This window comes from Bradyrhizobium shewense, assembly GCF_900094605.1.
In the GTDB taxonomy this organism is placed as follows: Bacteria; Pseudomonadota; Alphaproteobacteria; order Rhizobiales; family Xanthobacteraceae; genus Bradyrhizobium; species Bradyrhizobium shewense.
Map to the genome: position 1 here is coordinate 651,388 of NZ_FMAI01000001.1, position 113,178 is coordinate 764,565.

The following is a 113,178-nucleotide window of genomic DNA, read 5'->3' on the forward strand; positions in this document are numbered from 1 at the left end:
GGTCGATGGCAGGCGGCGGGCCCGCCGGCGCCGCGACCGTCAAGGGAGTCTTGCTTTCGGCCAGCGCATCATGGATCGCCGAGGCCAGCTTGACGGGATCGCCGTGTCCGGCGACGTGCATGTAAAACGTCGCCGGGCTCGCGCGCAGCAGATGATTGTGCACGGCGGTGATCTCCAGACCGCTCGCGATCATCTTCGCCATCACGGGATTGATCTCGGTCTCGAGGAGCACGAGGTCGCCCATGACCATGGCACCGCCGTGCGCGGGCTTGAACGCGAGCCAGCCGCCGAGCGCCAGCGCGGGCTTGATCGTCACCCCGTCCAAGGTCACGGTGAGATCGGTGCGGGGAAAGCCGTAGCGGTGGACATCATCCGCAACGGCGGGCTTGCGGCCCAGCGTCTCATCGACCTTCTTCCAGTCGGGATCCTGCGCATGAGCGCTCGCGATGAAGCAGGCACTGGCGCCGATCAGTGCCAAAATTGTCTTTCGCATTGACCTGCTCCCTAAGCTTGGATTTCAGCCGTTCAGTGTCTCACTTCTGCTCCTTGATCTGGCCGGTGCTGTCGACGACGAGCCGCACGTCCTTGCCGTTCTTCACGGCCTTTGCGGTCGTGCCCTCGGCGGTCGATTTGATGTCGCTGACCTGCGTGTAGCCGGCCGCCTGGATTTTGGCGACGACCTCCTCCTGTGTCAGAGCGCGTGCGCCCGGCAGCCCGCTGGCGATCGCCAGAAAGAGGATTGTGTGAAGGATGACCTTTGTCCGCATGACATTCTCCTGGCGTCTCCTGCCCCAGGTGAAGTCGTTCGGCGCGGCGCGACGAGATGATGCCAACGCGCTTCGGCGCGGCCGCCGCGCACGAGTGAAAAATCACGATTTGTCTGATGAGATTGGGAAATGATGACATGCTGCGCCCTTGGTGATCAGGACGCGATGCTTGGGCATGTCGCCTCGCGGGGAGATCGCAAATCCCCGTCGCAACGAATAGAAACCCGGGTGGCCCAGCTGTCAACCGGCGCATGGCCGAGGCGCGTCACGAAGAGTTCACTCGGAACGGAACTGCGCCAACCGGCATCTTGAAACGACCGGACGATCTCATTAGGGTTCGTCACGTGGGGACGAAGCAGACTCCCCGTGAGACCCCGGTCCAAGCTCTGCGCAGCACGCCAGTCGTGGAGCTTGCGCATGGACACCGAACGACACCCATCCCCCCGCCAAACACTCGCCATCCTCTCGCGCGGAGACGCTGCCGCGCGCCGCGATGCAACGCCGCAAAACAGCCGCTTCGTCCGCGTCTTCGAGACCCTCGCCGCCGTCGGCATCGACGCGCACCCCGTGATCTACGACGAGAGCTTTGCCGACGCAGTCCGCGATCAACTGCTCGCGGCCGAGGGCGTGCTAGTCTGGGTCGATCCGATCCACCAGGGCAAGACGCGCGCCGAGCTCGATGCCCTGTTGCGCGACGTCGCGGCGCGAGGTCCCTGGGTGAGCGCCCACCCCGACGTGATCCTGAAGATGGGCGTCAAGGAGGTGCTTTACCGAACGCGTCACCTCGGCTGGGGGACCGACACGCATCGCTATGACACCGCCGCGGCGTTCCGCGCCGAATTTCCCTCGCGCCTTCAGGCGGACGGCCCTCGCGTGCTCAAGCAAAATCGCGGCAATGGCGGCCAGGGCGTCTGGAAGGTCGAAGCGCTTCCGAACACGAACGAGACGGTTCGTGTACTCCATGCCCAGCGCGGAAGCCGGCCCGAGGACATCAGGTTCGACGACCTGGTGGCGCGCTGCGCGCCGTATTTCGGCTGGGGCGGCTGCATCATCGACCAGGCGTTTCAACCTCGCCTGCCCGACGGGATGATCCGCTGCTACATGAGCGGCGCCAGGGTCGCGGGCTTTGGGCACCAATTGATCAAGGCCCTGATCCCGCCGCCGCCGGAAGGCCCTGACGCGCCTGCGGCGCAGCCCGGACCGCGGATCATGCACGGCCCTGATGCCCCGCCGTTCCGGGCGCTGCGAAGGTCGATGGAGGATGAATGGACGCCGCAGATGATGGAAACGCTCGGCATCGATGCATTGTCACTGCCGGTGATCTGGGATGCGGATTTCCTGTACGGGCCGCGCGATGCGGCGGGCGCCGACACCTACGTGCTGTGCGAGATCAACGCCAGCTCCTGCTTTGCGATACCCGAGGAGGCGCCGGCGGCGATCGCACGAACGGTGACGCACCGCCTGCTGCGGAGCCAGGAGACACGGTCCGGCTGAGACAAGGCCCGGGAAGCCGGACGACGTCTCGCGATCCTATTCGGCCGCTTGCGGAGCGCGCATGCCGTTCTCCGTTTCAACGGCAGGCTGGTCGGCGAGCGCCGGTTGCTCGCCATCAGGCAGCCCCCGCCCCTTCACCAGCCCGAAGATCGCGGGGATCACGATCAGCGTCAGCAGTGTCGAGGAGATCATCCCGCCGATCATCGGCAGCGCGATGCGCTGCATGATCTCCGATCCGGCGCCGGTGCTCCACATGATCGGCAGCAGGCCCGCCATGATGGCGACCACCGTCATCATCTTGGGCCGGACACGCTCGACCGCGCCCACCATGATGGCGTCATGGAGATCGCGCCGGGTAAAGATGCCGCCCGCGGCACTGCGCCTGGCCTTCATCTCGGCCAGCGCGTGATCGAGGTAGATCAGCATCACGACGCCGGTCTCGGCGGCGACGCCTGCAAGCGCGATGAAGCCGACGGCGACGGCGACAGACAGGTTGAAGCCGAACCACCACATCATCCAGATGCCGCCGACCAGCGCAAACGGCAGCGACAGCATCACGATCAGCGTCTCGGTCAGCGCCCTGAAGTTCAGATACAGCAGCAGGAAGATGATCGTGAGCGTCACGGGCACGACGATCTTCAGGCGCGCCGCCGCGCGCTGGAGATATTCGTACTGGCCGCTCCAGACGACATAGGTGCCGGCTGGAAATGGGATGCTCTCCGTCACCGCGCGTTGCGCATCCGCGACGTAGCTGCCGATGTCGCGATCGCGGATGTCGACATAGATGTAGGTCGCCAGCTGGCCGTTCTCGGTCCGGATCGAGGTCGGCCCGCGCGCCGGCTCGACCTTCGCCACCTCGCCGAGCGGCACGGCGCCGCCCGCGGGCATCGGCACCAGGATATCGCCAGCGATCGCCTTGGGATTGTCGCGCAGATCACGCGGATAGCGCATGTTCACCGTGAAGCGCTGCCGTCCCTCCACGGTCGTCGTGACCGTCTGGCCGCCGAGCGCGGCGGCGATGGTGTCCTGAACGTCCTGGATCAGAATGCCGTAGCGGGCGAGCGCCTCGCGGTCCGGGACGATCTCGAGATAGTAGCCGCCGATGCCGCGCTCGGCGTAGGCCGACGACGTACCCGGGACGGACTTGATCACCCGCTCGACCTGCCGCGCCAGCCGGTCGATCTCGACGAGGTCGGTGCCCATGACCTTGACGCCGACAGGCGTGCGGATACCGGTGGAGAGCATGTCGATGCGCGCCTTGATCGGCATGGTCCAGGCGTTGGAGACGCCGGGAAACTGCAGCGCCTTGTCCATCTCCGCGATCAGACTGTCGATGGTGACGCCGGGCCGCCACTGCTCCTTCGGCTTCAGATTCACCACCGTCTCGAACATTTCGGTCGGCGCCGGATCGGTCGCGGTCGCCGCCCGTCCCGCCTTGCCGTAGACGGAGGCGACTTCGGGGAACGACTTGATGATGCGGTCCTGAATCTGCATCAGCTCGGCCGCCTTGGTCACGGAGATGCCGGGCAGCGTTGTCGGCATGTAGAGCAGCGTGCCCTCGTTCAGCGCCGGCATGAACTCGGTGCCGAGCTGCCGCGCCGGCCATGTCGTGACAGCAAGGACTGCGACCGAGGCCAGGATCACCAGCGTCTTGGCGCGAAGCACGCCCTTGATCACGGGCCGGTAGATCCAGATCAGGAAACGATTGATGACATTTTTGCTCTCCGGCACGATTCGGCCGCGGACGAAGATCACCATCAGCGCGGGCACAAGCGTGACGGACAAGAGGGCCGCAGCGGCCATCGAGAACGTCTTGGTGAACGCCAGCGGGCTGAACAGCCGCCCCTCCTGCGATTCCAGCGTGAAGATCGGCATGAACGACACGGTGATGATCAGCAGGCTGAAGAACAGCGCGGGGCCGACCTCGGACGCGGCATCGATCAGGACCTGAACACGGGACTGATCGGGCCTTGCCCGCTCGAGGTGCTTGTGGGCATTCTCGATCATGACGATCGCGGCATCCACCATGGCGCCGATCGCAATCGCGATGCCACCCAGGCTCATGATGTTGGAGCCGAGGCCGAGCAGCTTCATGGCGCCGAACGCCATCAGCACGCCGACCGGCAGCATCAGGATCGCGACCAGCGCGCTGCGGACGTGCAGCAGGAACACGATGCAGACCAGCGCGACGACGATGCTCTCCTCGAACAGCGTGTGCTTGAGTGTGTCGATGGCCGCGTAGATCAGGTTGGAGCGATCGTAGACCGGCACGATCTCGACCGATTTCGGCAGGCTGCTCGCGATCTCCTTGAAGCGCTTCTTGACGTTCTCGATGACGTCGAGCGCATTGACGCCGAAGCGCTGCAGCACGATGCCGCTTGCGACCTCGCCCTCGCCATTCAGCTCGGTGATGCCCCTGCGCTCGTCCGGTCCGAGCTCGACATTGGCGACGTCGCGGAGCAGCACCGGCGTGCCGTTGCTCGTCTTCAGCACGATGTTGCCGAGATCGTTGATGCTCTTGATGTAGCCCTTGCCGCGAATGACGTATTCGAACTCGGCGAGCTCGACGGTGCGTCCGCCGACGTCGGCGTTGCTGGCGCGGATCGCCTCACGAATTTTTTGCATGCTGATGCCGCGATCGCGCATCCGCTGCGGATCGAGCACCACGTTGTACTGCTTGACGAAGCCGCCGATGCTGGCGACCTCGGCGACGCCTTCGGCCTTGGCCAGTGCGAACTTCAGATTCCAGTCCTGGATCGTGCGGGTGTCCGCCAAGTTCAATTCCTTCGACAGAACCGCATACTGGTAGACCCAGCCGACGCCGGTGGCGTCGGGACCGATGGTCGGGGTGACGCCGGCGGGGAGCCGCGAAGCCGCGCCGTTCAAAAATTCCAGGACGCGCGAGCGCGCCCAATAGATGTCGGTGCCGTCCTCGAAGATCACGTAGACGAACGAGGCGCCGAAGAAGGAGAAGCCGCGCACCACTTTCGATTTCGGCACGGTCAGCATCGCCGTCGTCAAGGGATAGGTGACCTGGTCCTCGATCACCTGCGGCGCCTGACCGGGATATTCGGTGTAGACGATGACCTGGGTATCGGAGAGATCCGGGATCGCGTCCAGCGGCAGGTGAATCAGCGCATAGAGACCGGCGGCGGCCGCAAAGCCGGTGCCGAACAGCACCAGCAGCAAATTGCGCGCCGACCAGGCGATGATGCGGGCGATCATTTGTGCTCTCCCGTCGCATGGCCCGCATCGGACGCCTGAGGCGCTCCCTCCGCAAAACCCTTGAGCGCGGCCTTCAGATTGCTTTCCGCATCGATCAGGAAGTTGGCGGATGTGACCACCGCCTCGCCGTCGGCAAGCCCGTCCCGCACCTCGATGTAGCCGCCGCCGCGCCGGCCGAGCTTCACCTCACGCGGCTCGAAGCGCCCTTCCCCCTTGTCGACGAGAACGGCCTGCCGCGTGCCGGTGTCGAGTACCGAACTATCCTGGATCGCCAGCACGGGCGCGCTATCGGCCGTGTCGATCTCGGCATCGACATACATGTCCGGCAGCAGCGCGGCGTCGGGATTGGCGAGCTCGATCCTGACGCGGACCGTCCTTGTGTCGCGGTTCACCTGCGGATAGACCACGGCGATGTGGGCGCTGAAGATGCGGCCGGGAAAGCTCCGCGCGCGCACCGCCACCGATTGCCCCACCGCGACATTGCCGAGATCGCGCTCGGCGACGTCGGCCAACGCCCAGACCAGCGAGATGTCCGCGATCCGGAACAGCACGTCGCCGGGATTGGCGCGCATGCCTTCGATCGCGTTGCGCTCGAGCACGATGCCGTCGCGTGGCGCCGACCAATGCACGGTGACAGGCGCAACGCGCGTTCGCTCCATCTCGGCGATGACCTGCTCGGGCACGTCGAGATTGACCAGCCGCTGCCGCGAGCCGCGGCCGTACATCTCGACGCCGCCCACCGTCTTCGAGGTGATCGTTGCCAGATATTCCGCGGCGGCGGATGCCACCGCCGAACTGTAGATCTCCATCAGCGGTTGGCCCGCCTTCACGCGCGTGCCGGTGGTGACGTCTGCGACTTTCTGCACGAAGCTTTCGGCGCGCATCGCGATGACAGAGACGCGGCGCTCGTCGAGCTGGATCGTGCCGGGCGCCTTCACCGCGACGCGGATCGCGCGCCGCCGGGCGGGCTCGGACTTGACGCCGCTGCGCTGGATTTTGCCCGGCGACAGCTTCACCGTGCCGTCGTCGACCTCGTCACCTTCGTAGACGGGGACGTAGTTCATCCCCATCGGGTCCTTCTTCGGCACCGGCGAGGTGTCGGGCAGGCCCATGGGATTGCGGTAGTAGAGGATTTTTCGCGATGAAGCCGCCTGCGGTGGCTTTGGTGCCACTGCAGTCACCTGATCGTCCTCGTAGACCGGCAGATAATCCCGGCCGCGGTCGTCCTGCTTCGGACCAGCGGACCAGAGCGGCGCGTCGCTGGGATCGCGATAGTAGAGCGGAGTCCGATCCGCCCGGGCCGGAGCCGGGGTCGCCTCGGCATGAACGGACCAGCGCCCGTCGTGCGAGGACCAGTACGCGCCCATAGCCAAGCCACCGGCCAGCGCGAGAGTTGTCAGGAGACGTAGCGTCTTCATGGTGTGCCTTCGCGCGCCCGGCGCGCATCCATGTGAATGGGACAGAGAAGTTCGGACGCCGCGGGCGGCGTCCGCACGCTCACTTGGTCGCCGTGACGATCACCTTGCCGGTGACGGTCTCCACCTCGCCCTGCACCTTGGCCGACAGCGTGACCTGGTAGCGGCCGGCCATCGGCAGATCCGTGCGGAAGGCATAGACGCCCGGCTCCTTCGACGGCAGCGGCGCCACCGCCGATTCCATCTCGGCCATTCCGTCCGGGGCCATGTCGACACGGGTCTTGAAGATGACGGCGTCCGCCACCGGATTGCCGGTCTGCTTGTTGGTCAGGCGAACCGATAGCGTGACGTCGTCGCCCTTCTTCATTTGCGCAGTGACGGGCTCGAAGGCGTAGTCGCCGGCGCCCGCCATCGCCGCGGAGGCGGCAAGCGAAAGGGTGGCGGCGAGCGCCGCGGTGGTGAATTTGGAAAGCATTGTCCTGTCCTCATGATCTGATCTTTCGCCGTGGCGCATGGCGCGCACACGTCAGTCGTCGTCGCGCGCAAACGTGCTGCGCGCGTTCGGCTGTTGCGAGATCAGATTCGAGGAGGTCGGAAGGGAGGACTGCTGCCGCGGGCGGAGACGACCTGATCCTCAGGGATGGCGATCGTGCTCACCGCTACGGCGAAATGCCCGAAGACGACGGGCCTGATGGCATCGAGCGCGATGGTGCCGCCGACGCAGCAGAAGCCCATCCCGCATTTGTAGCCGCCGGTCTGCGAGGGCGTCCCCTTCATGTCGGGGCAGCAATCGTCCATCGCCATCCCGGCGTCGCTGTCCATTTGCATAGTCGCCGGCATATCGTCCGACGACATGGCAAGACCGGATGCGGACGCGCCAACGGGCAGCATCGCCAGGGATATGGCGATTGCGAATGCCAGAATGGTACGAACGAGGCGCATCTTTATTGAGTTACCTTATCAAGGTCGCAGCGTATCCCTCGTAGCATATCCCAGTGCCGGTGGCGCTTGTTGATCCGGATCAAGCATTCGTGACCAGGGGCCGGCCGGTACCGACCCTGCCGCCGGCCCGGGTCAGATCTTCGGGATCTTCGCGCGCTCGACCACGCCGGTCCATTTGGCGATCTCGGTCCCGATCAGCTTCTTCATCTCTTCCGGCGAGCTGCCGCGGACCTCGCCGCCGACGGCGGTCTCCAGACGCTGCCTGAGCTCGGGATCCCCGAGCGCCTCCAGCGTCGCGGCGTTGAGCGCCGCGATGATGGCAGGCGGCGTTCCCTTGGGCGCCAAGAGGCCGGCCCAGGTGCGCACGTCATAGCCTTTGATGCCGGCTTCCTGAGCCGTCGGTACATCTGGCAGCAGCGCCGTGCGCGTCGGCGAGGTCACCGCCAGGCCCCGAATCGCGCCACTCTGGATCTGCGGGGCGAGCAAGACGGGCGTACCGACGATGACGGGAACGTCGCCGCCGAGCAGTGCGGTGACGGATTGGGAATCGCCGCGATACGGCACGTGCACGATCTCGATGCCGGCGGTGGCGTTGAGCAACTCTCCCGCAAGATGATGCGTGCTGCCGAAACCAACCGATCCGAAGCTGAGTGAACCAGGCTTTGCCTTGGCCAGGGCGATGAGCTCACCCAGCGATTTTGCGGGGTAGTCGCTGCGCACGGCGATGACGAGCGCGTAGTAGACCAGCGTCGAAATCATCTCGAAGCTTTCGGCCGGCTGATAGGCGAGACTCTTGTAGGTCGCCGCGGAAATCGCGTGCGCGCCGGTGACGAGGCCGAGCGTATAACCGTCGGGCGCCGCCTTGGCGACCGCGTCCGCCGCGATGTTGCCGCCGGCACCCGGCTTGGCCTCGACGATGATCGGCTGCCCGAGCTTCTTCGACAGCCCGTCGGCGATGATGCGCGACAGCGTGTCGGCGGCGCCGCCGGCAGCAAAGCCATGCAGCAGGCGGATCGGACGCGACGGATAATTGTCCGCCCATGCAGGGCCGGTCACCAGACAACCGCCGAGAAAAACGCCAAGAAAAACGCCGAGCAGAAAAATGGCCGCAGCAAGCCGCTTCATCCCTCGCATGGATGCTTCTCCCTCAATTGTTATGTCGTTGGCCGCAACGCGCGCGGCGTCGTTCAGGTCGAACCGAATTCGCTAGCGCGCAAACTCCGTGCATTCGGGCGATGGCGGCATGCCCCAGACGTCGCGCGGCTGCCCGACCCAGACTTTTGGCCGCTGCGGACGATCGCGATGCCAGGGCCGCGGCTCGAAATAGCCGAGCTCCTCGTCCACGATCCGGTCGAGGTCATGAAACAACTCGACCAGATGCCCTTCGGGATTGCGGTGATAGATCGCAGTGTTGTGGCCGGGGCCGTGACGCACCGGTCCCCAGAGCACCGGGAGCTTGTGGCGCGCGAGATGATCGCAGGCCCGATGCATATGCTCGGGACCCCGCAGCTCGAACGCAAAATGATGCAGACCGCGGCCAGGCGCGAGCGCGAAATTCAACGTGTGATGCTCGAAGCCGCTGCGCATGAAGACAAAGCGGTCCTCGATCCAGTCGGAGACTCGCAGGCCCATCACGTTCGCGTAAAACTCCGAAGCAGCTTTCGGATCGGGCGTGCGAAGGGCGACATGGCCGAGCTTGGCGACAGCGAGCCCGCCGATCCGCTCCTGCGCGGGCGTCGGCGTCCAGCCCTGGATCAGCTCGAAACGCGTCCCTTCGGGATCGCTAAACGACAGCAGCCGGGAAACGCCAGGCAGAGGATCGCTCCGAAGCTCGGGCCGCAGATCCGCCTGCTTCAGCGCGGCGCCCAGCGCCTCGATCGGGACCTCCGGGGAGATCTCAAAGGCGATGCTGCTAAGTAGCGCATCGCCGGGCTCGATCACGAGCGAGAGCTGCTCGGACTCGCTGGCGAGGAAAATGCGATCTCCATCGCGGGCCACGAGGCCAAGTCCGATCACGCCGCGATAATAGTCGAGCAGCCGCTCCGGATCGGGCGAGGTGAAGGTCGCGTGTCGCAGCCGGGTGAAGCGTGCAATGGGTGCTTGTGTCATCGTGCGGTCCATCCCCTCATGGAATCATGATGATCTTGCCGAGCGCGGAGCCCTGCTCGAGCAGCGTATGGGCCTTCCTGACCTCGTCGAGCTTCAGCACTGCCGAGATCGCCGGCTTGATCGAATTGCGGCTCAAGGCCTCGATCACGCTGCGCATCAGGGCACGGCGTCCGTCGCGATCGTGGTCGTAGATGTGGAAGGAGAAGCAGCGTATCGCCGGACAGATGTCGAGATGATCGCGCATCGCCGCCATCAGATTTTCTTTCGGCAAACCGGCGAAAGCGTTGTAGGACAGCAGCGTGCCCCATTTGCCGAGCGCGCCGAGATAGGTGGTGAACTCGGGCCCGCAGACGTGATCGAGCACGACGCCGACGCCCTCGCCATCAGTCAGCTCGCGCGTGCGCGCCACGACATCCTCGCTCCGGTAGAAGATGACGTGATCGGCGCCGTTCGCCTTGGCGAACGCGGCTTTCTCTTCGGTGGAGACGGTGCCGATGACGGTCATGCCAGCAAGCTTGGCCAGTTGCACCAGCGCGGTGCCGACGCCGCCGGCCGCGCCGATCACCAGCACGCTTCCGGGCGCGCGCGGATGGCGGCACTCGTGCAGCAGCGCGTAGGCGACCTGGTAGTTCGACAGGCACACGGCCGCCTGCAGATCGACATTGTCGGGCAGCGCGTGAACGGCATCCGCGGGCGCGACCACGTAATCGGCGTAGCAGCCGCCGCGCTGGGACAGATCGCGCGCGCTGAGCAGCACCTTCTGGCCGAGGGAAAACCCCTCGACGCCGGACCCGAGCGCAGAAATGCGCCCCGCAACATCGTTGCCGGGATTGGCCGGCAGCGGCGGCATCCATTTGTAGACGCCGCGCCGGATCAGCACGTCGGGTTGACCGACCCCGAACGCCTCGGCCCGGATTTGCACCTGGCCGGCTCCGGGCACAGGCTCCGGAAGCTCGACCACCTCAAGTGCATCCGGCCCACCCGGCTGACGCACCAGCACCGCCCTCATGACTTCACGTGCTCCCTAGACCATATTTTCGAAAATCATACCGTTTACGAAAATTATTGCAAGATGCTCGTTAGCGCGGCATGTTGAGGCATCGATTCAGCGACAGATCCCCATGCCCGAGAGCGCCATCCGCCCCCGCAAGGAATTCGGCAAGACCATCGCCGCCGACATCACGCATCGGCTGCGCGAGGAGATCATCGCCTGCGCCCTTCCGCCCGGCGAGCCGCTGCGCTTCGACGTGTTGCGCGAACGGTTCGGCGCGAGCTTCACGACGCTGCGCGAGGCGCTGACCGCGCTTGCCGCGGAAGGCCTGGTCGACGCCCAGGAGCAGCGCGGCTTTCGCGTGGCGCCGGTCAGCCGCCAGGATCTGGTCGAGGTCACCGATGCAAGGGTGCTGATCGAGGTGGAATTGATCCGCCGCTCGATCGGGCGGGGCGATGACGATTGGGAAATCGCCGTGATCTCCACCCTGCACAGATTGAAGCGAATCGAGCAGCGCGATCCCGAACACCCCTTGCGCGATCCCGAATGGAAGATCGCGCATCGCCAATTCCACCAGGCGCTGGTCTCCGCCTGCGGCTCGGCCACGTTGCTCGCCATTCGCGCCGAGCTGTTCGATCGCGCCGAGCGCTACCGGCATCTCTCCGCCAATTTCCGGCCGCGCCCGCGCGACAAGGCCGGCGAGCACCAAGCCATCATGCAGGCCGCCATCTCGCGCAACGCGGATCTCGCCGTGCAGCTGATCGAGACCCATATCCGCTCGACCTCCGACAACGTCGCCAAATACGCCGGCCATCTGCTCGACGCCGAATAGGCGACCTGCATTTCACGCGGCGGGCTTGCGCCCGGCTTCATTTTCGAAAATAATACGTCAGATCGAAAATCTAAACCCTTAATTCGAAACCCTTGGGGCGAAACCATGAAGCTGCTGTCGTTCTTGGATGGAAATCGGGAAAGCTGGGGCGCCGTTGTCGAAAACCGCGTTGTGGATCTGGGCCACTCCCTCCCCCAGTACCCGACGCTTGCGGACTTTCTCGGCAGCGATGACTACGCCAAGCGCGAGGCGATCGTCGCCGGGCACAAGCCGACGCTGGCGCTGAGCGACGTCAAATATCTGCCGGTGATCCCGCGGCCCGAGAAGATCGTCTGCGCCGTGCGCAACTATCTCGACCACCACAATGAAGCCGTGGCGTTCGGCATGAAGCGCGAGATCTCGGAATTTCCGCCGATCTTCCTGCGGGTCTGGCGGTCCCAAGTTGCGCACAACGCGCCGGTGATCCGGCCAAAAGTCTCGGACAATTTCGACTGGGAGGGCGAGCTCGCCGTCGTCATCGGCAAGGGCGCCCGTCACATCAGCCAGGCCGATGCGTGGAATCATGTAGCTGGCTATTCGATCTACAATGACGTCAGCGTGCGCGACTGGCAGCGTCATGCCCAGCAGATCGCCTCCGGCAAGAATTTCGTCGGCACCGGCCCGTTCGGACCGTGGCTGGTCACGCCGGACGAGATCGGCGATCCCACGAAGCTCAAGCTCGAAACGCGCGTCAACGGCGCGACAGTGCAGTCCTCCGACACTTCGATGCTGATCTTCTCGATCCCGCGGCTGATCGAATATTGCTCGACCATTTTCGACCTCGTGCCCGGCGACGTCATCGCCACCGGCACGCCGGCCGGCGTCGGCTTCACCCGCAAGCCGCCGATCTTCCTCAAGCCCGGCGATGTGGTCGAGGTCGAGATCGAGAACATCGGCGTGCTCAGCAATCCCGTCGTGGACGAGGCGTAGGGCCGCCGATGTCCTACGATATTCGCAAGACCGCGCTCAGCGTCGAGACCATCTGGCATGAGCGCGGCCCGCGGCTGGAGAAGCCGCTGCTGGTCGGAACCGCCGTCGCGGTGATCCGCAATCCCTTCGCCGGACGCTATGAGTCCGATCTGATGCCGTTCCAGGCGGCCTTGCGTGAGCTCGGGCGCGAGCTCGCCGGCGGGCTGATCGCACAGCTCGGCGGTGCCGAGCGCATCGAAGCCTATGGCAAGGGCATCATCGTCGGCGAAGACGGCGAGCTCGAGCATGGCGCCGTCTGGCACGAAGCCGGCGGCCACGGCATGCGCGAGGTGCTCGGTCAGCCGAAGGCGATCGTCCCGGCTGCTAAAACCATCGGCGGTCCCGGCACGCGCCTGATGGTGCCGCTCGGCCACATCCATGCCGCCTATGTCCGCAGCCATTTCGGCACGGCCGAGATGACGCTGTGGGACGCGCCACGGCGGGACGAGATCGCCTTCGGCCTCGTGATGGCCACCGGCGGCCGCCCCCACGCGCGCATCGGAGGCCTCAAGGCATCCGAGATCTCCGTGCATGACGGGCAGCGCTGAGCGCCGCCCGTCTCCGCGTCACAGGAAGCCGGTCGAGATCCACGGGATCGCCGCGACGATCAGCGTGCCGATCAGCAGGGCCACGATATAGCCGACGATCGGCCTGATACCCTCGTCGGGACTGATGCGGCTGATGGCGCAGGCCGCGTAATAGCCGACGCCGAATGGCGGGGCGAACAGGCCGATGCCCATCGCGAGCACGACGACCATCGCGTAGTGCACTTCGTGCACGCCGACCTGGCGGGCGATCGGAAACAATAGCGGCCCGAACAGGACGATGGCGGGGATGCCTTCCAGCACGCTGCCCAGAATGACGAAGGCGAGGATGGTCACGCCGAGAAAGACAGGCGTTCCGCCCGGCAGCGCCGTCATGAACTTTGCAAGCGATGCCGAGAAGCCCGATTGCGTGAGAGCCCACGCCATCCCTGTCGCCGCGCCGATGATCAGCAGGATCGCGCCTGATAGTGACGCGGTCTCCACCAACATCGGATAAAGCCGGCGCCAGGCGAACTGACGATAGATCAGAAGCCCGGTGAAAACCGAGTAGACGATGCCGATGGTCGACACCTCGGTCGCGGTGGCGACGCCCTCGACCACTGCGGCGCGGATGACGAAGGGCAGCGCCATTGCCGGAATGGCAATGACGAAGGCGCGGCCGATCTCCCTGCCCGTGGCCCGCTTCACATGCGACAGGTCCTCGCCCCGGTATCGCCACCAGACCACGGCGCAAAGACCGACGGCGAGCACGATACCGGGCAGCAGCCCCCCGGTGAACAGCGCCGCGATCGACACGCCCGTCACCGAGCCGATGGTGATCAGCACGAGCGACGGCGGAATGGTCTCGGTCTGGGCTCCGGTCGCCGCCAACAGCGCGACGAGATCACCGGGCCTGGCGCCGCGCTTGGTCATCTCCGGAAACAGCACCGGCGCCACGGCGGCCATGTCGGCCGCCTTCGAGCCGGAGATGCCCGACACCAGGTACATCGCGCCGACCAATACATAGTGCAGGCCGCCGCGCACGTGGCCGAGCAGGCTGGCGAGAAAGCCGACCATGGCCCGCGCCATGCCGGTCATCTCGATCAGCAGGCCGAGGAACACGAAGAGCGGCACAGCCAGCAGGATCAGATGGCTCATGCCTTCGTCCATGCGCCCGATGATGACCACATCGGGCGTGTTCGTCGTCAGCGCCAGATATCCGACGGTAGCAAGACCGAAGGCAAAGGCGATCGGCACCGCCGCCAGCACCATCGCGCCGACGATGATCACGAAGAAGATCAGCAGGTTGAGATTGCCGAGCGGTTTCAATACCGGCGCGATGACGACGAGCGCGGCGATGATGCCGGCGACGAGCACCGCGGCCGCCAGCAGGCTGCGCAAGCTCGAGATGCGGGCGAGCCGCAGGACCGCCGCGATCAGCATCAATCCGATGCCGACGGGTAACGCGGCAGCCCGCCAGCTGTTGACGATTTCGAGCGCCGGCGTCGTGACGAACACCTCGTCGGCCGCGAACTCGTAGGCGGGATGGATCACCAACAACAGGAACGCCAGCGATGCCCCGGCGGCAACAACATCCAGGAAGGCACGGGCGTTGGGACGGAGCATGCCGATGATGGCCGTCATCCGCATGTGCTCGCCGCGCTGGAACGCGATCACCGATCCCAGCATGGCGAGCCACAGGAACAGGATGCCGGCGAGCTCGTCGGCCCAGATGATCGGAGCGTGAAAGACATATCGTCCGACGATGCCGGCCGACAAAACGACGATCTCGGCGAGCACCAGGAGTGCCGCCGGGATCGCAACCACATGACCAAGCACCTTGTTGGCCGCGACGGCCCAGCGGTGCACACCGGATTGAGGCGCCGCAACCGCGGTGCCCTGATCGATCCCTGGCATATGGTTGATCGCGGTCATGACAGCTTGCCCGCCGCTTTCTCGAGCTGAGCCCAGGCCTCATCGCCGAACTTGGCCTTCCAGTCGGCGTAAAAGCTGGTCTTCGCCAGGGCCTGGCGGAACGCGCCGCGGTCGACGTCGATGAACTGCATGCCCTTGGCGGTCAGATCGGCGCGCAAGGACTCGCTGAGCTTGCCGACGTCGGCGCGCTCCTCTTTGGCCGAGCGATCCAGCTCGCGCGTCACGATCTCCTGCACATCCTTCGGCAACTTTTCGAAAGCGCGCTTGTTGCCGAGGATCCAGTAATTGTCCCAGACATGCCCGGTCAGGGAGCAGGTCTTCTGCACCTCGTACAGCCGGGCCGTTGCGATGATGGGCAGCGGATTTTCCTGACCGTCGACCACCTTGGTCTGGAGCGCGGAGTAGACCTCGTTGAAGTTGATCGGCGCGGGGCCCGCCCCGAGCGCCTGGAACAGCGACGTCAGATTGGGAGCGGCCGGCACGCGCAGCTTGAAATTCTTGAGATCGTCCGGCGTCCTGATCTCGCGGCCGGACGACGTGACGTGGCGGAAGCCGTTATCCCAGGGGCTCGACACCGCCATGATCGGCGTCCGCGCGATCTGGGCGCGGATATAGGCGCCGAGCTCGCCATCCATCGCCTTCCAGACCGCGTCATAGTTCGTGAAGAGAAAGCCGAGGTTGACGATGCCTGCAGCCGGCACCAGCGTCGCGAGGATCAGCGAGGACAGGTTGAAGAACTCGACGCCGCCGTTGCGGACCTGCGTCAACAGGTCGGTATCCGACCCGAGCTGGTTCGCCGGGAACAGGTTGATCTCGAGCCGGCCGCTCGTCGCCTCGCGAATGCGGTCGGCAGCTTCCTTGGCGCGGATGTTGACGGGATGCGTCGGATCCTGCCCCGTCGCGAGCTTGTAGGTGAATTCCGCGGCCGAGGCCGGGCGGGTGAGAATGGCACATAGCGGCACCGCGGCGCCGGCCATGAGCAACTTGCGGCGGCTCAGAGTTCTCGGCTTGCGCAAGGTCATCGTTTCCTCCTGTCGAACGTGGATTGGTTGATCTAAAGGCGGCTCTTCACCGCCCGTGTTGCTGCTGGCCGGCTCTCGATGCGCCGGCATTGGACAGCAGCCGTCGTTTCTTCGCAGCGGTGCTGCGAAGCATGTCGGTCGTGGATCGGGAGGGCGGGCTGCTAGCGCAGCCACTCCTTGATCTGCCGCTTCACTTCCGCGGTCGAGATGCCGTAGCGGTCGTGCAAGGTCGGCAGCGCGCCGGCGGCGAGAAACTCGTCGGGAAGTCCGATCTGGCGGAACGCGGGATGAACGCCCGAGCGCATCAACAGCGTCGCCACGGCCTCGCCGAGCCCGCCGATCACGGTGTGGTTCTCGGCGACGACGACGAGGCGGCCGGGCTTGCCCGCTTCGCGCAGGATCGCTTCGGTGTCGAGCGGCTTAATGGTCGGAACGTGCAGGACGCCGACGCTGACGCGGTCGTCCGCGAGCGCCTGCGCCGCCTCCAGCGCGCGCATGGTCATGATGCCCGAGGAGATGATCAGGACGTCGCTGCCGTCACGAAGCGACGCAGCCTTGCCGAGCTCGAACCGGTAATTGTACTCGTCGAGCACCAGCGGCACCTGTCCGCGCAGCAGGCGCATATAGACCGGTCCGCGATGCGCGGCGATCGCGGGCACGATCTGCTCGATCTCGTACGCATCGCAGGGATCGATCACCGTCATGTTCGGCATCGCACGGAACAACGCTAGATCCTCGGCCGCCTGGTGGCTGGGTCCATAGCCCGAGGTCAGGCCGGGTAGCGCGCAGGCGATCTTCACGTTGCGGTCTTCTTCCGCAATGGTCTGGTGGATGAAGTCGTAGGCCCGGCGCGAGGCGAACACCGCATAGGTCGTCGCGAACGGCATGAAGCCTTCGGCGGCGAGTCCCGAGGCGGCGGCGAACAGCAGCTGCTCGGCCATGCCCATCTGGTAGTAACGATCGGGAAAAGCCTGCGCGAAGATGTGCAGATCGGTGTATTTGCCAAGATCGGCGGTCATGCCGACCACGTCCTCGCGGCTGCGGGCGAGCTCGACGAGCGCGTGGCCGAAGGGGGCGGGCTTGGTGCGCTGGCCCTCCGCCGCGATCGAGGCGATCATGGCCGACGTGGTCAGGCGCGGCTTGGCCGATGGGGTTCCGGCGGACTTCATGGTTGGTCTCCCGCGTCCAGTGCAGAGAGCGCGAGCTGCCATTCATGCGGCTCGACGCGAATGAAATGGTTCTTCTCGCGCTGCTCCAGGAAGGGAACGCCCTTGCCCATCAGCGTGTCGGCGACGATCATGCGAGGCTTCGCCTCGCCATGCGCCATCGCGGCATCGAAAGCGCCCACCACCGCGTCGAGATCGTTGCCGTCGACACGCTGCACGAACCAGCCGAAGGCCTCGAGCTTATCGACCAGCGGCTCGAAGCCGAGCATCTGCTTGGAGGGACCGTCGGCCTGCTGGTTGTTCACGTCGACGATTGCGATGATGTTGTCGAGCTTGTGATGGGCCGCAGACATGATGGCTTCCCATTTCGAGCCCTCGTCGAGCTCGCCGTCCGAGAACAGGGTGAAGATCCGCGCCGCCGAGTTCTTGCGCTTCAGCCCGAGCGCCATGCCGACGGCGATGCCAAGGCCAAGGCCGAGCGAGCCGCCGGACATCTCCATGCCCGGGGTATAGGAGGCCATGCCCGACATCGGCAGACGACTCTCGTCGAATCCGTAGGTTTCCAATTCCGCTTCGGGGATGATCCCGGCCTCGATCAAGGCCGCGTAGAGTGCAATCGCATAGTGTCCGTTCGACAGCAGAAAACGGTCGCGGCCTTCCCAAGCCGGATCTTCGGCGCGAAAGCGCATCGCGTGGAAATAGGCCACCGCCAGCACGTCGGCGATGTCGAGCGCCTGGGCGATATAGCCCTGGCCCTGGACCTCACCCATCAGCAAGGCGTTGCGGCGGATATTGCGGCCGCGCTGTGCCAGCGTCGGTGCGTTCGGAAGTGTCGGTGTTGCCATGTCTATCTCCTCCTCGCTCAGTGGATCAGCATGCCGCCGTTCACATCGATGACCGCGCCGGTGACATAGGCCGACAGGTCCGAGGCGAGGAAGGTGTAGATGCCCGCGACGTCGGCGGCCTCGCCGAGTCGGCCGAGCGGTATGCCCTCGAGGATCTTCGTCCGCATCTCGTCGGTGAGCTTGCCTGCGGTGATATCGGTGCCGATCAGACCCGGCGTCACGCAATTGACGCGGATACCGTCGGGCCCGAATTCGCGGGCCATCGCCTTGGCGAGTCCGAGCACGCCGGCCTTGGCTGCCGAATAGTGCGGTCCGCCGAAGATGCCTCCGCCGCGCTGGGCGGAAACGGACGACATGCACGCGATCGATCCGCTCTTGCGCTTCTGCATATGCGGGATCACGGCCTGCGACAGGAACAGGATGCCCTTGAGGTTGACGTCCTGGATACGGTTCCAGTCTTCAGGCGTGATGTCGAGAAGCTTCACCGGCTGCGTCACGCCGGCATTGTTGATGAGGATGTCGATCTGGCCGAACCGCGCGATGACCGCTTCAACGGCCTTGATGCAGGCCTGCTTGTCGGTGACGTCCAGGGCGAGACCAAGATGCGGCTCGCCAATGCTGGATTCGATCCCGCGCGCGGCGGCTTCCGCCGCCGAACCGTCGATGTCGAGAATGGCGACCCGCGCGCCTTCGGCCGCAAAGCGGCGGGCCGTTGCAAGGCCGATGCCCCGCGGCGAGGCCGCTCCGGTGATGATGGCTGTCTTGCCGCGTAGCAGCATTGTGATCCTCCCTGAACGGCTGTTGCCGGCACCAACGGCGCCACTGTTCTTGACCCGTTGATTATGCCCCTGCCCCGTTTCCGACAAACGCGCTGTTGTCTTGCATAGGTGAATTTGGTTCACTCGTCGGATGCTGCTTTCCAGTATTCCGATATCGTCCATCCGCGCGTTCGAGGCGGCCGCACGCACCGGCTCGTTCCGGGATGCGGCGAACGAACTTCATTTGACGCCGAGCGCGGTGAGCCACGCCATCCGCAAGCTCGAAAGCGCGATGGGCACGATATTGTTCGAGCGGAGCGCCCGCGCCGTCCGTCTGACGCCGGCGGGCGAGAACCTGATGCGTCATGCCGGCGCCGCCTTCGACAATCTGCGGCGCGGGATCGAAGAGGTCGCGGGCCGCGGCCCGCAATTGCTGAGAGTGCACTGCGCGCCGAGCTTTGCCGCGCAGTGGCTCGCGCCGCGCCTCGCCCGTTTCATGGCCGCAGAGCCCCAGCTCGAGGTCCGGCTTGCCGCCAGCACGGAATATGCCAGGTTCAGCAACGACGATTTCGACATCGACATCGTCTACGGGCAGCCGAGAGCCGAGGGAGTCGAGGTCATTCCGCTCGGCGAAGAGACCGTGACGCCGCTCTGCACGCCCGAGCTCGCGAAGAAGATCCGCAAGCCGACGGACCTGCTCGATCAGGTGCTGATCCGCTCGGAAGTGAAGCAGGTGCAGTGGCACCAATGGTTCACCGCCAACGGGCTCGAAGCGCCTGCCATTCATGGCATGCGCTTCGATCGCAGCTTCCTGGCGATCGCGATGGCGTCGAGCGGCCTCGGCGTGACGCTGGAGTCAACCCGGCTTGCCGAACGCGAGATCGCCACAAGGCGGCTCGTTGCCCCCCTCGCCGGACGTTCCGTCGACATCCGCTATATCGGCCATCACCTGGTGTTCCCGCGCGCGAGCCAGCAGCGGCGACCGATCCGCGTCTTCGCCGAGTGGATCACGCGGGAGGTGGCGGTCGCCGGCCCGGCTTCAAGCCGGTCGAGAGTCAGGTAGACGGGCTGACGGCTCGGGCTTTGATCGCTCAGTGGATCCCGCACCGGCAGCGCTCGTAATCCGCGGGGTCGTGGCTGTTGACGATCGTCACGCGATCACCGTGATCGCGCTTCAGCGCGCGCAGCCGGGCCTGGTTCGCGATCCGCATTGCGCGGTCCATGTCGCCGCGGCGCTGGAAATAGCCGAGCATCAAGGGAACACGCGGCGACGCATCGAGCTGGCCGTGGTGGAAATAGCTGTCGCCGGCATGCAGCAGCCAGGTGTCGCCCGAGCGCACCGCGATGCCGCAATGGCCGAGCGTGTGGCCGGCAAGCGGGATCATCAGGATGTCCGCCTCCTTGTCGCCGAGCGGGCGCACGCCCTTGAAGCCGAACCAGTCCTCGCCGGCTTCACCGTAGAATTGCCAGCGCGGACCGTGGCTCCACTGCCCCGTGACGTAGCGGCCTTCCGGAGGCGCGGGCTTGCGCAGCACCGCCATGTCGTATTCGGCGCGATGGACGTGGATCGCGGCATCGGGAAAGTCGGGCACGCCGCCGGCATGATCGCGGTCGAGATGCGTCAGCAGCACGTGACGCACGTCGTTCGGTGAATAGCCGAGCGCCCTCACCTGCTCGGCTGCCGTTTCCGCGGGATCCAGCTTTGGCGCGGTCTGCCGCACCCAGCGCCGCCCCAGCCGCTCGGGCGAGGCGATATCATCGAGGCCGATCCCGGTGTCGACCAAAGCCAGCCCGTCATTCGTCTCCATCAGCAGGCAGTGGCAGACCAGGCGGGCGCGCTGGAACAGGCTGCCGCTGCCGTTCACCAGGCGGCGGCCGATCGGGCACATCGTGCCGGTGTTGAGATGGTGGATCTTCATCGCGTATCCCTGCCTGTTCGTGAGCAGGACGCTCTTGTCATAGTTCGATCCATAGGTAAAATATCGAGTATTGATATTATCTCTAGGCCAATCCTATGGATATCCGCGAGCTTCGCTACTTCGCCGCCGTCTACCGCGAGCGCAATCTGACCGCGGCGGCGCGTGCCTGCTTCGTGTCGCAGCCGTCGATCTCGAACGCGATCACCAATCTGGAGGCGGAGCTCGGCACCACGCTGTTCATCCGACACAAGAAGGGCGTCGCGCCCACCGCCTCGGCCGAGCGGTTTCATACGCTGGCGCGCCGCATCATCGACGAGGCCGATGCCGCGCGCAGCCTGTTCAAAAAGCCTAGCACGAAGACCACGGTGACGCTGGGCCTGATGCGCACGCTCGACGTGCCCCGGACCATCGCGCTCTTGAAGCCGCTGACGGCGCGCAACGACATCGCGCTTCGCCTCGTCGGCAGCGACGAGCCCGCCGATGCGCGCATCATCGCCAAGAGCATGCTGCGCAACGACGAGCATTTCGTCGCGCTGTGGAGCGAGCGTTATGTCGCCGCGCTGCCGCCGTCGCACCCGCTGATGCTGAAGGACAAGCTTCGGATTGCCGATCTCGCCGGCGTTCCGCTGATCGACCGCTGTCATTGTGAACAGAGCGCATTCTTCGGCCGCAATGCGCAGCGCCGCCAGACCGCGGCGATCGCGCAATCGGAGGATTGGGCCATCGCGCTGGTCGCCGCCGGCGTCGGCATCGCCATCGTCCCGGAAGGCGTGGCGAAGGGCAATCTTGATGTCGCGGTGCGCGAGATCGAGGTCAAGGTGAAGCGCGAGGTCGGCCTCGCCTACCGCGCCTCGGTGCCGCTGGCGGATGCGCTGAAGGAGTTTGTCGGGAAGCTGCAGAAGCAGCGGCGGCCGGATCGAACCAAGCGCCGGGTCGGCGCGCGCAAGACGCTCAGCCCTTCGAGATGACCGCACGTCCATAGGGCGGTTGCGCCTGGACCGGCGGGTTGGCGGTCTGGGCGGCGAGCTCGCCGATCAGGCGGTCGGCGTCGGCGGCCATGCCGTCAGGGGCCTGGATCACCAGGCGCTCGAGCGCCCAGCGATAGGACGAGATGCGCTGCTCCAGGCATTGCTGCACCCACTGCACGATCAGCGAGTTCTCCTGCATCCGCGCGACCGCGTCGTCCCTCTCTCTCGGCGAGAGCGCGGAGACGCGCGCCATGCTGGCATTGCGTTTCCTGTCGAGGTCGATGACGCGGATCGCGCTGGCGAAAAACGGCTCGAAGCGGGTGATGTCGTTGCGCACGTCCTCGATCAGCTGCGCATAGCGCGAGGAATGCGAGCGGTGCGGCTCGTCGATCAGCGTGCGGCCGTACATGGTGCGGTCGAACACGATCTTCTGCCGCCAGGGTGACGGCAGCGCCTTGTAGTCGCCGAACACGCTCTTCCAGGCGGGGCGCGACAGCGGCGGCTCGATCATGGGATAGGCGAGGTCGCGCAGCTGGCGCTCCTCGTCGGTGAGCTGGAATTGCGAGGGACCCAGGCCGACGCTGCCGGTGGCTTCGGCCCCTAACCAGCGATGCATGTCGTCGCTGCGCATGTCAGCGCGGGTGCGGCCGAAATCGCCGCCGCTACAGGCGCCGAGCGCAGCGCCAAGCAGCGTGAGCAGCACGGCCGATAGGACAGACCGGATCTGGCGGATGGTGTCCGGCATTGCAAAGGCCCGAAATCAGCGACGACGACGACGGCGCCCCGGCGCTGTGCCCTGCTCCGGCCCGTGATCGCCGCTGGTTTCGTCTGCCTCGCGCTCGATACGGATGACGGGAAGGATCAGGATCGTTCCCATGTCCGCGCGCGGAGCGACATCCCCCGACGAGCCCACCCGGCGACCGGCCGGAAATTCAATGATGGTCCCCATGTCAGCTCTCTTCAATTGCCGCGCGACCGAGCGCGCTCATGCAACATGCATTCATTAAGATCAGTTCATGGTTAACGGGGTGTAAACGTTGCGGTCGGACCGTAACCGCACGGGCCGACCGCGACGTCCCGTTGCGGCACGGGATCGCTTCAAATCGAGCGTTCGGCTTCACGCCTCGTTTTCCTTAACGAGCCTTTAAAGGAGCATGCGATAGGCTGGCGGGCAGTATCTCTTCCAGGTCGCGTATCCCTCCATGACCAAGTCGCTGTTTCCCGGATTCGACGGGCTGATGTCCCTCTCCCGTCGCGAAGGCGTCGATGTTCGGCCGACGCTGCTGCGCGTGCTGACCGACCTCTATGTGCAGACGCGCATCCACAGCGACGACGAGCAGCGCCAGTTCACCGAGCTCGCAACGCGGCTGATCGACCAGGTCGACGATGCGACCCGCGCGGCCATCAAGGCCAAGCTCGCAATCTATCCATCGACGCCTGTCCCGGTGCTGCAGAAGCTCGGGCTGGTCGCCGCACATGAAGGCCGCAGGGTTCCACTCGCCCGCGAGATCCCCACGCCCGCACCCGCCCCCTCGCCGGCCCGCACGCCGACCGACGCCGAGCTGCGCATGGCCGCCAATATGGCGATGCAGCCGAAGGACGCCGCCGAGATCCACGACATGTTCTTCCGCGCCGGCGCCTCCGAGCGCGCGCTGATCCTGCACAATCTGGCGCAGACCCCGCTGAAGGCCGCGCCCCGCATTCCGACCGTGCGCGCCAAGCGCGCGATTCAGATCCTGGAGATGGCGGCGATCGCGGGCGACATCGAGAATTTCACCCTCGAGCTCGGCGACAGCCTGATCCTGCCCTCGCGCGTCGCAGCCCAGATCGTCGATGATACCGGCGGCGAGGCGCTCGCGGTCGCCGCGCGCGCGCTCGACATGCCGAGCCCGAACTTCCAGCGCATTCTGCTGTTCTTCAAGCCGGAGATCGGCACGTCCGTGAACGAGGTGTACCGGCTGTCACGGCTCTACGATCGTCTCAGCGACCGCTCGGCGCTGGTGATGCTGGCAGCCTGGCGCGGCTCGACGCTCGCCGTTACCCGCGCAAAGTACCAGTCGTCACTGCACGACGGCGAACGCCAGCGCGCCCGCGCGGGCGCGAGCCAGACCCGGCCGGGCGTGCAGCCCGGTGCAATGCCGCCGCGCCGCACCGGCACCGACGGATCGTCGGATCGGTGATTTGCTCGCGCGCTGACGCTGAGCGTGAGGCGCACAGCATCTCTCTTAGCTCGTGCCCCGGACGCGGCGCAGCGCCCCCGGCGATGCGAAGCATCGTCCGGTGCGATGCGCTGCTGAGCCGGGGCCCATCTCTCCGCGTTCGTTGATGCCGCCTTCTGGGTCCCGGCTCTGCACGGCAACGCTGGCGCGTCGCCGCTTGTCCGGGACAAGGAGCAGCAGTTACGTCTTCGCCAGTTCCAGGAAATGCCGGCCCGCACGGTCCTCGGTCTCGACGATCCAGGCGTCCGGATCGAAGCGGATTTCCTTGGCGAGACGCTCCTCGATCGTGTGCTCGGGCAAAGATTGCTGTGCGACCGGCACAAAGAAGCGATCGACGGGACGGCCATCGTCGTAGACGGTCTGCGGCGCCGGCGCGTAGAGCATCGCATGGCCGTCGAGCAGCGACACCTTCACGAACACCGCGCCCGCCTCCTCGGCGCCGCGACGGCGCACCGCGCCGAACACGCCCTCGGTCTGGCACCGGCGCAGGTAAGCCGCGACCCATATGTTGGATTTCAAACGCATGAGTCGAACGATAGGCCAGCGCGACGCGCGCCGCCAGTCTCAGCGTCCGATTGTCACGCCTTGCTTACACCTCGCTCGCCGTTGATCTGGCGCGCGACGAGATATGACAGCGGCATCGCAAGTGCGAATCCCACGGCCACCGCATAGGGGATGTTCCTGATCGCGTCGGCGGCGACGCTCGGCACCATCAGCACGACGATCAGACTGACGCCCGCCAGCGTCGTACCCAGCATGATCCAGACCAGAACCGAGACCTTGAACATGACAACCTCTCTTCTTCGTTGAAGATGAGCGATCATGTTCCCCGAAGCTGTCGGCCGTCATTGATCCCAAGCAAATCGCCCGCGCGCGGGCGCGGCGGCGCGCGATGCCCGGAATTGATCGGCGTCAATGACAGCGGGCGGTGGGGTTATTCGACGGGATGGCCGATTGCGGCGCCGAGCTCGCGCAGCAGCCGGTCGGACAACTGGCCGGTGACCTGCATCTTGTGCTCGCGCTCGAACTTCTGGATCGCGGACTGGGTCTCGCCGCTCATCGTGCCCGTGATCTTCAAATTCCCGTAGCCATATTCGGACAGCGCGCGCTGCACGCCGGCGATACGCCGTGCGGCGGGGCTCTGCGGAACGGGAATCGGCGCGGGCGGACGCATGGCGGACGGCGGCGTCGAGGTCGTCGCCTTGACCAGATTGGTCATGGGATCACTGCCCGCGCGCGGCGTCGATGCGGTCGCCTCGACGGGCTTTTCGGGTGGCTTCTCGGCGGCTCGCTCGGCAGGTTTCGGCTCGGCGCGGAACTCCGTCGCGCGCGGCTCCAGCGGCGAGGTATCGGCGCCGACCGGGCGCGGACGCGGCATCGGGTTCGACAGCGCCACGGAGGACGGTGCGGGAAGATTGATCACGGTGCCGAACATCGGCGCCGGATGCCGGCCGGTCTGCAGGAACAGCGCATTGGCAACGATCGCGCCGATCGCGGCGACGGCGACGAGACCGGCGAGCGTGTCCTTCGGGCTGTGCAGCAGCACGCGCATCACGAGGTTGCGCTCGGTCTCGACATCGACGACCGCGGCCTTCGCGCCACGGCGGCGCGGAGCGGTTTCGTCCTTGGCAGACTTCTTAGGCACTTTTCTTCACCAGAGCGGGTTGGTCGTGAGTTTGGTCCTGAAGGTCCTGGCGCAGCACCGGCGTCAGCGTCGCGACCTTGCTCTCGGCCGGCTTGACTTGCGCCGGCGTGTAGACGAGCGGCAGCCTGACGGTGACGGCGGTGCCCTCTCCCAATCTGCTTTGTACCGTCAATTCGCCGAGATGCAATGCCACGAGACTCTTCACGATCGAAAGTCCGAGGCCGGTTCCCTCGTGACGACGCTGATAGGTCTTGCCGGCCTGGAAGAACGGCGCGCCGATGCGCTTGAGATCGTCGGGCGCGATGCCGACGCCGGTGTCGCTGATGCGCAGCGTCAGCTGGGAACCCGACACCGAAGCGGTCACGGAGACCTGACCGCCACGCTCGGTGAACTTGATGGCGTTGGCGACGAGATTGAGCACGATCTGCTTGAACGCCCTGGGATCGCCGGTCATGACAGGCAGATCCTGCGGCGCGTCGGTGATGAGGTCGACGCCGTTCTCCCGCGCCTTCAGCGCCAACAGATTGCAGCAATGCAACAGCGAGGCGCGCGGCGCGAACGGCTCGGACGCGATCTCGAAATTGCCCGACTCCATCTTCGACATGTCCAGGATGCCGTTGACGACTGACAACAGATGCTGGCCGGAATCGTTGATGAGCTGGGCATATTCCTGGCGCTGGGCCGCCCCCAGCATCAGGGTCTGCTCCTGCGCGATCATCTCGGAGAAGCCGATGATGGCGTTCAGCGGGGTGCGCAGCTCGTGGCTCATGGTGGCGAGGAAGCGCGTCTTGGCGGCATCGGCAGACTCGGCGGCGGTGCGCGCCTGATCCAGCGCCTGCTCGGACAGCTTGTGGTCGGTGACGTCGCGCATCACGGCGACGACTTCGGCCTCGCGCGTGACGTCGCTATGAGGATTCTGGCCGATATCCCGGTCGAGCGGGCGGCAGCGCATCTCGACCCAGAGGAAATCGACCTGGCCGCGCTCCGAGCCGTCAGGCTCACGCCGCAGCCGGAACTCGATGCTGCGCACGTCGCCGCGCGCGGCATCGGAAAGCGCGGTGAGATAGGCCGGGCGATCGGCAACGTGGACGCGGTCGAACAGGCCATGCCCCAGCAGTTGCGCCACCGGCGTGCCGAGCATGGCTTCCGCCGCCGGCGAGATGAACTGCACCGCACCGTTGCGCTGATGCCGCGAGACGACGTCGCTCATGTTGCGGGCGAGCAGGCGATAGCGCTCCTCCTCGCGCGACAGCAACGCAACGCTGGTGCGCGCCAGTGATTCCGCGCCGAAGGCAAGGCCGGCGGCATAGAGCGTCGCCGAGACGACGCCGCACGCCATCAGCACGCCGCGTTCAGCAGTGCTGGTGTCTGCAACCGGCAGCCAGCCGAGCTGGCCGACGAGGATCAGGAGTCCCGCACAGGACAGCGCGAGCAAGGATGCGAAGGCGGCGACGCGGCGCGAGGCCGACAACGCGGCTTCGAGGGGAACCACGACCAGCCAGACCGCGGCGAATGATTCGATGCCGCCCGTGGTGCCCGCGACCGCCATGATCAGGCCGGCGAGCGCCAGCGACGACAGCACATGCGCGCCTTCGTAGCGGCCGGTGCGCGACAGGAACCAGGACAGCAGGATCGGCGCGATCAGCCAGGCGAACGCGGCGACCTCGACCGCGCTCGGTGCGCCACGCATGGCGAGATAGACCGGGAATGCGGCAAAGGCGGCCAGGCTGCCAAGCAGCCGCGGCGCCATGAAGGCACGATGACGCGCCCGCATCAGCGCATCGTAACGCGCGGAGGGATGCAGCAGTGCATCGAGACAATCGCGGATGATACTCAAAACTGTCACGGGTCTCGCGCTTCGGCTCAATCGTCTTTTGGAAGACGCGCCGCAACGCCTCCTTGTCGTTGAGCCACCGTGTCAGAGCGACCTTAAACGAGTGCTAAGGCGGCTCGGTGTGCGGCCGAACGCCGGGACATCGCGGGGCTTTTTAGACGATTTGGCGACGTCTTCGGCGAGGATGGTGAACACAGGGTTTCACGCATCCCGGCATGGTTTCGAATTGGTGGATATGCGCGCCAGCAAGATCACGGGCGCCCGCGTCAATCGAAAATTTACGACACCGTCGATCTCGAAGAATTTTGCGTAAATTTTCCGCGAATTAAGCTCAAGGCAATCACTTGCGATTTATCGAGAGTTGCTAGGTCGAAACGCGCGCGGACCATCGCCGCGGGCGGGATCTAACGAACAGGTCGATAAGATGCGCTTTCTGCTCCGCATCACATTCTGGCTCGGGCTGGTGCTGGTGCTCCTGCCCAGGGACAAGACGCCCGAATCGGAGAAGCTGCCCCAGATCGGTGCCGCCGACGCGGTGCAGGCTGCGACCGCGGCCGTCTCCGACATGACCCAGTTCTGCAAGCGCCAGCCGGCGGCCTGCGAGGTCGGCGGACAGGCCGCGACCATCATCGGCCAGCGCGCCCAGGACGGTGCCCGCAAGATCTACCAGATCATCAACGACAAGAAAGAGCAGATCTCCAACGACAAGAACGAGAAGACCGACAAGAACGACAAGAAGGCGCCCGACCACACAGGCTCGATCGCGATGGTCGGCGAAGGCGATGCCGCATCGACCGTGGCGCCGCGCGATACCCTGAGCCAGGACGACCTTGCGCTGGAATGGCGCGGCCCGGCGGCGGCGAATTAGCGCCCAAACCCTATCGATTTCATCTCCTCGCATCCTTATATTGGCCTTAACGGGAACACGGGCCAACATGACGACGATCGACGAAATCAGGGACAATTTCGAGCTTCTGGACGAGTGGGACGACCGCTACCGGTACGTCATCGAACTCGGCCGCACCCTGGAACCGATGCCCGAGGCGGAACACTCCGCCGAGAACAAGGTCAACGGCTGCGTCAGCCAGGTCTGGCTGCAGAAGCTGGTCGACCGCGGCCATGGCGCGCCGATCCTGAAATATCGCGGCGACAGCGACGCGCATATCGTGCGCGGGCTGGTCGCGATCGTGCTCTCGCTCTATTCAGGCCGCACGCCGCAGGAGATCATCGATACCGACGCGATCGCGGTGTTCAACGAGTTCGGCTTTCGCGATCATCTGACGCCGCAGCGCTCCAACGGCCTGCGCTCGATGGTCGAGCGCATCAAGACCGATGCGAAAGAAGCGCTGGCGGAAGCGTCGTAAGATGCTCTCGTAGGTGGGCAGAGCGGCTTGTCCGCCGTATCTCGAAGAGCGAAGGCGGAAGCGTGCCCACGATTTGCGCGTGACTGGAGAGAATTCGCGGGCACGTCGCGCAAGCGCGCGCCTTTGCCCACCCTACCAGAGCTGGCCGAGCGGACGGTCTACTTCCGCTTCCGCTGCTGCTGTCCGAGGCCCATCTGCTTGGCCAATTGCGAGCGCGCCACCGCATAGTTCGGCGCGACCATGGGATAGTCGGCGGGCAGGCCCCATTTCTCGCGGTATTGCTCCGGCGTCATGTTGTACTGCGTGCGCAGATGGCGCTTCAGCGACTTGAAGCGCTTGCCGTCTTCCAGGCAGACCAGATAGTCGGGCGCGATCGACTTCTTCAGCGAGACCGCCGGCTTGGCCGGCTCGAGCGGCGCGGTCTCGGTGCGGCCTGACGACACCCGCACCAATGCGCCATGCACCTGGCTGATCAGGTTCGGAATCTCCGTCGCAGGCGTCGGATTGTTGCTGAGATAGGCCGACACGATGCTCGCCGTCAGCTCGATGAAATTCTTCGCCCCAGCGTCCGACATCGGCCCGCCCCTCCACTTGCGCCTCACGGGATAGACGACGCCGAACTATTCCGTGTCAACAAGACGTTCGGCTGAAACAAGACGATGACCGACGCGGTGGCGACAACGGCGCTCTACTTCTGCGCGGCAGAGCTCAGGACCGCTGGTCGAGATGGGCGCGCAGCTCGTCGATCGAGGCAAAGCGCATCATGCCCTCCGGCATCTGCGCTTCGATCGAGCCGTCGGAATAGAGCGAATAGGCCATGCCGTCGACGATTCCGGATTTGAGCACGGTGACGGGCGGCTGCTCGACAGGTGGCGGTGGGGGCGGCGGCTCGGGTGCAGGCGGCGGAGCGGCCTCCGCAAAGGTCGATGGCGAGCGCGGCGGCGGCCGGCGCAAGGCGGCCGGCGGCTCCGGCGGACGCATGCGGTCCGGCTTCGGCCAGGCATCGTCAAAGCTTGCAGGCGGAATATCCAGGGCCTCAGCGGGCTCCGCAGGTAGCTGCGGCGGCGCGTCCTCAATGGCCTTCGCCTCCGCACGCTCCCGCTCCTTGCGCGAGGTCGAGGCGAACAACAAGTTGCGCCGGCGCGGCGTTTCCGGAGCCGCGGGCGGCGTTGGAGCTTCCGGCACCGGCGGCGTCTCGACACGCGGACGCTCGCGCGCGGCGGCTTCGCTCTGCCACGGCGGCGGGCCTGCGGCGGGTGGCGGCTCGATCCTTGCCGCCGCAGCGGCAGGCATCGGCTCGGGCGCAGCGGCGCTTGATGCGGCGAGGCCCGGCAGCACGGGCCTGACCCGAACCTCGGACGGCGCACCGGCCAGCCGGCGCGCGAGGCCCTTCAGTTCCGTGACCACGACATAGAGGCCGCCCAGTAACAATCCGGAGCAGACGGCGATCGTGCCCGAGATTATGAGGGGGCTGCCGAGGCTGAACTCCCTGACGGAGAAGCCAAACAGGATCGAAAGGAAGCCCGCCACGACGGCGAAAATCCCCGCGATCAACAATGCCAGATTCATCGAACTCACCCCCGGTCGCCATCCACACGCGACAACCGCTACGCCACGATACCGTCATCCGGTGTTCCACGCCAACGAGGAATCGTCGGTAGCGTTCCTAAAGGGAAGGAAATCAGGGACTTATTCACATTCCCTTCAGCTACGGCTCGCTACTGCTTAGACTGCTCTCAAGTAACCGGAATTGCTGCGTCGCATCAGGAATTTAGCCATAATGCCCAATTACTTGGTAATGGAACTGCGCTATAGGGAGTCCGGGGAGCAGGCCCGCGCGCACCAGCAGGGCCAAGAGGGGATTCCGGGGCACCGATAGCCATGACATCCATCACGACTTCGGCGATCGACACGCCTCTACGGCGCTCGGTCGAACGGACTTGCGACGATCTCGCCATGCTGGTGCTGGCCGCGGTCGCGGTCATTGCAGGCCTGACGTTCCGCGACTACGGCCTCGGCTGGGACGACTACACCCACGCTGAATATGCCGATTTGCTGCTGCGCATGTTCGGTTCCGGCTTCAAGGACACCGCGGCGCTCTCCTTCGCCAATCTCTACATGTATGGCGGCGGCTTCGACATGGTCGCGGCCCTCCTGCACAAAATCATTCCGCTCGAGCTGTTCGAGACGCGACGTCTGGTCGGCGCCATTGTCGGCGTGGTCGGACTTGCGGTGACGTGGCGGCTCGGCCGCCGCATCGGCGGGCCCCTTGCCGGTCTTGCCTCGCTGCTGCTGCTCGCGCTGTGCCCGATCTTCTACGGCCACATGTTCATGAATCCGAAGGATGCGCCCTTCGCGGTGGCCATGATCATCCTGATGCTCGGCCTGGTCCGGCTCGCCGAGGAATATCCCAAGCCGTCGCCGCGCACGATCCTGATCGTCGGCCTGGGTGCCGGCCTTTCGCTTGGCTGCCGCGTTCTCGGCGGGCTCGCGCTGGTCTACGCCGTGCTCGGCTTCGTCCCGCTGTTCCTGGAGGAATTGCGCAGCGAGGGCCTGCGCGAGTCGGTCCGCCGCTTCGCCCATGTCGTCTATGTGCTGCTGCCCGGCCTGGCGTTCGGCTACCTCGTGATGGGCCTGATCTGGCCGTGGTCGATCATGGAGCCCGGCAATCCGTTCGAGGCGCTGACCTACTTCTCGCATTTCTTCGAGAAGCCGTGGAAGGAGATGTTCGACGGCGCGATCGTGTCCGTGCCGGACATGCCCTGGTCCTATCTGCCGACGCTGTTCGCGCTGCAGCTGCCCGAGGTGATGCTGGTGCTGATGGCCGGCGCCGTGGTCAGCACCTTCGCGATGCTGCCGCGAAGCGAGGTTCCGGCGCGGCGCAAGACCATCATGCTGATGCTGACGCTCGCCGCAACCCTGCCGCTCGCGATCGCGATGGTGAAGCGGCCGGCGCTGTACAACGGCATCCGCCATTTCGTGTTCGTAATCCCGCCGATGGCGGTGCTCGGCGGCGTCGCCTTCGCCTGGGCCATGGAGCGCCTGCGCGCCAATCACCGCACCTGGCAGCCGGTCGTGCTCGCCACGTTTTGCTTTGGCCTTGCGCTCTCGCTCGCCGAGATGATCCGGCTGCATCCCTATCAGTACACCCACTTCAACCACATCGCCGGCACCGTCCGCGGCGCCGACGACCGCTTCATGCTGGACTACTGGGGTCTCGCGCTGAAGCAGGCCTCGGATGAGCTGCGCGAGCAGATCGTCGAGCGCCAGGAAGTGCCGCCGACCAATCGCAAATGGAAGGTCGCGGTCTGCGGTCCGCAGCGCCCCGCCCAGGTCGCGCTCGGGCCCGACTTCACCATCGGCTGGGATTCCAACGCGGCCGATTTCGCGATGACGCTCGGCGAGTTCTACTGCAAGGGCCTCACCGCGCCCGTGATGGTCGAGATCAAGCGCGACGACGTGGTGTTCGCCCGCGTCTACGACATCCGCGGCCGCAGCATTTCCAGCCTGCTGTCGATTCCGGCGCCGTAATAATTTCTCTCTCGTAGCCCGGATGGAGCGCAGCGAAATCCGGGACCTCTCGCGAGGCCCCCGCATTCCGCTGCGCTCCATGCGGGCTACGCTTGACTGCCGCGCTCCGAACGCGCCTTGCCGCCGCCCACCGCCACGTCTACGCTCCCTCCCCGCAACAACGATGTTCGGAGAGATCAGCCATGTCGCCAGCGGAAGCGCGCCTGAAGGAAGTGCCGTCTGATATGACGGAGGCCGAGTGGCAGCAACGGGTCAATCTCGCCGCCTGCTATCGCCTGGTCGCGCTGTACGGCTGGGACGATCTGGTCGACACCCACATCTCCGCGCGCGTGCCCGGTCCCGACCATCATTTTCTCATCAATCCCTATGGGCTGATGTTCGACGAGATCACGGCCTCGAGCCTCGTCAAGGTCGATTTGCACGGCAACCAGCTCTCCGAGAGCGAATACAGCGTCAACCCCGCTGGCTTCACCATCCATTCGGCGATCCACGAGGTGCGCGAGGACGCGATCTGCGTGCTGCATCTCCACACCCTCGACGGCACCGCGGTGTCGAGCAGCGCAGAAGGCCTGTTGCCGCTGAACCAGACCGCCCAGCTCGTCACCCACGACCTCGCCTATCACGACTATGAAGGCATCGCGCTCGATCACGACGAACGGCCGCGACTGCAGAAGGATCTCGGCGACCACAACCACATGCTGCTGCGCAATCACGGCACGCTCACGGTCGGCCGCTCGGTCGCCTCCGCCTTCGAGCGCATGTACCACCTCGAGCGCGCGTGCTCGATGCAGGTGCGCACGCGCGCGCTCGGCACGCCGGTCTATCCGGTCGACGATACCGCGATCGGCAAGAACACCGAGCTGCTCGCCAACCGCGACCGCGCCGAGCTGCGCGCCACCAACCTCGTGTGGCCGCCGCTGCTGCGCAAGCTCGACCGCGAGCTTCCGGGCTACCGGTCTTGAAATTTTTGGGATTTGGTGTAGGGTAGCGCCCAACTAACCTCTACGCCTTTTGGAATGAAACGCCGCCCAATTCCGGGCGGCGTTTTTATTTTGGGCGGTGGTCGCCACGACAGCAGAGCCGTAGGGTGGGCAAAGCGCAGCGTGCCCACGTTCTTTCGCAATTACTTAGAGATGGTGGGCACGGCGCTTTGCGCCTTTGCCCACCCTACGGCAGCTCGCGCTACTTCACCTCCGCCAGCGCCGCGAGGATGCGGGCCCAGGAGCGGATGCCTTTCTGGAAGCTGCGAAGATCGTACTTCTCGTTCGGCGAGTGGATGTTGTCGTCGTCGAGGCCGAAGCCGACCAGCAGCGAGTCCAGGCCAAGCGTGCGCTTGAAATCGGCGACGATCGGGATCGAGGCGCCTGAGCCCATCAGCACGGTCTCCTTGCCCCATTCCTCCGTCAGCGCCTTGCTGGCAGCGGCAAGCGGCTTCATGTTCCAGTCGAGCGCGACGGCGGGCGCGGCGGAATGGTCGCCGAACTCGACCTTGCAGTCGCCGGGAATGCGCGCCGTCACGTAGTCGCGGAAGGCTTTGCGGATCTTTTGCGGGTCCTGCCCTTCGACCAGGCGGAACGAGACCTTGGCTGAAGCATGCGACGGGATCACCGTCTTGGAGCCCTCGCCGATATAGCCGCCCCAGATGCCGTTGACGTCGCAGGTCGGGCGCGATGAGGCCTGCTCGATCAGCAGGCGTCCCTTCTCGCCAGCGGGGATCGACAGGCCGATCGGCTTGAGGAACATCTCCGGCGTCAGATTGAGCTTCTTCCACTGCTCCAGGATATCGGGCGGCAGATCCTTCACGCCGTCATAGAAGCCGGGAATGGTGATGCGGTTGTCGTCGTCGAACAGGCCGCCCAGAATTTTGGTGAGCACCCGGATCGGGTTCATCGCGCTGCCGCCGAACACGCCGGAATGCAGGTCGCGATTGGCGGCGGTGATCTTCAGCTCTTCATAGAGCAGGCCGCGCAGTGAGGTCGTGATCGCCGGCGTGTTGCGGTCCCACATGCCGGTGTCGCAGACCAGCACGTAGTCGGCTTTGAGTTCGTCCTTGTTGGCCTCGATGAAGGGCACGAAGTTCTTCGAGCCGACCTCCTCCTCGCCTTCGATCAGGAAGGTGATGTCGACGGGCAGCGAGCCCGTCACCTTCTTCCAGGCGCGGCAGGCCTCGACGAACGTCATCACTTGGCCCTTGTCGTCCTCGGCGCCGCGCGCGACGATGATCTTGCGGCCGTCGGCATGGTCGGTGACGACGGGCTCGAACGGCGGACGGTGCCAGAGATCGAGCGGGTCGACCGGCTGTACGTCGTAATGGCCGTAAAAGATCACATGCGGCCGTCCGCCGGCCCCGGTCTTGCCGACGATGGCGGGATGGCCCGCGGTCGGCCTCACTTCAGTGGCGACGCCGAGGCTCGCGATGTCCTTGGCGAGATGCTCGGCAGCCGCCTTGCAATCCCCGGCGAAGGCGGGATCGGCGGAGATCGACTTGATCCGGAGCAGCGCGAACAGGCGCTCGAGGCTGTTGTCGAAATCCTTGTCGATGTGGTCGAGCACGGATTGAAGCTGCGCATTGGCCATGGTTGTGGGTCCTGACGTTCGAGTCTCAAGAGGTACCGGGTTTTAGCGCCGTCGCAGGCTCGGAGCCAGCCGCAACGGGCGGATGCCGGATGTGCCATGCAAGACTACCTGCAAGAACGGCGGTCGCGAGGAGGTTGTTGCCCCAGGCCTGGAGGACAGTTGGAAACCACGGCAGCGCCAGCAGCATGAGAATGCCGGCCGCGCCGAGCGCGAGCCAGGTTCCGAGACGCACATTCGCCCGCTCGTCGAAGGCGGCGCGATGCATCAGCACCGTCATCGGGAAGAACAGCCACATGAAGTAGTATTGCCGTGCCAAAGGCGAGGCCACCGTGATCAGGCAGAACAGGATGGCGAGCTCCTCGGCATCCGAGCGCGCCGTTCGCCGTGCTTGCTGCGGCATGATCGCGACGAAGCCGAGCCCGAGCAAGGCCGACAGCACCAGCACGATCCAGTTCGCCGTCCTGTAGTCGACGTCGATGATGTTCATCGTGCGCGGCGGCTTGCCGGGATCCTCCAGATTGAAGTTGATCGGGCGGACCAGGCGGTGCGTGACGGCGATGAGGGACTGGTTGACCCACGACCAGTTCTGCTCGTCACGCTGGCCAAAGCCCTTTTCCGAGCTCGTTCCGACCATGCCCTGATACCAGGTCGCAAGCTCGGCCGCGTTGCGCTCGAAGCCGCGGATCGGCGCCGGCACGACATAGAGCAGGATACCGGTGAAGGCGACCGTGGCGGCGGCGGCCGCCCATTTCCGCCGCCAGACCAGATACGGCAGGACCGCGATCGGAAACACCTTGATGGCAGCGGCGAGCGCGAACATGAAGCCTGCAAGCAAAGGACGTTGGTGTCGCAAGCTCCAGAAGCCGTAGAGCATCATGGCCAGCAGGACGAGGTTCGGCTGGCCGAGGTCGAACATGTCGAACACGAAGGGCACGGTGACGACGGCGGGCAGCGCCTCGAGCCAGCGGCCGGGGCTGCGCCCCGAGCCAGCCATGACCTGGGAGAACGTCCCGGTGTACCACCACGCCGCGGCGTTCAGGATCGACAGGACGACATAGAGCGGGATCTTGCCGAACCAGCTCGGGATCCCCAGCAGGATCGCCGGCAGCGGCGGATAGATGAACTCGAAATACTCGACGGCGGTGGCGGGATAGAGTGGCGCACCCTGCAGGACCTGCTGCCCGGCCCAGAACCACAGCGGGTAATCCTTGGTCTTGCCGCTGCCGAAGATCTCGGGAACGAGCACGTCGGCGGTGAGCAGGACGCAGCAGAACAGAAACAGCAGGTCCAGCGGCGCGCGCAGCGACAGGTGTCGGGGCGCGTCAGGCTTGGCTAACGGGGCGGGCGGGGTCACGGAGTGGTCCTGTGCGGCGGCGAACAGGACGTAGCAGACCGGCGCACGCTTGGAGAGCCCCTCACCTGAAATTGTAGGGGGTGATGGTCTCCGGCAACGGCACGTTGGGTGACTGAGTTCGAGCTTCCACGGCGTCATGGCCGGGCTTGTCCCGGCCATCCACGACTTTTGTCGCAGCACTGAGAACGTGGATGCCCGGGACAAGCCCGGGCATGACGACCTTTTGGGGGCAAGCGGAATTGCCCAAAGCGTTTTGCCTAGCGCCGCAGCAATCCGCCGAGCGCGCCGCGAACCAGCGTGCGGCCGATCGAGCCGCCGAGCTGGCCGCCGACCGACTTGCCGATATTGGCGGCCATCCCGCCAATCACCTGGTTGGTGACCGATCGCGTCACGTCCCGCGCAATGACCTGGCCGGTCGACAGGCGGGCGCGCTTGACGTTGGTGCCGAAGATGGTGCCGACGATCGAGCCGATCTGGCCGAGAAGGCCGCCGCCATTTCCGCCAGCCGGGCCGTCCGCGGTGGCCGCCGTGCCGGCAATGCGCTTCTGGATCATCTCGTAAGCGGACTCTTCATCGACCGCGGTGTCGTATTTGCCCTTCACCGGGCTCGCAGCCATGATCGCCTTGCGCTCGTCCGGCGTGATCGGCCCGATGCGAGCCGACGGCGGCCGGATCATCACGCGCTCCACCATCGCCGGCGTGCCGTTGCCCTCGAGGAAGGACACCAGCGCCTCGCCCTTGCCGAGCTCCATGATCACCTTGGCGGTGTCGAGCTTCGGGTTAGGCCGGAAGGTCTGGGCCGCAGCGGCGACCGCCTTCTGGTCCCGCGGGGTGAAGGCGCGCAGCGCGTGCTGCACCCGGTTGCCGAGCTGTCCGAGCACGCGGTCGGGGACGTCGACCGGGTTTTGCGTCACGAAGTAGACGCCGACGCCCTTGGAGCGGATCAGACGGACCACCTGCTCGATCTTGTCCATCAGCGCCTTGGGCGCATCGTTGAACAGCAGATGCGCCTCGTCGAAGAAGAACACGAGCTTCGGCTTGGGCAGATCGCCGGCCTCGGGCAGCTCCTCGAACAGCTCCGACAACATCCACAGCAGGAATGTCGCGTAAAGCCTGGGGTTCTGCAGCAGCTTGTCGGCGACCAGGATGTTGACCATGCCGCGGCCGTCGCGGTCGGTCTTCATGAAGTCCTTCAGCGTCAGTGCCGGCTCGCCGAAGAATTTGGTGCCGCCCTGGTTCTCCAGCACCAGGAGCTGGCGCTGGATGGTGCCGACGGTGGCCTTGGTGACGTTGCCGAACCCCTGTGCGGCCTTGCGGATGGCTGCGAGCGGATCCTCCGCCGCGTCCGCCCCCTTCTTGGCGCTATCGGGCACGATGGCGTCGAGCAGTGCGCGCAGATCCTTCATGTCGATCAGGGTCAGCCCGTTGTCGTCAGCGACGCGGAAGGCGACGTTGAGCACGCCTTCCTGCACATCGTTGAGGTCGAGCATGCGCGCCAGCAGAAGCGGCCCCATTTCCGTGACGGTCGCGCGCACCGGATGGCCCTGCTCGCCGAACACGTCCCAGAACACCGTCGAGAACTGGTCGGGCTGGAAATTCAGGCCCATTTCGGAGGCGCGCTTGAGGATGAAGTCTTTGGCCTCGCCAACCTCGGAGATGCCGGAGAGGTCGCCCTTGATGTCCGCCGCGAAGACCGGAACACCGGCGCGCGCAAATCCTTCCGCCATCACCTGCAGCGTCACGGTCTTGCCGGTTCCGGTCGCACCGGTGACGAGGCCGTGGCGATTGGCGAGCGCCAGCGTCAGCCATGCCTGCTCGTCTCCCTTGCCGACGAAGATCTTGTCGTCGGTATCGCCGAGCTTGCTGTTCTGTGCGGTCATTATTCTCTCTGATCTCTCTGCCGGGTTTCGCGTATTGAAACTCAAATGCACCAGTTCCGTAGTTTAACGCATGTTGCGCGCCGATTAAAACGGTTCAACGCGGCCGAACATGCGACATTGTCGGAAACAGACGGACGACATCAGCCGAAAGTAGGAGCGAGGTGTTCGCAACGCGGCAATTTTTCGCCGATTCCATCTCCGCTCTTGCACCGCTGCAACACCTTTCGCGCGTTCGAAGGTGAATCGCGACGGCGCGTGCGTTCATCGCTTGAATTTCACATCACACCGGCTCAAGATCATTTTCGAAAGAAATACTCCGGCAAGCAAACCGGCTGAGGGGCGGGCCTTATGGACGAGCTGATCGGGCGGCTGGCGACAAACGCCAGCATAGATAGTGCTGTCGCTGAAAAGAGCGTCGGCATCATCCTGGGCTTCCTCCGCAACGAGGGTCCTTCCGACAGCGTGCAGGCCCTGATCGACCAGATCCCCGGAGCGGAAGCCGCGATCGAGGCATCCAGCAGCGGCGGCGGACTGTCGCGGCTGATGGGCGGCGGCTTGATGGCGGTCGGCACGCGCCTGATGGGCCTCGGACTTGGCATGTCGGAGATTCAAAACGTCGCCCGTGAACTTTTCCGCTTCGGCCGAGACAAAATCGGAGCAGATCAGATGGGCAAGATCGTTGCGGGGACGCCGGGCCTCAGCCAGTTCGCCTGAAGCTTTGGCAATTCATATCGAGTATCATGACATATCCGATCTCCGAGATTGAGGGCCTGTCGGTCTTTGCCGCCAACAAGTTGAAGGCGCAGGGTATCCGCACCACCGACGGGCTGCTCGAGGCGGCCGGCACGGTGAAGGGCCGTAAGGCGCTTTCCGCCAAGACCGGCATCAGCGAGCAGCTGCTGCTGGAATGGGCCAACGTCTCCGATTACATGCGTATCCCCGGCATGGGCCGGGCCAAGGTCGGCCTGGTCCGCGCCGCCGGCGTCACCACCGTGCGCGAGCTCGCCTATCGGAATCCGGCAAGGCTCGCCCAGAGCATGCGGGACGCCAACGAGAAGAAGAAGCTGCTGCGCATCCTGCCTTCGGAGAAGTCGGTCGGCGACATCATCGCCAAGGCGAAGAAGCTGCCGCCGAAGATTACGTATTAGCCACACGCTCTCTCCGTCATACCCCGCGAAGGCGGGGTATCCGGTACGCCGCGCCTCCTCCGTATCGTCGCAATGCCTCGGAGTACTGGATTGCCCGCTTTCGCGGGCAATGACAGCGAGGGCTTGGTCTTGACTCCCCCTCCCCGACCGCGCAAAGCGGGCGCCATGAATGCCTCGCCCTCCCCATCCGTCCCGCCGGCCGGCTCGGCCGGGCCAGATGCGCTGCGGAAACTGCTGGAACGACCGATCCCGGCGGTGATGGGCGTGCTCAACATCACCCCGGATTCCTTCTCCGACGGCGGCGAGTTCATCGCGCCCGAGCAGGCGCTCGCGCGGGCGCGGGCGATGATCGCGGATGGCGTCGACATCATCGATATCGGCGCCGAATCCACCCGGCCCTACAAGGGCGCGAAGGCCGTCACGGCGGACGACGAGCTGACCCGGCTCAAGCCGGTGCTGGCTGGCGTCGTAGCCCTCGGCGTGCCCGTGTCGATCGACAGCATGAAGGCGGAGGTGGTGGCCTACGCGCTCGACCAGGGCGCGGCCATCGCCAACGACGTCTGGGGCCTGCAACGCGACGCCGCCATGGCGCCGCTGGTGGCCGCAAGAGGCGTCCCCGTCATCGTCATGCACAACCGCGACGACGCCGATCCCGCCATCGACATCATCACGGACATGAAGACGTTCTTCCTGCGTTCGCTGGACATCGCCGCAAAGGCCGGCATTGCGCGCGACAAGATCGTGCTCGATCCCGGCATCGGCTTCGGCAAGACCGCCGAGCAAAGCATGACCGCGCTGGCGCGCTTGCGCGAATTCGAGATGTTCGGCCTGCCGATCCTGGTCGGTGCCTCGCGCAAGCGTTTCATCGCCTCGGTGTCGCCGTCCGAGCCGAAGGACCGGCTCGCCGGCTCGATCGCCGCGCATCTGATCGCCGCGCAGCGCGGCGCAAAGATCATCCGGACTCATGACGTCGCCGAGACCTTGCAGGCGCTGCGGGTGGCGAACGCAATCGAGGGCAAGCAATGACCGATACGATCTTCGTCTCCGGCCTGTCGATCCACGCCCGCCACGGCGTGATGGATCACGAGACCGAAGTCGGCCAGCGCTTCGTCATCGATCTCGAACTCTATACCGACCTGTCGGAGCCTTCGCGCAGCGACCGGCTCGCCGATACGGTGTCCTACGCCGAGGTCGTGGCGACGACGACGGCGGCGTTCAAGAATACCAATTACAAGCTTCTGGAGCGCGCCGCCGGCGCGGTGGCCGACGCCATCCTGTCGCACTTCCCGCGCATCCGCGCCGTGAAGATCACCGTACACAAGCCGCATGCGCCGATCGCCGCGATCTTCGACGACGTCGGCATCATGCTAACCCGCTCGCGGCATCCCTGATGGCAAGCGTGCTGATCGCGCTCGGCGGCAATGTCGGCGATGTCCGCGCGACATTCGCCAAGGCGATCGCCCATATCTGCGGCATGGCGCAAGCTGCGCTGATCGCGCGATCCTCGGACTATGCGACGCCGCCGTGGGGCGACGAGGACCAGGCGCCCTTCATCAATGCCTGCATCGAGATCGAGACCGACCTCGATCCGCACGCGCTGCTGTTCGTGCTGCAGAAGGTCGAGCAGAAATTCGGCCGCACGCGGAACAAGGAGCGGCGCTGGGGCCCGCGCACGCTCGATCTCGACATGATCGCCTATGACGATGTCAGCTTGCAGAAGCCGGATCTGACCCTGCCGCATCCGCGCCTGTTCGAGCGCGCTTTCGTGCTGGTGCCGCTGGCCGAGATTGCACCCGACCGCGTGATCTCGGGCATTCCAGTGCGCGACGGGCTCGCCAGCGTCTCGACGCAAGGCATTGAGCGACTTCCGGATACCGGTTAACCAAAAACAACCGTTTGCAGGGGCGGCCCGCCGTGGCAATTTCGCCTGCGAATAACGATACGTTTGGGAGCCCTTGGCCGCATGACCTCCGTGACTGACGACCTGCCGCTGGCGGCCGATTTTCCCAAGGCGACCGTCGAGGATTGGCGCAAGCTGGTCGACGGCGTGCTGAAGGGCGCGCCGTTCGAGAAGCTGGTCGGCAAGACCTATGACGGAATCAAGATCGAACCGCTCTATCCGCGCGCCAAGGCTGTCGCGCCCGTCGTGGGTCGACCGGCCGCTGCACCCTGGCAAATCATCCAGCGGATCGACCATCCCGATGCGGCGCTCGCGAATGCGCAGGCTTTGCAGGACCTGGAGAACGGCGCGACCGGGCTCGCGCTGGTGTTCGCCGGCGGCAGCGGCGCTCACGGGTTCGGCCTGGAACCTTCGGCCGATGCGGTCGCAAAGGTGTTAAAGGATATCCATCTCGATGCCGGCATCGGCCTCGAGCTTCAGATCGGTCCGCAATCGCGGATGGTCGCGATCCATGTCGCGGAATATGTGAAGAGCAACGGCCTCGATCCCGCCGCCTGCAACATCCGCTTCGGGCTCGACCCGCTCGCGGCGGGCGCGGTGTGGGGCCACAGCCCCTATACCTGGGAGGAGATCGCCCCCGCCGTCACCGGCGCGATCAAGGGCCTCGCCGGGCTCGGCTTCAAGGGACCGTTCGCGTCCGCCGACGGACGCGTGATCCACGATGCCGGCGGCTCCGAGGTGCAAGAGCTCGCCTTCGTGCTCGCCTGCGGCGTCGCTTATCTGCGCGCGATCGAAGGCGCCGGCATTCCGCTGGAGGCCGCGCAGGGCATGGTCTACGCGCGGCTTGCCGCGGATGCCGATCAGTTGCTGACCATGGCGAAATTCCGCGCGCTGCGGCTGCTCTGGGCGCGGATCGAGACCGCGTGCGGCCTCACGCCCAAGCCGCTGTTCATCGCCGCCGACACGGCCTGGCGCATGCTGACGCAGCGCGATCCCTATGTGAACATGCTGCGCGCGACCATCGCGACGTTCGCGGCCGGGCTCGCCGGCGCCAACGCGATCACCGTACTGCCGCACACGCTGGCGCTCGGCCTGCCCGATCCGTTCGCACGCCGCGTGGCGCGCAACACGCAAGCCCTGCTGCTGGAGGAGAGCAACCTTGCCAAGGTCTCTGATCCCGCCGCGGGCGCGGGCGGCATCGAGACGCTGACCGCGCAGCTTTGCGAGGCCGCCTGGGCCCTGTTCCAGGAGAGCGAGACCGCCGGCGGCGCCTTTGCCGCCCTTCAGCAAGGCCTATTCCAGAGCAAGGTCGCGGCCGCGCGAAAAGCGCGTGACGCCAACATCGCAAAGCGTCGCGACGTGCTGACCGGCGCCAGCGAGTTTCCGAACCTGCATGAGAGCGAGACGGCGGTGCTGAAAGCGACACCGGTCGAGCTGGCACCGTATGGCGAGCAGAAATACAAGTTCGATGCGCTGCCGCCGATCCGGCTGGCGGAACCGTTCGAGGCGCTGCGCGACAAATCCGATGCGGCACTCAAGTCGCGCGGCGCGCGGCCAAAGGTGTTCCTGGCCAATCTCGGCACGGCCGCCGATTTCACCGCGCGCGCGACCTTTGCCAAGAGCTTCTTCGAGGCCGGCGGCATCGAGGCCCTCGATAGCGAGGGCTTTGCCGATGCGGCCAAGGTCGCGGCAGCGTTCAAGGCCTCGGGCGCCGAGCTTGCCTGTCTTTGTTCCAGCGACAAGGTCTATGCGGAACACGCCGAAGCTGCAGCGAAGGCCCTGCAAACGGCCGGCGGGCGACATATCTATCTGGCAGGCCGCCCGAGCGAGACCGAGGCGGCGCTGCGGGCCGCCGGCGTCACGGGTTTTGTCTTCGCCGGAGGCGATGCGCTTGCCACGCTGAAAGACGCCTATCGACGGATGGAACAGAAATGACCGAGCCAGGCAAACCAGTTCTCACCGGCGGCTGCCAATGCGGGGCCGTGCGCTTTGGCGTCACGACCGCGCCAACCAGGATTTCGATCTGCCACTGCCGCATGTGCCAGAAGGCAGCCGGCGCGCCGTTCGCCTCCTTTGCCGACATCAACAAGACGGACTTTGCCTGGACCAAGGGGCAGCCGTCGTTCTTCCGTTCCTCCACCATTGCCGAGCGCGGCTTTTGCTCGGCCTGCGGCACGCCGCTGAGCTTCGGCCGCATCGACGGCGACCGGATCGAGATCATGACCGGCGCGTTCGACCGTCCTGACCAGATCATTCCGACGCGACAGTTCGGCACCGAATCCCGTCTCGGCTGGGTGGTCGGCATCGCCAATCTGCCGAGCCAGACCACGCAACAGAATTACGGACCGGAGAAGATGGCGACCATCGTCAGCCATCAGCATCCGGACCATGATTGAGGATATGGTTGAGACCATGAGCCGCATTCCCAATTTCGCAAACGTCGCCTTCGAGCGCGCCACGACCGCCGCGCCGTCAGGCAGCGCCGAACCGTGGCTGACGCCCGAGGGCATTCTGGTGAAGCCCGCTTATGGCGAGGCCGATCTGGCCGGGCTCGATTTCCTCGAGACCTATCCCGGCATCGCGCCTTTCCTGCGCGGCCCCTACCCCACGATGTATGTCAACCAGCCCTGGACCGTCCGGCAATATGCCGGCTTCTCCACGGCGGAGGATTCCAACGCGTTCTACCGCCGCAACCTCGCGGCAGGACAGAAGGGCCTCTCGGTCGCCTTCGATCTCGCCACCCATCGCGGCTATGACTCTGACCATCCGCGCGTCGGCGGCGACGTCGGCATGGCTGGCGTCGCCATCGATTCCATCTACGACATGCGCACGCTGTTCGCAGGCATTCCGCTCGACCAGATGAGCGTGTCCATGACCATGAACGGCGCGGTGCTGCCGATCCTCGCGCTCTATGTCGCGGCCGCCGAGGAACAGGGCGTGGCGCCGGAGAAACTCTCAGGGACGATCCAGAACGACATCCTGAAAGAGTTCATGGTGCGCAACACCTACATCTATCCGCCTGCGCCCTCGATGCGGATCATCTCGGACATCTTCGCCTACACCTCGCAAAAGATGCCGAAATACAATTCGATCTCGATCTCCGGCTATCACATGCAGGAGGCCGGCGCGACGCAGGACCTCGAGCTTGCCTATACCCTCGCCGACGGCGTCGAATATCTACGCGCCGGCCTTGCCGCCGGCCTCGACGTCGACCGCTTCGCGCCGCGCCTGTCGTTCTTCTGGGCGATCGGCATGAACTTCTTCATGGAAGTCGCCAAACTGCGCGCCGCGCGCCTGCTCTGGGCGAAGCTGCTGAAACCCTTCAATCCCAAAGACCCGCGTTCACTGTCGCTGCGCACGCATTCCCAGACCTCGGGTTGGTCGCTGACGGCGCAGGACGTCTTCAACAACGTGATGCGCACCACGGTGGAGGCGATGGCGGCAACGCAAGGCCACACCCAGTCGCTGCACACCAACGCGCTCGACGAGGCGCTGGCGCTGCCGACCGACTTCTCGGCGCGCATCGCCCGCAACACCCAGCTGTTCCTGCAGCAGGAGAGCGGCACCACCCGCATCATCGATCCCTGGGGCGGCTCGTATTATGTCGAGCGTCTGACGCGCGACCTCGCGGCGAAAGCGTGGGGACACATCCAGGAGGTCGAGGAGCTCGGCGGCATGGCGAAGGCAATCGAGGCCGGCCTGCCGAAGCTGCGCATCGAGGAAGCGTCCGCCAAGACGCAGGCGCGGATCGACGCCGGCAAGCAGGCGGTGATCGGCGTCAACAAGTACAAGCCGACCGACGAGGTGCCGATCGACATCCTGAAGGTCGACAACACCAATGTCCGGCGCTTGCAGATCGACAAGCTGACGCGGCTGAAATCCGAGCGCAACCAGAAGGACGTCGATGCCGCGCTCGCGGCGATCACGCGCTCGGCCGGCGAAGGCAACGGCAATCTGCTCGCGCTCGCGATCGACGCGGCACGCGCCAAGGCGACCGTCGGCGAAATCTCTGACGCGATGGAGAAAGTGTTCGGCCGGCACCGCGCCGAGATCAAGTCCATCACCGGCGTCTATAAGCGGGAAGCATCGAGCATGGGCAATCAAGTCGAGAAGGTTCAGGCGCTGATCGACGCCTTCGAGGAGGCCGAAGGCCGCCGCCCGCGTATCCTGGTCGCCAAGATCGGCCAGGACGGCCACGACCGCGGTCAGAAGGTGATCGCGTCCGCCTTCGCAGACATCGGCTTCGACGTCGACATCGGGCCGCTGTTTGCGACCGCCGACGAGGCCGCGCGACAGGCGGTCGAGAACGACGTGCACATCCTCGGCGTCTCCTCGCTCGCCGCCGCCCATCTCACCGCCGTGCCGGAGCTGAAGGCCGCGCTGAAGAAGCAGGGCCGCGACGACATCATGATCATCGTCGGCGGCGTGGTGCCGCCGCAGGATTACGACGCGCTCTATGCCGCCGGCGCCGAAGCGATCTTCCCGCCGGGCACCGTGATTGCGGACGCCGCCGAGGAGCTGATCCGCAAGCTGAACGCCCGGCTCGGCCATAGCGAGGCGGCGGAGTAGCTGATAGACTGGCCGGGTGACCGGCCGGGTGCGTGCATGACACGTGACGAAATCATCGCTGCGATACGCAAGAACGCGGATGCCATCAAAGGCAAGGGCGTATCGAAGCTTGCCATTTTTGGCTCGCGCGCCCGGGACGATTATCGGCCTGACAGTGATATCGACGTTCTCGTCGAGATCGAGCCGGACACCTCTTTTTCCCTGCTCAACTTGATCGATGTCGAGCACATCATCGAGGATGCGACTGGCTTGCAAGCACAGGCAACTGTTCGCCGCTCCATCTCTCCCCGCTTTGCGGAGCGGATCGCAGACGACATACACGAGATATTCTGACGCTCACGCAGGAGCACTATCCTTGAAATTTATGACTCGCCTGAGCGTCGCCCTGGCGCTGAGCGCAACATGCTCGTTCTCCGCCCACGCCGCCGACCCCAAACCCGACGCCGTCGTCAAGACCAAGAGCATCGAGGTGCGCGTCCTCCTCGACGACAGGATCAAGGCGGATGCAGCGCTGGCGGCGGATTGCCTCGCGGAGGGTAAAAAATGGCTGGACAAGAATGCCGCCGAAGCTGCCGCCGCGCGCAAAGCCGATCCGCAGTTCTCTAGGGACGGCGGCTGGGAGTTTGAGCGCAAATACGAAATCCGCTCGGTGATCGCCGACCGCTACGTCAGCGTCCTCCGCAACGACTACATGAACACAAACGGCGCGCATCCCAATTCGGACGTGAACACGATCCTGTGGGACAAGGCCGACAACAAGCGCATCTCGATCCGCCCGTTCTTCACCGAGACCGCCGACAACGGGGCGACGATGAAGGCGATGGTGAAGGCCATCATCGCCTCGCTCCGCACCGAGAAGAAGAAGCGCGACGCCAGCGAGACCGCAACCGACGAATGGTTCAAAGGCGTCGCGCCGAGCCTGCTCAAGGTCGGCGCGGTGACGCTCGCGCCCTCGACTGAAGCGGGCAAGAGCTCCGGGCTGGCCTTCCACTATCCGCCCTACGCCGTCGGCCCCTACGCCGAGGGCGAGTATGTCGCCTTCGTGCCGTGGGAGACGCTGAAGCCGTATCTCACCGCGGAAGGCGCGCGCAACTTCGGCGGCGCGCGGCCGAAGGGCGACGCCGAGGAGCCTTGAGCGGTCGCTAACTGGACCGCGCCAGCGTCCGCGCAAGTGAGTCCGTCCAATCGGGAATCCAGGACGCGAATAGCGCCTGCCAGCGATCGGCATCCGCCGGCTCGGTATCGAGCGCGACCGACCATTCGATGAGGGTGCGATCGCCCTCGATGATCGGGCGCAGGTGCATGGTGCCTTGATAGCGCGTCGGCGCTGGCGTCTGGCTTCCGTCATCTTGCGGATACGGCAGCGCTTCGAGACCGGCATAGGTCAGGGTGTGCTGCCGATCCGAGTGATCGACCAAGCTCTGGCGGATCCAGTTTCCGAGATAGCAGAAGCGTCTGATGGCGCCCACTTCATCCCCGCGTTTGTCGTCTTCGATCTCGCTCTCGCTCACGCCGTCGATGTAAGCGGGATAGTTGTTGAAGTCGCGGATCAGCGACCAGACTTCGTTCAGCGGGCGGTCCAGCACGGCGCTGTAATAGGCTTGGGTCATCGGTGGCTTGCCTTTGGCTTTCGTTACGCGCAGAGGTTGGCGAATTGCGCGGGCAAAACCCACCCGATTTCCGACTGCCCATCCCACGGGCATGCTGTTTTCACACAACATGTCGATCTCGTTGGTAGCGCTACCTTGCGGCGGCGCTGCAAAGCCGACTAGAATGGCGCATTGAGAAGAGCACCCGACGTCACGGGCGCCGCTGGGAGGGATTCAATGTCCAAGATTTCGCGCCGCACCTTTGCGGCTTCGACCGCCGCAGTTGCGGCATCCGCCGCTTTCGGCTTCAAGCCAGCGCATGCGCAAGCCTATCCGGCCCGGCCGGTCACCGTGATCGTGCCGTGGGGCGCGGGTGGCGGAACCGATGCGACCGCGCGCATTGTCGCAGCGCTGCTGGAAAAGGACCTCGGCCAGCCCTTCAACGTGGTCAACCGCACCGGCGGCTCCGGCGTGGTCGGCCATAGCGCGATCGCGACCGCACAGCCCGACGGCTACACCATCGGCATGCTCACCGTCGAAATCTCGATGATGCACTGGCAGGGCCTCACCGAGCTGACGCCGAAGAGCTACACGCCGCTGGCGCTGATGAACGAGGACCCGCCGGGCATCCAGGTCTCCTCGTCCTCGCCTTACAAGACGGTCAAGGAGCTCGCCGAGGCGATCAAGGCGGCACCTCCCGGCAAGTTCAAGGCCTCCGGCACCGGCCAGGGCGGCATCTGGCATCTGGCGCTGGTCGGCTGGATGCAGGCGATGGGCCTGCCCGCCAACCAGGTCGCCTGGGTGCCCTCGAACGGCGCGGCCCCTGCGATGCAGGATCTCGCCGCCGGCGGCCTCGACCTCACCACCTGCTCGGTGCCGGAGGCGCGCGCCATCATCGAGGCGGGCAAGGCCAGGAGCCTCGCCATCATGGCCCCCGCTCGCAACCCGATCTTCAAGGACGTGCCGACGCTGAAGGAAGCGATGGGCATCGACTACGCGACCGGCGCCTGGCGCGGCATCGGCGCCCCGAAGAATCTGCCGCCGGAGATCGCAACCAAGCTCACCGCGGCGCTGAAGAAGGTCTACGAGTCCGCCGAGTTCAAGGACTTCATGAGCAATCGCGGCTTCGGCACCGTGTGGGGCGATGCCGGCCAGTTCGCAGGCTTCATGGACAAGGGCGACGCCCAGATGGGCGAAGCGATGAAAGCGGCCGGCTTGAGCAAGGCGTGATCTGGTACCGAGACGCTCTGATCGCCTCTCCCCGCCTGCGGGGAGAGGCCGGAATACGCGCGAAGCGCGGATTCCGGGTGAGGGGGACTCTCCGCGAGTCCAACTCTCACCGTCCTACCTGGAGAGCCCCCTCACCCCAACCCCCTCCCCGCAAGCGGGGCGAGGGAGAACTTCTCTCATAGGACTCCTCCCATGCGTCTTCCCGACTCCGTTACGGGATCGTTTCTCGTCGTGCTTGGTGCTGCGGCCGCCTATGGCGGCTGGATCTTGCCGCCGGTGCCGGGCCAGCCGGTCGGCCCCAACGTGTTTCCGCTCGTGATCGGCAGCGGCCTTGCGCTGTGCGGGCTCGCGATCGTGTTCGGGATCGGCCACTCGTTCGAAGAGGAGGAAGAGCTGATTCCGCTGGAGGACGGCCAGGCAGCCGCCCCGCCGCCGCAGGGCAAGCTCTACGGCCTGCGCGCCTTGCTGCCGCCGGCGCTGCTGCTGTTCTACGTCGCCGCCGCCGACCGGCTCGGCTTCATCATCACTGCGGCGATCATGGTCTATGTGACGTCCACCGCGCTCGGTGCGAAGTGGAAGCTGGCGCTGCCGCTTGCCGCGCTGTCGCCGTTCGCCATCCACCTCATCTTCGGCAAGCTGCTGCGCGTGCCGCTTCCTGCCGGCCTGCTGCCGACGCCCTGGTAATCCCCATGCTCAAGACCCTGATTGAAGCATTCGCGCTGATCTCCACCTGGGAGGTCATCATCGCGATGTTCGCAGCCTCGGTGTACGGCCTCGTGATCGGCTCGCTGCCCGGCCTGTCGGCAACGATGGCGACCGCCCTGCTCGTCCCCGTCACCTTCTACCTCTCGCCGATCGCGGCGATCGCGACCATCGTCGCGGCGTCCTCGATGGCGATCTTCTCCGGCGACATCCCCGGCGCATTGCTGCGCATTCCCGGCACGCCGGCCTCCGCGGCCTATGCCGACGAGGCCTACGCCATGACGCGCAAGGGCCAGGCCGAGCTCGCGCTCGGAGCCGGCGTCTGGTTCTCCGCGGTCGGCGGCATTGCCGGCGTGCTGTCGCTGATGATCTTGGCGCCGCCGCTTGCCGAAATCGCGCTGTCGTTCTCGACCTTCGAATATTTCTGGCTGGCGCTGCTCGGCCTGATGTGCGCCACCTTAGTGGCGCGCTCCTCCCCGGTGAAGGCGATCGCCGGCATGTTCCTCGGCCTGCTGGTCTCTTGCATCGGCATCGAAAATCCCGGCGGCGTGCCGCGCTTCACCTTCGGCCTCACCGATCTGTTCGGCGGCATCGAGCCGATCCCGGCGCTGGTCGGCGTGTTCGCGGTGGCGCAGGTGATGCGCGCGATGCTGACGCCGGAGCCGCCGCCGCTGCCGCGGCGAAAATTCGGAAGCATCATGGCCGGCCAGTGGAGGCTGACCAAGCTGTATCACTGGCAGATGACGCGCGGGAACATCGTCGGCATCATCATCGGCGTGCTGCCCGGCGCCGGTGCCGACATGGCCGCCTGGGTCTCCTACGCGATGTCGAAGCGCTTCTCCAAGGAGCCGGAAAAATTCGGCACCGGTCATGTCGAGGGCCTGGTCGAGGCCGGCGCCAGCAACAATGCCAGCATCGCCTCGGGCTGGGTGCCCTCGCTGCTGTTCGGCATCCCCGGCGACACCATCGCCGCGATCGCGATCGGCGTGCTCTACATGAAGGGCCTCAATCCGGGCCCGACGCTGTTCACCGAGAAGGCGTCGAGCATGTACGCGATCTACCTGATGTTCATCATCGCGAACATCCTGATGATCCCGCTCGGCATCGCCATGATCCGGGTTGCCGCCTACATCCTGCTGGCGCCGCGCTCGACCATAATGCCGATCATCATGTTGTGCTGCGCGGTCGGCTCGTTCGCGATCGGCAACAACATGTTCGGCGTCGTCACCGTCGCCGCCTTCGGCGTGATCGGCTACGTCATGGAGGCGAACGGCTATCCCGTCGCCGCCATGGTGCTCGGCATCGTCATGGGGACCATGGTCGAGCAGGCCTTCGTGACGTCACTGATCAAGTCCGACGGCAGTATCCTGCCGTTCTTCGAGCGCCCGGTCGCGGCCATCCTCGCCGCGATGGCGATCGGCGCCCTGCTGTGGCCGGTGATGGTGTGGGTGTGGCGCAAGGTGAAACCGGTGCAGACGGCGGCGGCGACAAGCAGGTGATTCCGGGCGAGCGGCCCTCGCCTGCCTCGCCTCGGCGTTGTAAAGCAGGGCATGACTGAGAAGAAGGCCTCGCTGGACATCAAATCCCTCGCCCGCGACCTGCGCGCCGGCAGCCGCGCCGCCCTTGCCCGCGCCATCACGCTGGTGGAGAGCCGTCGCGGCGACCACCAGGCGCTGGCGCGCGAGCTGGTGCAGATGCTGCTGCCCGAGACCGGCAAGGCGTTTCGCGTCGGCATCACGGGATCGCCCGGCGTCGGCAAGTCCACCACCATCGATGTGCTCGGGACGCACCTGATCGAACAGGGCCACAAGGTCGCGGTGCTCGCGGTCGATCCGTCCTCGGCACGCAGCGGCGGCTCGATCCTCGGCGACAAGACGCGAATGGCGCGACTGTCGGCCTCGGACCACGCCTTCATCCGCCCCTCGCCGTCCTCGGGCACGCTCGGCGGCGTCGCGGCAAAAACGCGCGAGGCGATGCTGTTATGCGAGGCGGCCGGCTTCGACGTCGTGCTGGTCGAGACCGTCGGCATCGGCCAGTCCGAGACCGCGGTCTGCGACATGACGGATTTCTTCCTCGCGTTGATGCTGCCGGGCGGCGGCGACGAATTGCAGGGCATCAAGAAGGGCCTGGTCGAGCTCGCCGACATGATCGCCATCAACAAGGCCGACGGCGACAATCTCAAGCGCGCCAACATCACTGCCGCCGATTATCGCGGGGCGCTGCATATTTTGGCGCCGCGGTCCGAACATTGGCACCCACCCGTCGTCACCTATTCGGCGCTGGCCGGCACCGGCATCACCGACCTCTGGCAGAAGGTTATAGACCATCGCAAGGCGATGAACGCGTCGGGCGATTTCGCCGCGCGGCGGCGTCAGCAGCAGGTGAAATGGATGTGGTCGATGCTGGAGCAACGGATGCTGGCGCGGCTGCGCAGCGAGGCCTCGGTTCGCAGCAAGGTCCGGAAGATCGAGACCGAGGTCGCCGACGGCCATCTCACGCCGGCCCTCGCCGCCGAGCAGATCTTGGAGTTGCTGAAATGAGCGAAAAGCTCCGCATTCTCCTCACCGGCTTCGGCCCGTTTCCCGGCGCGCCCTATAACCCGACCCGGCCGCTGGTCGCGCGGCTCGCGCAACTGCGCCGTCCGGCACTCGATGATGTCGCGCTCTCCAGCCACATCTTCCCGGTCACCTATGCCGCGGTCGACCGGCAATTGCCGGAGGTGCTCGCGAAGGTGAAGCCGGATGCGCTGTTGATGTTCGGCCTCGCCGCGCGCACGCCTTACCTGCGCATCGAGACCCGCGCGCGCAACGCCGTCACCATGCTCTGGCCCGATGCCGCCAACACCCGATCGAGCAAGCGCGGCATCGCCGGCCATGCCGACGCCATGAATTTCGGTCCGCACGCGGCAAAGCTGCTACGCGCCGCGCGCCTCACCGGCATCGATGCGCGCGCCTCGCGCGATGCCGGCGCCTATCTCTGCAACTATCTGAGCTGGCGCGCGATCGAGAACGTGAAGGCGGGCGGGCCGCAGCTCGCGGCGTTCATCCATATCCCCCTGCTCGCGCGCAGCGGTGCGGTCCGGCGCAAGGGCGCGTCGCGGATCACGCTGGAAGAGCTGGTCGATGCGGGGGAAGCCATGCTGATGGAGATGGTGGCGTTGGCAAGGAAGGGGCGGAACACACAGGTTTCGTAGGGTGGGCAAAGGCGCCCTCGCGCCGTGCCCACCATCTCTTTCCATCTGCCGTCAAATCGTGGGCACGCTACGCTTTGCCCACCCTACGGCACCATCTCTGCGGTAAACATTTAACCCTACCGCGAACAATCCCCGCGCCCCCGCCTGCCCTGCGCTACCTAGTCGGCGCGGATGCCCTCCCGCCTCCGCCGGAGGACGCGTCATGGACCTCAATCGCCGCCATCTCATCGGAGCTTCGACCGCGGGCATCGCGGGCGCCCTCGCCATGCCGGCCGACGCCGCGCGCGCGGCGCCGCTGACATCCCTGCTCGGCCGGGATGCCACGCAATACGGCGTGCGGCCCGGCAGCAGCGAAGATCAGACCCGCGCGCTGCAGCGCGCGATCGACGAGGCTGCACGCGCACGGCTGCCGCTGGCGCTACCGCCCGGCGTCTATCGCAGCGGGCTGTTGCGGCTGCCGAACGGCGCACAATTGATCGGCGTGCGTGGGGCAACGAAGCTGATCTTCACTGGCGGCGCCTCGGCGATCCAGAGCGACGGCTCGGACTCCATCGGCCTCACCGGCATCACCTTCGACGGCGGCAACATCCCGCTGCCGGCACGGCGCGGACTGATCCATGTCCTCGGCGGGCGCGATGCGCGCATCACTGATTGCGATATCAAGAACTCAGGCGGCAGCGGCATCTGGCTCGAGCAGGTGTCCGGCGACATTTCCGGCAACACCTTCACTGACATCGCGGTCACCGCGGTGGTCTCGTTCGATGCCAGGGGTCTCAGCGTCTCCCGCAACACCATCATCGGCACCAACGACAACGGCATCGAGATCCTGCGCACGGCGATCGGCGACGACGGCACGCTGGTCGCCGATAACCGCATCGAGAACATCAAGGCCGGCCCCGGCGGCTCCGGCCAGTACGGCAACGCCATCAATGCCTTCCGCGCCGGCAACGTAATCGTGCGCGGCAACCGCATTAGGAACTGCGATTACTCCGCAGTGCGTGGTAACTCCGCCTCGAACATCCACATCACGGGCAACAGCGTCAGCGACGTGCGCGAGGTCGCGCTCTATTCGGAGTTCGCGTTCGAGGCCGCGGTGATCGCCAACAATACAGTGGACGGCGCGGCCGTCGGCGTCTCCGTCTGCAATTTCAACGAAGGCGGCCGCATCGCGGTGGTCCAGGGCAACATCGTCCGCAACCTGATTCCGAAGCGCCCCATCGGCACCGCGCCCGACGACGATGCCGGCGTCGGCATCTACATCGAGGCCGACACCTCGGTGACCGGAAACGTGATCGAGAACGCGCCGTCCTACGGCATCGTCGCCGGCTGGGGCAAATATCTGCGCGACGTCGCCATCACGGGCAACGTGATCCGCAAGGCCCTGGCCGGGATCGGCGTCTCCGTCGTGCCGGGCGCCGGCTTGGCGCTGGTCAACAACAACATGATCTCCGAGACCCCGCGCGGCGCCGTGGTCGGGCTGGACCATGCGCGTGCGGTGACGTCGGACCTGTCAGCCGACGGCGCGCAACGGTTCGCACAGGTGGTGCTCGGCGGGAACGCGGTGCGAAGGTAGGCATCGGCTTGCAGCCGGGCCGCCCATCCTTCGAGGCTCCCCATGGGACGCGCTGCGTCCCATGCCTCGCGCCTCAGAATGACGGGGCGGGAGGTGCGGTTGCCCTCTTGCCCACGCTCCGGAGCGCTAGAATGCGTTCCTGAGCAGCGGGTATTTCGCTTCCAGGCCGTCGAGGCTGAAGGTGAATTCGACGACGCGCTCGGGGGCTGCGACGATTTCCTCGGCCGGCGGGGCGAACTGCGGCAGGAGCGATGCCATCGCGGCAGGCGCGGTCTTTGGCGGCTTCGCGGCAGACGCAGCCAGCGGCGGCCTCACTTCAGGCGCGGTGAATGGGGCCGTTGCGGCGGGCACGGCGAGCGGTGACCTCACGGCGGGTGCGGCCAGCGGCGCCCTCGCCGCAGGAGCCTTTAGCGGCGGCATCTCGGCCGGCGCGATAAACGACGCCATCGCAATGGAGGCTGCGGGCGCGGCGAGCGGCGCGATCGGGGCTTCGGTGATCTCGGCGAGAACGTCCGGCTTCGGATCGAGCCTGACCGGCACGGCGGTCTCGGGGGCGATGTGGACGGCCTTTGGCTGCAGGGTCTTGGGCTGCAGGGTCTTGGGCTGCACGATCTGCGCCTGCTGCTCGCGCGGAAACACACGGGGCATGGTCGCCGGCGACCAGCCGAATGCCGGCGTCACGCTTGCAGCGGCCTCGGCGACATCAGCACCGGTGGCAAGCGCGCGCCAGGTCTGGACCGCGCGCTTGGCTTCCTGGATGTTTTCGAGGAATGCCATCTCGGAGTGATAACGGCGCCAGCGTCCGGTCTCGAACATTTCGGAGAGATGTTGCAGCCGCTGCTCGGCGAGGGCGCACCAGCGCGCCGCGACGTCGCGGCCAGCGACCACGGCACGCGCAGACGCGTAATCAGACTCTTGGCGATGTGTCATGAACCAGCCCGTCAGGGGAAAACACGGCGCGGGGGACGCAACGCACACGAATCAATTTAGACGCGACATGAATATTTTGTGGAAAAGTTTTGACTTGTCCAGCAACGACACGGCAGTCGTCGTCAATCACCGTAGTCGTGCGGAGATTTGCTGTGTTTTCGAGTCAAGCCTCGCACAAGCATAGCGGAGGTGCGACGCGCTGAGCGAACAGCCGACTCGAACACAGCGGCGTCCGATCAACCGCAAGCTGAACGAACGCGAGGCTTCGAAGAATCGGATGCCCAAAAGAAAAGACCCGTCCGGGGGGACAACCGGACGGGTCAAGCCATATGGGCGCTTGGGGTGGATGGGCGCTCGCGCCTGATATGACTGATGGGGAGGGATGACCGCTCCCACATAATTTGGTCGTGGCAGCTGGCTGAACGTTCAATGCGGGGTTCGCTTTTTTGGCCTTCGGCCCGCACGCATCTTTGTCGCAGCCGCTATCGTGTCGCCGGCCTATCCGCCTGAGAAACCGTGGGTTTCTCGTCCGCACTCGACAGCGAGGGTTGTTCGATCGCGCGGGTGCCAGGCTCATCGCGACGCTTCCCGGCATCTTCACGTTTTGTTGTACCGGACGCAGCCGCAACCGGCGTCGCGCCATCGGCGGGAACAGCCATGACCGCGGCAAACGCATCGGTCTGGCCGTCGCCGAAAAGCTCGTCACGTCCGGGGGAGCCGAGGTCGCGCGCGGTCTTCGCCAGCGTCATGCGCAGCGCTTCCGGCTTCAAGGTGTAATTGCGCTCGAGCAGCAACGCCGCGACGCCGGAGACATAGGCAGCCGAGAACGAGGTTCCCGACGTCATCTGGTACTTGCCGTCCGGCGCCGGCAGGAAGATGTCGACCCCGGGCGCTGAGACGGCGATGTAATTGCCGCGGTTGGATGCGGTAAACAGCCTGTCCTGCTGATCGGTCGCGCTGACGGCGATCACGTTAGGATTGGCGGCCGGATAGAGCGGCGGCGATTTTGCGCCGGCATTGCCGGCGGCGGCGATCAGCACGAGGCCGCGCGCGGCGGTCGCCGCGATGGCGCGCTCGATCACCGCGTCCTTCGGACCGGCAAAGCTCATATTGACGATCTGCGCGCCGTGCTCGGCGGCGTAATTCAGCGACCGCAGGATGATGTAGGACGAGCTCTCGGCGCCGCCATTGCTGCCACCGAAGGCACGGATCGCGATGATGCGCGCCTGGGGCGCGCTACCCATCAGCCGGTCATGCGCCACGATGGCGCCGGCGATGCCGGTGCCGTGGACGTGCGGCCCCTCCGCGCTGCCGAGCGCATCGAAATTGTCGGCGACGGAATTGGCGAGCTCGGGATGCTTGGTGTCGATGCCGGAGTCGATCACGGCAACCGTGACGTTGGCGCCGTGCGCCAGCGTATGCGCCTGCGGCAGGCGGAGCTTTGTCAGTGCATATTGCGCAGGGTCGCCCTCGCTGGGGGGCGTCGATTTCTGGTCTTGCAGCATATAGCGGAAGTTCGCCTGGACCGAGCGCACGCTGCCGTCGGCCGCGAATTCGCGCCGCACCGTCTCGTACGGCCGGCCATCTGTGATGCGGAACAGACCGAACGTAGCCCCGATCAGGGGGAAGCTCTCCGACGAGATCCGCGTCAAGCCGTGCCGGCGGGCCAACGCGTCAGCATCACCGGGCGACAATGTGCCGTCGATCTCGGCCACGAATTCGTTGGCGAAGCTGCGAAGATTGGCGGCGGCCGGCGTGGCGTTGCCACGGCCCTTGCCGGCGCTCTTCTTGGCGGGTTTGCCTGAGCCACCGCCGCCGGCATTCGGCTGCGCCAGGCATTCGCCGTCGGCATCGCGATAGGGCGCGGTACAGGCCGGATACAGGTTCGGCGAGTAGCGCGCATAGGGCAGCACCGTCGTCGTCGGCCGCAGGCGCGACGTCGTGGTGTGGGGAATGGTCGCCATCGTCCGCGGGCCGCGGTCGACGGACACCGCCCTGGCCGAGATGGTCGGACCGATGCGCGGGGCGATGCTCGGAGAGATGGTCGGCGTTCGCGTGGGCACGCTGATCGTCGGCGTGCGCATGATCGCCTGCGCCTGCGCAACCTCGACGCCGAGACAGGCGGCGATCAAAAGCGCCGCGCCGACCGATGAAGCGTAGGCCCCGGCGCGCACCCTGCTCTCGGACTTGCCTGTCATCGGATCAGCGGCGCGCTTAAGGCGCCGCGACGGCGAGGTTGACGAACTTCTCGCGCTGCATCTTGCCCAGCAGCGAGGCGAGCTCGTCCTGGCTCATCGCCTTGTCGAACTGGAGGCGGAACATGCCGCCCTTGGCATCGCCGATGATCGAGGCCTGGTAGCTGTCGAGCAGCGCGGTGATGTCGGCGACGCGGGCCTCGGGCGTGAAGCGCACCAACGCGCGCGCCGGCGGAACAGTCGTACCGAGTTCGCGTGTGATCGGACCGCTGGTCGAGAGCGAAGCGGTCTGGAAGGTCGCGGGCTGGTTCTTCATCAGCACGGCGCCGATGATTCCGGCTTGCAGCATCAGCGCGATGGCGCCGAGGCTCGCCGACCACGCCAGCGTGCGCGGCGACAGGCTCGCGAAGAAGGTCGAGATGCGCGCCGACAGCGGCAGCGAGCCGCTCGCCCGCGCCGGCTCGGCGTCGATCGCCGCGAACAGCTTCTGCAGCGCGCGCGCCGACGGAGCGCCCAAGCTCTCGTTCAGATGGATGGTCTCTTCGTACTCGCCGCGGATAGCCGCATATTGCCTGGCAAGCTCGGGATCGCGCGCCAGCGCTTCCTCGACCCGCCGCGCATCGCGCGCGTTCAGCGTGCCGGCCGCGTGCCACGGCAGCAGCAGTTCAATTTCACTGGGCTCTTGCTCCAGCATCTTCTTGCTCAAAGCCATCATGGCCAGCCTCGCTCAACGCCGGCTGCCTTCAGCAGTTCGGCCAGTTTCTTGCGCGCATAAAACAAGCGCGTCTTCACAGTGTTCTCCGGTATCCCGACGATTTCGGCCACCTCTTCCACGGATTTCTCGTGGTAGTAGACGAGATCGACGATTTCCCGATGGTCCGGCGAGAGGCCCGTCAGACACTCCCGCAACGCTTCACTGGTATCCTTTTTCTGCACCACCGTTTCCGGATTGTCGGACGTATCCTCGATCGCGTTGGCGGCGTCTTCGTCCAGTTCGAAATCCTTCCTGCGCCGGAGCGCAGACAGGGCCTTGAAACGGGTGATTGCCAGCAGCCAGGTAGAAACGGCGGATCGGCCCTCGAACTTGCCGGCTTGACGCCAGACGTCGAGAAACACCTCGCTGATGAGGTCTTCCGCCGCCTGCTCGTCCCGCACGAGCCTGAGCCCGAACCTGTAGACCCTGACATGGTGCCGCCCGTACAGCACCTGCATGGCGAGCCGGTCACCTTGGGCGATCCTGGCGATCAGGACCTCGTCCGAAGCCGCCTGTGTCACGCTCAATGCCCGTCTCGCAAAGTTGGTCGGGTCGGCGCGGCGGACGGTTCGATAGGGGGGGCAAAATTCTTCAGTCTACCGCGGTCATACGGAGGCCTATGTGACCTACCCCACATACGCGCATTTTTCCTGTCCCACCCGCGGCCGTCGGCCGCCTTCATCCAGATCGGTAACATAATACTGCGATACTTCCCTGCGGAATGCCTGTCCGGCACAGGCGGCCCGGCCTCGTTCGGTTCCATAGCAGCCCTGCACGACATATGTCTCGCCAAGCCCGGCTTAGGCTCGATCGCATCGCAAACGGAGGCCTGATCGCCGGCAAAATTTCTCCCGCCGGCCTGCCACCTTGTTCCGCGCTGCACGGTTCGGATTCGGTTTCCAAGGATACCAAACCTAAAGGCTTGCCACGTAGATTTTTACGCTGACATCACCATTGGCGGGACCATGAGTACGGCCGCGACGTCCTTTCCCGAGAGGAATGCCGCTGAGGTCGCGGATCTCGTGCTCACGCCCGAGGCGGCGGCTTCCGAAGTGCTGGCGCGTCGAGCCCGGCAGCGCCGCCAGATGTATATCGGCCAAGTGGCGAGCTATTCGCTGGGCGCCTCGGTCCTGCTGCTCTACGCCTATGGCGGCGCGGTCTCCATGGCCGTTCCATCGCTGTTCTGGCTCGGCGGCCTCCTGATCATCGGTACGTTCACCGTGCTCTCGGAAGCCGGCTTCGGCGACCGGTTCGAGGATCATTACCTCACCGTCTTCCAGATCTCGGCGCATATGGCGCTGCAGCTGCTGTTCCTGCTCGCAGTGCCGACGGTCGGGGTCGCGTTCCTCGCCGTACTGTTCCTGATCTTCGCGTTTGGCACGCTGCGGATGACCTCGAGCCAGGCGATGGTGACCTGGGGCCTTGCCACTTGCGGGCTCGCCCTGGTCTTCCTGGGCTCGGACCTGCCGATCGGACTGCCGGTCACGACCCGCCTGGAGCGAACCGCCTCGATGCTCTGCTTCGTGCTGGTGATCGGCCAGTGCGCCTTTCTCGGCCTGTTCGGCGCCACCCTGCGCAAGATCCTGTATCGGCGCAGTATCGAGCTGAAGGCCGCCTATCAGCGCATCGAGGAGCTGGCCGAGCTCGACGAACTCACCGGCTCCTACAACCGCCGCTGCATCATGCGGCTTCTCGATGCCGAGATCGAAAAGTCGCGGCAGACGTCGATGCCTTGCGCGATCGCGCTGATCGATCTCGACTGGTTCAAGCGCATCAACGACGCCCACGGCCATCCCGTCGGCGACGAGGTGCTGCGCACTTTCGCGATCACCATGTTCGCCAACATCCGCCCGGCCGACTGCTTCGGCCGCTATGGCGGCGAGGAATTCCTGCTGCTGCTGCCGGACACGTCGGGCGACGCCGCACAGCGCATGCTCGAGCGCTTGCGCAGCATCGTCGCCGATCTCGACTGGAGCGCATTCTCCCTGAATTTGCGCGTGACCATTTCCGCGGGCGTGGTGACGCTGCGCGACGTCGATACTGCCGACACGTTTCTCGCGCGCGCCGATCGCGCGCTCTATTCCGCCAAGGCGCAAGGGCGCAACCGCATTGCAACGAGCTGACCAATCCATTTTTTCCCGCTGCGACAGAAGCCGCCGCCGGACCGAGCGCTCCTAGGACAGGGCCATGAGATCCAGATCCGCAAAAACATCCGAGAATTTACTCGAGGAACTGCAGGCTGCACTCTCGCACGGCACGGTCGCGCGCCGGGTCGAGACGCTGCGACGTGTCACCGATCTGTTCGTCGGCAACGCGGTGGATTATTCCGACGACCACATCCGCGTGTTCGACGACGTGTTCCAGTGCCTGATCGAGCAGATCGAGACGTCGGCCAAGGCGCTGCTCGCCGACCGCCTCGCACCGATCGCGGCCGCGCCGCCGAAAATCATCCGCACGCTCGCGCTCGACGAGGTCATCGAGGTCTCCGGCCCCGTGCTGTCGAAATCGGAACGGCTGGACGAGACGACCCTGATCGAGATCGCGCGCACGAGGGGCCAAGCGCATCTCAAGGCGATCTCGCTGCGGCGCGTGCTGTCGGAAGCGCTGACAGACGTGCTGGTGAAGCGCGGCAACGAGGACGTGGTGCAGTCGACCGTCGGCAATCCGGGCGCGCGGCTCTCCGAGGGAAGCCTCACCGATCTCGTCACCCGGTCCGAACGCGACGACGACCTCGCCACCTGCATCGGCCAGCGGCCGGACCTGCCGCGCCATCACTATTTGAAGCTGGTCGCGAAAGCGTCCTTGAGCGTGCGCAGGAAGCTCGAGGCCGCGCATCCGGAGCTCGTGGACGAGGTGTCGAGCGTGGTGCAGGAAGTGGCCCAGAGGGTCCGCGCTGCCGCCATGACGAGGCAGACCGAGATGGCGCGCGCGCTGGTGAAGTCGCTGCACGAGGACGGCCGTCTCAACGAATTCCAGGTCACCAGTTTCGCCGAGCAGGGCAAGTTCGACGAAACCAATGCGGGGCTCGCGGCGCTCGCCGGCGTCGCGGTCGAGACCGCCGAGACGATGATGATCGAAAGCCGCACCGAGGGCGTGATGATCCTCGCCAAGGTCGCCGGCATGTCCTGGCCAAGCGTGCGCGCCATCATCGCGATGCGCGAGAAGCTCTCCGGCGGCTCGCAGACCGACATGCTGACGCTGCGCGACGTTTACGAGGCGTTGCGCAGCTCGACCGCGCAGCAGGTGCTGCGCTTCCACCGTATGCAGCTGGGCCCGACGCCGGCGGCGTGAGGCGCCGGCGCGGTCAGTATCTCAGGACCCTCGCCCCGACCGCCGCGCCGATTGCCGTCACCAGCGCGGTCGCGAGCGTGTACCAGGTCGCGACGAACAGCGGCGAATCGTCGGTGCAGTGCGAGGCGTAGAGCGTCGCGGCAAGGCCGGCCGACACCAGGCCGGCGAGCGCTCCGGCAAGCGCCGGGCGCGACGGCGCGCCATGGCGCAGGCCGAACAGCGCCCCCGCAAGCAGTGGCAGCGACATCGCCGGAATTGCGACCAGGCACACCCGGGAGTTCTTGCCCATCAAGCGCATCGTCATCGGCATGGCCGGCGCCATCATCGCCTCACTGCCGATCGCGACCGCGAGCAGCCCGACGGGAAGCAGCAGCAGCCAGCCCCAGCCGCGCAGCAGGGCTTCGGGACGCGACAGATGCAGGCTGACGATGATGGCGGGAATCGCGAGCGACAGCGTCACCGCGAATTTCATGTCGAAGAACGGGTTGCCCATCGCGCTCATCACGTCGTGACGCACGCCGAGGAACGTCGCGAAGATCAGGATCGACAAGGGCGCGGCCACCAGGAGCGCCATGGTCAGCACGGCGCCGACGCGCGGCGCGCGATGGGCGTTGTCGGCTGCGAGCGAGCGGATGAGTTGATCGGTGTCCATGACTACTGGCCCCGCAGTTTGGTCGTCAGCGCCGCAAGTCCGCGATGCAGCGCGACCCGCACGGCGCCCTCGCTCATCGAAAACTTCGCCGCCGTATCCTTGATCGAGGCGCTCTCGACCGCGATCGACTGCAGCACGTCGCGCTGGCGCTGCGGCAGGGTGTTGAGCTGGGCTGCGACCTCGCCCGCGGACGCCGTTTCCTCGGGCGCCTCGCCCGGCAGGGTTTCGGCGAAATCGTCGATATTGACGAAGACGCGCCTGCCGCGCCGGCGCAGCGCGTCGATCAGCTTGTTGCGGCCGATGGCAAACAGCCAGGGCGCGAAGGGGGCTTCGCTGTCCCAGGTGTGCCGCTTCAGATGCACCGCCAACAGAATCTCCTGCACGATATCCTCTGCCTGGTCGGGAGGCTGGCCTGCCCGTGCCAGGCCTCGTCTCGCGGCAGCGCGCAGCACCGGCGTGACCGCCCTCAACAGGCGATGATAGGCCGCATCATCGCCAGCCATGGCCGACCGCATCAGGCCGGTCCATTCGTCCTCACGTCCGCGCACGCGCGCCCCTCACCATGCAATTCGGCCGTCCGGTCAATTTGTTACGCGGGTCCGACAAGATCACGAATTCGTGATATGCCTCGGACCTCGCGACCGATCCGGCCGTAAACGTCTGCGACGGCTCATAACACCGATCGGCGCGTCCCGCACCCGGAGGCTGGCTTCACGGAGGTCGGCCTGCCCCGGTTTTGCCCAGTGTAGCCCGAAGATTCCCATTTTCTGCCCCGCTGTCGTCACGCCCCGGGGTCTCTGTTCGTTTCCGGGACGGGCGGAATTGGGGAGATCATCACCATGATGAAAGCCAGCGGGCGCGCGGCCCTGATCGTTCTGGCCGGCCTATTGTTGCTGTTCGGAGGCCTTGCACAGGCGGCCCCAAGCTCAGCCGCAAGCAATTCGGACAGCGCGGGCAAGCAGACCGACGAGGCCAAGCCGAGCAAGCACCGGCGCCATGAGTCACGCCGCACCACCACCAGCGGCAAGACAGCACAGAAATCCGACGACAAGGCCGACAAGAACGCCGCTCCGGCCAAGGCCGACAACAAGGCCGACGAGGCCAAGTCTGACAACAAGGCGGCCGACAACACGGCCGATCATAACGTCCCGGCCTCGAGCCAGATGCCGCCGGCGGTCGCCAACGCCAATGCGCAGCTCGCCACCACCGATATCCCGACTGCGGCAGCGGCCTCGGCGATGACGGACCGCGCCAACACCAATGTCCAGGCAGCGGCCGATAATACCAACGCTGCGAACGCCGAGAGCCAGGTCGTCGCCCCCGATCAGCTCAACGACATCGACCGCGCCGCGCAACAGGATAGCCCGCCGGCGCAGAAGGCGGTGATTGCCGCAACCGAGGCCCAGCCCCGGCCGGCACCGGTGATGGCAAGCACCCAGCAGAGCTCGGCCTGGGACCAGAGCTCCCTGATCGGCAAGATCTTCATCGGCGTCGGCACGCTGCTGACGCTGGCGTCCGCCGCGCGCATGTTCATGGCGTGATTGCGGGCCCGATCCTGGCCTGAGAGACCTCCCCGGAACGCGCATCTTGCTGCGTGTTCCGGCGGCCGTTAGCCCCTTGAAGCTCACCGCGCCAGCGGGCACATTGCCCGCTCAATCAAAAGCGTGGGTGGAGCATGAGCACGTTCGAACACATCATCGTCGAAAGCAAAGGCGCGGTCGGCATCATCAAGCTGAACCGGCCGAAGCTGCTCAACGCGCTTTCCTTCGGCGTCTTCCGCGAGATCGCAGCTGCCGTCGACGATCTCGAGGCCGATGACGCCATCGGCTGCATCGTCGTGACCGGCAGCGAGAAGGCCTTTGCCGCCGGCGCCGACATCAAGGAGATGCAGCCGAAGGGCTTCATCGACATGTTCTCCGAGGATTTCGCCGCGATCGGCGGCGACCGCATCGCGCGTTGCCGCAAGCCGACGGTTGCGGCGGTTGCCGGCTATGCGCTCGGCGGCGGCTGCGAGCTGGCCATGATGTGCGATTTCATCATCGCCGCCGACACAGCAAAGTTCGGCCAGCCCGAGATCACGCTCGGCACCATTCCCGGCATCGGCGGTACCCAGCGCCTGACACGCGCGATCGGCAAGTCCAAGGCGATGGACCTGTGCCTCACCGGCCGCATGATGGATGCGGCGGAAGCCGAGCGAAGCGGCCTCGTCAGCCGCATCGTGCCCGCTGACAAGCTGATGGACGAAGTGATGGCGGCGGCCGAGAAGATCGCCGCGATGTCGCGCCCTGCGGCCGCGATGGCCAAGGAAGCCGTGAACCGCGCCTTCGAGACCACGCTCGCCGAGGGCATGAGTGTCGAGCGCAACCTGTTCCACTCGACCTTCGCGCTGGAGGACCGCTCCGAGGGCATGGCGGCGTTCATCGAGAAGCGCAAGCCGGTGAACAAGAACCGGTAACGTCAGGGAACGGGTCAGGCTGGTGTAAGGCTCGGTCGCGTTCCCGTGAGACCCTGTGACGAAGCTGCAACAAGCACGGATTTCATGGGGGTTTCCCCCGCGGCAGTTTGCCTGCGGGACCTCGGCTGGTTAAACAGTTAAGAGGCCACCGTCGGCGGGGGCGGACAGCCGGGGTTAAGCGGGATTACATGATTGGGCGTACCGCCAGAGCTGGTCGCGTGATGACGCGGCATCGATCGGGCGTGGGTCCTGTGCTTGCGACATGGACCACGTTGGCGCTCTGTTGCGCCCTGCCCTCCGCCGCCTGGGCCGAAGCCCTGCCGGAGGCGCTCGCCAAGGCCTACCAGACCAATCCACAGCTCAATGCCGAACGTGCGCGACAACGCGCCACGGACGAGAACGTGCCGCAGGCCCTCGCCGGTTACCGGCCGCAGATCGTGGCGAGCCTCAGCGCCGGCCTGCAATCGGTGCGCAATCTGCTGCCCGACAACACAATCCAGACCGGTAATTTGAAGCCATGGATCATCGGCGTCACCGTGACGCAGACCCTGTTCAACGGCTTCCGCACCGCCAACAACGTGCGGGCCGCCGAGCTTCAGGTGCAGTCGGGCCGCGAGGCGCTGCGCAATGTCGGCCAGGGCGTGCTGCTCGACGCGGTCACCGCCTACACCAACGTGCTCGCCAACCAGTCGCTGGTCGAGGCGCAGCGTTCCAACGTCGCCTTCCTGCGCGAGACGCTCTCGGTCACCCAGCGCCGCCTCAACGCCGGCGATGTCACGCCGACCGACAGCGCGCAGGCCGAAGCGCGCCTCAACCGCGGCCTTGCCGATCTCAACGCCGCCGAGGTCGCGCTTGCCGTCAGCCAGGCGACCTATGCGCAAGTGATCGGCAATGCGCCGTCGCAGCTTCGGGCCGCCGAGGCCGTCGATCGCTATCTGCCGAAGAGCCGCGAAGACGCGATGACGATGGCAATCCGCCAGCACCCGGCGGTGATGGCCGCCAGCTTCGACGTCGATGTCGCCTCCACCAACATCCGCATCGCCGAAGGCTCATTGCTGCCGAGCGCCACCATTCAGGGCAGCGCCAGCAAGAGCCGCAACAACGACCCGACGCTCGGCACCTTCGCCGAGGACCAGGCCTCGATCGTCGCCAATGTCACCGCGCCGATCTACGACGGCGGCCAGGCCGCCGCGCAGACCCGGCAGGCCAAGGAGATCACGGCGCAGAGCCGGCTCGTGCTCGACCAGGTCCGGAACCAGGCACGCACGGCGGCAGTGAGCGCCTGGGTCGCCAATGAAGGCGCCAAGATCACCGTGTCGGCCTCGGAATCCGAAGTGAAGGCCGCGACCGTCGCGCTCCAGGGCGTGCAGCGCGAGGCCGCCGGCGGACAACGCACCACGGTCGACGTCTTGAACTCGCAGGCCGATCTGATCCAGGCCAAGGCCCGCCTGATCGGCGCCAACCGCGATCGCGTCATCGCCTCCTACACGCTGCTCAGCGCCATCGGCCATCTCGACGTCAAGACACTCAGCCTGAACACGCCGGATTATCTGCCCGAGGTTCACTACCACCAGGTCCGCGACGCCTGGCACGGGCTGCGCACGCCGTCGGGGCAGTAGTTTCAATCTATCGGGCCGGTGCCCATGAAAAGCCGCCGCATCCATCTGACGGGCGCTTCGGGCTCCGGCGTGACGACGCTCGGCCGGGCGCTCGCCGGCCGGCTTGCGCTGCCGCATCACGATAGCGACGACTATTTCTGGCTGCCGACCGCGCCGCCCTATCAGACGACGCGCTCCGTCGCCGACCGCCTGCGCCTGATGCGCGAGATGTTTCTGCCGCGTCTCGATTGGGTGCTGAGCGGATCCGTCACCGGCTGGGGTGAGGAGCTCGTTTCGTACTTCGATCTCGTCGTCTTCGTGACCGCGCCGCGCGAGATCCGGATGAAGCGATTGCGCGCCCGCGAGGCCGCCCATTTCGGCGCTAACGCCGTCGCGCCGGGCGGCTGGCGCCATGACGAGACCGAAGACTTCGTCGAATGGGCCTCTCATTACGAAGCGGGGGATCGCGAAGGTCGCAGTCTCGCCAAGCATGAAGCATGGCTAGCGGGCCTGCCCTGCCCGGTCGTGCGCGTGGACGGCTCACGTCTGCTTGCGGACATTGTCGAGCAGCTATGCAACGAAGCGCAGCTTCGATCCGGCTGATATGGTACCGTCCCGGCACACTGCCAAATAAAACAACCAGGGAGAGAAACCGTGCTCAATCGACGCAGCGTCCTGCTTGCCTCCCTCGCCGCCGGAGTAGCCATGACCAACAGAGCCCACGCCCGCGCGGCGCAGCCTGCGACGCCGGTCAATTTCGACGTCCCCGCGCATGCCTGCGACTGCCACACTCACATTCATGGCGACGTCGAGAAGTTTCCGTTCTTCGCCGGGCGCGTCTATACGCCCGAGCCGGCAAGCCCCGAAGAAATGGCTGCACTGCACAAGGCGCTGCATATCGAGCGCGTGGTGATCGTCACCCCCAGCGTCTACGGCACCGACAATTCGTCGACCTTGTTCGGCATGAAGGCACGCGGCGCCAATGCGCGCGGCGTCGCCGTGATCGACGACAAGACGACCGAGGCACAGCTCGATGCGATGCAGGCGGACGGTTTCCGCGGCATGCGCCTCAATCTCGCAACCGGCGGCGTCAACGACCCCAATGTCGGCAGGTCACGCTTCACCACCGCCGTCGAGCGCATGAAGGCGCGCGGCTGGCACGTGCAGCTCTACACCACGCTTCCTATGATCTCGGCGATCAAGGACCTCGTCGAGACGGCGCCGGTACCTGTCGTGTTCGACCATTTCGGCGGGCTGGAAGCTTCGCTCGGCCTGGAGCAGCCGGGTTTCTCCGATCTCGCTGCGCTGGTGAAGTCCGGCAAGGCCTATGTGAATATCTCCGGCGCCTATCGCTCGTCGAAGCTCGCGCCCGACTATCAGGACATGGTGCCCTATGCGCGGGCGCTGATCGCGGCAAATGCGGACCTCGTCGTCTGGGGCACCGATTGGCCGCATCCGGATTCGAGCCGTGTCGAGGGACGCAAGCCGACCGACATCGCGCCGCTCTATCAGATCGACGACGGCCGCCTGCTCAACCAGCTTCCGGTGTGGGCACCGGATGCCGATGTCCGCAAGAAGATCCTGGTCGACAACCCGGCACGACTCTACGGATTTTGACGGTCAGCGCGCGCGCCGCGAGAAGAACGAGATCAGGACCGGCAGGGTCACGAGGATCACGACCGGCGCCAGCATCATGCCGGTGACGACGACGACCGCGAGCGGCTTCTGCACCTGCGAGCCGATGCCCTCGGACAGCGCCGCCGGCAGCAGCCCGACGCCGGCGACGACGCAGGTCATCAGCACCGGCCGAAGCTGCAACTCACCGGTGCGCACCACCGCGCTCGCGCGGTCCATGCCCTCTTCGATGAGCTGGTTGAACTGCGACAGGATGATGATGCCGTCCATCACGGCGATGCCGAACAGCGCGATGAACCCGATTGCTGCGGAGACGCTGAATGCAGTGCCGGTAATCAACAGGCCCAGCACGCCGCCGAAGATCGCCATCGGGATCACGCTCATCGCGAGCAGCGTGTCGGTCATCGAGCCGAAATTGAACCAGAGCAGCACGCCGATCAGCGCCAGCGAGATCGGCACCACGATCGACAGCCGCCGGATCGCATCCTGGAGATTGCCGAACTCACCGACCCATTCCATGCGCGACCCCGGCGGCAGCTGCACCTGTTCGGCGATCTTCTGCTGGGCCTCGCTGATGGCGCTGCCGAGGTCGCGCTCGCGCACCGAGAACTTGATCGGCAGATAGCGTTCCTGCTGCTCGCGATAGATGTAGGCCGCGCCCGAGACGAGGCTGATGGTGGCGACCTCGCTCAGGGGGATCTGCGTGACGGTGCCGTTCGGCCCGGGTGCGCCGATGCGCAAATTCTGGATCGCCTCGGCACTGCGGCGGTATTCCGGAGCGAGGCGGATGATGATCGGGAAGTGACGATCGGAGCCGGACTCGTAGAGATCGCCCGCAGTGTCGCCGCCGATCGCAACCTTGATCGTGGCGTTGATGTCGCCCGGCGCAAGGCCGTAGCGCGCGGCCTTGGCGCGGTCGATGTCGATCTGGACGGTCGGCTGCCCGAGCGAGGTGAACACCGCAAGGTCGGTGACGCCCTGCACCGTGGCCAGCACCGACTTGATCTTGTTGGCGGTGTCGGTGAGCGCCTGAAGGTCGCTGCCGAACAGCTTGATCGAGTTCTCGCCCTTCACGCCGGAGACGGCCTCGGAGACATTATCCTGGAGATATTGCGAGAAGTTGAACTCGACGCCGGGGAAGCGATCGTCGAGCTGCTTGAGCAGTTGCGCGGTCAGCTCTTCCTTGTCGCGGGTCCCGGGCCATTGGCTGATTGGCTTGAGCGGCGCGAAGAACTCGGCGTTGAAGAAGCCGGCGGCGTCGGTGCCGTCGTCGGGACGGCCGTGCTGAGACACGACGGACTCGACCTCGGGCCGGGCGCGGATCACCTTGCGCATCTCGTTGACGTAGCTGTTGCCTTCCTGGAGCGAGATGGTCGGCGGCAGCGTGGCGCGAATCCAGAGATTGCCCTCTTCCAGCTTCGGCAGGAATTCGAGGCCGAGCATCCGGCTGAGCGCCACCGTCATCAGCACGAGGCCGACCGCACCGCCGAGCACGATGTTGCGGTTGGCGACCGCCCATCGCAGCAACGGCGAGTACAACCGGTGCAGGATCCGCATCACCCTGGTCTCGGTTTCCTCGACATGCGCAGGCAGGATGATCGCGGACAGCGCCGGCGTGACGGTGAAGGTCGCAAGGAGCCCGCCGGCCAGCGCATAGGCATAGGTGCGGGCCATCGGCCCGAAGATGTTGCCCTCGACGCCGGACAGCGTGAACAGCGGCAGGAAGGCCGCGATGATGATCGCTGCGGCGAAGAAGATCGAGCGCGAGACGTCGGCGGCCGCGCTGAGGATGGCGTGGCTCTTCATGCCGAACAGCGTCTCATTGGACATATGCTCGGTCTCGGACATCGGCGTCGTCTGGGTCAGACGGCGGAAGATCGCCTCCACCATGATGACGGTGGCATCGACGATCAGGCCGAAATCGATCGCGCCGACCGACAGCAAATTGGCCGATTCCCCCCGCAGCACCAGGATGATGACGGCGAAGAACAGCGCGAACGGAATGGTGGCGCCGACGATCAACGCGCTGCGCAGATCGCCGAGGAAGATCCACTGCAACAGCACGATCAAGAGAATGCCGACCACCATGTTGTGCAGGACTGTGTGGGTGGTGAGCTCGATCAAGTCCCCGCGGTCGTAGATGCGCTCGATGCGCACGCCGGGCGGCAGGATGCTGGAGTTGTTGATGGTTTGAACGAGCTGGTGGACACGCTTGATGGTCGGCGAGCTCTGCTCGCCGCGGCGCATCAGGACGATGCCCTGCACGATGTCGTCGGACTCGTCGAGGCCGGCGATGCCGAGGCGCGGCTTCTGGCCCACGGTTACGGTGGCGACATCCTTGACCAGCACCGGATTGCCGCCGGTCTGCGCCACCATGGTATTGGCAAGATCGTCGATCGAGCGGATCAGGCCGACGCCGCGCACCACAGCCGATTGCTGGCCGATATTGACGGTGTTGCCGCCGACATTGACGTTGGAATTGCCGACCGCCTGGAGCAATTGCGGCAGCGTCAGACCGTTGGCGACCAGCTTGTTGAAGTCGACCTGGAGCTCATAGGTCTTGCTCTTGCCGCCCCACCCGGTGACGTCGATGACCCCCGGCACGGCGCGGAAGCGGCGCTGCAGGATCCAGTCCTGGATGGTCTTGAGATCGAGCACGCTGTAGTTCGGCGGACCCACGAGACGGTAGCGGAAGATCTCGCCGATCGGGCTGAGCGGCGATATCTGCGGCTGCACGTTGCCCGGCAGCGGCGCCAGCTGCGCCAGGCGGTTCAGCACCTGCTGCAACGCCTCTTCGTAAGTATAGGCGAAGGAGAATTGGATTTTGACGTCGGAGAGACCATAGAGCGAGATGGTGCGGATGGTCGTGATGTTCTTCAGGCCTGCGACCTGGGTCTCGATCGGGATCGTGATGTAGCGCTCGATCTCCTCCGCCGACAGTCCCGGGCTCTGCGTCACGATGTCGACCATCGGCGGGGTCGGATCGGGATAGGCCTCGATGTTGAGCTGGTTGAACGCGATGACGCCGCCGATCAGAACGGCGACGAACATCCCGACCATCAGGAAGCGCCGGTTGACGGCAAGGGCGACGAGACGATCCATTCAAGCTTCAGTTTGTCTGCAATTTTTTGGGTCGTCGATCAGCTGCCGGACGCCGCGCGGTCGATGAACAGGCTGCCCTTGGTGACGATCTGCTCGCCGGGTTTCAGATTGCTGGTGACCTCGACGAGGTTGCCGTTGATGAGGCCGATCTTGATCTGGCGCAGCTCGACCGACTTGTCCTCGCGCGCGACCCAGATGCGGACCTTGTCGGCTTCATAGATCAACGCCTGCTTCGGTACCGCGGGCGCCGCGCGATCGCCGGCCGAATAGATCGTGACGTTGGCGAACATCTCGGGCTTGAGCAGCCCGTCCTTGTTGTCGATGGTGGCGCGAACCTGCAGGCGGCGGGTGTTGGGGTCGATCGCGGCAGCGACGTAATTGATCTTGGCGGTCAAGGGGCGGCCCGGCAGTGCCATCACGTTGACGGTGATGTCCTGGCCGATGCAGACCGCGGCGGCGTCGCTCTCGCGCACGAAGGCGGTGAGCCAGACCGTGGAGAGATCGCCGACCACGAAGACCGGATCGCTGGCGCCGGAATTGACGTACTGGCCGGGGCCGATCTTGCGCTGCACGACCGTGCCCGAGATCGGCGAGTAGATCGTGACTTCCGGATTGATGGCGCCCTTGTCCTGGAACGCCTTGATGGTCTCGTCGGTGAAGCCGAGGATGCGCAGCTTGTTGCGCGCGGCTTCCAGCGCGGTCCCCGAGGAGCGCATGTCGTTCCGCGCCTGAACCTGGGTCGCTTCGGCCTGCTGATAATCCTTCAGCGGAATGGCATGGCCCTCATAGAGGTCCTTGGCGCGCTTGAACTGGATGTCGGAGAGCTCGAGCGCCGACTTGGCCTTGTTCAGCGAAGTCATCGCTGCAATGAAATCGTTCTGGGCCTGCACCGTGTCGGCGGCCTCGATCGTGAACAGCGGTTGGCCCTGCTTCAGCATCTCACCCGGCTTGGCCAGCAGCTTGGTCACGCGGCCGGCATAGGGCGAGAACACCGGCGTCGAACGGTCCTCGTCGACGGCGACCTTGCCTTCGGTGACATATTCGGCGCGGAAGGCCTTGGCCTTGACCGGCTCGATCGTCAGCGTCGCCCATTCGGACGGCGTCGGCGTGAAGTTCTGCGCATTCCTGCGCGACTGGCTGGAGATCTCGGAGTGCTTCTTTTCCTTGGAGCCGGAAGAGAGGAAGCCGTAGGCCCCGGCGCCGACACCGGCAAGAGCTAGTAAAACTACGGATGTGATCACCCGTTGTTTTGTAAACACCTGCAATCGCTTGGTATTTTCAACTACCATGGAGCCCGGTCGTGTCTGCGACGATCTCGGCAGATGCCTGCCTTATCGGTTGCGCTAATAGTGCCGAATTGGGAGTTCAAACAACCTAAAAACGCAGGGCGCCTTTCGGTTTGCGTTAAAATTTCGCGACATGTCAGCTTCACGTCAGCTTCGCGCTGGCCACTGTGCCGGATGACTGCCGAGCGGCATTGCCGGACAGCTCCATTGCGCCGGCGTCTTCGACAGCATCGCCGAGTGGCGCACCACCTTCAACATGCCGAAGCCAGATGGCATGCTCTCGATGAACGCAGCATGTACGGCTTCGCCCGTAAGATCCGGGGTGTTCAGTCCGCCATCGAGCCGGCCGAGATTCCAAAGCCAGCGCCCGGTCTGCGCCAGCGACACACGCACGTGCCAGCTGCCGCCTTCGCGCGCCTGACGGGCCTTGGCCATCATCGCGCCGAACGCCATCAGATAGCCGGTGGCGTGATCGAGCATCTGTGCCGGCAATTCCTTAGGGCCATCGAGACCGGCAGCGCGTCCCTCGGCATGATTGAATCCGGTCGTGGTCTGCACGAGGGAATCGAAGCCGCGCCGCTCGGCCCAGGGGCCGGCGTGGCCATAGGCCGACAGCGTCACATAGACGATGCCCGGATTGATCTGCGCGGCATCCTCGGGCGCGAAGCCGAGGGCGGCGAGCGCGCGCGGGCGATAGCCCTGCGAGAAGATGTCGGCGTCCCGCAACAGTTCGCGCAATTGCGCCCTGCCTGTCTCGCTCTTCAGCGCGATGAAGGTGGTGAGCTTGCCGCGGCCGGTGTCGATGGTGAGCCAGGGAATGGCGGGCAGCTCCGGCCCTGACACCAGCAGCACATCCGCACCATGCGCAGCGAGCGTGCGGCCGGCGACGGGACCTGCAATGACGCGGGAGAGATCGAGCACACGCAGGCCCGCAAGCGGACGATCGCCTTGTGGCCACGGCTTTGGCGGGGCCTCGCCGATCTTCTCGATCGAGAGCAGCGGCAACTCGGCGAGCGCGCGCGCCTGCGGCAGCGCGGACCATTCGTCGTAGGAGCGCATGAGCGCAACGACGCCGCCCGCGGCGTAAGCCGCAGTCTCAAAATCCTCGCCGTTCCATTGCATCAGCGCGGCCTGCACCTTGTCGCGCTCCGCCTCGCAAGCAAGCACCTTGCAGACGGCGTCGCGGTGATGCGGGAAATTGGTGTGGCAGCGAACGAAGCGATTGTCGGCAGTCCTGTAGACGCCGGCGATGGCGTCCCATGCCGGCGGCGGCGGCTTGTCGTCGAGACGCAGATAACGCTCGGAGCGGCATTCGGCGACGGCGTGGCGGATGTCGACGCTTACGTCCTGCGTCTGCCCGCTGCGCAGCCGCCAGATCTCAGCGGCGGCAAGGCCGGCCGCGACGATGGTCGTCTGTCCGGCAATCGCGACGCGGAACGAGGACGGAAGCTGAGGCTCCTCACCGCCCAGCCGCACGCGCTCGAGCGCCGGCGCATCGCCCCCGGCGGAGGTCCAGATGTCCTTGAGAATGTCGGCAGGGCTTTGCATGGCCGCTTCTCTCCCTTAGTTTTTCAAGCGACCATCCATTAGCACATAAGGAAATGCAATGGCCGCCATCGACCCCCTTACCGCAGGCGCCGTGTTCATCGCAACGGCGGCCACAGACGCGGTCTATGTCATGTTCACCTCGGCCGTGATCGCGCGCAAACGCATGTCAGCGGCGAACTGGAGCGCCGTCTGGTACATGCTCTCCTCCTACGCCGTGATCAGCTACACCGAGAACGCCTTTTACGTTGCCTTCGCCGCGATCGGCTCCTGGGCCGGCGCCTATGCCTCGCTCACTTTCCTGCACCGCCCGCCCGGTGGCCCGCCGGTCGGCGCGGCGCCGGAGTGAGGACGTAAAGTGGTGGCATGTCCTCCAATGCTAATCCCGTCATCCTGAGGTGCGACTTGCGATGCATCGCATCGCAAGTCGAGCCTCGAAGGATGCACGGCCGAGGTGGCAACCGGGCTGTCGCCCTTCGAGGCCTCCGCTACGCTCCGGCACCTCAGGGTAACGGTCGAACAATGGGATTTGCGGCGATGCCGCGCACGCGACTACACTCTCCACGACCAACAAAAAGGAAACCCAACAATGGATCTCGGTCTCAAAGGCAAGAACGCCATCGTCCTCGGCGGCACGCGCGGCATCGGGCGGGCGATCGCAGAGACGCTCGCCGGTGAAGGCACCAATGTCGCGGTGTGTGCACGCAATGCGGATCAGGTTGCGGCCACCGTTGCCGAGCTGAAGGCGAAGGGCGTCAACGCCACCGGCGGCCCGGTCGACGTGACCGACGGCGCGGCGCTGAAATCCTGGATCGAGGGTGCAGCAAAGGAGCTCGGCGGCGTCGACCTGTTGTTCTCCAATGCCGGCGCGATGGCGCAAGGCCACGATGCCGCATCCTGGCAGCAGAACTTCCAGCTCGACCTGCTCGGCGCCGTGCACGCGTTCGATGCCGCGCGACCTTTCCTCGAAGCGAGCGGCGAGAGAAGCGGCGACGCCGCCTTCGTCATCATCTCCTCGATCTCGGCGGCGCAGGCGGACACGGCCAGTTCCTACGGCCCGATCAAGGCGGCGCTGATCCACATGGCCAAGGGACTGGCGCGGCAATATGCAAAGAAGAAGATCCGCGTGAATGTGGTGTCGCCCGGCACGGTCTATTTCAAGGGCGGCGTCTGGGAGATGGTCGAGAAGAACATGCCCGATCGTTACAACGACGCGATGAAGCGCAATCCGACCGGCCGGATGGCCACACCGCAGGAAATCGCGAGCGCCGCGGTGTTTCTGGCAAGCCCGGTGTCGGGGTTCACGACGGGATCGAATCTCGTCGTGGACGGCGCGATCTCGAACCGGGTGAATTTTTAGAAGGGCACACTGTCATCGCCCGACTTGATCGGGCGATCCAGTATTCCAGAGACGGCGCGGCTAGAGCCGAGAAGCCGCGGCGTACTGGATACCCCGCTTTCGCGGGGTATGACGGCTGAGCGTGTGGCACGCTACTTCAACAAATTCGTCATTGCGAGCGCGAAACTTGTAGAGTGGGCAAAGCGACTTGTCCGCCGTGGCTCGAAGAGCGAAGGCGGAAGCGTGCCCACGTCTTCGCGACGAGCCGCAAAAGGAGGTGGGCACGGCGCCTACGCGCCTTTGCCCACCCTACGGCAGCCGTGCGTGTGGCAGCACTCCGCGCCACCCCTCAATGAAAATCCCGCGATGGCGGCAGGATGCGGACGTTGCGGGGGTGGCGGTGTTTTTGCGCCGGCATGTCCGTGAGCGCGCGAGGGTCTTCGTTGAGCGGCTCGACCACGGTGGCACCTGCCGGCACCGGATGCTTGCGGCTCAGCGCGTCGTTGGCGAGGCCGACCAGATCGTGCGAGCGATCGATCATGCGCTGGGCGATGAGATGCGTCACCTTCTCGGGACTGCTCTGGATATAGCCTTCGACCAGGATGAGGCGCGCGCCCATGACTTCTTTCCGGTACTGCTCCATGATCTTGGGCCACACCACGACATTGGCGATGCCGGTTTCGTCCTCCAGCGTCATGAACACGACGCCGCTGGCGCTGCCTGGCCGCTGCCGGACCAGCACCACGCCGGCGCAGCGGACGCGGCGACGCTCGTTCTCGTGACTGATATCCTTGCAGGCGACGACGCGCTCGCGCGAAAACATCTCGCGCAAGAATTCCATCGGGTGCCCCTTCAGCGATAGCCGGATGGTCTGGTAGTCCGCGACCACCTGCTCGGAACGCGGCATCACCGGCAGCGGTTGCGCGTGCTCGTCCGGCTGCTCGCGCGCGGTCGCCGCCTCGAACAGCGGCAGCGGCACGTCGTCGGGCAGCCGCCGCACCTGCCACAGCGCCTCGCGGCGATCGAGCCCGAGCGAGCGAAACGCGTCGGCATCGGCCAGCAGGATCAGCGCGCGCTTGGGCAGGCCGGTGTCGCGGGCAAAATCTTCGAGCGAAGTGAAGGGACGTCGGTTGCGGGCGGCGATGATGCGGTCGGCCCAGTCCTCCTGAGTGACGTATACTTTGCTTTGTCGCTTCGCCTGCTCCTTCTTGAGAGCCTCCTCATCAGGATCGAGCCAATGGAAGCCGTCGATCTGGCGAAAGCCAAGGCGGACGGCACAAGACCTGCCGTCAGTATTCTCCAGCGTGTTCTGCGCAAAACTATAGGACACGTCGATATCGCGCACCTCGACGCCGTTCTTGCGGGCGTCGCTGACGATCTGTGCGGGCGCATAAAAGCCCATCGGTTGCGAGTTCAGGAGGCCACAGCAGAAGGCGTCGGGGTGATGATATTTCAGCCATGACGAGATGTAGACGAGCTGGGCGAAGCTCGCGGCGTGGCTCTCCGGGAAGCCGTAGGAGCCAAAGCCTTTGATCTGGTCAAAACAGCTTCTGGCAAAATTGGCATCGTAGCCGCGCGCGACCATGTTGCCGATCAGCTTCTCCTCGTATTGGCCAATGGTGCCGACATTGCGGAAGGTCGCCATCGAGCGGCGCAGGCCGTTGGCTTCCTCGGACGTGAACTTTGCCGCCTCGATCGCGATACGCATGGCCTGCTCCTGGAACAGAGGCACGCCTTTCGTCTTGTGCAGCACCTTGTAGAGCTCGTCCGCGGGGCCATGCTCGGGCGATGGCGAGGGATAGGTCACTTTCTCAAGCCCGTTCCGCCGCCGCAAATACGGATGCACCATGTCGCCCTGGATCGGTCCCGGTCGCACGATGGCAACTTCGATGACGAGATCGTAGAAGGTCCGCGGCTTCAGGCGCGGCAGCATGTTCATCTGGGCGCGGCTCTCGACCTGGAACACGCCGAGCGATTCCCCGTCACACAGCATGTCGTAAACCTTGGGGTCGTCCTGTGGAACGCTCGCCAGCACAAACCGCTCGCCCTTGTGCTTATCGATCAAATCAAAACATTTGCGGATGCAGGTCAGCATGCCCAGCGCGAGCACGTCGACCTTCATCATGTTGAGCGCGTCGACGTCGTCCTTGTCCCATTCGATGAAGGTGCGGTCGTCCATCGCCGCGTTGCCGATGGGGACATAGGTGTCGAGCCGGTCCTGGGTCAGCACATAACCGCCGACATGCTGGGACAAGTGCCGCGGGAATTCGATCAGCTCGGCCGCAAGCTCGACTGCAAGGTTGATCATGGGATTTTGCGGATCGAGCCCGGCCTGCCTGACCTGCATGTCGTTGAGGCCCTTGCCCCAACTGCCCCAGACGGTGTCGGCGAGTGCGGCGGTGACGTCCTCGGTCAGGCCCAGCGCCTTGCCGACGTCGCGGATGGCACTGCGCGGGCGATAATGGATGACCGTTGCGATGATCGCGGCGCGGTGACGACCGTAGCGTCGGTAGACATATTGCATCACCTCCTCGCGCCGCGAATGCTCGAAATCGACGTCGATATCGGGCGGCTCCAGCCGCTCCTTGGAGATGAAGCGCTCGAACAGCAGATCGACCTTGGTCGGATCGACCGAGGTGATGCCGAGCACGTAGCACACGGCCGAATTCGCCGCCGAGCCGCGGCCCTGGCACAAAATGTTCTGGCTGCGCGCATAGTGCACGATGTCGTGCACGGTGAGGAAATAATGTGCGTATTTCAGCTCGGCGATCAGCGCGAGTTCTTTGTTCAACGTCGCGCGCAGCTTGTCGTCAATGTTCTCGATGCCGCCAAAGTATTTATCGACGCCCGCCCAGGTCAAATCCTCCAGATGCCCTTGCGCGGTCTTGCCCGGCGGCACCGGCTCGTCCGGATACTGGTACTTGAGCTGGTCGAGTGAGAAGTCGATCTTCCCCGCAAAACGCATGGTCTCCGCGATCGCCTCGGGGACATCGCGGAACAACCGCGCCATCTCCCTGGGTGTTTTCAGAAAGCGCTCGGCATTGGCTTCCAGCTTCCGTCCGACCGCCTCGATCGTGGTCTTTTCCCGGATGCAGGTCAGCACGTCCTGAAGCGGACGGCGGCCGGGATCGTGATAGAGCACCTCGTTGGTCGCGAGCAGCGGCACTTTTGCTTTGGCCGCAAGGTCGTCGAGCCGTGCCAGGCGGCGCCGGTCGTCGCCGCGATAGATCAGGCTCGCCGCGAGCCACACGCCTTCGGCGCGGCTCGCCCTCAGCTTTGCAAGCAGATCCAGCGCCTGCGCCGGCTCGAAGCGATGCGGCAACGTCAGGACCAGGAGCTGGCCTTCCGAAAATTCCAGAAGATCGGCAAAGGTGAGACGGCACTCGCCCTTCTCGATCCGCGTGATGTCGTCGCCGCGCTTGCCTTTGGTCAGAAGCTGGCACAGCCGGCCATAGGCGGCGCGGTCGCGCGGGTAGACCAGAATGTCGGGCGTGCCGTCGATGAAGACGATGCGCGCACCGATCAGCAGTTTCGGCTTGTGCAGCACCTTGTCATTGTCGAGCTCATTCCAGGCCCGCACCACGCCGGCGAGCGTGTTGTGATCGGCGATTCCAATCGCGGGAATGCCGAGCTTGCTCGCCTGATGCACATAGGCGCGCGGATCCGAACCGCCGCGCAGGAAGGAGAAATTGGTGGTGATGCCGATCTCGGCATAAGCGGGGCTATTCATGCGAAGAGACCGTGCACATACCAGCCGGGAGAAGCAGGCTCGCCGTCGCCGTCGAACACCTCCCCCTCGTAAAGTCCGTCGCGAAAAATCCAGAAGCGCAGGCCCTCGGCGTCCTCGATGCGAAAGTAATCCCGCGTCAGCTGCTTGCCGTCCTGCCGCCACCATTCCATCGCGATACGCTCGGGTCCTTCCACCCGCACCACGGCATGCAGCGCGCGGCGCCAGGTGAACTGATGCGGCGGACCATCCGGCACGGCCGCGAACGGCACCTTGATCGGCTCCGGCTTGTCGAACAGCCTCAAGGGGCGCAGCGGCGGCTCGCTCTCGGTCCGTGCCGGCCATTCGGCCTGCATGGCGGCGGCGAGATGATGCTGCGCCGGCGCGGCCAGCACGGCGCATTCGGGGATATGGGTATCCTCAGGCAGGTGCACGACGACGCGCTTGCCGCCGATGCGCGCGGCGATGCGGTCGATCAGGGCGGCAAGCTCGTCATTGTCGTGGACATGGGCGTCGAGATCGCGCTGCTCCTGCACCACGATTTCGGTGCGGCTCGCCGACAGGCGCACCATGTCGAAGCCAAAACCGGGATCGAGGGGATCGGCGAGCGCATCGAGACGCTCGCGGAACAGCCGGTCGATCACTTTGCTTTGCGTGACCGGCCGTCCGGTCTCGACCATGATCGCGCGCACCACGCCATCGGTGCGGAAGAAGGCAGCTTCCAGCCGACGCGCGCCTTTGCCCTGTTTCTCCATGGAGGCGATCAACGTGTCCGCCAGCCGCGACAGCGTCATTGCGATCATGGTGTCGGTCGCGATCGGCTCGGCGAAAGGCTTCTCGACGATGTAATCGGGCAGCGGCTTTCGCGGGTTGATCGGCGCATCACCCTGCCCCAACGCATGCGCGAGCAAGGTTGAGAACCGCGCCCCGAACCGCGCCGTGATCTCGCTCGGCGAGCGCGCGGTGACGTCGCCGATGGTCTTGAGGCCGGCGCGACGCAGGCCGGTGGTGATGGCCTCGCCCGCACCGAGCGCGGACACCGGAAACCGGCTGATCGCCCTCGCCTCTTCGCCATCGGCAACGATGGTGCCCGTGGCCTGCCGCGTCAGCGTGCGCGCGCAGACCGAGGTGCCGGCGATGGCCGCGCTGACGGCAAAGCCTTGTCGGCCGAGCGCACGAACCAGCGCTTGCAGCAACGCAGCCTCGCCGCCGAACAGATGTGCACAGCCGGTGATGTCGAGGAACAGCCCGTGTGGCGGATCCAGCGCCACCAGCGGCGTGAAGCGGTCGCACCAGTCGGCGATGTCGCTGAGCGTCTTCGCATCGGCGACAGTATCGGCGTCGAACACTTTCAGATCCGGGCACATCGCCCGCGCATTGGCCAGCGGCTGACCGATGTACAGGCCGAGGCGCTCGGCAGCCTCGTCCAGCGCATGGATCACCAGCGCATTGTTCTCCTTGATGACGACAATGCTCGGCTCATTATTGGTTTTACCCAGCCCGGCGCTGTTGAAGAACCGTTGAATCCGGTCGATGGGCAGGCGTGGCAGCCACAGGCTGAGAATACGTCGACGGTTCACTGAACTGGCACTCATCACAATTCCATTCCATGATCCACCGGCCGCACGGGCCATGACGATTACGCAAGAGTTCGGCATCGAAGCGCGGCGCGCCCCATGCGTCCCACACCGACCCCGGCGGCGAATGCGCCGCGCGCAGCATCCACCTGGTCTCCGCGGTCGAAGGCAGCGGCTGCGCGGCCATCCGCAGCAAAAGCCCGGTGACGCCGGAGCCTTGCGCGGCCAGCGTCAGCTTGCGGCTCGCCACAAGATCGAACTGCCTGGTCTCGCCCCAGAGCTCGAGCACGACGGCGCCCAGCGCATCGCAGGCGAGCGCATCGGCCGAGGTGCGTAGCGCGCTCTCGACATCGGCGGCGCGCACCATCACCATGCGGCGCGGATCGAGGCCGAGCTCGGCGAGCCCGCTCATCGACAGTGCGCCTGCCTCTATCTCTGAAAAATCCTGCCGTACCCACAGCAGCGGCCGCTGCGCCGAGACGCGCCCGGCAAGTCCCATGACGAAGCCGGTCGCGGCCGTCCCCTGAGACCCAGCGCAAAACACCTCGTGGATCGCCGCGCGCGCGAGGCCGCCCTTCAGCGCGTTGTCGGCTTCGCTGTGGCCGAGCGCGACGCGATCGTGCGGATGCACGACCGTCGCCGTCTCGATGCGCTCGATCTGGCCGCGCAAGGTCGCAAGCGCGCTTGTCCGTGCGCCGCTCATGCTCGCCGCTCCTTCAGGGGTGATTGCCGATGGCTCTCAAAAAGAGAACCAGCGGCTGGCTCATTTGTTCATGATATGTTCTAATATAAAGCTAACGGCGCGCGGAGAGTCAATCGAATTGGCGCGCAAATGGATTCATGAGCGGAATCAAAGGGATTCAACCATGGACGTACAACGCAAGCTGGAAATCCTGGCGGACGCCGCCAAATACGACGCGTCCTGCGCCTCCAGCGGCACCGAGAAGCGGGATTCCAGCGACGGCAAGGGCATGGGCTCGACCGCGCCGGGCATGGGCATCTGCCATTCCTATGCGCCTGATGGACGCTGCATCTCGCTGCTCAAGGTGCTGCTGACCAACGCCTGCAATTACGATTGCCTCTATTGCGTCAACCGCGCCTCCTCGAACGTGCCCCGCGCCCGCTTCACCGTCGACGAATTGGTCAAGCTCACGCTCGACTTCTACCGGCGCAATTACATCGAGGGCCTGTTCCTCTCCTCCGGCATCATCCTCAGCCCCGACTACACCATGGAGCAGGTCGTCAGCGTCGCGCGAAAGCTGCGCGAGGAGCATCACTTCCGCGGCTACATCCATCTCAAGACCATTCCCGAGGTCGACGATGCGCTGATCGCGGAAGCCGGCAAATATGCCGATCGTCTCTCCATCAACATCGAGATGCCCGAGGAGACAAGCCTGCAGCAATTCGCGCCGGAGAAGGACGTGCGCGCAATCCGCCGCACCATGGGCCGGCTGCGGCTGAAGCTGGATGAGGCCGAGGAAGGCCGCAGCGCGAAGACCAAGGCGAGGCCGCAGCGCTTCGCGCCGGCCGGCCAAAGCACGCAGATGATCGTCGGCGCCGATGCTGCCTCCGACCACACCATTCTCCACACCAGCGCCAATCTCTACGGCGCCTACCGCCTGCGGCGTGTCTACTACTCCGCCTTCAGCCCGATCCCCGACGCCAGCCGCGCCTTGCCTCTGGTGCAGCCGCCGCTGCTGCGCGAGCACCGGCTCTACCAGGCCGACTGGCTGATGCGGTTCTACGGTTTCGATGTCGGCGAGATCGTCGACGACAGCGCGATGCTGCCGCTCGACATCGATCCAAAACTCGCCTGGGCGCTGCGCCATCGCGACCGCTTCCCGCTCGACGTCAACCGCGCCAGCCGTGAGGAGCTGCTGCGCGTGCCGGGCTTCGGCACCAAGGCGGTCGAGCGCATCATTGCAACACGGCGCACCACCACGATCCGCCTCGCCGATCTCGCCCGGCTGCACGTGCCCCGCAACAAGGCGCTGCCGTTCATCGTCCTCAGCGATCACCGCCCCTCGCCGCATCGTCTCGATGCCGCCGGGCTGATCGAGCGCTTCAAGCCGAAAGCAACTCAACTGGGATTTGGCTTCTGATGCAGTACATCACCCTCGACACCGAAACCGATTTCGACGGCTGGCGCAAAGCCGCGCGCAGCCTTGTGCTTCATTACGTGCAGCCCACCGATGTCACCTGGACCGTGCAGGGCGGGGAAGCCGATTTGTTCGCACCGCCTGCACCGTCTCCGATCCTCGAGGTGAATGACGGCACCTTCAACGTATCAGGCAAATTCATCGAGCTTGCCCAGGCCGCAATCCTGCACCGCGATATCCAGCGCTTTGCGATCCTCTATCGCCTGCTGTTTCGGCTGAAGGACAACCACGATCTCATCGAGGTCGCGACCGACCCTGACGTCGCGCAGGTTACGGCGATGGCCCGCGCGGTCCATCGCGACGAGCACAAGATGCACGCCTTCGTCCGCTTCCGCGAGATCGGACGCGAGCGCGCAGCGCATTACGTCGCCTGGTTCCAGCCGGAGCATCACATCGTCGAGCTCGCAGCCCCGTTCTTCGCAAAGCGCTTTGCCGACATGCCCTGGTCGATCCTGACGCCGGACCTCTGCGCACATTGGGACGGCCACGCGCTCGCGTTCACGCCGGGCGTCAGCAAGAGCGAAGCACCGGGCGAAGACCGGCTGGAGGAAACCTGGCGGCGCTATTACGCCAGCATCTTCAATCCGGCCCGGCTCAAGGTGAAGGCGATGCAGGCCGAGATGCCGAAGAAATATTGGAGGAACCTGCCCGAGGCTTCGATCATTAAGCCCTTGATCGAGGACGCCGAACGCATGACCGGCGCCATGATCGCCAATGCCGCAACCGATCCGCACAAGCCTCAGAAGCGGCCGGAGGCTCCGATGAAACGCAAGCCAGCTGCCGACGATCTCGAAGCGCTCCGCGAGGAGGCCGCGCATTGCCGCGCCTGCCACCTCTACAAGGACGCGACCCAGACCGTGTTCGGCGAAGGCCCGAGATCCGCCAACATCATGTTGGTCGGCGAGCAGCCCGGCGACAAGGAAGATCTCGCCGGCCACCCCTTCGTCGGTCCGGCGGGCCAGATGCTCGACCGTGCGCTGGAGGAGGCCGGTGTCGATCGCAAGAAGGTCTATGTCACCAACGCGGTGAAACACTTCAAATTCGTGCCGCGCGGAAAGATCCGCCTGCACCAGAAGCCGAATACGCCGGAGATCCGGGCCTGCCGGCAATGGTATGAGCGGGAAGTCTCGGCAATTCAGCCAGATCTGATCGTGGCGATGGGCGCTACCGCCGCGCAAAGCGTGTTCGGCAAGATCACTCCCATCGGCAAGTCCCGCGGACGGCTCATCGACCTTCCCGACGGACGCAAAGCGCTGGTGACGGTGCACCCGTCCTATCTGTTGCGGCTGCCAGATCCTGAAGCCAAGGCGCTGGAATATCAGCGCTTTGTCGACGATTTGAAGATCGCTGCCGGCTTGCAGAAGAAAGCCGCGCGGGCAGCCTAAATACTGGCAGGAAAACGGTTTTCAACCGCCGCTTGTCATCCAGCCTTCAAATCCATCGCGGACAATACCCTTACTTCAAAGTTAAGGGGCGTCCAGACATGACCGATGTAGCATTCGACCGCGCGGTAGCCGATCCCGCGCCGATCCAGCCGGCCTCGCGGCCAAATCTCGACAAGGGCTTCAATCCGCTGACGATGATCCTGTTCTTCGGCATCCTCGCCGCGGGCCTGCTGTTCGTCGCCTACAGCATCTATGTCGACGTCAACGCGACCGGCGCGCGCGTGACGAGCTACCTGCCCTACATCCTGTTGTTCGTCGCGCTCCTGATCGCGCTCGGCTTCGAATTCGTCAACGGCTTTCACGACACCGCCAATGCGGTGGCGACCGTGATCTACACCCATTCGCTGCCGGCCGAAGTCGCGGTGATGTGGTCGGGCTTCTTCAACTTCCTCGGCGTGCTCATGTCCTCCGGCGCGGTCGCCTTCGGCATCGTCTCGCTGCTGCCGGTCGAGCTGATCCTGCAGGTCGGCTCCAGCGCCGGTTTCGCGATGGTGTTCGCGCTGCTGATCGCCGCGATCCTGTGGAATCTCGGCACCTGGTTCTTCGGTCTGCCCGCCTCCTCCTCGCACACGCTGATCGGCTCGATCATCGGCGTCGGCGTCGCCAACGCCGTCATGCGCGGCCGCGACGGCACCTCGGGCGTGGACTGGACCAAGGCGACCGAGATCGGCTACGCGCTGCTGCTGTCGCCGCTGTTCGGCTTCATCTGCGCCGCGACGCTGCTGCTGCTGCTCAAGTTCATCGTGCGCAACCCGGCCCTGTATGCTGCGCCCGAAGGCAACAAGGCGCCGCCGCTCTGGATCCGCGGCCTCTTGATCGCGACCTGCACCGGCGTCAGCTTCGCGCACGGTTCGAACGACGGCCAGAAGGGCATGGGCCTGATCATGCTGATCCTGATCGGCACCGTGCCAACCGCCTATGCGCTCAACCGCGCGCTGCCGGAATCCCAGGTCGCCCAGTTCCAGAAGGTCTCGGATGCCGCCTCCAAGGTGATCGCGGCCAAGGGTGCCGGTCACTCGATCATCGGCGATCCCCGTCCTGCGGTGACCCAGTACATCACCTCGCACCACATCAGCGAGGGCACCTACCCCTCGCTGTCGGTGCTGGTGAAGGATGTCGGCGACCAAGTCGCGAAATACGGCTCGCTCAACAAGGTGCCGGCGGAAGTGGTCGGCAACACCCGTAACGACATGTACCTGACCTCGGAAGCGATCCGCTTCCTGATGAAGGACAAGGAAAACGACCTCAACAAGGAAGAGGTCGCGACCTTGAACGCCTACAAGGGTGGGCTCGACAGCGCCACGAAGTTCATCCCGACCTGGGTGAAGGTCGCCGTCGCCATCGCTCTCGGCCTCGGCACCATGATCGGCTGGAAGCGCATCGTGATCACGGTCGGCGAGAAGATCGGCAAGAGCCATCTCACCTACGCGCAAGGCGCCTCGGCCGAGCTGGTGGCCGCCGCTACGATCGGCGCCGCCGACGTGTTCGGCCTGCCGGTTTCGACCACGCATGTGCTGTCGTCGGGCGTCGCCGGCACCATGGCCGCGAACGGCTCGGGCCTGCAAATGGCGACCATCCGCAACTTGCTGATGGCCTGGGTGCTGACGCTGCCCTGCGCGATCATGCTGTCGGCCACGCTGTACGTGATCTTCTCGCGGATCTTCTGAGCGGATTGCATCACTCAAAAACAAAGGGCCCGTGCGATGCACGGGCTCTTTTCATTTGCGCTTGGAACTCGGCGTTACGACGCCGCGAGCGATTCCTCGACCAGCTTCACCCAGTAGGACGTGCCGAACACGATCGCCTCGTCGTTGAAATTGTAGGCGGGGTGATGCAGGCCGGCGCTGTCGCCGTTGCCGCAGAAGATGAAGGCGCCGGGGCGCGCTTCCAGCATATAGGCGAAATCCTCGCCGCCCATCAGCGGCGGCATCTCGTGCACGTTGGCATCGCCGGCAACCTGCTGCGCGATGCGGCGCGCCACCTCGGTCTCCGCGGCGTGGTTGTTCACGACCGGATAGTTGCGCTGGTAGCGCAGGTCGATCTTGGCGCCGGTCATCTGCGCGACGCCCGCCACCACTTCATGCACGCGCTTCTCGACCAGCTTGCGCACCTCGGGCGAGAGCGTGCGGATGGTGCCCTTCAGCGTCGCGGTCTGCGGAATGACGTTGCGGGCGTTGCCGGCGTGGAATTCGCAGATTGAGATCACGGCCGATTCCAGCGGGTCGACGCTGCGCGCGACGATCGATTGCAGGGCGGTGATCACCTGCGCGCCGACCAGCACGGAATCGATGCATTTGTGCGGACGCGCGGCATGACCGCCGAGACCCTCGATCATGATGTCGACCTCGTCGGTCGCCGCCATGATCGGACCCGGCCGGATCGCGAACGAGCCGATCGGAATACCGGGGCCATTGTGCATGCCGTAGACCTGCTCGATGCCGAAGCGCTCCATCAGGCCGTCCTTCACCATGGCCGCGCCGCCGGCGCCGCCCTCCTCGGCGGGCTGGAAGATCACGACCGCATCGCCGGCGAAATTGCGGGTTTCGGCGAGGTAGCGGGCGGCCCCTAACAGCATCGCGGTGTGGCCGTCATGGCCGCAGGCGTGCATCTTGCCCGGAATCTTGGAGGCGTATGGCAGGTTGGTCTGCTCCTCGACCGGCAGCGCATCCATGTCGGCGCGCAGGCCGATCGTCTTGAGCCCCTCGCCAGCCGGCTTGTTGCCCTTGATCACCCCGACCACGCCGGTCTGGCCGAGCCCGGTCACGACCTGATCGCAGCCGAACTCGCGCAGCCGGTCCGCGACGAATGCTGCGGTGCGGTGGACGTCATACAGCAGCTCGGGATGCTCGTGGATGTCCCGGCGCCAGGCCTGAATATCGGGTTGAAGGTCGGCGACGCGGTTCACGATGGGCATGGAGGGTCTCAAGCTTTGTTGAAAATGCAGGACTGTCTACCATGCAAGCGCCAGTCCACCCAACTGCCGCGGGCCGAGGGTAACCCTGTCCTCTCGTCATGGCCGGGCTTGTCCCGGCCATCCACGTCTGACTATTAGAACAGAAAGTGCGTGGATGCCCGGGACAAGCCCGGGCATGACGCCGGTTGGGTGGAAGCAGAATGCCGAGACGGTTCGAAGGTGAATTTGATTACATTGTCGTCGGGGCAGGTACGGCGGGCTGCATCGTCGCCAACCGGCTGTCGGCCGATCCCGGCAATCGCGTCCTCGTCCTCGAAGCCGGCGGCGACGACAACTGGATCTGGTTCCACATCCCGGTCGGCTATCTCTTCGCGATCGGCAATCCGCGCTCGGACTGGATGTTCAAGACCGAGGCCGAGCCGGGCCTGAACGGCCGTTCGCTCGCCTATCCCCGCGGCAAGGTGATCGGCGGCTGCTCGGCGATCAACGCCATGATCTCGATGCGCGGCCAGGCCGCCGATTATGATCATTGGCGCCAGCTCGGCATGACGGGCTGGGGCTATGACGACGTGCTGCCGCTGTTCAAGAAGCTCGAAGACCACTTCCTCGGCGCCAGCGAGCATCACGGCGCCGGCGGCGGCTGGCGCATCGAGGCGCCGCGGCTGTCATGGGACGTTCTCGATGCCGTCGGCGATGCCGCCGAGGAGATGGGCATCAAGCGCATCCCGGATTTCAACACCGGCGACAATGAAGGCACCAGCTATTTCCACGTCAACCAGAAGCGCGGTCGGCGCTGGTCCTCAGCGCGCGGCTTCCTCAAGCCTGCGCTGAACCGCCCGAACCTGCGGCTCGAGAAGCATGTGCTGGTCAACCGCGTCATCATCGAGCGGGGCCGCGTCGTCGGCGTGCGCTTCATCCAGAACGGCGAGATGATCGAAGCGCGTGCGAAACGCGAGGTAGTCCTCTCGGCAGGCTCGATCGGCTCGGTGCAGGTGCTGCACCGTTCCGGCATCGGCCCCGCCGACTGGCTGTCGCCGCTCGGCATCGACATCGTCATGGACAAGCCTGGCGTCGGCCGCAATCTGCAGGACCACCTCCAGCAGCGTGCGATCTACAAGGTCGAGGGCGTGCGCACGCTGAACGAGACCTATTACAATTTGTTTCGCCGCGGCCTGATGGGACTCGACTACGCCTTCCGCCGCCGCGGTCCCCTGACCATGGCGCCGTCGCAGCTCGGCATCTTCACGCGCTCCGATGCGACGCGCGCACGCGCCAACATCCAGTTCCATGTGCAGCCGCTGTCGCTCGACAAGTTCGGCGATCCCCTGCACCGTTTCCCCGCCATCACCGTCAGTGCCTGCAATCTCCAGCCGACCTCGCGCGGCACCGTGCGGCTGCGTTCGGCGAGCCCTGACGAGAAGCCGATCATCGCGCCGAATTATCTGTCGACCGGCGACGACCGCCAGGTCGGCGCCGACGCCATCCGCACCACGCGCCGCCTGATGCAGCAGAAGGCGCTCGCACGATATCGTCCGAGCGAATATCTGCCCGGCCCCTCCGTCGGCGACGACGATGCATCGCTCGCAAAGGCTGCCGGCGATATCGGCACCACCATCTTCCATCCCGTCGGCACCGCCAAGATGGGCGCGGTCAGCGATCCCATGGCGGTGGTGGACGAGCGCCTGCGATTCTACGGGCTCGAAGGTCTGCGCATTGTCGATGCCTCAATCATGCCGACCATCACCTCGGGCAACACGAATACGCCGACGGCTATGATCGCCGAGAAGGGCGCGACGATGATTTTGGAGGATGCGAAGTAGCATCCTGTCGCATGATCAATCCCCAGCGCTTTTCAATCGGCCCGGCCGACGCAGCGATCGCCATGGTGCAATGGGGCGAGAGCGGCAAGACGCCTGCCCTGCTCGTGCACGGCACCGGCTTCGTCGCCGATGTCTGGGACGAGGTCGCGTGCGAGCTTGCATCGGCCTATACGGTCTATGCGCTCGACCGGCGCGGCCATGGCGCGAGCCACAAGCCCGGCTCCTATCACTTCCTGGACTATGCCGAGGATGTCCGCCGGGTAATCCATGCACTCGAGTTGCACGACGTCTACGGGATCGGCCACAGCGCGGGCGCGACGGACCTGCTGCTTGCGGCAAAACTCTTGCCCGGACGCTTCACACGCCTGTTCGTGATGGAGCCGACCATCATGGACCCGCGCGCGGCGCGCGCCGGAGGGTTGGACGAGGAATCCCTATCGCGAGTAGAGGGCACGCTGCGCCGACGCGCTGAGTTCGACAGTGCCGAGGCCGTCTTCGAACGCTACCGCACAGCGCCGGCGTTTGCGGATTGGACCGAGACCTCGCTTCAGGCCTATGTGCGCCACGGTTTCGAGCCGCTCGACGACGGCCGAGTTCGACTCCGCTGTACGCCCGAGATCGAGTCGGCGATTCTGCGTCCGATCTACGAGGCGATGGCGCAGGTCTATGTCGGCGATGCGCGCGGTAATCCGTTTGCCTCGCTCACCGAGATCGACTGCCCGGTGCGCGTCACGACCGCGGCGAAGTCGGGGCCGATCTATTGGGAGATGGCGCGACGCGCGGTGGCGCTGATTCCGCAGCCCAGCACGTTCGTCTTTGAAGACGCCGGGCACTGCGTGGCACAGGAAGTTCCGGAGCGTGTGGTCGAGGCCGTGAGAGAGTTCGCAAAATAGGTCTCGTGCCCCGGACGGGAGACCCCCTCACAAAAACGTCATCACCTCCCGCGAATAAGTCCCCCGCTCCCCCAATCACCTCTCCGAAGCCCAATTCCGGGCGAAGCGGAGACGCGCGATGAGCGGACACGATCACGACGGCGACGGCGTCAGCCGCCGCAAGGTGCTGGAATGCATGACTTGGGCCGGCACCGGGGTGCTCTGGACCGTCACCGGCGGCGTGCCGCGCTCGCTCGGCATCATCGATTCCGCGCAGGCCGCGACCGCGGCCGCGCCCGGCATGAGCTTCCTCCAGATCAGCGACAGCCATGTCGGCTTCGACAAGCCGGCCAATCCCAACGCGCTCGGCACGCTCGAGGAGGCCGTGGGCAAGATCAACGCGATGCCGGCCAAACCGTCCTTCATGATCCACACCGGCGACATCACCCATCTGTCCAAGGCCGCCGAATTCGACAATGCCGAGCGCATCATCTCGCAGAGCAAGCTCGACGTGCACTACGTGCCTGGCGAACATGACTTCCTCGACGAGGAGGTGAAGTTCTATCGCGAGCGGTATGGCCGCGGTACCAAGGGCCAAGGCTGGTATTCGTTCGATGCCGGCGGCGTGCACTTCATCGGCCTCGTCAACGTCGTCGACCTCAAGGCCGGCGGTCTCGGCAATCTCGGCGCCGAGCAGCTTGCCTGGCTCCAGGACGATCTGCGCGGCAAGTCGAAATCGACGCCGATCGTGCTGTTCGCCCATATCCCGCTGTGGACTGTCTATCCCGAATGGGGCTGGGGCACCGAGGACGGCGGCCGCGCGCTGGAACAGGTGAAGGGTTTTGGCTCGGTCACCGTGCTGAACGGACACATTCACCAGGTGATGCAGAAGGTCGAGGGTAACGTCACCTTCCACACCGCGCGCTCCACCGCCTTCCCGCAGCCGGCGCCAGGGGCCGCCCCCTCTCCCGGACCGATGAAGGTCGAGGACGCCAAGCTGCGCGGCATGCTCGGCGTTGCCAGCATCAACTTCAAGCAGAACGAGCAGCGGCTCGCGATCATCGACACGCCGCTCCAGGGCTGAGGTGGAAGCTGACAATGAAGCCACTCAACCGCCGCGACTTCGGCGTCGATCTCGGACTCGCTCTGGCCACGGCTATCCTGCTGCCCGCAACAAGCGCTCGTGCCGACGACATGGAGATCCATATCGACAATTTCGTCTTCCAGCCGGCCGAGCTCAAGATCAAGGCCGGCACCACCGTGACCTGGACCAATCGGGACGACATCCCTCACACCGTGGTGTCGGCCGGCAAGTTCAGGTCCAAGACCCTGGACACCGACGACAAGTTCTCGTTCACCTTCACCAACGCGGGCGACTACAAATACTTTTGTTCGCTGCATCCGCACATGACGGGGATGATCAAGGTTGAGTAACGTCTCCAACCAAGGCATCAACGTCTTGCCCGGCCGGTGGTCCCACGCTGGCCGGGCTCCTGCGTCTTCGGCGACATCAGGCGAAACGGCAAAGCGAGCGGCGATGCCACCGACAAGCGACGATCCGGACAAGGCGCGGCGTTTTCGCGAAGCGGCGCTGCCCCATCTCGACGACGTCTACACGCTCGCGCGCTATCTGCTGCGCGACGCCTCCGACGCGGAAGATGCGGTGCAGGAGTGCTATCTGCGCGCGCTCAAGCACTTCGACAGCTATCGCGGGCCGGCGATGAAGCCCTGGCTGTTCGCGATCCTGCGCAATGTCTGCAACGCGGAATACGCACGGCGCGCGCACAGGCCCAGCGCGCTCGAGGATACGCCCGGCGCGGCCGAGCAGACGCCGATCTGGCAGGAGAGCGAGGCGAGCCCGGAGACCGAGGTGCTGCGCAGCCGCGATGCCGGCGCCATCCGCAAGCTGATCGAGGCGCTCGCCGAACCGTTCAAGGAAACCTTCGTGCTGCGCGAGATCAACAACCTGTCCTATCGTGAAATCGCAGAAACCGTCGGCGCGCCCATCGGCACCGTGATGTCCCGCCTCGCCCGCGCCCGCGCCCTGTTGCGCGCGGCCTGGACGGCGGAAGAGGAGCAAGCGAAATGACCTGCGACGAAGCAAGGATTCTGCTTCACGCGCTGCTCGACAACGAGCTAGATGCCGGCCACGCGCGCGAGGTCGAAGCCCATATCGCCGGCTGTCCGGGCTGCGCTGCGGAGCTTGCCGCACAACGGGAGATGCAGCGCGTGCTCGCCGACACCAATCTGCGCTACACCGCGCCGGCAAGCCTGCGCGCCCGGATCGAGGCCTCGCTGCCCGAGCCGCAACGCCAGCCGAGCCGCCGCTCCGTGCTGCGCGGCTTTGCGATGGGCTCGGCGGTCTCCGCGCTCGCCGCAACCGGAATCGTCGCCATCGTGCTGCGCCAGGATGACCAGCAGCGCATCCTCTCGGAGGTCGTCTCCGCGCATCTGCGCTCGCTGCAGGCCGGCCACCTCACCGACGTGATCTCGACCGACCAGCACACCGTGAAACCGTGGTTCAACGGCAAGCTCGACGTCGCCCCGCCCGTGATCGACCTCACCGCGCAAGGTTTTACGCTGGTCGGCGGCCGGCTCGATTATATCGACGCCCGCGCCATCGGCGCGGTCGTCTACAAGCGTCGCCAGCACGTGATCAACCTGTTCGTGTCACAGACGTCCAGCACCGAACACCGGCCGCCGAAGACCCAGACCATGCAGGGCTTCAACTGCCGCCGCTGGGGCGAGCGCGGCCTGAACTTCTGGGCCGTCAGCGACATCGGCGCCGACGAGCTCGCCGAGTTCGTCGACAAGTTCGAGACAGCGATGAAGGCGAATGTGGAGGGGTAGATCTTGCTACACCGTCATTGCGAGGAGCTCGCGACAAAATTGCGAAGCAATTTTGCGCTGGAGCGACGAAGCAATCCCCAGGTTGCCTTCGCAGAGACAGTCTGCGATTGCTTCGCTTCGCTCGCAATGACGATTGCCGAAATGGCTCGGCCGAATTCAGGCCGACCGTCGCACCGCGTTGTCCACAAGCGTCTTGCCGAGCGACCAGATCGCGCCGGGGACCTTGTGGCTGCCGGCGATGACGTCGTCGAACGCCTTTTCGATCCAGTTGCAGTCTTCCTCGGTGATGGTGAGCGGCGGCAGCAGCTTGATGGTGTGGCTGCCGTGACCGGCGACCTGGGTCAGGATCTTGTGGTCCTTGAACAGCGGCACGGTGATGAGTTGGCAGAACAGGCCCTTGTTGGCTGTCTCCAGCACGTTCCAGGAGGCGCGCAGCCGCAGGGACTTCGGCGGACCGAACTCGATGCCGATCATCAGGCCCTTGCCGCGCACTTCCTTCAGCAGCTCGTAGCCGGGCACCATGCGCGTCAGCGCCAGGCGCAGCTCGGCGCCGCGCTTGGCGGCGGACTCGATCAGCTTCTCGGACTCCATCACGTCCAGCGTCGCGATGCCTGCGGCCATCGCGAGGTCGTTCTTGGAGAAGGTGGAGCCGTGCACCACAGCGCGGTCCATCTGGTTGAAGATCTTGTCGAAGATGGCCTTGCGCGTCAGCACCGCGCCAACCGGCACGTGGCCGCCCGACAGCGACTTCGACAGCAGCACCATGTCGGGCTCGACGTTCCAGTGCTCGACCGCGAGGAAGCGGCCGGTGCGGCCCATGCCGGTCTGGATTTCGTCGGCGACGAACAGCGTGCCGTATTTCTTGCAGAGCGCGGCCGCGCCCGGCAGGAACTCGTCGGTGGGCATGTTGACGCCCTTGCCCTGGATCGGCTCGACCACGAACGCCGCGACTTCACGCGAGGCCAGCGCCTTTTCCAGCGCGGCCAGATCGTTGAACGGGATCGAGGTGCAGCCCGGCAGCAGCGGCTCGAAGCCGGTGCGGAAGTTCGAATCACCCGTCAGCGACAGCGCGCCATAGGTCAGGCCATGATAGCCGTGGGCGCAGTAGACGATGCCGGGGCGGCCGGTGGCGCCGCGCGCGAACTTGATCGCGGCTTCGACGCATTCGGCGCCGGAATTGGCGAAGAACGCCTTGTCCAGATAGGGGACATATTTCAGCAGCCGCTCGGCGAGCACGCCGGCGAGCACGGAGACGTCGAACTGGACGAGGTTGGGCAGGTCGGCATCGAGCACGCTCTTGAGCGCGTCGCGCATGACCGGATGATTGCGCCCGATCGCAAACACGCCAAAGCCGGACAACAGGTCGAGATAGCGCGCGCCGTCGCGATCGTAGAGATACTGCCCCTGCCCCTTCTGGAAGCCGACATCGTAGCCGATGGTCTTGAGAACCCGAACGAACTGCTCGTTCAGATACCGATTATGCAGGGTGCTGCGCTGGGCCTGACGGTCCGCGAAAAGCTCAGACATGTCTGGATTTGGGCTGTGCATCCGTTACATACTTCGGTTGAGGGCCGTCTCGTCAACTGAAAAGGGACCGTTACTGAAAACGGTCTGTGCGGCCTTTTGCCCTTTTTCGGACCATCTTCGCAAGCACAGCTTTAGCCCATGTTGCACTGCCAAGGAACTATCATGCGTTTATCCCTTTACACCGGACTAATACTGGCTGGCGGTTACACCTGCCTGACCCCGGCGCTCGCCGCCGATCCCACCGGCGACTGGCGAGTTGCCGACGGCGTCGCCAACATTCGCGTCGCCCAATGCAATGGCAGCATGTGGGGCGCCGTTTCCTGGGAAAAGCAGCCCGGCGGCCGCGACGAGAACAATCCGGATGCCTCGAAAAAGACCAGACCGACGCTGGGCATGGCGACGCTGATCGACATGAAGAAGAAGCCCGGCGTCGATCAGTGGGAAGGGCAGGTCTACAACGCCAAGGACGGCCAGCTCTATAGCGCGACCATCACGCCGTCCGGCGCCGACCAGCTCGAAATCAAGGGCTGCGTAATGGGCTTCCTCTGCGGCGGCGAGACCTGGACCCGGGTCGGCCCGCCGATCCCCTTGAGCACCGCCAATGCCATGGCCAAGGGCGCGCCCAAGCCCACCGGCGCGGCGCCGAAGGCTCAGGGCACGATGGGCGCGACAGCGGCGCCGGCGCCGGCGGCCCCAAAAAGCGCCACCGCCCCCACAAAGCCGGGTCAGAAAGCGGCCGCCGACCCGGTCGGCGACATCTGCCTACTCCCTGAGATTGCGGGGTTTGCCCATTAGGGCTGGCTGGAACAGCAGCACGGCGGCGAGCGTCGTCACCAGCGAGAGTGCCAGCAGCTTGCCCATGCTGGACGTGCCGGGATGGCTGGACAGCCACAGGCTGCCGAACGCGGTCGCCGTCGTCAGTGCGCTGAAAAAGATCGCGCGCGTCAGGCTGGTCTGGAGCAGGTTTGTCCTGCCCGAGCGCCATGCCACGACATAGTAGATCTTGAAGGCGACGCCGACGCCGAGCAGCAGCGGGAACGCGACGATGTTGGCGAAGTTGAGCGGCAGGCCGATCAACACGCAGATCTCGAGCGTCACCGCGCCGGCAACCAGGAGCGGCACCAGCGTCATCAGCACGTCGACGAAGCGGCGTAGCGTGATCCACAGCAAGAGGCCAATCACCAGCAGCGCGTAGATGCCGGCGTGAATGAACGCCCGCACCACGGTGTCACCTGATTTCAGGATCGAGACCGGCCCGCCGATCGCGGTCGGCTCGGCAACGAGCACCGCCGCCGCAAATTTGCGCAGCGTGTCGTTGTCGTTGGGATCGCCCTTGGGCAGCGCCTCGACGCGGATGATGCCGTCCTTGCTCTTCCAGGCGCTGACGAGATCGGGCGGCAGTGAGCTCAGGGTGACGGGCCCGGCCTGCATCGCGTTCCTGAGCTGGTCGAACACGATCTTCATCGGCGTGACGAACACGTCCTGCGCCTTGTTGCGCGTGGCCTCGTCGCCATTGGCGAGCTTTTCGAGCGCGTCTGCCAGACGGCGCGAGGCGATCGAGCCCGGCCCCTTCGCATCGCCCGCGGTCCGGCGCAGATTGTCGACCGAGGATTTCAGCGCCTCGACGTTTTCCTTGTCGGTCGGCGCCGCATCGATCTGATCAGGGTTGAGTGCGGGGTTCAGCACCTTGGCGCCCTGCGCGATCAGCTTCAGCTTCGGCGGCTGATCCTGGGGCACGAAGCTGTTGAGCGACATCACCCGCAGCACCTCGGGGACCTTCTCCAGCTTCGCCTCGACCTGCTTCGCCTGCTCCTCGGACGTGGTCATCACGTTGATGGCATTGGCGCCGGTGTTGGGATCCTTGCGCAGGTCGAGGAAGGTCGCGATCGATTCCGCCCTCGGGTTGCGCAGATTCATCGGGTTGAAGTCGAACTTCATGAAATAGAGCAGCGGCAGGCCGGCGAGCGCCAGCAGCAGCGTGCCGCCCACGACCAGCACGCGGTGCTTCTCCAGAAAGTGATCGAGCGGCGCCAGGAAGGCGTAGCCAACCGGCTCCTTCTCGCCGGGCGGGTTCAGCAGCTTCAGCATGGCCGGCAGAACGGTGATCGAGGAGAGGAACGCCACCAGCATGCCGACGCCGGCGATCTGGCCGAGTTCCGCGATGCCCTTGTAGTCGGTTGGCATGAAGCAAAGGAAGCCGGCCGCGGTCGCCATCGCCGCGAGCGACAGCGGCACCGCCGAGCGCTTCGCGGCCAGCACCAGCGCGCCTGGGAGATCGTTGTGCTTGTAGCGCTCCGAGCGGTAGCGGACGCTGTACTGGATGCCGAAATCGACGCCGAGGCCGACGAAGAGCACCGCGAACGCGATCGACAGCAGATTGAACGATCCGACCATCATCAGGCCGGCGGCGGTCGTCAGCGCGAGGCCGACGAAAAGATTGACGAAGACCGCGAAGATGATCTTCGACGAATGCAGCGCCAGCCACAGGATCAGCAGCACGACGAGCACCGTGCCGACGCCGTTGACGACGGCGCCTTCCTGGACTGTCGCGTATTCCTCGTTGGCGATCGGCACCGGGCCGGTCAGCCGCACCCGCGCCTGGTATTTGGTCGCAAAATCCAGATCCACTGCGGCCTTGCGGATCGCGTCGGTGGCATCCTTGCCGGGCTCCAGCGCGTTGTAGTCGAGGATCGGCTTGAACTCGATGAAGGCGCGCTTGTCCGAATCCTTCAGCGGCTCGTCGCTGACGAGCTCGCGCCAGGAGAAGCTCGCATTGCCCTTGTTGAGCACGGTCTCGACCGTCTGCGCGATCAGGTTGAAAGGACGCTCGGTGTTGTCGAGCTTGACCTGGCCGCGCTTGACGCCGGCAAGTCCCGTCTCCAGCGCACCGGTCAGGCCGCGGATCGAGGGATCGCCAGCCATGATCTCGATCAGGGGCGCTGCAGATTCGAATTGGCTGGTGATCTTGCCGACCTCTTCGGTCGGCAAAAACAACAGTCCGTTCTTTTCGAAGAACTCGCCGCTGCCGAGTTGCTGCAGGGACTGGAAGTTGGTCTTGTCGTCCTTCAGCCTGGCATAGAGCGCGTCCGCCGCGGCGCTCGTCATCTCCGGGGTCCGGGCCTCGACCACAGCGAGGATTGTTTCGTTTTGATCGAACGCCTTGTCGAACTGCTGGTCACGCTTGCGCCAGTCGAGATTCTGGGAAATCAGCGAATTGATGTCGGTGTTGATGGCGAAGTGGCGCGCAGCGTAATAGCCCGCTCCCACCGACAGCAGGAGCCCGAGAACGACGACGAGGGAGGCAAACCGGGTGCAGGCCCTGACGATGGCAACGACTACGCTTTGCAGCACTTCTTTTCTTTCTGCGGTTAACAGCTTGCCGGAAACGCCCGCTGTTTATCGGAGTTCCCGGGCGAAACCTATTGCTGTTTTGAGAGGCTCTCGCCGCCAGAAGGTTCGAGGTAAACGGCGGCAGACCGTGGCAAAATCAAGCGGGGCGGTGGGTATAGCCGGGGAGTTGAGGCGGGAAAGTGACGAAGGGCTGGTCACTGATGTCGCTGGCTTGCATACACCCACCTCTCTACTATAATACCGTAAAATTGGCCTAGCAGGGAACTCAGGTCCATTCGGCCTTTCCTTACCGCCGATTTTTTGACACAAAGTATTGCGCCTCCATGCGCCGGAGCCCCGACGGGGGTGGGTGGCTACCGCGTGCGCGGACCAATGGTGCGGATATTGCAACGCATTGGTCAGTATCGGGGTGCCGCCGGAACTTACGAAGCGGATTGGTGCAACTTGCGTGATGGGCGTCCAATGGAAGTTTATCTGGCGCAACCGCGCGGCTTCTGCGCGGGCGTGGTGCGTGCGATCGAGATCGTGGAACGGGCGCTGGAGAAGTACGGCCCGCCCGTCTACGTGCGCCATGAGATCGTGCACAACAAATACGTGGTCGAGAGCCTGAAGAACAAAGGCGCTATCTTCGTCGAGGAGCTGTCCGAGGTGCCGCCGAAGGCGGTAACGGTCTTCAGCGCTCACGGCGTCGCCCGCAGCGTCGAGGAAGAGGCCGCCGCGCGCGACCTTCCCGTGCTCAATGCCACCTGCCCCCTGGTCACGAAAGTTCACAATCAGGGGAAGCGTTACATCACCAAAGGCCGCACGCTGATCCTGATCGGCCATGCCGGCCACCCCGAGGTCGAGGGCACGATGGGCCAGGTTCCCGCCCCCGTGCTGCTTGTCCAAAGCGTTCAAGAGGTTACGGCCCTGACGCTGCCGGCCGATACGCCAGTGGCCTACATCACCCAGACCACCCTGTCGGTCGACGACACCAAGGATATCATCGCGGCCCTTCAGACCCGCTTTACAGATATTCAAGGTCCGGATATCCGGGATATCTGCTATGCGACACAGAACCGCCAATCTGCGGTAAGGGACTTGAGCAAGCTGGTCGACGTGATCTTGGTGGTGGGCGCTGCCAATAGCTCGAATTCGAACCGGCTTCGCGAAATCGGCACCGAAGCCGGCGTCGCGAGTTATTTGATTGCCGACGGCAGCGAGCTCAATCCGGAGTGGTTGAAAAATGCCAGGACCGTCGGGCATCACGGCCGGCGCTTCGGCGCCCGAGGTACTCGTGGATGACGTGATCGAAGCGATGCGGCGAATCGGACCGGTCAAGGTCCAGGTGTTGCCGGGCCGCGAGGAAAACATCGAATTCCGGCTTCCGGCCCAATTGGCTGCGAGCTGACCCACCCGAATTCCAAGCCCAGAAAGAAACTTTGTAATGGCTATCCCCTTCTTCAAGGAAATGCGTATCGGCGGCTATTTGCTCAAGCAGAAACTGCTTGGCCGCAAGCGCTATCCGCTCGTGCTGATGCTGGAGCCGCTGTTTCGCTGCAACCTCGCCTGCGTCGGCTGCGGCAAGATCGATTATCCGGATGCGATCCTCAACCGCCGCATGACGGCGCAGGAGTGCTGGGACGCGGCCGACGAGTGCGGCGCGCCGATGGTTGCCATTCCCGGCGGCGAGCCGCTGATCCACAAGGAGATCGGCGAGATCGTGCGCGGCCTCGTTGAGCGCAAGAAGTTCGTCTCGCTCTGCACCAACGCGCTGCTGCTCGAGAAGAAGCTCGATCTGTTCGAGCCCTCCCCGTATCTGTTCTTCTCCGTGCATCTCGACGGCCTGAAGGACCATCACGACAAGGCGGTGTCGCAGAAGGGCGTGTTCGACCGCGCCGTCTCGGCGATCAAGGCGGCCAAGGCGCGCGGCTTCACCGTCAACGTCAACGCCACCATCTTCGACGGCCACCCGGCCGAGGAGATCGCGAAGTTCCTGGACCTCACCGTCGAGCTCGGTGTCGGCGTCTCGATGTCGCCCGGCTACGCCTATGAGCGCGCGCCGGACCAGGAGCACTTCCTCAACCGCACCAAGACCAAGAAGCTGTTCCGCGACGTCTTTGCGATGGGCAAGGGCAAGAAGTGGAATTTCATGCATTCCGGCCTGTTCCTGGACTTCCTCGCCGGCAACCAGGAATACGAGTGCACGCCCTGGGGCATGCCCGCGCGCAACATCTTCGGCTGGCAGAAGCCCTGCTACCTGCTCGGTGAAGGCTACGCCAAGACCTTCAAGGAGCTGATGGACACCACCGACTGGGAGACCTACGGCACCGGCAAGTACGAGAAGTGCGCCGACTGTATGGCCCATTGCGGCTACGAGCCGACCGCGGCGACCGCAGCCCTCAACAACCCGCTGAAGGCGATGTGGGTGTCGCTGCGCGGCATCAAGACCTCGGGCCCGATGGCGCCGGAGATCGACATGAGCAAGCAGCGCCCGGCGCAGTACATCTTCTCGGCGGAAGTGCAGAAGCGCCTGTCGGAGATTCGCAAGGACGAGGCCGAGGCCGCGCAGGCGAAGGCCGCACAGAAGGCTTCGACGGCGGCGTAAAGCGCCAATCATACTTACAACCGAGAAAGGCCCGATCGCGAACGCGACCGGGCCTTTGTCTTGTGCGCCGTCAGACGAGCGGCCCGTGTCCCGGACGCGCTGCAGCGCTCTTTGCGCTGCTGCGCAGAGCCGGGACCCAGCAGCCGCGTGCCGTGTCGATGCATGGGCCCCGGCTCTGCAGCGCATCGTCGAAGGGACGCTGCGCTGCGTCCGGGGCACGAGAGGAGATCGAGTCATTCTCTCTCGCCGTCATTGCGAGCGCAGCGAAGCAATCCAGGATCTTTCCGGGGAGACAGTCTGGATTGCTTCGCTGCGCTCGCAATGACGGAGCGCGCGGCAGCAGCTTGCTTCTCCATCAGCGCTCTTCATCGCAGACACACCTTCGCATTCCCGCGGTGCATTTGCCCGGGCTATGCGTCTCGTTCACGCCCCATGAAAGCCAGAGGGCGCAGGGAAGGCCGGGCGCCGGCGGCACCCGCGGTCCGCGTGCATGGAAAACGCACACGGGGTGGATCACAGGTGTTGCCGGTCGCCCGGCCTTCCCTGCGCGGATGGTTTTAACGGTGTCCTTCGTGCTCTCCTCGGGGAGCGTTGCACTGTTGCCCCCGTCGCCTTTGCGGCTGATCGATGCGCGCCCGGTCGGGCCGCCGCATCACCGCAAGGCTTGACGCCAGCCTGCGGGCGTCAGGACCACACGACTTCTCCGTCCGCGGACGGTCTGGCCTGATCGCCGGGGGCTCGCGTGTGCTCGCCTCCGACGACGACCGAAACCGCTGTGACCGCGCCGTTCGTCCCGCGATGCGCATGACTCACGGTTGCCCGCCCTGTCATCGCCTTTCGCGCCGGCGCTGCCGCGTCCACCGCACCCCGGCCCGCATCTCGTGACGATCGCGAAGCGCCCCTCTGGGAGGGCCGGGATGACCCGCTCTATGCCACAAATCCGAAATTCTGGAAAGTAGAATATTTTTGCGAGGAGGGATTGACGGGTGTTCTGGTGTTTTGCCCGACGGGTCATTTTTACCAGCCGCTTGCCGCCCCTCTCGCCGTCATTCCGGGGCGCGCGCAGCGCGAACCCGGAATCATCGCACGGCACCCTGCGTGCCCTAATGGATTTCTTCCTGCAGCGTTTCGAAAACAACCCCATGCACAGCAGCAGCGCGGCTCGGTCGAAGACATCGGTCGCCTCATGCAGGATAAAAGATCTCGCGTGCTTGCCTTTTTCTTTTGTTCGCGCGCGGGATCACAAGCTGCGGAATGCGGGAGGAGCTTGAAAAATCGAGCGCGGAAATGCCCGACAGCGGATCGATCTTTCGATGACGCCCTCGATGAATTGCGTCAGGCAACATGGAAAATGTTCGTAGTCCGGACTGCGGGCCTCGTTCACGACAACAGTCCAATCGGCTGCACCGCCACTTGTGAGCCAATGGATGACATCTCCATTGTCCGTGATGCCTATGGGCAATAGCCCGCCTTCAATTGGGTACAGCTCGAACGGGACCTGTTCGCCGAACGTGTCCTGCAAAGCATGCAGCACGTCCAACTGCCGCCTGGACTGCTGCGGCAGATTTAGCCCGGGTCTTGTGGAGAAGGGATTTAGAATCGTCAGGAAGTCTCCGATCACACCACTTCCGTAGGCACCTACGAATTGCTTGAAGTCATTTGGGAGCGCCACGCCCATGGCGCCTTCAATGGAAGCCGAGTTGCCTGATGCTTCCAAAGGATGGAGTGGCGGCACCAGTTTGCGCGCGAGTGACTCAAGCGACATCCAACGAATACCCTGGAGGATAAGAGCGGTCACATCGCAGTTGATGCAGCCCAGCGATGTCACTGTATGAGCAGCGTCCGGCGCGGTGCGAACGAAAAAAGGCTCACGAACTGCCGAGCTCTCCGCGATTACAGCTCCATAAATGCATCATTTTCGAAATAGAAAACGAAAGCCGCGAATAGTTCGTCCAGGCTAGCGTCAGGCCTTTGCTGGCGCACATTGGATACGATGTCTTGCAGGGTTGTTACGGGCATCACCTGCATGAGATCATGTCGTTTTTGCGAATTGAGGGATCCCGGCATCTGGCTCATCTTCCAATTCTGGTGGCACCTCGTCGCTTTCCAACGTCGCGGATTCCGAATCTAAACTCCATGTCCTGCCACTCGGAAGATAGACCCACGCACGGGCAGAGCGGTTCATGATCGTTGCGACCACGGCCTGAAAGCTCTCTATTTGATCAATATCCATCGCAACCAAACTTTCGTCCACCGCCCCAGATCTGTCTTCCACCCAGTCGGTCGGGGTGAAGCGAGTTCTGGATCGGGCCACAAAACAGAAAAGGCCCGGACGCCAATGGCGACCGGGCCCTATCTTCATCGATCGAGGAAACCGCTCAGGCCGCCTTCGACACCAGCGTCTCGCTCTCGACGATCTCGGTGCCGATCAGATAATCCCGGCAGCCGCGCAGTGAGCGCAGCGCGCGGTTGAAGTCGATGCCGGTCGAGACCAGCGCATGCAGCGTCGCCGGATTGCGCACGATGCCGCGCAGCACGGCCGCGAGGTCGATCTGGCCGTTCGGCTTGATCGCGGCACGGGCGAGCGCCGGCAGCGCGCGGTGGGCGGGGTCGCTGATGACGCGAACCGCGGCAAAGGGCAGCCCGGCTTCAGCGGCGTAGGCGGCGGCGATGTGGCTTTCCATGTCGACAGCCGAAGCGCCCGTCTCCGAGTGCAGCGCCGCCTTGCAGGCGCGCTTGGTGACCACTTCCTCGGCACCGGCGAGGCTGCCGCGCACCACGCGGCGACGGCCCGAGGTCAGGCGGTCGATCAATTCGTCGCCGAGCGAGAGCCCTGCGGCCCAGCGGGTGTCGCCGTCGAGCACTTCGGTCGCCAGCACGACGTCCCCGGAGCGCAAGCTCGGGTCGAGCCCGCCGGCCACGCCGAACGAGATCACGCCGCGAATCGTCTCCGGATCCACCACCGTCAGCAGCGCCCGCAACTGGGTCGGGCTGCTGGATGAACAAATAACCGCCATTCCGGGCCCGGCTGCGATGCGGGCCTCCTGAACCAGTCCGGTCACGATCAGTATCGGCCGCGGGTCGATGGCATTACCCACGGTAAAATAGTCCCCCGTCCCCAAAGTCACATTCCGACCCCTACCACCCTGCTGTTGGTGTTCCGCAAGTTCCGATACCGCGCCAGTGCCCACAGCGGAAAGAACTTTGGGTAACCATGATACCGCAGATAGAACACGCGGGGGAAGCCTGTGGCGGTGTACCGCTGCTCGTCCCACAGTCCTTTTTCGTTCTGTGTTGCAATCAGGTACTCCACCCCGCGGGCGACGGCCGGGCGATCAACCTCGCCTGCAGCCATCAGGGCAAGCAAGGCCCATGCCGTTTGGGAGGCGGTCGAGGGGGCGGCCTCCCATCCCCGGTAATCGAGGCGGTAGCTGACGGCGTCCTCGCCCCAACCGCCGTCCTCGTTCTGGATCGAGGCCAGCCAGTCCGCGGCCTTCCGAATCATGGGGTCGTCGTGGCGCACCCCGGCCATGTTGAGGGCGCAGAGCACTGACCAGGTTCCATAGATGAAATTCATGCCCCAGCGGCCGTACCAGGACCCCTCGGGGTGCTGGGTCTTCCGCAAATAGGCAACCCCGTCAGCCACGTGCTTGCTAGTCTTCTCGGTCTCGCCGAGCTGAGCCAGCATCGAGATGCAGCGCGCCGTGACGTCCTCGGTCGGCGGGTCGAGCAGCGCGCCGTGGTCCGAGAACGGGATGTTGTTGAGATAGTATTCGAGATTGTTGACGTCGAAGGCAGCCCAGCCGCCATCGTCGCTCTGCATGCCCTCGATCCACTCCCGGCCGCGGTCGATCGCAACGTCGTAGCCGGTCGCACCGTGCTCCCGGCGCATGCGGTCCATCGACATCACCACCACAGCGGTGTCGTCGAGATCGGGATAATGAGCATTGTTGTATTGGAAGGCCCAGCCGCCCGGACGCACGTCGGGCCGCTTCGCGGCCCAGTCGCCCTTCACCTCGAGCTCCTGCTTCGGGATCAGCCAGTCGAGGCCCTGCTTGGCCGCCGGCACCGCCTTGTCGCCGCCGGCGTCCAGCAGCGCATGCGCCGTCAACGTCGTGTCCCACACCGGCGAGACGCAGGGCTGGCAATAGGCCTCGTCGTCTTTGATCACGAGCAGCTTGTCGATGCCCCGGCGTGTGATCGCGCGCGGCGGGAAGTTCTCATCCTTGCCGAGCGCGTCGTACATCATGACGATGTTGGCCATGGGCGGGTAGATCGCGCCCATGCCGTCCTCGCCGTTGAGCCGCTCCTCGGTGAAGGCGAGCGCCGCATCGATGGCGCGCTTGCGCAAGGCCTTCGGGAACATCGGCTCGATCACGCGCAAGACGGCGTCGAGCGAGCGAAACAGCACGAACCAGGCCATGCTCTGGTGCGGCGCCTTCGCGGTCATGCCGATCGAGCGCGGATCCTGCAGGAACAGCTCGTCGATGCCGACGCCCTTCGGGTTCTTCGCGCGCGGCTTCAGCGCTGCGAGCACCATCAACGGCACCATCGTGGTGCGCGCCCAGTACGAGATCTTGTTGAGGTGGAACGGCGACCAGAACGGCAGCAGCACGATCTCGATCGGCAGCACCGGCACCGCGCGCCAACTCACCACGCCGTACATCGCAAGCAGGAAGCGCGTGAAGACGTTGCTGTTGATGGCGCCGCCGCGGGCGTGAATGGCCTCGCGCGCACGCACCATGTGCGGAGCGTCGACGGAATCGCCGATCATCTTCAGCGCGAAATAGGCCTTCACGCTGGCGCTCATGTCGAACTCGCCGTCATGCACCAGCGGCCAGCCGCCATGGGCGCCCTGCACGCGGCGCAGATAATTGGCGATCTTGGCTTCGAGCACGGCATCGACCGGCTCGGCGAGATAGTGGCGCAGCAGGACGTATTCGGCCGGAATCGTGCAGTCGGCCTCGAGCTCGAACACCCAATGGCCGTCCGCCTGCTGGAAGTCGAGGACGCCCTGCGTCGCCGATGCAATGCTCGATTCCAGGATGCCCGATTGCAAGATGCCCGATTGAAGGGCTTCGCGGCTGGTCGCGTTCACGGAATCCATCTCGCTCGATTGCTCCGATAGTCGATTGAAATTGGCCGGGATGTCTGCCCGTCAGGGCCGCTTTGCGGCGAGAACCAGATCGGCGGCGCGATCACCGGACCGGACCGATCCTTCGATGGTTGCAGGCAATCCCGTAGCAGTCCAATCACCCGCAAGAAACAGGTTTTTCAGCGCAGTGACCGGCCCCGGACGCAGGGCATTCTGCGCCGGCGTCGCCGCAAATGTGGCACGACGCTCGCGCACGATCTGCCAGGGGGGCAACTCGCCGGACACGCCGCCGGCCTTGCAAACGTCGTTCCAGATCGTCTGCGCGAGTTCCTCACGCGGCATGTCGACCAGACGGTCGCTGTTGCTGATGGTGACGGACAATCGGTTCGGGAACGCGAACAGCCACTCCACGACGCCGCCGATCACGCCGAGGATCGGCGCCGAAGCCGGGGGCGGTGTGATCCGAAAATGCGCATTTACGATGGCGCGGTATTCGGTCGGCGTCTTCACGCCAGGCAGCAGGCTCGCAGCAGCACGCGGCGGCACCGCCATCACGACGACGTCGCCCTCCCCGATCTGAACGACATCCTCGCCGCCGAAATTCAGCGCACTGGCCTTGCCGTCAGTGCTGGTGAAGGACCGCAGCTCATGGCCGAGCTGAACGGTATGGCCACGATCCTGCAGGAACTTCACGGCGGGCTCGATCAGAACGGCGCTGAGGCCGTCGCGCGCGATCAGGGGACGGCAGGCCTGTCCGCCGGCAAGCAGCGTCTCGCGCACGATGGCGCCGGCAAGCCCGGCCGAGCCCTCGGGCGGATCGACGTTGAGCGCCGCGAGCAGCAGCGGCTGCACCAGACGCTGATAGAGCACGCCTTCGCAAGGAATGGATTTGCCGACCAATGTGTCTTCCGACGCCCAGATCAGCGGCGCCAGTTTCAGATAATCGGTGAGGCCCGTGTCGGGCACGCGGCGGCCTTCGTCGAGCACCCAGGTCGGCAGCCGGCCGGTGCCGAGATCGATCTGCCAGCGCTGCCCGGTCTTGATGTCGACGAAGGGAAACTGTGCGCTGTCAGGGCCGACGAGGCCGGCCTCGCTGCCGATCGAACGCGCATAATCGCGCGCATGGCTGTTGCCCGACAGCAGCAGATGATTGCCGTTGTCGATGGTGAGATTGGTGGCGCCGTCGAAATAGGAACGGCAACGGCCGCCGGCCTGCTGCGTCGCCTCGTGCACGGCGACCTTGAAGCCGGCATTGGCGAGCCGCACGGCGGCGGAAAGGCCGGAAATCCCGGCACCGATGATATGAGCTGTCTTTTGCATCAGATGAAAGCGTAGCGGAGCAGGATCAGGATACGTGTGACCTTTGACACACGCACCGGCTGGCGCGGCGCGTTGAAGCCGCGCGCAATCAGGAGATCCAGAATGGAATGATAGTATTTCGACATGATCCGCGGCGCGCGCACCGTGCGGCGCTTGTTGCGGTTCATGATCTCGTCCGACTTCTCGAAATGCGCCTTCGCACGCTGCGTCAGCGGCAGGCAGACCTTCGGCAGCGCGCGCTCGGCGATCACGCGGTTCGGATCGTCGGAGGTAATGCCGGCATGCAGCAGCGCCTCGCGCGGCAGATAGAGCCGGCCGAGGCCGGCGTCCTCGTCGATGTCGCGCAGGATGTTGGTGAGCTGAAGCGCGCGGCCCAGATGATAGGCGAGCTGGATGCCGTCCTCTTCCGGCAGGCCGAACACCCGCACCGACAGCCGTCCCACGGCGCTGGCGACGCGATCGCAATACAGATCCAGCGTCGCCATGTCGGGCGCGCGGATGTCCTGCGGCACGTCCATCTCCATGCCGTCGACGATGGCGAGGAAATCCTCGCGCTTGAGGCCGAAGGTCTTCACCGAGCCGACGTAGTCCCTCAGCCGCGGCGGCGGATTGCCCTGATAGAGCGCGTCGATGTCGTTGCGCCATTCCTGAAGCGCGGCGAGCCGCTCCGCGCGCGGGCCGTCGGAATCGGCGATGTCGTCGACCTGCCGGCAGAAGCTGTAGATCTGGAACATCGCTTCGCGCTGGTCATGCGGCAGGATGCGCATCGCGGCGTAGAAGGAGCTGCCGGAAGCGGTCGAGCCATAATTGGCGCCGGGCGAGGTCGCCTCAAGCGTCATGTGCAGTCCCCGGTCTGGAAATGGCCTTGCGTCCAATTGCGCGGCGGCCGGCCTCACTGAACATTCCGGCAAGGCTGAAGATGAGCAGTTCGAATTTGTTCAGGTGCACCCGCTCGCGCAGGGGATCGCGCACCTTCAAGAGGCGCACGATGCGGTCGGCATAGGCCTGGATCACCGCGACGTCGACGCCGAGACGGAAATCCCGGATCTCCGCAGCGAGCGTCCTGCCCTCGTCGAGCAGCGCTTCATTGCGCACGGCGAGCGCCTGCAGGCAGGCCAGCATCGCCGGCGGCGACTGCGGAAGCCCGAGCTGCTCGACGGAGGCACCGTGTGCTGCCAGCGCATCGCGCGGCAGGTAGACGCGGTTGAGCTCGCGAAAATCCTTGCCGCAATCCTGGAGATGATTGTTGATCTGCAAGCCTGCACAGAGCGCATCCGATGCGGCCCAGGTCGAGGTGCTCTCGCCGTGGACATCGAGCATGAAGCGGCCGACCGGCATCGCCGAGTAACGGCAATAGTGGATGACCTCGTCCCAGTTCTCGTAGCGCAGCTTGGTCACGTCCATGCGGAACGCGATGAGCACGTCGAGCGCATGGCGCGGCGCCATGCCGCGCTCGGCCAGTGCACGGCGCAGGATGACAGCCTCAGCCTGGGTGTCGCCCTTGTCGAGAAGCTCCGCCTCGAGCAGGTCGAGATAAGCGAGCTTCTGATCGGGCGGCAGGGTCGCGTGATCGGCAATGTCGTCGGCGGTACGGACGAAATTGTAATACGCCAGGATCAGAGCGCGATGACGCGGATGAATGATCCAGGACGCGACGGGAAAATTCTCGTCGCGGTCACCTTTACCGGATCGCAATTCGCTCGCAGAGGTCATCGAGGGCTGGTTTACAATCGTTTGGACAGGAAGGGCTTCTTCGCTCGCGCGGGCTCATGCCGGCGATCCGCCGCGGCCCCCATATAGGGGAATACGGCCGCAAAACCAATCCTGTCTCTCGATGGCTGCCCTTCCACGGATCGGGCCCGAAAAGGCGGCCCCGAGGCCGCCTTTTGTGGGCCAGTGGCCGAGCTTACTGGTTGTGGGTCTTCAGGACCTGGTCGCAGGCCTGCGAGATCTTGGCCCGGTTCTCCTTGAGACAGGCCAGGATGGTGAAATCGCCCTGGTCGATGACCGGGCGGCAGAACTTCTGCACGTCGCGCGTGCAGGCCTTCTGCTCGGCGTCCGTGCCGCGCCCTGCCTGGGCAAAGGCCGCCGTCGAAAGGGATGCCGACAGCAGGGTGAGAGCGACGAGAAGCTTACGCATTGTATTCCTTCATTCTGACGGCAGAATCGCACCGGACCCGGACTGCACAGGGCGGACGACCGGAACGGATTGATCTGATGGCAAGTCGCCGCGGGAGGTGCGGCCTCAGAGAAGGCACAAGCACTGGCAAATGCGGCCAAATTGGCGCCACGCCCACCAAATCAGGTCTTCCCTGCGCCTTCATTGGCAGATGTAAGAGATTGATACTACGTCATAATTCGGAAGCACTGCGTTTTACTGCATACCTGTTGCAGAGCTGCATCTGTCCGCCGCGCCTTTCCCGCCGGAAACACGCAGAAACAGGGCAAATCGACCGGTCCAGGTCTGGCGAGAGACGTCGTGAACCGCCATCTCTGGCGGCCGGGCTTTGAACCTGACACTGGCTCGGAGCACTAAACTTTCGATGTGGCGAGACGTTATCACGCGTAAGCGGGCGTCGTTCCAAAACGGGATATTTGAGATGAAATTCTTTGGGCGATCTGGACTGGCAATCAAAGCGGCCGGCATCGGGGCGGCGCTGCTCTTCTCGGTTTCGGCAGGCCACGCTCAGTCGTCCGGCCCCTTTGCCGGTTTCGACGGCGCGTGGACCGGCACCGGCACGGTATCGCTGTCCGATGGCTCCACCGAGCGCATTCGCTGCAAGGCCGACTACAAGGTCGCCGGCAGCGGCCTCAATTTGAAGCAGGCTCTGCACTGCGCGTCCGACAGCTACAAGTTCGACCTCACCAGCGACGTGACGAGCCAGGGCGAGCGCATCTCCGGAAATTGGAGCGAGTCCAGCCGCAATATCTTCGGCAATCTCCAGGGCACCGCCGGCGGCGGCCAGATCGACGTGTTCGTCGAGGCCAACGGCTTTGCCGCCAACCTCTCGCTGCGCACCAACGGCACCAAGCAGACGGTGCAGATCAGCTCCAAGGGCGAGATCCGCGGCGTCAACATCACCATGACGAAGAGCTGATTTCGTCCAGCTTCAATGGAATCATTAGCCCCCGGTTCTCGCGAGCCGGGGGCTTTTTGCTGGCATGAACTCCCCCGGAACGGACTTGCCGAGATGGACCCGATACGCAGACATCTGCTCAAGGCCGCCGGGCTCTTCGTCGCCACTCGCGCCTTCGCCAATGATCAGCAGGGAGCGAACATGCAGCCTTCGTCCGTGAAGCCGCGTCACGTGCTCTGCTTCCTTGGCAAGAATGAAAGCCTGCTGCGACCGCCGAAGGCGGTGGCCGAGACGATCGCCGATTTCGGTTTCGAGATCGACCGCATCCATTCGCAAGCAAAGCCCGATCCGCACATGGAGCGGTCGTTCGGGGTGTGCTGGGATCGCGTCTTCCCGAAGGCATGGTCCGCATCCGACGAAGCGGCCGTGGCCAACCACAAATCAGTCCTCTACGTGCTGGGCCCGCCGATGGCTCAGCAGAAGACGGCCGCCTTTTCGGCCGCCGCCTTGCAGATCGTGGACGAGATGTTCGACGCGGGCGCCGTGGCCGCAAAAGGCGAAAGCGCCGGCATTGCCCACGGCGTCGCGCGGTGGCGAAGTCTCATGGATCAGGCGCGCAAGGGCGCCATAACCAGCCAGGGCCTCAGCATAACCTCCGCCGTCACCAAGGCCTGTCGTCTTGCCTTCGCCAAGCGCCCGCTTGCCGGCGATCGTTACTACGAGACCGTCGGCTATCACCTCGTCGGCCTGCCGGAGGTCCATGTCGCGAAACCGCTCGGCAACGAATGGTCCGCGGTGATGCTGATGGAAGAAATCGCCAACGCCATGGCCGAGCGCGGGATCGATGCAACGTTGCGCGATCGCAAGCTCACGCTGTCGCACGAGCAGGACTACGCCGAGGACAACTTCAAATTCAATCCGTACGGGATCGTCCGGCTCGAGGCGTGAGGCAGGGCAGCCTTCGCTGCCCCGCCGCTCAGATCGCCGGCTTGTCGGTCCCCTGCAGCTTGGCGTGCAGATTGATCAGCCACATCGCCGTCGGCCGCAGGATGAAGAGGTCGGCGACCAGCGCCATCACCATCGAGAAGGCGCTGAGCCAGCCGAACAGCCGGAGCGACGGCAGGTCGGAGAACACGGTGACGACGAGGCCGCAGGCCAGCACCACCGTGGTCAGGATCAGCGCCGGGCCGACCAGCACGGTCGCGCGCTCCACCGCGAGCGCGGAGCCGACGCCCGGCTTGCTCTCGAGCCGGAGGCGGTTGAGGAAGTGGATGGTGGCGCTGAGGCCGAGACCGAACGAGACCGTGAGCGCGACGACGCTGGCGAATTGCAGGCCCTCGCCCATCGCCCACAGCACCGTTCCCGACATCACCACCGGGAAGATGCCCGGCAGGATGCAGGCGAACATCACCACCCAGGAGCGGAAGGCAAGGCCGATGAAGATCGCGACCAGCGCGAATTCGACGGTGAGCCCGCGGTTCAGCTTCTCGATCATGCTGGCCGAGTTGCGCGCGGCGATCGCGGCAAGGCCTGTCACCGCAACCTCGTAGCCCGGATGCTTCTTGCGGACGGCGTCGAGCTCGGCATCGAGCTTGTCGACGATCGGCAGGAGCTGGCTGGAATCCTTGTCCGGCACGCGGCCGGCGACCACGACCGCGTCCTGCTCGGCGTCAATGAAGCGCCGCACCAGATGCTCGGGAATGACGCTGACATATTCCTTCAGCGTCGCGACGTCGGCGCTGCCGGCCTTTTCCGCAAGCCAGCGGCGCAGGGTCTCGACCGACCAGACATTGCCGACACCGGCCGCCTTCTCCACGGTCGCATGCACGTCCGCGATGGTCTGCAGAGTCTCCGGCGAATAGAGCGATTCACCCTTGGGGAACTGGATCAGCACATTGACCGGGTTGGCGCCGGTGAGCTTGGCATCGAGCCGGTTGCTGGCAGCGACGGCCTGACGCTTGTCCGGCACCTGGTCGGCAAGCCGGTAGCGCGGCTCCAGATTGGCGTAGATGACGCCGAGGCCGCCGACGAAGAGCACCGCGATCAGGCTGAACAGGCCGGGCCGGCCCACCATGCGCACCGCGATCCAATAGCAGAAATTGCGCAGCGCCTGGACGCCGGCATCCGCGCTCTGGAATTTGACCGCAAACGTCTTCTCGTTGCGCACGAGCAGCACGCCGAACACCGGCACCAGCGACAGCACCGCGACCAGCGCGATGATGGTGGCGGCGAGGCCCGCCTCGCCGAACTTGCGGATCAGGTCCGAGTTGGAGAACTGCAGCGCGATGAAGGAAATGCCGGCGGTGCCGTGCGTCAGCACGCAGGCCGGTCCCACCACCAGCACCGCGTTCTTGAACGCGGTGAACTTGTCCTGGCCCGCGATCAGCCGGTCGCGCGCGGCGAAGGTGAGCTGCATCGAGTCCGAGAAGCTGATGACCATGATGAGCGGCGTCATCACGTTCAGGAACATGTTGAGATTGAAATTGGCCCAGCCGAGCGCGCCGAGCGCCAACAGGATCGCGATCATCGGCGGGAACGCCGCGGCGACCATGAACGAGATCTTGCGGAAGAAGATGATGGCGATGATGCAGCCGGCGAGAATGCCGAGGATGTTGTAGGTCAGCCCGTCACGCTCGACGGCATTGCGGATCTCGAGCTGCATCACCGGCACGCCGGAGAGCTGCACGTTGAGGCCGGTGTCGCTGAGATCCTCCTTCATCAGCGCGCGGATGTCGCCCACGGTCTTGGTCAGCTTGCTGGACGCCACCACCTCCGGATCGAGCGACAGCACGATCAGCGCCAGCGTGCCGTCTTCCGACAACAGCTTGCCGCGGATGATCTCGTTGTTTTTGACGGTCTCGATGAACTTGTCGTAGTCGGCGCCCTCGGGCAGTTCGGCCGGGAACAGCGCCGCCGGCAGCTTGCCCGGCGCCGGCGCCTGGCGTGCCGAGAACAGCGAGACCAGCCCGCGCGTGCCTTCGACCAGTTGCAGATCGGTGACGAAGTCGCGCAGCTTCTCCAGATTGTTCCGGGCCAGCAGGTTCTTGCCCTCGACCACGACGAGGACGTCGAATTCCTCGGCCGGGAACTTCTTCGTGACCTCTTCATATTGGTGGAATTCGCGACTGTCGGAGCGAAACAGCTGCGACAGCGAATCGTCGATCTTGATCCGGTGGATGCCGAACACGGCACCGACGATCAGGACGATCAGGACGATGCAGGAGACGATCGGCGCCCGGACGGCGATCAGCCCAATGCGCTCCAGCCCGAAGGCGATCGAGGACGTAGGTCCCTGCTCGACCTTGTCGACATGAACCTCATTCTCGCTGTGCTTTTCGAGCATGCCTTATCCAGTTCCTAAATCGGCTCGGTCTGAGAGCTTATTGCGCCCCGCGAACGGCTTGAAAACGCCATACAAATGGGAGGCTTGCCCTTTGAAAATGCGCGGAAAATCGCCGCGAGGGGTTTAGCAGGTGAACCGGTCTTTTCGCAAGCAGGCGAAGTGTGGCCAAATCGATCAAGAAGTGGCGATCTGGGCCGGGGATGCCCGTCATTCGGGCAACGCCGTGCCAATTCGACGCGGCGCGCGGTCCGCGCTCTCGTCCTTCAGCGCCACGCCGCTGACCTGCCGGGCCAGCCCCTCGCGAACCAGCCAGGCAATCTTGAAGGCGGCCTCGTCGTAGCTCAACCCAGCGTGGTGGATATTGGACACGCAATTTCGCTCGGCGTCGGTGCGGCCAGGCTTCGGCGCAAAGGTCAGATAAGCGCCGAGGCTATCGGGCGCGGACAGGCCTGGCCGCTCGCCGATCAGCATCAGGGCCATGCGCGCGCCGAGAATGGCGCCGAT

General features: G+C 65.2%; 104 protein-coding genes and 1 pseudogene (2 of these 105 cut by a window edge). 51 read left to right on the top strand and 54 right to left on the bottom strand.

The window, feature by feature from the left end; translation table 11 throughout:
• Window positions 1–493, bottom strand: the 5' portion of a protein-coding gene (locus tag GA0061098_RS02780; protein ID WP_091953161.1) for a DUF1259 domain-containing protein. It extends 395 nt beyond the left edge of the window; only the first 493 of its 888 coding nucleotides appear in the window; it begins with the start codon at window positions 491–493; the stop codon falls past the left edge of the window.
• A gap of 40 nt (window positions 494–533) precedes the next feature.
• Window positions 534–767: a PepSY domain-containing protein gene (locus GA0061098_RS02785; RefSeq protein WP_091953163.1), complete on the bottom strand. Its 234-nt coding sequence runs from the start codon at window positions 765–767 to the stop codon at window positions 534–536.
• Between the two features lie 417 nt (window positions 768–1,184).
• Between GA0061098_RS02785 and GA0061098_RS02790 the strand changes: the two genes are divergently transcribed.
• Entirely contained in the window at window positions 1,185–2,261 is a 1,077-nt protein-coding gene (locus tag GA0061098_RS02790; RefSeq protein WP_091953165.1) for a Cj0069 family protein, read from the top strand.
• 36 nt (window positions 2,262–2,297) lie between these two features.
• Here the strand turns inward: GA0061098_RS02790 and GA0061098_RS02795 are convergent, their stop codons facing one another.
• The 7 genes from GA0061098_RS02795 to GA0061098_RS02825 form a co-directional block, all read right to left on the bottom strand.
• Window positions 2,298–5,486, bottom strand: a complete 3,189-nt coding sequence (locus GA0061098_RS02795; protein WP_091953167.1) for an efflux RND transporter permease subunit — start codon at window positions 5,484–5,486, stop codon at window positions 2,298–2,300.
• Window positions 5,483–6,904, bottom strand: coding sequence for an efflux RND transporter periplasmic adaptor subunit (locus GA0061098_RS02800; RefSeq protein WP_091953169.1), 1,422 nt, complete (start codon window positions 6,902–6,904; stop codon window positions 5,483–5,485). The genes GA0061098_RS02795 and GA0061098_RS02800 overlap by 4 nt, the downstream gene beginning before the upstream one ends.
• A gap of 79 nt (window positions 6,905–6,983) precedes the next feature.
• Complete coding sequence (locus tag GA0061098_RS02805) at window positions 6,984–7,376, bottom strand: FixH family protein (protein ID WP_091953171.1); 393 nt, start codon at window positions 7,374–7,376, stop codon at window positions 6,984–6,986.
• 101 nt (window positions 7,377–7,477) lie between these two features.
• Window positions 7,478–7,843 (bottom strand): hypothetical protein, encoded by a 366-nt coding sequence (locus tag GA0061098_RS02810; RefSeq protein WP_091953173.1) that lies wholly within the window; start codon window positions 7,841–7,843, stop codon window positions 7,478–7,480.
• Window positions 7,844–7,975: 132 nt separating this feature from the next.
• A complete protein-coding gene (locus tag GA0061098_RS02815) occupies window positions 7,976–8,977 on the bottom strand; it encodes a tripartite tricarboxylate transporter substrate binding protein (RefSeq protein ID WP_091953175.1) in 1,002 nt (333 codons plus the stop codon).
• A gap of 72 nt (window positions 8,978–9,049) precedes the next feature.
• Window positions 9,050–9,952 carry a VOC family protein gene (locus GA0061098_RS02820; RefSeq protein WP_091953922.1) on the bottom strand — a complete coding sequence of 301 codons (903 nt, stop codon included), beginning with the start codon at window positions 9,950–9,952 and terminating at the stop codon, window positions 9,050–9,052.
• A 16-nt stretch (window positions 9,953–9,968) separates the two neighbouring features.
• Window positions 9,969–10,961 (bottom strand): zinc-dependent alcohol dehydrogenase family protein, encoded by a 993-nt coding sequence (locus tag GA0061098_RS02825; RefSeq protein WP_091953177.1) that lies wholly within the window; start codon window positions 10,959–10,961, stop codon window positions 9,969–9,971.
• 112 nt (window positions 10,962–11,073) lie between these two features.
• On the opposite strand from GA0061098_RS02825, the gene GA0061098_RS02830 reads away from it, so the two are divergent.
• The 3 genes from GA0061098_RS02830 to GA0061098_RS02840 all read left to right on the top strand — a co-directional run bounded on the left by GA0061098_RS02830 (window position 11,074) and on the right by GA0061098_RS02840 (window position 13,331).
• Window positions 11,074–11,775: a GntR family transcriptional regulator gene (locus tag GA0061098_RS02830; protein ID WP_091953179.1), complete on the top strand. Its 702-nt coding sequence runs from the start codon at window positions 11,074–11,076 to the stop codon at window positions 11,773–11,775.
• Between the two features lie 105 nt (window positions 11,776–11,880).
• Window positions 11,881–12,744: a fumarylacetoacetate hydrolase family protein gene (locus GA0061098_RS02835; RefSeq protein WP_091953181.1), complete on the top strand. Its 864-nt coding sequence runs from the start codon at window positions 11,881–11,883 to the stop codon at window positions 12,742–12,744.
• A gap of 8 nt (window positions 12,745–12,752) precedes the next feature.
• Window positions 12,753–13,331 (top strand): amino acid synthesis family protein, encoded by a 579-nt coding sequence (locus GA0061098_RS02840; protein WP_091953184.1) that lies wholly within the window; start codon window positions 12,753–12,755, stop codon window positions 13,329–13,331.
• 18 nt (window positions 13,332–13,349) lie between these two features.
• Here the strand turns inward: GA0061098_RS02840 and GA0061098_RS02845 are convergent, their stop codons facing one another.
• The 5 genes from GA0061098_RS02845 to GA0061098_RS02865 form a co-directional block, all read right to left on the bottom strand.
• On the bottom strand, window positions 13,350–15,242 hold the full coding sequence (locus GA0061098_RS02845; protein WP_091953187.1) for a TRAP transporter large permease: 1,893 nt from the start codon (window positions 15,240–15,242) through the stop codon (window positions 13,350–13,352).
• Window positions 15,239–16,264 carry a TRAP transporter substrate-binding protein gene (locus tag GA0061098_RS02850; RefSeq protein WP_091953189.1) on the bottom strand — a complete coding sequence of 342 codons (1,026 nt, stop codon included), beginning with the start codon at window positions 16,262–16,264 and terminating at the stop codon, window positions 15,239–15,241. The genes GA0061098_RS02845 and GA0061098_RS02850 overlap by 4 nt, the downstream gene beginning before the upstream one ends.
• 161 nt (window positions 16,265–16,425) lie before the next feature.
• Complete coding sequence (locus GA0061098_RS02855; RefSeq protein WP_208610618.1) at window positions 16,426–17,433, bottom strand: transketolase family protein; 1,008 nt, start codon at window positions 17,431–17,433, stop codon at window positions 16,426–16,428.
• Complete coding sequence (locus tag GA0061098_RS02860; protein WP_091953194.1) at window positions 17,430–18,275, bottom strand: transketolase; 846 nt, start codon at window positions 18,273–18,275, stop codon at window positions 17,430–17,432. Before GA0061098_RS02860 ends, GA0061098_RS02855 begins: the two co-directional genes overlap by 4 nt.
• A 17-nt stretch (window positions 18,276–18,292) precedes the next feature.
• The gene (locus GA0061098_RS02865; RefSeq protein WP_091953196.1) at window positions 18,293–19,054 is read right to left on the bottom strand and encodes an SDR family NAD(P)-dependent oxidoreductase; all 762 of its coding nucleotides are present in this window, start codon (window positions 19,052–19,054) and stop codon (window positions 18,293–18,295) included.
• A gap of 133 nt (window positions 19,055–19,187) precedes the next feature.
• Here GA0061098_RS02865 and GA0061098_RS02870 point away from each other — a divergent pair, with 133 nt between their 5' ends.
• A complete protein-coding gene (locus tag GA0061098_RS02870; protein WP_091953924.1) occupies window positions 19,188–20,096 on the top strand; it encodes a LysR substrate-binding domain-containing protein in 909 nt (302 codons plus the stop codon).
• Between the two features lie 28 nt (window positions 20,097–20,124).
• On the opposite strand, the gene GA0061098_RS02875 is transcribed toward GA0061098_RS02870, so the two are convergent.
• On the bottom strand, window positions 20,125–20,952 hold the full coding sequence (locus GA0061098_RS02875; protein ID WP_091953199.1) for an MBL fold metallo-hydrolase: 828 nt from the start codon (window positions 20,950–20,952) through the stop codon (window positions 20,125–20,127).
• 95 nt (window positions 20,953–21,047) lie between these two features.
• Here GA0061098_RS02875 and GA0061098_RS02880 point away from each other — a divergent pair, with 95 nt between their 5' ends.
• The gene (locus GA0061098_RS02880; RefSeq protein ID WP_091953202.1) at window positions 21,048–21,920 is read left to right on the top strand and encodes a LysR family transcriptional regulator; all 873 of its coding nucleotides are present in this window, start codon (window positions 21,048–21,050) and stop codon (window positions 21,918–21,920) included.
• Here the strand turns inward: GA0061098_RS02880 and GA0061098_RS02885 are convergent.
• Both GA0061098_RS02885 and GA0061098_RS02890 read right to left on the bottom strand, forming a co-directional pair.
• Complete coding sequence (locus tag GA0061098_RS02885) at window positions 21,904–22,665, bottom strand: hypothetical protein (RefSeq protein WP_091953205.1); 762 nt, start codon at window positions 22,663–22,665, stop codon at window positions 21,904–21,906. The genes GA0061098_RS02880 and GA0061098_RS02885 overlap by 17 nt on opposite strands.
• 15 nt (window positions 22,666–22,680) lie before the next feature.
• Window positions 22,681–22,869: a hypothetical protein gene (locus GA0061098_RS02890; RefSeq protein WP_018315770.1), complete on the bottom strand. Its 189-nt coding sequence runs from the start codon at window positions 22,867–22,869 to the stop codon at window positions 22,681–22,683.
• Window positions 22,870–23,122: 253 nt separating this feature from the next.
• Here GA0061098_RS02890 and GA0061098_RS02895 point away from each other — a divergent pair, with 253 nt between their 5' ends.
• Window positions 23,123–24,100 (top strand): DUF2336 domain-containing protein, encoded by a 978-nt coding sequence (locus GA0061098_RS02895; RefSeq protein WP_091953207.1) that lies wholly within the window; start codon window positions 23,123–23,125, stop codon window positions 24,098–24,100.
• A 219-nt stretch (window positions 24,101–24,319) separates the two neighbouring features.
• Here the strand turns inward: GA0061098_RS02895 and GA0061098_RS02900 are convergent, their stop codons facing one another.
• The 4 genes from GA0061098_RS02900 to GA0061098_RS02915 form a co-directional block, all read right to left on the bottom strand.
• On the bottom strand, window positions 24,320–24,664 hold the full coding sequence (locus GA0061098_RS02900) for a DUF1491 family protein (RefSeq protein ID WP_091953210.1): 345 nt from the start codon (window positions 24,662–24,664) through the stop codon (window positions 24,320–24,322).
• Window positions 24,665–24,717: 53 nt separating this feature from the next.
• Complete coding sequence (locus GA0061098_RS02905; protein ID WP_165637112.1) at window positions 24,718–24,927, bottom strand: hypothetical protein; 210 nt, start codon at window positions 24,925–24,927, stop codon at window positions 24,718–24,720.
• Window positions 24,928–25,073: 146 nt separating this feature from the next.
• Window positions 25,074–25,784, bottom strand: a complete 711-nt coding sequence (locus GA0061098_RS02910) for a peptidoglycan-binding domain-containing protein (protein ID WP_091953216.1) — start codon at window positions 25,782–25,784, stop codon at window positions 25,074–25,076.
• Window positions 25,777–27,630 carry a PAS domain-containing sensor histidine kinase gene (locus GA0061098_RS02915; RefSeq protein WP_165637113.1) on the bottom strand — a complete coding sequence of 618 codons (1,854 nt, stop codon included), beginning with the start codon at window positions 27,628–27,630 and terminating at the stop codon, window positions 25,777–25,779. Before GA0061098_RS02915 ends, GA0061098_RS02910 begins: the two co-directional genes overlap by 8 nt.
• 412 nt (window positions 27,631–28,042) lie before the next feature.
• Here GA0061098_RS02915 and GA0061098_RS02920 point away from each other — a divergent pair, with 412 nt between their 5' ends.
• Complete coding sequence (locus GA0061098_RS02920; RefSeq protein WP_091953221.1) at window positions 28,043–28,486, top strand: DUF5330 domain-containing protein; 444 nt, start codon at window positions 28,043–28,045, stop codon at window positions 28,484–28,486.
• 67 nt (window positions 28,487–28,553) lie between these two features.
• Window positions 28,554–28,982, top strand: coding sequence for a SufE family protein (locus GA0061098_RS02925; protein WP_028142948.1), 429 nt, complete (start codon window positions 28,554–28,556; stop codon window positions 28,980–28,982).
• A gap of 158 nt (window positions 28,983–29,140) precedes the next feature.
• Here the strand turns inward: GA0061098_RS02925 and GA0061098_RS02930 are convergent, their stop codons facing one another.
• Both GA0061098_RS02930 and GA0061098_RS02935 read right to left on the bottom strand, forming a co-directional pair.
• The gene (locus GA0061098_RS02930; protein ID WP_007608200.1) at window positions 29,141–29,557 is read right to left on the bottom strand and encodes a Ros/MucR family transcriptional regulator; all 417 of its coding nucleotides are present in this window, start codon (window positions 29,555–29,557) and stop codon (window positions 29,141–29,143) included.
• A gap of 133 nt (window positions 29,558–29,690) precedes the next feature.
• On the bottom strand, window positions 29,691–30,551 hold the full coding sequence (locus tag GA0061098_RS02935) for a hypothetical protein (protein WP_091953224.1): 861 nt from the start codon (window positions 30,549–30,551) through the stop codon (window positions 29,691–29,693).
• 312 nt (window positions 30,552–30,863) lie between these two features.
• Between GA0061098_RS02935 and GA0061098_RS02940 the strand changes: the two genes are divergently transcribed.
• Together GA0061098_RS02940 and GA0061098_RS02945 are read left to right on the top strand one after the other, a co-directional pair.
• Window positions 30,864–32,513: a glycosyltransferase family 39 protein gene (locus GA0061098_RS02940; RefSeq protein ID WP_091953227.1), complete on the top strand. Its 1,650-nt coding sequence runs from the start codon at window positions 30,864–30,866 to the stop codon at window positions 32,511–32,513.
• A 182-nt stretch (window positions 32,514–32,695) separates the two neighbouring features.
• Window positions 32,696–33,475: a class II aldolase/adducin family protein gene (locus GA0061098_RS02945; protein ID WP_091953230.1), complete on the top strand. Its 780-nt coding sequence runs from the start codon at window positions 32,696–32,698 to the stop codon at window positions 33,473–33,475.
• 220 nt (window positions 33,476–33,695) lie between these two features.
• On the opposite strand, the gene GA0061098_RS02950 is transcribed toward GA0061098_RS02945, so the two are convergent.
• From GA0061098_RS02950 to GA0061098_RS02960, 4 genes are all read right to left on the bottom strand, one after another.
• Entirely contained in the window at window positions 33,696–35,090 is a 1,395-nt protein-coding gene (locus GA0061098_RS02950; RefSeq protein WP_091953233.1) for a M20/M25/M40 family metallo-hydrolase, read from the bottom strand.
• Window positions 35,091–35,115: 25 nt separating this feature from the next.
• Window positions 35,116–36,444, bottom strand: coding sequence for a glycosyltransferase family 87 protein (locus tag GA0061098_RS02955; protein WP_091953236.1), 1,329 nt, complete (start codon window positions 36,442–36,444; stop codon window positions 35,116–35,118).
• A 61-nt stretch (window positions 36,445–36,505) separates the two neighbouring features.
• Complete coding sequence (locus GA0061098_RS44720) at window positions 36,506–36,658, bottom strand: hypothetical protein (RefSeq protein WP_165637114.1); 153 nt, start codon at window positions 36,656–36,658, stop codon at window positions 36,506–36,508.
• A gap of 43 nt (window positions 36,659–36,701) precedes the next feature.
• A complete protein-coding gene (locus tag GA0061098_RS02960) occupies window positions 36,702–38,324 on the bottom strand; it encodes a helicase HerA-like domain-containing protein (protein WP_091953239.1) in 1,623 nt (540 codons plus the stop codon).
• A gap of 45 nt (window positions 38,325–38,369) precedes the next feature.
• Here GA0061098_RS02960 and GA0061098_RS43515 point away from each other — a divergent pair, with 45 nt between their 5' ends.
• The 11 genes from GA0061098_RS43515 to GA0061098_RS03010 all read left to right on the top strand — a co-directional run bounded on the left by GA0061098_RS43515 (window position 38,370) and on the right by GA0061098_RS03010 (window position 47,076).
• Window positions 38,370–38,660 (top strand): hypothetical protein, encoded by a 291-nt coding sequence (locus tag GA0061098_RS43515; RefSeq protein WP_129590802.1) that lies wholly within the window; start codon window positions 38,370–38,372, stop codon window positions 38,658–38,660.
• A 12-nt stretch (window positions 38,661–38,672) separates the two neighbouring features.
• Window positions 38,673–39,038, top strand: coding sequence for a hypothetical protein (locus GA0061098_RS02965; protein ID WP_091953242.1), 366 nt, complete (start codon window positions 38,673–38,675; stop codon window positions 39,036–39,038).
• Between the two features lie 26 nt (window positions 39,039–39,064).
• Entirely contained in the window at window positions 39,065–39,472 is a 408-nt protein-coding gene (locus GA0061098_RS02970; protein WP_028142940.1) for a DUF4332 domain-containing protein, read from the top strand.
• Window positions 39,473–39,637: 165 nt separating this feature from the next.
• Entirely contained in the window at window positions 39,638–40,498 is an 861-nt protein-coding gene (gene folP, locus GA0061098_RS02975; protein ID WP_091953245.1) for a dihydropteroate synthase, read from the top strand.
• Entirely contained in the window at window positions 40,495–40,863 is a 369-nt protein-coding gene (gene folB, locus GA0061098_RS02980) for a dihydroneopterin aldolase (RefSeq protein ID WP_091953248.1), read from the top strand. The genes folP and folB overlap by 4 nt, the downstream gene beginning before the upstream one ends.
• Window positions 40,863–41,354: a 2-amino-4-hydroxy-6-hydroxymethyldihydropteridine diphosphokinase gene (folK, locus tag GA0061098_RS02985; protein ID WP_091953251.1), complete on the top strand. Its 492-nt coding sequence runs from the start codon at window positions 40,863–40,865 to the stop codon at window positions 41,352–41,354. Before folB ends, folK begins: the two co-directional genes overlap by 1 nt.
• Before the next feature lie 81 nt (window positions 41,355–41,435).
• A complete protein-coding gene (locus GA0061098_RS02990) occupies window positions 41,436–43,307 on the top strand; it encodes a methylmalonyl-CoA mutase family protein (protein WP_091953254.1) in 1,872 nt (623 codons plus the stop codon).
• A complete protein-coding gene (locus GA0061098_RS02995; protein WP_091953257.1) occupies window positions 43,304–43,768 on the top strand; it encodes a GFA family protein in 465 nt (154 codons plus the stop codon). Before GA0061098_RS02990 ends, GA0061098_RS02995 begins: the two co-directional genes overlap by 4 nt.
• Window positions 43,769–43,784: 16 nt before the next feature.
• The gene (scpA, locus tag GA0061098_RS03000) at window positions 43,785–45,941 is read left to right on the top strand and encodes a methylmalonyl-CoA mutase (RefSeq protein ID WP_091953927.1); all 2,157 of its coding nucleotides are present in this window, start codon (window positions 43,785–43,787) and stop codon (window positions 45,939–45,941) included.
• A gap of 36 nt (window positions 45,942–45,977) precedes the next feature.
• On the top strand, window positions 45,978–46,274 hold the full coding sequence (locus GA0061098_RS03005; protein WP_091953260.1) for a nucleotidyltransferase family protein: 297 nt from the start codon (window positions 45,978–45,980) through the stop codon (window positions 46,272–46,274).
• A gap of 31 nt (window positions 46,275–46,305) precedes the next feature.
• Window positions 46,306–47,076, top strand: a complete 771-nt coding sequence (locus GA0061098_RS03010) for an RsiV family protein (protein WP_091953262.1) — start codon at window positions 46,306–46,308, stop codon at window positions 47,074–47,076.
• Window positions 47,077–47,083: 7 nt separating this feature from the next.
• On the opposite strand, the gene GA0061098_RS03015 is transcribed toward GA0061098_RS03010, so the two are convergent.
• Window positions 47,084–47,662 (bottom strand): SRPBCC family protein, encoded by a 579-nt coding sequence (locus tag GA0061098_RS03015; RefSeq protein ID WP_245323142.1) that lies wholly within the window; start codon window positions 47,660–47,662, stop codon window positions 47,084–47,086.
• 105 nt (window positions 47,663–47,767) lie between these two features.
• On the opposite strand from GA0061098_RS03015, the gene GA0061098_RS03020 reads away from it, so the two are divergent.
• The 6 genes from GA0061098_RS03020 to GA0061098_RS03045 all read left to right on the top strand — a co-directional run bounded on the left by GA0061098_RS03020 (window position 47,768) and on the right by GA0061098_RS03045 (window position 54,228).
• A complete protein-coding gene (locus GA0061098_RS03020) occupies window positions 47,768–48,760 on the top strand; it encodes a tripartite tricarboxylate transporter substrate binding protein (RefSeq protein WP_091953268.1) in 993 nt (330 codons plus the stop codon).
• Window positions 48,761–48,952: 192 nt separating this feature from the next.
• Entirely contained in the window at window positions 48,953–49,444 is a 492-nt protein-coding gene (locus GA0061098_RS03025; protein ID WP_091953270.1) for a tripartite tricarboxylate transporter TctB family protein, read from the top strand.
• 5 nt (window positions 49,445–49,449) lie between these two features.
• Window positions 49,450–50,961: a tripartite tricarboxylate transporter permease gene (locus tag GA0061098_RS03030; protein ID WP_091953273.1), complete on the top strand. Its 1,512-nt coding sequence runs from the start codon at window positions 49,450–49,452 to the stop codon at window positions 50,959–50,961.
• A 51-nt stretch (window positions 50,962–51,012) separates the two neighbouring features.
• Window positions 51,013–52,002 (top strand): methylmalonyl Co-A mutase-associated GTPase MeaB, encoded by a 990-nt coding sequence (gene meaB, locus GA0061098_RS03035; protein ID WP_091953275.1) that lies wholly within the window; start codon window positions 51,013–51,015, stop codon window positions 52,000–52,002.
• Window positions 51,999–52,655: a pyroglutamyl-peptidase I gene (locus GA0061098_RS03040; RefSeq protein WP_091953278.1), complete on the top strand. Its 657-nt coding sequence runs from the start codon at window positions 51,999–52,001 to the stop codon at window positions 52,653–52,655. Before meaB ends, GA0061098_RS03040 begins: the two co-directional genes overlap by 4 nt.
• Before the next feature lie 202 nt (window positions 52,656–52,857).
• On the top strand, window positions 52,858–54,228 hold the full coding sequence (locus tag GA0061098_RS03045) for a TIGR03808 family TAT-translocated repetitive protein (RefSeq protein WP_091953280.1): 1,371 nt from the start codon (window positions 52,858–52,860) through the stop codon (window positions 54,226–54,228).
• 126 nt (window positions 54,229–54,354) lie between these two features.
• On the opposite strand, the gene GA0061098_RS03050 is transcribed toward GA0061098_RS03045, so the two are convergent.
• The 4 genes from GA0061098_RS03050 to GA0061098_RS03065 form a co-directional block, all read right to left on the bottom strand.
• Window positions 54,355–55,116 (bottom strand): TIGR03809 family protein, encoded by a 762-nt coding sequence (locus GA0061098_RS03050; RefSeq protein ID WP_165637150.1) that lies wholly within the window; start codon window positions 55,114–55,116, stop codon window positions 54,355–54,357.
• Between the two features lie 524 nt (window positions 55,117–55,640).
• The gene (locus GA0061098_RS03055) at window positions 55,641–57,356 is read right to left on the bottom strand and encodes a S8 family serine peptidase (protein ID WP_091953285.1); all 1,716 of its coding nucleotides are present in this window, start codon (window positions 57,354–57,356) and stop codon (window positions 55,641–55,643) included.
• A 16-nt stretch (window positions 57,357–57,372) separates the two neighbouring features.
• Window positions 57,373–58,068, bottom strand: coding sequence for a hypothetical protein (locus GA0061098_RS03060; protein ID WP_091953286.1), 696 nt, complete (start codon window positions 58,066–58,068; stop codon window positions 57,373–57,375).
• The gene (locus GA0061098_RS03065) at window positions 58,065–58,634 is read right to left on the bottom strand and encodes a sigma-70 family RNA polymerase sigma factor (RefSeq protein WP_018315733.1); all 570 of its coding nucleotides are present in this window, start codon (window positions 58,632–58,634) and stop codon (window positions 58,065–58,067) included. The genes GA0061098_RS03060 and GA0061098_RS03065 overlap by 4 nt, the downstream gene beginning before the upstream one ends.
• A 438-nt stretch (window positions 58,635–59,072) precedes the next feature.
• Here GA0061098_RS03065 and GA0061098_RS03070 point away from each other — a divergent pair, with 438 nt between their 5' ends.
• Together GA0061098_RS03070 and GA0061098_RS03075 are read left to right on the top strand one after the other, a co-directional pair.
• Window positions 59,073–60,230: a GGDEF domain-containing protein gene (locus tag GA0061098_RS03070; RefSeq protein ID WP_091953287.1), complete on the top strand. Its 1,158-nt coding sequence runs from the start codon at window positions 59,073–59,075 to the stop codon at window positions 60,228–60,230.
• Window positions 60,231–60,294: 64 nt separating this feature from the next.
• On the top strand, window positions 60,295–61,398 hold the full coding sequence (locus tag GA0061098_RS03075; RefSeq protein ID WP_091953288.1) for a DUF2336 domain-containing protein: 1,104 nt from the start codon (window positions 60,295–60,297) through the stop codon (window positions 61,396–61,398).
• Between the two features lie 13 nt (window positions 61,399–61,411).
• Here the strand turns inward: GA0061098_RS03075 and GA0061098_RS03080 are convergent, their stop codons facing one another.
• Window positions 61,412–62,050, bottom strand: coding sequence for an NrsF family protein (locus tag GA0061098_RS03080; protein ID WP_091953289.1), 639 nt, complete (start codon window positions 62,048–62,050; stop codon window positions 61,412–61,414).
• Window positions 62,051–62,052: 2 nt separating this feature from the next.
• Entirely contained in the window at window positions 62,053–62,598 is a 546-nt protein-coding gene (locus GA0061098_RS03085) for a sigma-70 family RNA polymerase sigma factor (RefSeq protein WP_091953290.1), read from the bottom strand.
• Between the two features lie 291 nt (window positions 62,599–62,889).
• Between GA0061098_RS03085 and GA0061098_RS03090 the strand changes: the two genes are divergently transcribed.
• The 5 genes from GA0061098_RS03090 to GA0061098_RS03110 all read left to right on the top strand — a co-directional run bounded on the left by GA0061098_RS03090 (window position 62,890) and on the right by GA0061098_RS03110 (window position 67,720).
• Window positions 62,890–63,591 carry a hypothetical protein gene (locus GA0061098_RS03090; protein WP_091953291.1) on the top strand — a complete coding sequence of 234 codons (702 nt, stop codon included), beginning with the start codon at window positions 62,890–62,892 and terminating at the stop codon, window positions 63,589–63,591.
• A 134-nt stretch (window positions 63,592–63,725) separates the two neighbouring features.
• A complete protein-coding gene (locus GA0061098_RS03095; RefSeq protein ID WP_028143187.1) occupies window positions 63,726–64,505 on the top strand; it encodes an enoyl-CoA hydratase in 780 nt (259 codons plus the stop codon).
• 221 nt (window positions 64,506–64,726) lie between these two features.
• Window positions 64,727–66,124 carry a TolC family outer membrane protein gene (locus GA0061098_RS03100; protein ID WP_049801717.1) on the top strand — a complete coding sequence of 466 codons (1,398 nt, stop codon included), beginning with the start codon at window positions 64,727–64,729 and terminating at the stop codon, window positions 66,122–66,124.
• Between the two features lie 24 nt (window positions 66,125–66,148).
• Entirely contained in the window at window positions 66,149–66,706 is a 558-nt protein-coding gene (locus GA0061098_RS03105) for a P-loop NTPase family protein (RefSeq protein WP_091953297.1), read from the top strand.
• 51 nt (window positions 66,707–66,757) lie between these two features.
• Complete coding sequence (locus tag GA0061098_RS03110; protein WP_091953300.1) at window positions 66,758–67,720, top strand: amidohydrolase family protein; 963 nt, start codon at window positions 66,758–66,760, stop codon at window positions 67,718–67,720.
• Between the two features lie 3 nt (window positions 67,721–67,723).
• Here the strand turns inward: GA0061098_RS03110 and GA0061098_RS03115 are convergent, their stop codons facing one another.
• The 3 genes from GA0061098_RS03115 to GA0061098_RS03125 form a co-directional block, all read right to left on the bottom strand.
• A complete protein-coding gene (locus GA0061098_RS03115) occupies window positions 67,724–70,840 on the bottom strand; it encodes an efflux RND transporter permease subunit (RefSeq protein ID WP_091953302.1) in 3,117 nt (1,038 codons plus the stop codon).
• A 38-nt stretch (window positions 70,841–70,878) separates the two neighbouring features.
• A complete protein-coding gene (locus GA0061098_RS03120) occupies window positions 70,879–72,129 on the bottom strand; it encodes an efflux RND transporter periplasmic adaptor subunit (RefSeq protein ID WP_091953305.1) in 1,251 nt (416 codons plus the stop codon).
• 144 nt (window positions 72,130–72,273) lie between these two features.
• The gene (locus GA0061098_RS03125; RefSeq protein ID WP_091953308.1) at window positions 72,274–73,674 is read right to left on the bottom strand and encodes a CoA transferase; all 1,401 of its coding nucleotides are present in this window, start codon (window positions 73,672–73,674) and stop codon (window positions 72,274–72,276) included.
• Between the two features lie 58 nt (window positions 73,675–73,732).
• Between GA0061098_RS03125 and GA0061098_RS03130 the strand changes: the two genes are divergently transcribed.
• Complete coding sequence (locus tag GA0061098_RS03130; protein WP_028146977.1) at window positions 73,733–74,020, top strand: hypothetical protein; 288 nt, start codon at window positions 73,733–73,735, stop codon at window positions 74,018–74,020.
• A gap of 240 nt (window positions 74,021–74,260) precedes the next feature.
• Window positions 74,261–75,031, top strand: a complete 771-nt coding sequence (locus tag GA0061098_RS03135; protein WP_091953311.1) for an SDR family NAD(P)-dependent oxidoreductase — start codon at window positions 74,261–74,263, stop codon at window positions 75,029–75,031.
• 328 nt (window positions 75,032–75,359) lie between these two features.
• Here the strand turns inward: GA0061098_RS03135 and GA0061098_RS03140 are convergent, their stop codons facing one another.
• The 3 genes from GA0061098_RS03140 to GA0061098_RS03150 are packed head-to-tail and all read right to left on the bottom strand — an operon-like array spanning window position 75,360 to window position 81,017.
• Window positions 75,360–78,740 carry an error-prone DNA polymerase gene (locus GA0061098_RS03140; protein WP_091953314.1) on the bottom strand — a complete coding sequence of 1,127 codons (3,381 nt, stop codon included), beginning with the start codon at window positions 78,738–78,740 and terminating at the stop codon, window positions 75,360–75,362.
• Complete coding sequence (locus GA0061098_RS03145) at window positions 78,737–80,332, bottom strand: Y-family DNA polymerase (protein ID WP_165637115.1); 1,596 nt, start codon at window positions 80,330–80,332, stop codon at window positions 78,737–78,739. The genes GA0061098_RS03140 and GA0061098_RS03145 overlap by 4 nt, the downstream gene beginning before the upstream one ends.
• Window positions 80,229–81,017, bottom strand: coding sequence for an ImuA family protein (locus GA0061098_RS03150; protein ID WP_091953317.1), 789 nt, complete (start codon window positions 81,015–81,017; stop codon window positions 80,229–80,231). Before GA0061098_RS03150 ends, GA0061098_RS03145 begins: the two co-directional genes overlap by 104 nt.
• 163 nt (window positions 81,018–81,180) lie before the next feature.
• Here GA0061098_RS03150 and GA0061098_RS03155 point away from each other — a divergent pair, with 163 nt between their 5' ends.
• The 3 genes from GA0061098_RS03155 (at window position 81,181) to GA0061098_RS03165 (ending at window position 85,585) form a co-directional block, all read left to right on the top strand.
• Window positions 81,181–82,416, top strand: a complete 1,236-nt coding sequence (locus GA0061098_RS03155) for a putative DNA modification/repair radical SAM protein (protein WP_091953319.1) — start codon at window positions 81,181–81,183, stop codon at window positions 82,414–82,416.
• Window positions 82,416–83,858 carry a UdgX family uracil-DNA binding protein gene (locus GA0061098_RS03160; RefSeq protein WP_091953322.1) on the top strand — a complete coding sequence of 481 codons (1,443 nt, stop codon included), beginning with the start codon at window positions 82,416–82,418 and terminating at the stop codon, window positions 83,856–83,858. The genes GA0061098_RS03155 and GA0061098_RS03160 overlap by 1 nt, the downstream gene beginning before the upstream one ends.
• Before the next feature lie 98 nt (window positions 83,859–83,956).
• Entirely contained in the window at window positions 83,957–85,585 is a 1,629-nt protein-coding gene (locus GA0061098_RS03165; protein ID WP_091953325.1) for an inorganic phosphate transporter, read from the top strand.
• 74 nt (window positions 85,586–85,659) lie between these two features.
• Here the strand turns inward: GA0061098_RS03165 and GA0061098_RS03170 are convergent, their stop codons facing one another.
• The gene (locus GA0061098_RS03170; protein ID WP_091953326.1) at window positions 85,660–86,832 is read right to left on the bottom strand and encodes a M20 aminoacylase family protein; all 1,173 of its coding nucleotides are present in this window, start codon (window positions 86,830–86,832) and stop codon (window positions 85,660–85,662) included.
• A gap of 200 nt (window positions 86,833–87,032) precedes the next feature.
• On the opposite strand from GA0061098_RS03170, the gene GA0061098_RS03175 reads away from it, so the two are divergent.
• The 6 genes from GA0061098_RS03175 (at window position 87,033) to GA0061098_RS03200 (ending at window position 92,374) form a co-directional block, all read left to right on the top strand.
• On the top strand, window positions 87,033–88,652 hold the full coding sequence (locus tag GA0061098_RS03175; protein ID WP_091953327.1) for a GMC family oxidoreductase: 1,620 nt from the start codon (window positions 87,033–87,035) through the stop codon (window positions 88,650–88,652).
• An 11-nt stretch (window positions 88,653–88,663) separates the two neighbouring features.
• Entirely contained in the window at window positions 88,664–89,545 is an 882-nt protein-coding gene (locus GA0061098_RS03180; protein WP_091953328.1) for an alpha/beta fold hydrolase, read from the top strand.
• Between the two features lie 118 nt (window positions 89,546–89,663).
• Window positions 89,664–90,608 (top strand): metallophosphoesterase family protein, encoded by a 945-nt coding sequence (locus tag GA0061098_RS03185; protein WP_091953329.1) that lies wholly within the window; start codon window positions 89,664–89,666, stop codon window positions 90,606–90,608.
• 14 nt (window positions 90,609–90,622) lie between these two features.
• Window positions 90,623–90,958, top strand: coding sequence for a cupredoxin domain-containing protein (locus GA0061098_RS03190; RefSeq protein ID WP_091953330.1), 336 nt, complete (start codon window positions 90,623–90,625; stop codon window positions 90,956–90,958).
• Window positions 90,959–91,061: 103 nt separating this feature from the next.
• On the top strand, window positions 91,062–91,613 hold the full coding sequence (locus GA0061098_RS03195) for a sigma-70 family RNA polymerase sigma factor (RefSeq protein ID WP_091953332.1): 552 nt from the start codon (window positions 91,062–91,064) through the stop codon (window positions 91,611–91,613).
• The gene (locus GA0061098_RS03200; protein WP_091953335.1) at window positions 91,610–92,374 is read left to right on the top strand and encodes an anti-sigma factor family protein; all 765 of its coding nucleotides are present in this window, start codon (window positions 91,610–91,612) and stop codon (window positions 92,372–92,374) included. Before GA0061098_RS03195 ends, GA0061098_RS03200 begins: the two co-directional genes overlap by 4 nt.
• Window positions 92,375–92,530: 156 nt before the next feature.
• On the opposite strand, the gene hpnO is transcribed toward GA0061098_RS03200, so the two are convergent.
• Complete coding sequence (hpnO, locus tag GA0061098_RS03205) at window positions 92,531–93,922, bottom strand: aminobacteriohopanetriol synthase HpnO (RefSeq protein ID WP_091953338.1); 1,392 nt, start codon at window positions 93,920–93,922, stop codon at window positions 92,531–92,533.
• 141 nt (window positions 93,923–94,063) lie between these two features.
• On the opposite strand from hpnO, the gene GA0061098_RS03210 reads away from it, so the two are divergent.
• A complete protein-coding gene (locus GA0061098_RS03210; RefSeq protein WP_165637116.1) occupies window positions 94,064–94,696 on the top strand; it encodes a DUF2147 domain-containing protein in 633 nt (210 codons plus the stop codon).
• Here GA0061098_RS03210 and hpnN read toward each other — a convergent pair.
• On the bottom strand, window positions 94,664–97,252 hold the full coding sequence (gene hpnN / locus GA0061098_RS03215; protein ID WP_091953346.1) for a hopanoid transporter HpnN: 2,589 nt from the start codon (window positions 97,250–97,252) through the stop codon (window positions 94,664–94,666). The genes GA0061098_RS03210 and hpnN overlap by 33 nt on opposite strands.
• Window positions 97,253–97,714: 462 nt before the next feature.
• Between hpnN and ispH the strand changes: the two are divergent.
• Both ispH and hpnH read left to right on the top strand, forming a co-directional pair.
• A pseudogene (gene ispH, locus GA0061098_RS03220) lies at window positions 97,715–98,642 on the top strand (4-hydroxy-3-methylbut-2-enyl diphosphate reductase).
• A 36-nt stretch (window positions 98,643–98,678) separates the two neighbouring features.
• Entirely contained in the window at window positions 98,679–99,839 is a 1,161-nt protein-coding gene (hpnH, locus tag GA0061098_RS03225) for an adenosyl-hopene transferase HpnH (RefSeq protein ID WP_091953349.1), read from the top strand.
• A gap of 1,240 nt (window positions 99,840–101,079) precedes the next feature.
• Here the strand turns inward: hpnH and GA0061098_RS03235 are convergent.
• From GA0061098_RS03235 to GA0061098_RS43530, 9 genes are all read right to left on the bottom strand, one after another.
• Window positions 101,080–101,667 (bottom strand): SMI1/KNR4 family protein, encoded by a 588-nt coding sequence (locus tag GA0061098_RS03235; RefSeq protein ID WP_129590803.1) that lies wholly within the window; start codon window positions 101,665–101,667, stop codon window positions 101,080–101,082.
• A 65-nt stretch (window positions 101,668–101,732) separates the two neighbouring features.
• Window positions 101,733–101,915, bottom strand: coding sequence for a DUF7716 domain-containing protein (locus tag GA0061098_RS47385; protein ID WP_091953355.1), 183 nt, complete (start codon window positions 101,913–101,915; stop codon window positions 101,733–101,735).
• Window positions 101,872–102,093, bottom strand: a complete 222-nt coding sequence (locus tag GA0061098_RS43525) for a hypothetical protein (RefSeq protein ID WP_129590804.1) — start codon at window positions 102,091–102,093, stop codon at window positions 101,872–101,874. The genes GA0061098_RS47385 and GA0061098_RS43525 overlap by 44 nt, the downstream gene beginning before the upstream one ends.
• A gap of 124 nt (window positions 102,094–102,217) precedes the next feature.
• Window positions 102,218–103,030 (bottom strand): phosphorylase, encoded by an 813-nt coding sequence (locus GA0061098_RS03245; RefSeq protein WP_091953358.1) that lies wholly within the window; start codon window positions 103,028–103,030, stop codon window positions 102,218–102,220.
• A complete protein-coding gene (gene shc, locus GA0061098_RS03250; protein ID WP_091953361.1) occupies window positions 102,964–104,946 on the bottom strand; it encodes a squalene--hopene cyclase in 1,983 nt (660 codons plus the stop codon). Before shc ends, GA0061098_RS03245 begins: the two co-directional genes overlap by 67 nt.
• Before the next feature lie 51 nt (window positions 104,947–104,997).
• Window positions 104,998–106,254: a hydroxysqualene dehydroxylase HpnE gene (hpnE, locus tag GA0061098_RS03255; RefSeq protein ID WP_091953364.1), complete on the bottom strand. Its 1,257-nt coding sequence runs from the start codon at window positions 106,252–106,254 to the stop codon at window positions 104,998–105,000.
• A complete protein-coding gene (hpnD, locus tag GA0061098_RS03260; protein WP_091953365.1) occupies window positions 106,254–107,093 on the bottom strand; it encodes a presqualene diphosphate synthase HpnD in 840 nt (279 codons plus the stop codon). The genes hpnE and hpnD overlap by 1 nt, the downstream gene beginning before the upstream one ends.
• Window positions 107,083–107,967: a squalene synthase HpnC gene (gene hpnC, locus GA0061098_RS03265; RefSeq protein WP_091953366.1), complete on the bottom strand. Its 885-nt coding sequence runs from the start codon at window positions 107,965–107,967 to the stop codon at window positions 107,083–107,085. The genes hpnD and hpnC overlap by 11 nt, the downstream gene beginning before the upstream one ends.
• 193 nt (window positions 107,968–108,160) lie before the next feature.
• Entirely contained in the window at window positions 108,161–108,394 is a 234-nt protein-coding gene (locus GA0061098_RS43530) for a hypothetical protein (RefSeq protein ID WP_028143219.1), read from the bottom strand.
• Between the two features lie 460 nt (window positions 108,395–108,854).
• On the opposite strand from GA0061098_RS43530, the gene GA0061098_RS03280 reads away from it, so the two are divergent.
• Together GA0061098_RS03280 and GA0061098_RS03285 are read left to right on the top strand one after the other, a co-directional pair.
• Window positions 108,855–109,352, top strand: a complete 498-nt coding sequence (locus GA0061098_RS03280; protein WP_091953368.1) for a hypothetical protein — start codon at window positions 108,855–108,857, stop codon at window positions 109,350–109,352.
• Window positions 109,353–109,445: 93 nt separating this feature from the next.
• Window positions 109,446–110,279 (top strand): hypothetical protein, encoded by an 834-nt coding sequence (locus tag GA0061098_RS03285; RefSeq protein ID WP_091953369.1) that lies wholly within the window; start codon window positions 109,446–109,448, stop codon window positions 110,277–110,279.
• Between the two features lie 28 nt (window positions 110,280–110,307).
• Here GA0061098_RS03285 and GA0061098_RS03290 read toward each other — a convergent pair whose 3' ends face one another.
• Window positions 110,308–112,674, bottom strand: a complete 2,367-nt coding sequence (locus tag GA0061098_RS03290; protein WP_091953371.1) for an efflux RND transporter permease subunit — start codon at window positions 112,672–112,674, stop codon at window positions 110,308–110,310.
• Window positions 112,675–112,881: 207 nt separating this feature from the next.
• Window positions 112,882–113,178, bottom strand: partial view of an ethanolamine ammonia-lyase subunit EutC gene (eutC, locus tag GA0061098_RS03295; RefSeq protein ID WP_091953374.1) — the 3' portion only. Its footprint extends 489 nt past the window's final position; only the last 297 of its 786 coding nucleotides appear in the window; its start codon lies beyond the right edge, outside the window — the gene reads right to left on this strand; it ends in the stop codon at window positions 112,882–112,884.

What these genes read in the sequence shown, in the direction of transcription:
- hpnC (WP_091953366.1), bottom strand. Translation starts at nt 107,967, where the DNA reads ATGACCTCTGCGAGCGAATTGCGATCCGGTAAAGGTGACCGCGACGAG.
- GA0061098_RS03140 (WP_091953314.1), bottom strand. Translation starts at nt 78,740, where the DNA reads ATGAATAGCCCCGCTTATGCCGAGATCGGCATCACCACCAATTTCTCC.
- meaB (WP_091953275.1), top strand. Translation starts at nt 51,013, where the DNA reads ATGACTGAGAAGAAGGCCTCGCTGGACATCAAATCCCTCGCCCGCGAC.
- GA0061098_RS02965 (WP_091953242.1), top strand. Translation starts at nt 38,673, where the DNA reads ATGGACGAGCTGATCGGGCGGCTGGCGACAAACGCCAGCATAGATAGT.
- GA0061098_RS02800 (WP_091953169.1), bottom strand. Translation starts at nt 6,904, where the DNA reads ATGAAGACGCTACGTCTCCTGACAACTCTCGCGCTGGCCGGTGGCTTG.
- GA0061098_RS02850 (WP_091953189.1), bottom strand. Translation starts at nt 16,264, where the DNA reads ATGACCTTGCGCAAGCCGAGAACTCTGAGCCGCCGCAAGTTGCTCATG.
- GA0061098_RS02835 (WP_091953181.1), top strand. Translation starts at nt 11,881, where the DNA reads ATGAAGCTGCTGTCGTTCTTGGATGGAAATCGGGAAAGCTGGGGCGCC.
- shc (WP_091953361.1), bottom strand. Translation starts at nt 104,946, where the DNA reads ATGGATTCCGTGAACGCGACCAGCCGCGAAGCCCTTCAATCGGGCATC.
- GA0061098_RS03135 (WP_091953311.1), top strand. Translation starts at nt 74,261, where the DNA reads ATGGATCTCGGTCTCAAAGGCAAGAACGCCATCGTCCTCGGCGGCACG.
- GA0061098_RS03025 (WP_091953270.1), top strand. Translation starts at nt 48,953, where the DNA reads ATGCGTCTTCCCGACTCCGTTACGGGATCGTTTCTCGTCGTGCTTGGT.
- GA0061098_RS02785 (WP_091953163.1), bottom strand. Translation starts at nt 767, where the DNA reads ATGCGGACAAAGGTCATCCTTCACACAATCCTCTTTCTGGCGATCGCC.
- GA0061098_RS03155 (WP_091953319.1), top strand. Translation starts at nt 81,181, where the DNA reads ATGGACGTACAACGCAAGCTGGAAATCCTGGCGGACGCCGCCAAATAC.
- GA0061098_RS02990 (WP_091953254.1), top strand. Translation starts at nt 41,436, where the DNA reads ATGACCTCCGTGACTGACGACCTGCCGCTGGCGGCCGATTTTCCCAAG.
- GA0061098_RS43515 (WP_129590802.1), top strand. Translation starts at nt 38,370, where the DNA reads ATGCACCAGTTCCGTAGTTTAACGCATGTTGCGCGCCGATTAAAACGG.
- GA0061098_RS03210 (WP_165637116.1), top strand. Translation starts at nt 94,064, where the DNA reads ATGCGTTTATCCCTTTACACCGGACTAATACTGGCTGGCGGTTACACC.
- GA0061098_RS03290 (WP_091953371.1), bottom strand. Translation starts at nt 112,674, where the DNA reads ATGCTCGAAAAGCACAGCGAGAATGAGGTTCATGTCGACAAGGTCGAG.
- GA0061098_RS03080 (WP_091953289.1), bottom strand. Translation starts at nt 62,050, where the DNA reads ATGGACACCGATCAACTCATCCGCTCGCTCGCAGCCGACAACGCCCAT.
- GA0061098_RS03145 (WP_165637115.1), bottom strand. Translation starts at nt 80,332, where the DNA reads ATGAGTGCCAGTTCAGTGAACCGTCGACGTATTCTCAGCCTGTGGCTG.
- folB (WP_091953248.1), top strand. Translation starts at nt 40,495, where the DNA reads ATGACCGATACGATCTTCGTCTCCGGCCTGTCGATCCACGCCCGCCAC.
- GA0061098_RS03185 (WP_091953329.1), top strand. Translation starts at nt 89,664, where the DNA reads ATGAGCGGACACGATCACGACGGCGACGGCGTCAGCCGCCGCAAGGTG.
- GA0061098_RS03195 (WP_091953332.1), top strand. Translation starts at nt 91,062, where the DNA reads ATGCCACCGACAAGCGACGATCCGGACAAGGCGCGGCGTTTTCGCGAA.
- GA0061098_RS43530 (WP_028143219.1), bottom strand. Translation starts at nt 108,394, where the DNA reads ATGCGTAAGCTTCTCGTCGCTCTCACCCTGCTGTCGGCATCCCTTTCG.
- GA0061098_RS02970 (WP_028142940.1), top strand. Translation starts at nt 39,065, where the DNA reads ATGACATATCCGATCTCCGAGATTGAGGGCCTGTCGGTCTTTGCCGCC.
- GA0061098_RS44720 (WP_165637114.1), bottom strand. Translation starts at nt 36,658, where the DNA reads ATGCCCGGGCTTGTCCCGGGCATCCACGTTCTCAGTGCTGCGACAAAA.
- GA0061098_RS02880 (WP_091953202.1), top strand. Translation starts at nt 21,048, where the DNA reads ATGGATATCCGCGAGCTTCGCTACTTCGCCGCCGTCTACCGCGAGCGC.
- hpnH (WP_091953349.1), top strand. Translation starts at nt 98,679, where the DNA reads ATGGCTATCCCCTTCTTCAAGGAAATGCGTATCGGCGGCTATTTGCTC.
- GA0061098_RS02960 (WP_091953239.1), bottom strand. Translation starts at nt 38,324, where the DNA reads ATGACCGCACAGAACAGCAAGCTCGGCGATACCGACGACAAGATCTTC.
- GA0061098_RS03175 (WP_091953327.1), top strand. Translation starts at nt 87,033, where the DNA reads ATGCCGAGACGGTTCGAAGGTGAATTTGATTACATTGTCGTCGGGGCA.
- GA0061098_RS03040 (WP_091953278.1), top strand. Translation starts at nt 51,999, where the DNA reads ATGAGCGAAAAGCTCCGCATTCTCCTCACCGGCTTCGGCCCGTTTCCC.
- folP (WP_091953245.1), top strand. Translation starts at nt 39,638, where the DNA reads ATGAATGCCTCGCCCTCCCCATCCGTCCCGCCGGCCGGCTCGGCCGGG.
- GA0061098_RS02950 (WP_091953233.1), bottom strand. Translation starts at nt 35,090, where the DNA reads ATGGCCAATGCGCAGCTTCAATCCGTGCTCGACCACATCGACAAGGAT.
- GA0061098_RS02805 (WP_091953171.1), bottom strand. Translation starts at nt 7,376, where the DNA reads ATGCTTTCCAAATTCACCACCGCGGCGCTCGCCGCCACCCTTTCGCTT.
- GA0061098_RS03020 (WP_091953268.1), top strand. Translation starts at nt 47,768, where the DNA reads ATGTCCAAGATTTCGCGCCGCACCTTTGCGGCTTCGACCGCCGCAGTT.
- GA0061098_RS02815 (WP_091953175.1), bottom strand. Translation starts at nt 8,977, where the DNA reads ATGCGAGGGATGAAGCGGCTTGCTGCGGCCATTTTTCTGCTCGGCGTT.
- GA0061098_RS47385 (WP_091953355.1), bottom strand. Translation starts at nt 101,915, where the DNA reads ATGAGCCAGATGCCGGGATCCCTCAATTCGCAAAAACGACATGATCTC.
- GA0061098_RS02905 (WP_165637112.1), bottom strand. Translation starts at nt 24,927, where the DNA reads ATGTTCAAGGTCTCGGTTCTGGTCTGGATCATGCTGGGTACGACGCTG.
- GA0061098_RS03005 (WP_091953260.1), top strand. Translation starts at nt 45,978, where the DNA reads ATGACACGTGACGAAATCATCGCTGCGATACGCAAGAACGCGGATGCC.
- GA0061098_RS03055 (WP_091953285.1), bottom strand. Translation starts at nt 57,356, where the DNA reads ATGACAGGCAAGTCCGAGAGCAGGGTGCGCGCCGGGGCCTACGCTTCA.
- GA0061098_RS03180 (WP_091953328.1), top strand. Translation starts at nt 88,664, where the DNA reads ATGATCAATCCCCAGCGCTTTTCAATCGGCCCGGCCGACGCAGCGATC.
- GA0061098_RS02925 (WP_028142948.1), top strand. Translation starts at nt 28,554, where the DNA reads ATGACGACGATCGACGAAATCAGGGACAATTTCGAGCTTCTGGACGAG.
- GA0061098_RS03030 (WP_091953273.1), top strand. Translation starts at nt 49,450, where the DNA reads ATGCTCAAGACCCTGATTGAAGCATTCGCGCTGATCTCCACCTGGGAG.
- GA0061098_RS03070 (WP_091953287.1), top strand. Translation starts at nt 59,073, where the DNA reads ATGAGTACGGCCGCGACGTCCTTTCCCGAGAGGAATGCCGCTGAGGTC.
- GA0061098_RS03075 (WP_091953288.1), top strand. Translation starts at nt 60,295, where the DNA reads ATGAGATCCAGATCCGCAAAAACATCCGAGAATTTACTCGAGGAACTG.
- GA0061098_RS02920 (WP_091953221.1), top strand. Translation starts at nt 28,043, where the DNA reads ATGCGCTTTCTGCTCCGCATCACATTCTGGCTCGGGCTGGTGCTGGTG.
- GA0061098_RS03120 (WP_091953305.1), bottom strand. Translation starts at nt 72,129, where the DNA reads ATGGTAGTTGAAAATACCAAGCGATTGCAGGTGTTTACAAAACAACGG.
- GA0061098_RS02930 (WP_007608200.1), bottom strand. Translation starts at nt 29,557, where the DNA reads ATGTCGGACGCTGGGGCGAAGAATTTCATCGAGCTGACGGCGAGCATC.
- GA0061098_RS03150 (WP_091953317.1), bottom strand. Translation starts at nt 81,017, where the DNA reads ATGAGCGGCGCACGGACAAGCGCGCTTGCGACCTTGCGCGGCCAGATC.
- GA0061098_RS02820 (WP_091953922.1), bottom strand. Translation starts at nt 9,952, where the DNA reads ATGACACAAGCACCCATTGCACGCTTCACCCGGCTGCGACACGCGACC.
- folK (WP_091953251.1), top strand. Translation starts at nt 40,863, where the DNA reads ATGGCAAGCGTGCTGATCGCGCTCGGCGGCAATGTCGGCGATGTCCGC.
- GA0061098_RS03190 (WP_091953330.1), top strand. Translation starts at nt 90,623, where the DNA reads ATGAAGCCACTCAACCGCCGCGACTTCGGCGTCGATCTCGGACTCGCT.
- GA0061098_RS02945 (WP_091953230.1), top strand. Translation starts at nt 32,696, where the DNA reads ATGTCGCCAGCGGAAGCGCGCCTGAAGGAAGTGCCGTCTGATATGACG.
- GA0061098_RS03115 (WP_091953302.1), bottom strand. Translation starts at nt 70,840, where the DNA reads ATGGATCGTCTCGTCGCCCTTGCCGTCAACCGGCGCTTCCTGATGGTC.
- hpnD (WP_091953365.1), bottom strand. Translation starts at nt 107,093, where the DNA reads ATGACGCTTGAGGCGACCTCGCCCGGCGCCAATTATGGCTCGACCGCT.
- GA0061098_RS02895 (WP_091953207.1), top strand. Translation starts at nt 23,123, where the DNA reads ATGACCAAGTCGCTGTTTCCCGGATTCGACGGGCTGATGTCCCTCTCC.
- GA0061098_RS02995 (WP_091953257.1), top strand. Translation starts at nt 43,304, where the DNA reads ATGACCGAGCCAGGCAAACCAGTTCTCACCGGCGGCTGCCAATGCGGG.
- GA0061098_RS02900 (WP_091953210.1), bottom strand. Translation starts at nt 24,664, where the DNA reads ATGCGTTTGAAATCCAACATATGGGTCGCGGCTTACCTGCGCCGGTGC.
- GA0061098_RS02875 (WP_091953199.1), bottom strand. Translation starts at nt 20,952, where the DNA reads ATGAAGATCCACCATCTCAACACCGGCACGATGTGCCCGATCGGCCGC.
- hpnE (WP_091953364.1), bottom strand. Translation starts at nt 106,254, where the DNA reads ATGCAAAAGACAGCTCATATCATCGGTGCCGGGATTTCCGGCCTTTCC.
- GA0061098_RS02845 (WP_091953187.1), bottom strand. Translation starts at nt 15,242, where the DNA reads ATGACCGCGATCAACCATATGCCAGGGATCGATCAGGGCACCGCGGTT.
- GA0061098_RS02825 (WP_091953177.1), bottom strand. Translation starts at nt 10,961, where the DNA reads ATGAGGGCGGTGCTGGTGCGTCAGCCGGGTGGGCCGGATGCACTTGAG.
- GA0061098_RS02790 (WP_091953165.1), top strand. Translation starts at nt 1,185, where the DNA reads ATGGACACCGAACGACACCCATCCCCCCGCCAAACACTCGCCATCCTC.
- GA0061098_RS03090 (WP_091953291.1), top strand. Translation starts at nt 62,890, where the DNA reads ATGATGAAAGCCAGCGGGCGCGCGGCCCTGATCGTTCTGGCCGGCCTA.
- GA0061098_RS02840 (WP_091953184.1), top strand. Translation starts at nt 12,753, where the DNA reads ATGTCCTACGATATTCGCAAGACCGCGCTCAGCGTCGAGACCATCTGG.
- GA0061098_RS03160 (WP_091953322.1), top strand. Translation starts at nt 82,416, where the DNA reads ATGCAGTACATCACCCTCGACACCGAAACCGATTTCGACGGCTGGCGC.
- GA0061098_RS03280 (WP_091953368.1), top strand. Translation starts at nt 108,855, where the DNA reads ATGAAATTCTTTGGGCGATCTGGACTGGCAATCAAAGCGGCCGGCATC.
- GA0061098_RS03105 (WP_091953297.1), top strand. Translation starts at nt 66,149, where the DNA reads ATGAAAAGCCGCCGCATCCATCTGACGGGCGCTTCGGGCTCCGGCGTG.
- GA0061098_RS03095 (WP_028143187.1), top strand. Translation starts at nt 63,726, where the DNA reads ATGAGCACGTTCGAACACATCATCGTCGAAAGCAAAGGCGCGGTCGGC.
- GA0061098_RS02935 (WP_091953224.1), bottom strand. Translation starts at nt 30,551, where the DNA reads ATGAATCTGGCATTGTTGATCGCGGGGATTTTCGCCGTCGTGGCGGGC.
- hpnO (WP_091953338.1), bottom strand. Translation starts at nt 93,922, where the DNA reads ATGCACAGCCCAAATCCAGACATGTCTGAGCTTTTCGCGGACCGTCAG.
- GA0061098_RS03015 (WP_245323142.1), bottom strand. Translation starts at nt 47,662, where the DNA reads ATGTTGTGTGAAAACAGCATGCCCGTGGGATGGGCAGTCGGAAATCGG.
- GA0061098_RS02855 (WP_208610618.1), bottom strand. Translation starts at nt 17,433, where the DNA reads ATGAAGTCCGCCGGAACCCCATCGGCCAAGCCGCGCCTGACCACGTCG.
- GA0061098_RS03285 (WP_091953369.1), top strand. Translation starts at nt 109,446, where the DNA reads ATGGACCCGATACGCAGACATCTGCTCAAGGCCGCCGGGCTCTTCGTC.
- GA0061098_RS02885 (WP_091953205.1), bottom strand. Translation starts at nt 22,665, where the DNA reads ATGCCGGACACCATCCGCCAGATCCGGTCTGTCCTATCGGCCGTGCTG.
- GA0061098_RS03170 (WP_091953326.1), bottom strand. Translation starts at nt 86,832, where the DNA reads ATGCCCATCGTGAACCGCGTCGCCGACCTTCAACCCGATATTCAGGCC.
- GA0061098_RS03010 (WP_091953262.1), top strand. Translation starts at nt 46,306, where the DNA reads ATGACTCGCCTGAGCGTCGCCCTGGCGCTGAGCGCAACATGCTCGTTC.
- GA0061098_RS02940 (WP_091953227.1), top strand. Translation starts at nt 30,864, where the DNA reads ATGACATCCATCACGACTTCGGCGATCGACACGCCTCTACGGCGCTCG.
- GA0061098_RS02830 (WP_091953179.1), top strand. Translation starts at nt 11,074, where the DNA reads ATGCCCGAGAGCGCCATCCGCCCCCGCAAGGAATTCGGCAAGACCATC.
- GA0061098_RS03200 (WP_091953335.1), top strand. Translation starts at nt 91,610, where the DNA reads ATGACCTGCGACGAAGCAAGGATTCTGCTTCACGCGCTGCTCGACAAC.
- GA0061098_RS03045 (WP_091953280.1), top strand. Translation starts at nt 52,858, where the DNA reads ATGGACCTCAATCGCCGCCATCTCATCGGAGCTTCGACCGCGGGCATC.
- GA0061098_RS03060 (WP_091953286.1), bottom strand. Translation starts at nt 58,068, where the DNA reads ATGATGGCTTTGAGCAAGAAGATGCTGGAGCAAGAGCCCAGTGAAATT.
- GA0061098_RS03130 (WP_028146977.1), top strand. Translation starts at nt 73,733, where the DNA reads ATGGCCGCCATCGACCCCCTTACCGCAGGCGCCGTGTTCATCGCAACG.
- GA0061098_RS02890 (WP_018315770.1), bottom strand. Translation starts at nt 22,869, where the DNA reads ATGGGGACCATCATTGAATTTCCGGCCGGTCGCCGGGTGGGCTCGTCG.
- GA0061098_RS03165 (WP_091953325.1), top strand. Translation starts at nt 83,957, where the DNA reads ATGACCGATGTAGCATTCGACCGCGCGGTAGCCGATCCCGCGCCGATC.
- GA0061098_RS03125 (WP_091953308.1), bottom strand. Translation starts at nt 73,674, where the DNA reads ATGCAAAGCCCTGCCGACATTCTCAAGGACATCTGGACCTCCGCCGGG.
- scpA (WP_091953927.1), top strand. Translation starts at nt 43,785, where the DNA reads ATGAGCCGCATTCCCAATTTCGCAAACGTCGCCTTCGAGCGCGCCACG.
- GA0061098_RS02865 (WP_091953196.1), bottom strand. Translation starts at nt 19,054, where the DNA reads ATGCTGCTACGCGGCAAGACAGCCATCATCACCGGAGCGGCCTCGCCG.
- GA0061098_RS02795 (WP_091953167.1), bottom strand. Translation starts at nt 5,486, where the DNA reads ATGATCGCCCGCATCATCGCCTGGTCGGCGCGCAATTTGCTGCTGGTG.
- GA0061098_RS03100 (WP_049801717.1), top strand. Translation starts at nt 64,727, where the DNA reads ATGACGCGGCATCGATCGGGCGTGGGTCCTGTGCTTGCGACATGGACC.
- GA0061098_RS02810 (WP_091953173.1), bottom strand. Translation starts at nt 7,843, where the DNA reads ATGCGCCTCGTTCGTACCATTCTGGCATTCGCAATCGCCATATCCCTG.
- GA0061098_RS02860 (WP_091953194.1), bottom strand. Translation starts at nt 18,275, where the DNA reads ATGGCAACACCGACACTTCCGAACGCACCGACGCTGGCACAGCGCGGC.